This window comes from Bradyrhizobium sp. ORS 86, assembly GCF_045571475.1.
GTDB lineage: Bacteria > Pseudomonadota > Alphaproteobacteria > Rhizobiales > Xanthobacteraceae > Bradyrhizobium.
On the sequence record NZ_CP120699.1, the window covers coordinates 3,585,293 to 3,695,721 of the forward strand.

The window sequence follows — 110,429 nt, forward strand, 5'->3', positions numbered from 1 at the left end:
GCTGGTCGAGGCCGCGATCAAGGAGCGCGTCAAGGCGCTGACCGATCGCTTCCCGATCTATCAGTAAGGTATCGCTCTCCAAGGGGCTCCGTCGGATGCGCTGTCCGAGCTGCAACAGTCTTGATACGCAGGTCAAGGACTCGCGTCCGACCGAGGACTCCGCCGTGATCCGCCGGCGGCGCGTCTGCATGGCCTGCAACTTCCGCTTCACGACATTCGAGCGGGTGCAGCTCCGCGAACTCACCGTGATCAAGCGCAACGGCCGCCGCGTGCCGTTCGATCGCGACAAGTTGGTGCGCTCGCTGCAGATATCCCTGCGCAAGCGCCCGGTGGATTCCGAGCGGCTGGAGAAGACGGTGTCGGCGATCGTGCGCGAGCTCGAAAGCGGCGGCGAAGCCGAAGTGTCCTCGGAGGCGATCGGCGAGATCGTGATGGAGCATCTGCGCCAGCTCGACGATGTCGCCTATGTGCGGTTCGCCTCGGTCTATCGCAATTTCCGCGAGGCCAAGGACTTCGAGATCGTGCTCGGCGAGCTGCACGGCGAGGACGACCCGCAGGTCGCGACGCTGCGAAAATGATCTTCCGCATTCTGGAAGATCAGCTCGCGCAAAAATCCAGAGACGCGAAGGCTGCCGATCTACGTTTCATGCAGCTCGCGCTCGCGCTCGGCCGGCGCGGACTGGGGCGGACCTGGCCCAACCCGGCGGTCGGCGCCGTGATCGTCAAGGACGGCGTGATCGTCGGCCGCGGCTGGACCCAACCAGGCGGGCGTCCGCATGCGGAGGTGGAGGCGCTCAGGCGCGCCGGTCCCGCCGCCCGTGGCGCCACGCTCTATGTGACGCTCGAGCCCTGTTCGCATTTCGGCCGCTCGCCACCCTGTGCCGACGCCGTCGTCGCGGCGGGGGTTGCCCGCGTGGTCTCGGCGATCGAGGATCCCAATCCGGAGGTCGCCGGGCAGGGCCACGCCAGGCTGCGCGCCGCCGGCATCGCCGTCGATGTCGGGTTGTGTGCGACGGAGGCCGCGCTCGACCATGCCGGGCACTTCCGCCGCGTCCGTGATGGCCGCCCACACGTGATCCTCAAGCTCGCGCTGTCGGCCGATGACATGATCGCCGCCGCCGGCAACCGGCCGGTCGCGATATCAGGCGATGCGGCACGGACCCGTGTGCATCTGTTGCGCGCGCAGAGCGATGCGATCCTGGTCGGGATCGGCACGGTGCTGGCGGACGATCCATTGCTCACCTGCCGGCTGCCGGGCATGGCGTCGCGCTCGCCGGTCCGCGTCGTGCTGGACCGCGCCTTGCGGACGCCGGGCGACAGCCGCCTGGTGCATTCCGCGCGCGAGACCCCGCTCTGGGTGATGACATCGGACATGGCGGAAGCGCCCGCCGCGGTGAAGCTCGGTGCCGCCGGCGCGCAGGTGATCCGCGTCGCCTCGACGGCGATGCCGCCCGGGCTCGATTTGCCGGCCGTGCTCCATACGCTGGCGGAGAAGGGGATCACGCGGCTGATGGTCGAGGGTGGGGCACGGGTTGCATCGTCTTTCGTCGCTGCCGGCCTCGTCGACGAAATCTGGCTGTTGCGCGGGCCTGAGAGCATCGGCGCCGACGGCGTTCCCGCGTTGGACGCATTGCCGCTCGCCGCAATCACGCAGTCGCCGTCGTTCAGGCTTCGTGCTAGCGAGGCGCTCGGCAAAGACAGTCTTGATATCTACGAGCGTGCGTAATGTTTACCGGAATTGTCACCGATGTCGGTGAAATCACCCATCTGAAGCAGGTGGCGCAGGGGCAACTGCACCGGATGCGGATCGCCTGCGACTACGACCAGACCACGATCGCCGACGGCGCCTCGATCGCCTGCAACGGCGTCTGTCTCACGGTGGTCGCCTCCGGCACCACCGGCGGCAAGACCTGGTTCGACGTCGATGCCGCAGCCGAGACGCTCGGCATGACCACGGCGAAGGGCTGGGTCGAGGGAACCCGGCTCAACCTCGAGCGCGCGCTCAAGATCGGCGACGAGCTCGGCGGCCACATCGTGGCCGGCCACGCCGACGGCGTCGCGACCATCGTCAGGCGCGACGATCTGCCCGACATGGCCCGTTTCGAGCTGAAAACCACCCGTGAGCTCGCGCGGTTCATCGCGGCCAAGGGCTCGGTGACACTGGACGGCGTGTCGCTGACGGTGAATACGGTCGATGACGTGACCTTTTCGGTGCTGATCATCCCGCATACGCTGGAGGTCACCACCCTGAGCGGCTGGAAGGCCGGCAGCGAGGTCAATATCGAGGTCGACCTGATGGCCCGCTACGCGGCGCGGCTGTCGGAGATGAAGTGACGGCGGAGCGGTCATTCCGCTTCGGACCATCCCGGAATGACGACCTCTAACATTGATGCTTGGCTTGGCTACCACTGGCGACTACATACCGCGCCGGTACCAGAATGAAACGGATTGAAGAATGGCTGACGCGCGGCGCGCACCCCTGAAGGACCAGACCGACATATCAGGCGCCCGCGCGCTGATCGTCGAGGCGCGGTTCTATGACGACATCCAGGATGCGCTGCTGGAGGGCGCGGTGGCCGAGCTGAAGGCGGCCGGCGTGACCTATGACGTGATCACGGTGCCGGGCGCGCTGGAGATTCCGGCCGCGATCGCGATTGCGATCGATGCGGCGGAATCGGGCGGCAAGCCGTATGATGCGGCCATTGCGCTCGGCTGCGTGGTGCGCGGCGACACCATCCATTTTGAGATCGTGTCGAACGAGTCCTCGCGCGGACTGATGGATCTGGCGGTCAGCCGGAAATTCCCGGTCGGCAACGGCATCCTGACCGTCAACACCGAGGCGCAGGCCTGGGCACGGGCGCGTGCCAGCGAATTGAACAAGGGCGGCGACGCGGCGCGCGCGGCGCTTGCGATGCTGCGCATCAAACGCCGTCTGGCAAAGGCCTGACCATGGCAGAGAGCAAGAAGCCGGCGAAAGGTCCCGACAGGAAAGCCAACCGGCGCGGTGCCGCGCGGCTCGCGGCAGTGCAGGCACTGTACCAGATGGATATCGCCGGCGCCGGCCTCAACGACATCTTCGCCGAGTTCGAGAGCCACTGGCTCGGCAACGAGGTCGAGGGTGAGAAATACCTGCCGGCCGAGGCTGCATTCTTCCGCGACGTCGTCTCCGGTGTGGTACGCGACCAGGCGAGGCTCGATCCCTTGATCGACGACGCGCTGTCGAAGGGTTGGCCGCTGAAGCGGATCGACGCGATCCTGCGTGCCGTGCTGCGCGCCGGCTCCTACGAGCTCGAGCATCGCAAGGACGTGCCGGGCCGTGTCGTCGTCTCCGAATATGTCGACGTCGCCCATGCCTTTGTCGAAAAGGACGAGACCGGCATGGTGAACGCCGTGCTCGACCAGATCGCGCGCCAGTTCCGCAGCGATGAGTTTGTGCGGGGGTGAGCCATGTGCTGAGCTGTCATCACCCGCGCATACGGGTGATCCAGTACGCCGCGGCAGCAGCCATCGGCCACCGATGCCGCGGCGTACTGGATCGCCCGGTCAAGCCGGGCGATGACGGACGAGGGTGAGGCGCGCACCATGGCAGATCGTCAGAGTAGTCCATCCGGCGAAGACAGCCTCATCGCGCGCTATTTCAAGCCGCTCGTGACCGATCCCGGCGCGTTCAATCTCGACGACGACGCCGGCGCGCTGAAGGCGGGCGGCGAGGAGATCGTGGTCACGACGGATGCGATTGTCGAGGGTGTGCATTTCCTCGCCGGCGATCCGCCCGATACGCTGGCGCGCAAGGCGCTGCGGGTGAACCTGTCCGACATTGCGGCCAAGGGCGCCGTGCCCGCGGGCTTCGTGCTGACGGTGGCGCTACGCGGGGTCGAGGAGGCCTGGCTGAAGCCGTTCGCGGCTGCGCTCGGCGAAGACGCCGCGCAGTACGGTTGCCCGCTGCTGGGCGGCGACACCGTGTCGACGCCGGGACCGTTGATGATCTCGATCACGGCGTTCGGGCGGGTGCCTGATGGCCGCATGGTGCACCGTTCCGGTGCAAAGGCCGGCGATCGTGTGTTCGTCACCGGAACGATCGGCGATGCCGCGCTCGGCCTCGACGTGTTGCGGGGCGGTCCGGTCGCCGCGGCGCTTGCTGAGGATGCCGCCGCCAGGGATTGGCTCGCCTCCCGGTATCGTATCCCGCAGCCACGCAACGCGCTGGCGTTGGCAGTGCGCGAGCATGCCAGCGCCGCGATGGATGTATCGGACGGGCTGGCGGGGGACCTCGCCAAGCTGTGTGCAGCGTCGGGCGTGTCGGCCGACATCGAGCTGCCGCGCATCCCGCACTCCCGGGCTGTCGCACCGCTGCTTGCGGACGGCACGGTCGGCGTCGAGGCGTTGATCGCTGGCGGCGACGACTACGAAATTCTCTGCGCCGTGCCCGAGGACCGCGCCGACGCCTTTGCGCTGGCGGCGCAGGGCGCAGGCGTCGCTGTCGCCGCCATCGGTCGGATCGTCAGTGGCCGCGTCGGTCCGCGTTTCCTCGACGGACAGGGCAGGGAACTGACTCTGGAGCGGCTGTCCTACAGCCATTTCTAGTACACCCGGCCGCAAGCCGCGACTTTCCTCCTAAAGAGCTGCCAATATCGGCGTTTTCGGCCCCAGGTGCCGTTGCGCGGGGTTAACGATTTTGGCAAGGTCTCGCCCGATTTGAGGACATGCCTCTCTTGGGGAGGGATGATCCTCGCAAAATAAGCGCCAGCAAAAAAGGCGCGGGGGTTACATCAAGGATCTGAGGCAACATTCAATGACAGCATTATGGTTGATTGTGCTCTGCGGGGCGCTTTCCGTCGTCTACGCGATCTGGGCGACGTCGTCGGTCTTGAACGCGGATGCAGGCAGTCCGCGCATGCAGGAGATCGCAGGCGCCGTGCGTGAGGGGGCCCAGGCCTACCTGCGCCGCCAGTACACCACGATCGGCATGGTCGGTATCGTGATCTTTCTGCTGCTGGCCTACTTCCTCGGCGTGCTGGTTGCGATCGGCTTTGCGATCGGCGCCATCCTGTCGGGCGCCGCCGGCTTCATCGGCATGAACGTCTCGGTGCGCGCCAACGTCCGCACCGCGCAGGCGGCGACCACCTCGCTCGCAGGCGGCCTCGAGCTCGCCTTCAAGGCCGGCGCGATCACCGGCCTTCTGGTCGCCGGTCTCGCGCTGCTCGGCGTCACCATCTACTTCATCGTGCTGGTCCACTTCCTCGGGCTGGAGGCCAGCAGTCGGACCGTGGTCGACGCCATGGTGGCGCTGGGCTTCGGCGCCTCGCTGATTTCGATCTTCGCCCGTCTCGGCGGTGGCATCTTCACCAAGGGTGCTGACGTCGGCGGCGACCTCGTCGGCAAGGTCGAGGCCGGCATCCCCGAGGACGATCCGCGCAATCCGGCGACCATCGCCGACAACGTCGGCGACAATGTCGGCGACTGCGCCGGCATGGCGGCCGACCTGTTCGAGACCTATGCGGTGACCGCGGTCGCAACCATGGTGCTCGCCGCGATCTTCTTCGCCAAGACGCCGATCCTGGTGAACATGATGACGCTGCCGCTCGCGATCGGCGGCATCTGCATCATCACCTCGATCATTGGCACCTTCTTCGTCAAGCTCGGCGCGAGCCAGTCGATCATGGGCGCGCTGTACAAGGGCCTGATCGCCACCGGCATCCTGTCGCTGATCGGCGTCGCAGCCGCCATCAACTGGCTGATCGGCTTCGGCAAGCTCGACGGCGTCGAGTACACCGGCATGGCACTGTTCTGGTGCGGCGTGGTCGGTCTCGTGGTCACCGGTCTGATCATCTGGATCACCGAGTACTACACCGGCACCGACTATCGCCCGGTGAAGTCGATCGCTTCCGCCTCGGTCACCGGTCACGGCACCAACGTGATCCAGGGTCTGGCGGTCTCGATGGAAGCGACCGCGCTGCCCGCGATCGTCATCATCGCCGGCATCCTCGTCACCTACAGCCTGGCCGGCCTGTTCGGCATCGCAATCGCGACCGCCACCATGCTGGCGCTGGCCGGCATGATCGTCGCGCTCGACGCCTTCGGCCCGGTCACCGACAACGCCGGCGGCATCGCCGAGATGGCGGGGCTGCCCAAGGAGGTGCGCAAGTCGACCGACGCGCTCGACGCGGTCGGCAACACCACCAAGGCGGTGACCAAGGGCTACGCGATCGGCTCCGCCGGTCTCGGTGCGCTGGTGCTGTTTGCGGCCTATAACCAGGACCTCAAGTTCTTCATCAGCGACGGTAACGCCCACGCCTACTTCAAGGGCGTCAATCCGGACTTCTCGCTCAACAACCCCTATGTGGTGGTGGGCCTGCTGTTCGGCGGCCTGTTGCCGTATCTGTTCGGTGCGATGGGCATGACGGCGGTCGGACGCGCCGCCGGCGCGATCGTCGAGGAGGTGCGCCGTCAGTTCCGCGAGAAGCCCGGCATCATGCAGGGCACCGACAAGCCCGACTACGGCAAGGCCGTCGACCTGCTGACCAGGGCGGCGATCAAGGAGATGATCATCCCGTCGCTGCTGCCGGTGCTGTCGCCGATCGTCGTCTACTTCGTGATCTACGCGATCGCGGGCGGCGGCGCGGCCGGCAAATCGGCGGCGTTCTCGGCGGTCGGCGCCATGCTGCTCGGCGTGATCGTCACCGGCCTGTTCGTCGCGATCTCGATGACCTCGGGCGGCGGCGCCTGGGACAATGCCAAGAAGTACATCGAGGACGGTCACTATGGCGGCAAGGGCTCAGACGCCCACAAGTCAGCGGTGACGGGCGATACCGTCGGCGATCCCTACAAGGACACCGCGGGTCCCGCGGTGAACCCGATGATCAAGATCACCAACATCGTGGCGCTGCTGCTGCTGGCGATCCTCGCGCACTGAGTGGCGCGGAGCGACTGAAACGCAAAACCCCGCGGCGCAAGCCGCGGGGTTTTGTCTTGCGATGTCATTCCAGGGCGATGCGAAGAGGCGAACTATGGCGCGCTTGCGCGCCTGAGACTCTCGAGATTCCACAATGCGCAATTGCGCATTGTGGGTCGCCTCTTCGAGGCGCCCCGGAACGACGGCTACGCCGTCACTTCACCTCCATCTGCAGGCCTTCCTTCTCGATGATCGCGGCAAATTTCGTCGTCTCCGCCCCGACGAAATCCGAGAACTGCTGCGGCGTACCGTAGTCGGCGCTGGCGCCCATGCCGGCGATGTTCTTCTTGACGTCGTCGCGGTCCAGCATCGCCTTGACCTGCCGGTTCAGCTCATCGACCACGGGGGCTGGCGCCGCCTTCGGCAGAAACACGCCAAACCAGGACGCGACATCGAACCTGGCAAGCTCCGGTGCGGCCTCGCGCATCGGCGGCAGCTTCGGCGCGGCCTCGCTGCGCTCGGGCGTGGTGACGCAGAGCCCGTTGAGCTTGCCGTCGAGCACCTGCGGCAGCGACGGATAGAGGTTGTCGAACAGGATCTGGATGTCGCCGGCGAGCGCGGCCTGGAGTGCAGGCCCGGCGCCGCGGAACGGCACATGCGTCATCTTCAGTCCAGTGAGCTGGAGGAACCAGGCCCCGGTGAGGTGAGGGCTCTGTCCGGTGCCGGACGAGCCATAGGTGAGCTTGTCGGGATTGGCCTTCAGGTAGGCGATCAGCTCCGGAATTGATTTGATGCCGGTGGTCGGATGGGCGGTGACGATGTTCGGAATCCGGATCATGTTGGAGACTGGCTGGAGCTGGTCGGCCTTGTACGGCAGGTTCCTGAAGATGCTGTAGGCGATTGCGTTCGGCCCGGGATTGCCGATCAGGATGGTGTGGCCGTCGCCCCTGTTGCGGGCGACCTCCGCGGTCCCGATGGTGCCCCCCGCACCGGAGCGGTTTTCGACGACCACCGACTGGCCCCAGATCGGCTGCAGGTGCGCGGCGAGGAGCCGTCCCATCACGTCGGTCGAGCCGCCCGCTGCGGCCGGAACGATGATCCGGACCGTCTCGGTCGGCCGCCAATCTCCGGCGCCCAGGCTCGCACGAGGCAGAATCGCCGCGGCCGACAGCGCGGCTGCGCCCGACAATACCGTACGACGGGAAAATCTCTTGCTGATCATGCGTTTGCCCCCTGGTCTCGCAACGTTTGCGAGCGACCCTAGGGGACCGCTTGTCTTTCGGGCAAGCGGCAACTTGGCGCAGGTGTCCGGCTCACCATCGACATTGCGCGGACGTCGCGCAGCAGGCTGCGGCCACGTTTGGATCGGCCAAGCTCAGGCGCCACGAAGCGCGTGTACCGGGCCTTCCTTCACGGATTCCGACTTCAGCTTCGTCGCGCCGAAGCCGTCGATCTTGCAGGCGATGTTGTGTCCGTCGCCACTCGGCCTAGTTGAAGCTTAACAGCTTGAACAGTGGCGTCAGGTAGGACATCTCCTGGCCCGAGGTCGGCGTGGTGCGGCTGACGAAGTCGAAGATCTTGCCGTCCTTCAGGCCGTAATTGGCCAGCCGCCGCACCTGCCGGTTCTTGTCGAAATAGACCGCGATCACGCGCTGGTCGATCACGTGCTGGTTCATGAAGGCGACCGGGCGGGAGGTCCGCTGCGAGATGTAATAGAACACCTCACCATCGAGCGTGGCGACCGTGGAAGGCGTGCCAAGTACGATCAGCACCTGGTCCTGGCTCGCGCCGATCGGAATCTGCTCCAGCGCGCCGTCCGGCAGGATGTAGCCCTTCTGGAATTGCTCGCCGGTGCATGCTCCAAGGCTCGCACAGGCGGCACAGAGGAAGCCGACGGCGGAGATCGCGCGGATGCGCGAGAACAGGCCGCGCGCGGACGCTCCGCGTGGCTGAGTTGGGAATGTCTGGTTCATCGACGGAACTGATTGGTCCCCTTGCGTCGGGCGAGCCGTTGACGTACCGGGCAGCTCAATGGATTGCAATATAGCCAAGCCTCCAACAGGCTAACCCTCAACAGGCGACCTCTGGGCCCGCAGCCGGAACCCATCATGCTTTGGCCGTTTAATCACTTCAGGAAACCCCGGGTGCCGCCGCGCAGCACCATTGAGACCATCTATGGCATGATCGTGACGCAGGCGCGAGAACCGTTGTTTTACCGTGACTTGGGCGTCCCGGACACGGTCAATGGCCGTTTCGACCTGCTTTTGCTGCATCTTTGGCTGGTATTGCGGCAGCTCAAATCCGCTGGCGCCGGCGCGGATCTGTCGCAGGCCCTATTCGACCACTTCTGCGTCGATATGGACGACAATCTGCGCGAGATGGGCGTCGGCGACCTAACCGTGCCGAAGCGCATGCAGGCGTTTGGCGAAGCGTTTTACGGCCGGACCGCGGCCTATGATCTGGCGCTGACCGACAGTGACGAGGCGCTGGCCCAGTCGTTCTGCAAGAACATCCTCAACGGCAGGGACATCGACAAGGCGCGGGAACTCGCGGCCTATGCAAGGCGCGCGATGGCGGAGCTGTCGCGGGTCGATCTGGCTGCCCTGGTTCAGGGCGCATGGCGCTTTCCGTCGCTACAAAGCGCAGGTGAATCGGCATGAGCGGTGGCACGACAGGACGGCCTGCGCCGGTGCGTGATCCCTGGCGCGTCCTCATCAATGCGGCGCAGGTCCCGGAGTCCGGGCTGCACCGCGAGATCGAGGCGGACGAGGCGGCCCGCAGGGCGATGGCCGAGATCGCCGGGCTGCGCGAGCTGATTTCCGCGCATGCGGCATTCGACATCATGCCGAAACGCGACGGCAGCTACCACGTCACCGGCAACGTGCAGGGACGGGTCGGGCAGACCTGCGTGGTGACGCTCGACCCGATCGAGAACGACATCGACGAACCGATCGACGTGATGTTCGCGCCGCCGGAGCAGATTCCGCAGATGGCCGATCTGGTCGACGATGCCGAGGATAGCGACGACGAGACGCCGGATCCACCGGAGCCGATCGTCAACGGCTTCATCGACATCGGCCGGCTCGCCACTGACGCGCTGTTTCTTGGTATCGATCCGTATCCACGCAAGCCGGATGCGGTCTTTGAACAGCCGGTTGAAGCGCCTGATCCGGAAGACCATCCCTTTGCCGCGCTGAAGGCCTTGAAGGGTAAGACCGACGGCAAGAAGCCGAAGGGCGGCTAAGACCTACTTTTGTACGGGGATGACCTGTGTGCGGAAACGCGCGAGGGGCATCCCTTGCCAGATCAGATAATCGTCACAATATATTGAAACGTCATGTATTTTCGTTTTGGCGTGATGTATTGTGTGACGGTCCGGCCACATCATGGAACGCCGTCAAGAGGTTGTGTCGGACCGCGGACACGCTATTGTCGCGGCCCGGCCGGGACGCGAGTTGGCGTTTCGCCGCGCGCCGTTGACAGCGGTGACTTCAAGCTCGCGGCCTTGATCTGAAAAGGCTGTGGGAGAGCAGGTTTCCGGGACGTTCATGCCTCAAAAGGTTCGAATCGCGCTTGACGCCATGGGGGGCGATGTCGGCGCATCCGTCGTCATTCCCGGCGCTGCGATTTCGTTGAGTCGTCATCCTGACAGCGAATTCCTGTTGTTCGGCGACCAAGCCAAGATCGAGCCCGAGCTCGCCAGGCATCCGGCGCTGAAAGCGGTGTCGAAGGTGATCCATACCGATGTCGCGGTGAAGAATGACGAGAAGCCGAGCCAGGCGCTGCGGCGGACCCGCCGCGCGTCCTCGATGTGGCTTGCGATCGATGCCGTGAAACATGGCGCTGCCGATGTCGCCGTCTCTGCCGGCAACAGCGGCGCGCTGATGGCAATGGGCGGGCTCAATCTGCGGACCTTGCCCGGCGTCGACCGTCCGGCGCTCGCGGCGGTGTGGCCGACGCTGCGCGGCGATTCTGTCGTGCTGGACCTCGGGGCCACGATCGGTGGCGACGCCCGGCATCTGGCGACGCTGGCCGTAATGGGCAGCGCGATGGCGAGCGTCCTGTTCAACCTCGAGCGCCCGACCGTCGGCCTGCTGAATATCGGGTCCGAGGAGATCAAGGGTCATGAAGAGATCCGCGAGGCGGCCGGAATGCTTCGGGCGATGAACTCGTCCCAGTTCAACTATGTCGGCTTCGTCGAGGGCGACGGCATCGGCAAGGGCGCCGCCGACGTCATCGTGTCGGAAGGTTTCAGCGGCAACATTGCGCTCAAGACCGCCGAGGGAACGGCGCGCCAGATGTTCACCTTGCTGCGCGAGGCCATGTCATCGAGCTGGCTGGCGCGCATCGGCTACCTGTTCGCCCGCGGCGCGTTCCAGCAGCTCCGCGACAAGCTCGATCCCAACAAGTCGAACGGCGGGGTGCTGCTCGGCCTGAAGGGCGTGGTGGTCAAGAGCCATGGCGGCATCAACGCGGAAGGCTTTGCCTATGCGGTGGATGTTGGCTATGAGATGGCGCACTACGATCTCCTCACCAAGATCAATCAGATGCTCAATCGCGACGGCAGCGCGCTGGTGCAGGCGCAGACCGCGCAGGAGGCTGTCTCGTGACTGCGATACGTTCGGTTGTGCTCGGCTGCGGCTCATACTTGCCGGAGCGGGTTTTGACCAATGCCGAACTTGCGACCCGAATTGACACATCGGATGAGTGGATCGTGCAGCGCACGGGCATCCGCGAGCGCCATATCGCAGCCGACGACGAGTTCACCTCGCATCTGGCGATCAATGCGGCGCGCGCCGCGCTCGCCGATGCAGGGCTCGACGCCCAGGCGATCGACCTGATCGTGCTGGCGACCTCGACGCCCGACAACACCTTTCCCGCCACCGCTGTCGCGGTCCAGCACGGGCTCGGCATCAACCACGGCGCGGCGTTCGACTTGCAGGCAGTGTGCTCGGGCTTCGTGTTCGCGCTCGCCACCGCCGACAATTTCCTGCGCACCGGCGCCTACAAGCGCGCCCTGGTGATCGGCGCAGAGACCTTCTCGCGGATCCTCGACTGGAACGACCGCGGCACCTGCGTGCTGTTCGGCGACGGCGCCGGCGCGATCGTGCTCGAGGCGCAGCAGCACGCCGGCAAGACCAGTGATCCGGGCGTGCTGACCACGCATCTGCGTTCCGACGGACGTCACAAGGGCAAGCTGTTCGTCGACGGCGGTCCCGGCTCGACCAAGACGGTCGGGCATCTGAGGATGGAGGGCCGGGAGGTGTTCAAGCATGCCGTCGGCATGATCACCGACGTGATCGTCGATGCGTTCAATGCGACCGGCATCACTGCCGAGGATATTGACTGGTTCATCCCGCATCAGGCCAACAAGCGAATCATCGATGCATCGGCGCACAAGCTCCATATTGCGCCGCAGAAGGTGGTGCTGACGGTCGACAAGCACGGCAACACCTCGGCCGCCTCGATCCCCCTGGCACTGTCGGTTGCGGTGAAGGACGGACGCGTGAAGAAGGGCGACCTGGTGCTGTTCGAGGCGATGGGCGGCGGCTTCACCTGGGGGTCGGCGCTCGTGCGCTGGTAAGCGGATCGCTAAAAAATACGAGTAATTTGCCGGCTTCTTTGCGGCATCCGCGTGCTGGTCGCTGTTGACCATTGCGCGCTAAGCTTTTAATTTCAGTCAACAAAATTGTTCGCCGAGAGTGCGGGGCAGGCGATGACCACGGGAACCGGAAAAACAGTTACACGCGTCGATCTCTGCGAAGCGGTCTATCAGAAGGTAGGTCTGTCGCGCACGGAATCGTCGGCGTTCGTCGAGCTTGTGCTGAAGGAGATCACCGATTGCCTGGAGAAGGGCGAGACGGTGAAGCTGTCGTCGTTCGGCTCCTTCATGGTGCGCAAGAAGGGGCAGCGCATCGGGCGCAATCCGAAGACCGGAACCGAGGTGCCGATTTCGCCGCGTCGCGTGATGGTATTCAAGCCGTCGGCAATCCTGAAACAGCGCATCAACGGCCACATGGCCGTCAATGGCGACGGCAGCAAGGCCGAGTGACCATTGAATTGAGGTGAGAGGAGCGGGCATTTGGACAAGGCGCCGGATGCGTTCCGTACCATCAGCGAAGTCGCTGACGAACTCGACATTCCCCAGCATGTCCTGAGATTCTGGGAAACGCGCTTCGCGCAGATCAAGCCGATGAAGCGCAGCGGCGGACGCCGCTACTACCGCCCCGACGACGTCGATCTGCTCAAGGGCATCCGCCGGCTGCTCTACGGCGAGGGTTACACGATCCGCGGCGTGCAGCGGATTCTGAAAGAGCACGGCATCAAGTCGGTGCAGGGCATCGCCGACCAGACCGCGGCCGTCTCGTTCGGCGCGGTCGAGGAGGCAGTCGGCCACAGCATGGCCGAGCCCGACGACGCCGAGCTCAACGGCGGATTCGATCTCGACGGCGAGGAGGGCGACGGCGACGAGAAGGGCATCGACTATCGATTCGTCGACCCCGACGAGGACGCCATCCTCTCGACCTACAAGGCGCGCGCCCAGCCGAAGGCGCCGGCCGCGGCGCCTCCGGCGCGGGCCGGAATTTCGACGGCCGATCGCGAACGGCTTGAGCGCGCGCTGCAAGACCTGGTCGCTTGCCGGCAGATGATCGACACGGCGATGAAGGACGGCGGCGACCGTGGTGGAACCGGGGTCTGATTGGCGGCGTCAGGGCCCGCTTCCCGCCTTGCGCGAACGCGGGATCACAGCTAATGGAACGGCATCGGAGCGTGGCGCAGCCCGGTTAGCGCACTAGTCTGGGAGACTAGGGGTCGGAGGTTCAAATCCTCTCGCTCCGACCATTCTTTCTCAAAGAGCTCAATGGCGCGTGGGGCCGTCCGGGTTGCGGCGGCCTGGTCTTACGCCGTGTAGTCCAGCGCGACTTTCACGCAGGCCTTTTCGAGGCGGCTGTTGAGGCTGGCGAGCTTGCCGGTGAACTCGGCCAATTCCTTCTCGCTGAACTGCTCGAAGACGGATTTCCGGAACGCGTCGTATTGCCCGGCGAGGCTTGCCAGGTGCTTCTTGGTCTTGTCGGTCAGCGACAGCCGGACCACCCGCGCATCGAACGGCGAGGGTGCACGCCGCAGCAGCCCTTTCTGCTCCAGCAGCTTGGACTGGGTGGTGACGAACGATGGATCGACGTGGAGCAGCTTCGACACCATGTTGATCTGCACGCCGTCGTCCTTGTCGAGATCCGAAATCGCGATCAGGATCATCCATTGTGGAGCGCTGACGCCGAGCGACTTGCCCCAGAACTGGCGGACTTCCTCGAGGTGAGAATTGATGGCGGAAATCTCGAGGGTGAATCGTTTGATGATGTCGAGATTCTCCAGGGCGCGCTGACGCGCCGCATCCTTCCTTGTGAGTGACACAGCTTCGGTTTCCTCTTCCTCGCGCCCCGGGGACAGCTTTTCGCTGCTTCGATTCTTGTGATCCTTGCGGGCAGGCGCGACTGTTCACGCAAAGCAAGGCCGGTGCAAGTAGCTTAAATTAATCGTGATGGCGATGTGACGAGCAAGATTGTTTCAGCGCGACCAATGATCATTGGAAGGCAATAAACGGGTCGCAGCTACGCATTTGGCGAATCATCTGCAGCACGCTTATTTACTTACCTGACTTACTAAACTATATAGACCGCGGCCAACATGTGAATGATGGCTCTTAGCTTGATGCTAAGCCTCCCAAACCTCCGGCAATGCCCTGCCGGAGGTTTTTGATTCCGCGGTCCCACTCGCGATCACCCGCGCGGCTTCGGCCCGCGAAAGTGGCTCTGCGATGACAGGGAACGGCGGAGGGCACCCAGCCTTGCCGCCGATTCGTCACCGTCAAGATTTGACGGAATCGATCCGCGATGCATTCTCGCCGGTCATGGGGCGCTTCAAGAACAGCCGACTGGCTCGTATGAGCAGCGGCCACTATTGCTTGATACGGGATCTCGGGCTGGTGAAGGGCGGCAAGGGACTGCGGCACCATGAGGTGATCCTCGATTTCTCGTGGCGCGGCCTGCTCAAGCTGTTCTTTCCGTAGCGCGGACTTTTGCGACGCTCGGACACTCGGTCATGCTCGTATCAAGGGCCAGTCCCACGCCCGCAGCAACTGGACGCCGCAACGACAATCGGTAGGCTTGACCCGCCGATCGACAACACCGCCGCCAGAGCGGGATCGGACATGCGGGATGGAAACGGCGAGGGCCAGCCATGACAACACGTCCGACCGGCGTGATACCGCCGATGACGACGCCGTTCCGAAAGGACGGCGAGATCGATCTCAAGCTGGTCGCGTCACAGGTCGACTGGCTGCTCGGTGCCGGCGCCCATGGCCTGGCGGCCGGCGGCTCGACCGGCGAGGGCCACGCGCTCGATCATGAGGAATATCGCGACCTGATCGCGGCGACGGTGGAGGCCGCCCGAGGCCGGGCACCGGTCATCGCCGGCATCATCGTCGACTCCACCCGTGATGCCATCCGCCGCGGCAAGCTGGTGCGCGACATGGAGGTCGCGGCACTGCAGGTGACCCCGGTGCATTACCTGTTCAAGCCCGATGACGAGGCGATGGTCGGTCATTTCCGCCGCATCGCCGATGAGACCGGCATGCCTGTCATCATCTACAACGTGGTGCCGTGGTCCTATCTGTCGCCGGCGCTGCTGACGCGGATCATGACCGAAGTGCCGCTGGTGATCGGCGTCAAGCAGAGTGCGGGCGACCTGAAGCTGTTCGCCGACCTCATGATGATGGCGCCGGACAAGCTGATCTATAGCGCGGTCGATGCCCTGATGTATCCGTCCTACACGCTCGGCGCGCACGGCTCGATCGCAGCGATCCTCACCGCCGTGCCGCATGCCTCGGTCGCGCTGTGGGACGCAGTGAAGTCAGGCAACCACGGCAGGGCGCTTGAGCTACACAGGAAGCTGCTGACCATGTGGAATGCGCTCATTGCCGACAATCTGCCGGCCTGCACGCGCTATGCCCAGACATTGCAGGGCCTGCCGCAAACCCATCCGCGGGCGCCGATGCCGGAGGTGTCGCCGGCGCAGCAGGCCGCGATCGCGAAGGCGCTGGAGGGGCTTGGTGCGCTGACCGGTAAGCGCGGCGAGGCGGCCGAGTAGAGGCCGCTTTGCAGATCATATCCCGAGCAGCCAGACGCCGACGACAGCCGCGAGCACCACAAGAGCGCTGATCACCCAACCGACCGCGTAGGCCGGGTCGCGATCGTCAGGTCGATCGACCATCGTGTCATGCCAGTGGGTCATGGCAACCTCCTGGAGTGAGCTCTCCTCATCAATACGTCGCAATCGATGCGAAGTGGTTCAAGGGGCACGCGGAGGAGGAAATTCCGCGCTGCGGTTTGGCCCTGCAACGAGGTCGCGTTGAACTGCGTGGCGATCGATCGTAGGTTTTCGCGGGCTCGTTGCCACGGGGCCGGAGCGTGTCCCACGCTCGCGCAAGAACACTAAAAATGTCAGGAAACTCTCATGAAGGATTTCGCCGGAAAGATTGCCGTGATCACGGGCGGCGGCACGGGAATGGGACGCGAGCTCGCGCGCCAGCTCGTCGCCGAAGGCTGCAATGTCGCGATGTGCGACGTGTCGGCCGAGGCCATGGCGGAGACCAAGCGGCTCTGCGAGGTCGAGAAGCTGCCGCAGGGCCTGCGCATCACCACCCACGTCGCCGACGTCTCGATCGAGGATCACTACAAGCGCTTCCGGGATGAGCTGATCGAGCAGCAAGCGACCGACAAGATCCATCTGCTGTTCAACAACGCCGGCATCGGCGGCGGCGGCAGTCTGTTCACCAACACGCGCGAGCAGTGGGAGCGCACCTTCAACATCTGCTGGGGTGGCGTCTATCTCGGCGTCCGCACCTTCCTGCCGCTGCTGGTGAAGGCCGACGAGGCCCATATCGTCAACACCTCGAGCGTCAACGGGTTCTGGGCCTCGGTCGGGCTGGGCGTGTCGCACACCGCCTATAGCGCCGCAAAATTCGCGGTGAAGGGTTTTACCGAGGCGCTGATCAACGATCTCCGACTCAACGCACCGCATGTGAAATGCTCGGTGGTGATGCCTGGCCATATCGGCACCTCGATCGTCTCCAACTCGCGCAAGGTGCAGCTCGGCACCGATTCCGACCAGCTCTCCGCCGACGAGCTGATGCAGGCGCGCCAGCGGCTGAAGGGACAGGGCATCGACGTCGCCAAGATGTCGGATGCCGACATCCAGCAACTCGCCCACGACCGCGCCCGCATCTTCCACGATGAGGCGCCGACCTCGGCGGCCGCCGCCGCCAAGATCATCCTCGATGGCGTCAAGGCTGACCGTTGGCGCATCCTGGTCGGCGACGACGCGCATTTGCTCGACGAGCGCGTGCGCAAGACGCCGGAGCAGGCCTACACGCCCGAGTTCTATCAGGACATCGTTGCGGCGACCGGCTGGAAGGTCGGCTGATCCGTTCTGACCGGATCAGGACCGAAGCTCCAATTTAGCCGCGCGCCGCGCGCTGGCGCGGCCCCAATTGGTAGGCGAGGCGGTAATGCCCTAGGCAATAGGGCATGCCGCCGAGCGGGGTGTTGCCGCAGAAGCAGAAGTCATCGGCCCCCGGCGTGCTGATCGGCCAGCGGCAGCGCTGCTCGCTGAGCTCGAACAGCGAGCAACTGTTGGTGCTGACCACGGGAGCATCGTCGGCCTGCTGGTCGTAGACCGCCTGCAACATCTGGAGCTGTTGCTTTGCGGTCGCTCTGGACGCGGCTCCGGCAGATCTCTTCCGGCGCGCGCGGCGCTCGCCGGGCGTCGTGCGCGTCAGGTTCAGCCGTGAGAGCTTGCCGATTACCGCGTTGCGGCTGACGCCGATATTGATCGCGATGTCCCGGCAGGAGAGGCCGGCCTCAAAGCAGCTTTTGAGTTGTTCGACGCGCTCGGGCGTCCAGGTCGGTTCGATGGCGATCATCTGACGGTTCCACGTTCTGTTGAACCGCCGCGCCGGCGTGGGCGCCCTTATGCTTGAGCGTGATCCTGCGGAAATTCGGTTCCCACTTTCCGGATCATGCTCTCAGGGCGTGCGACCGTTGTCGCGAATCGCAAGCAGCCCGTCCTTGATGGCGAGCCGAATGCCTTCCTCGATCAGTGTCCGTGCAACGCCCGGGACGCTCGTGCCGTGAGTGCCCTGTCTCACCAGTTTCTCGAGATATCCGATGGTCGAGAGCGCCAACGTGACGGGTACGCGGTCGGTTTCGGCCTTTTCCGTAGCCATGGGGAACGCTAACTCTGAACGCGTGTACTGAAAAGTATCTATTTAGAGTCTATTTAGGAATGAAGCAGTTCGTCAAGGCTCGGCTGCGGGCAAACGGCCGCACCCAGAAGCCGGTTCCCGGCGTCCCGCGCGCTCCAGATTGTCCAGCGGAACGAAGGGCTTAAGTTCGCAACTCAACTTTGATTGGGAACTTCTTGAGCAGCCGTTCAGCGATTTCGGCCTTGTCCGGCGTTGCCGCGACGCTCAGGACCAGCCCCCGCGACGGGTCGGTGATCGCCTCCACGCGGACCTCGTTCGACAGCCCCTCCAATGCGAGCAGCTCACGGGCGGCTTCGCCAGCGGCGATTTCGCGGAGCTTCGGCTTGAAGATCTTGCCGACCGGCGTGACCGGCATCTCGGCGATGACCGACACGGCGCGCGGCCGCGCCGGTGGTTCGGGGATATTGTCCTGCACGAAGGCGGCGAGCGCCTGGGCGTCGACATGCACGCCGGGCTGCGCCGAGACGAACAGCATCGGCACCTCACCGGCATAGGCGTCGGGACGCCCGACCGCGGCGGCAAGTGCCACGCCGGGAAACTGCAATGCCGCGTCCTCGATTGCGCGCGGGTCGATGTTGTGACCGCCGCGGATGATGACGTCCTTGGCCCGGCCCATGATGTAGACGAAGCCGTCGGCATCGATCCGGCAGATGTCGCCGGTGCGCAGCCAGCCATCATGGAAGGCGTCTTCGGTCTGCTGCTTGTCGACATAGCCGGCAAACACTTGCGGTCCCCTGGTCAGCAGTTCGCCAACTGGTGACGGCCAGGGTCCGATGTGCAGCTTGCCGCCTTCGAGGATCGCAAGCTCGACCAGCGGATTGCGCGTGCCGACGCTTTCCGCGCGCGGCTTCACGCCGTGCACGTCGTGCGCGATGGCGCCGGCGAGCTCGGTCATGCCGTAGAGCTGCTGGATGCAGGGGCCGCCCCAGGTCGCCAGATAACGGCGTTCAATCTCCGGCGGGCAGACCGAGGCGCCGGTGGCGGTGACGCGCAGGCTTGAAATGTCGCTGTCGCCCACCGGGACATCAGCGATCGCGCCGAGCACGGTCGGCACATTGCCGGCGATGTTGATGCGATATTGCTCGACGATCTTCCAGAAATTGGTGATGAGCGCCGGATCGCGCGCGCCGGCTGGGCCGGGAATGAGCATGGTGACACCGGACGTCAGGCAACTGGCGACGGTGCAGAACAGGCCGCCAACATGGAACAGCGGCAGCGTGATCATGCCACGCTCGCCACGGCGGAAGTCGAGCGCCATTTTGGAGGAGATGGTCGAGGCGACCATCGCGCGGTTGGTGAGCCGCGCCACCTTGGGATGGCCGGTGGTGCCGCCGGTCGGCAGCATCACGGCGACACGGTCGGCCTCGCTCATGTCCGTTGATTTGCCGTAGTCGTCGCGCCAGGCGGGATCGGGCCGCAGCGCCTCGCCGTCGAACGCGATGCTGCCATCGAGCGGCACGATCACGATGCGCTTGAGCGTCGGCACCTCCCGCTGCAAGCCTTCGATCTTCTCGTAGAGACCGCCCGGCATGCCCGGCGGTGGCGCCAGCAACAGCTTTGCCTTGATCGCGTTGAGCTGGGCAATGATCGCGTCGCGCGTGAACAGCAGATTGAGCGGTTCGGCGATGCCGCAGGCGGCCGCGCCGAAGATCGCAACCACGGTCGCGGGGCAGGCCGGCAGTAGGATCGCAATCGCGTCGTCCTTGCCGACGCCTTGGGCGCGAAAGAAGGTTTCGGCCGCCTTGATGCAGCCCATCAGGTGATCGTTGGAGATCACCACCGGATTTGGATCGAGCGGCGAACGCAGATAGATGGCGGCCTCGGCATCCGGCGCACCCTGCGCGCCGCGGGCAATCAGATCGAGAATGCGCGGGCAGGCGGCGAGCGCCTCCTGCATCTCCTTGTCGCGCGCGGCTTCATCGGCCGGCGAAAGCCTGTCCTTCAGCATGTCCGTCCCCGTCGCTTTTGTTCGTTGGCGGGGATTGTATCGAGGCGCAGGCCTGAAAAACAATCCGTTATTCCGGGACGATGCGTCGCATCGATTCTCAGGTGCGCAATTGCGCACCAAGGAATCTCGAGATTCCGGGTTCGTATCTTCGATACGCCCCGGAAATGACAGTATCACCCGTGGACGACAGACTTGGCGATCATGCAGTGAATGCCCTTGGAGCCGTTGACGGTCTGCGTCACGCGCAGGTCGGCGGCCAGGCTGCACAGCGTGTAGGCGTCCTCGCGCGAGAGATTGCGCTTCTCGCCGAGCAGGGCGATCATGTCACGCAGGGCTCGCACAACGCACTGGTCGAGATCAGGATCCATCGCCATGGTCATGTAATGGTCCGCCGTCTCCGCGCGCGGATAGGCGAGCTTGATGTCCTTGCGCAAGGTCAGACGGAAGCGGCCGGTGAGCGCGGTCTCGATCGCGGTGACGCAGACCTCACCATCGCCCTGCACGCCATGGCCGTCGCCACAGGAAAACAGCGCACCCGGCACGAACACCGGCAGATAGAGCTTGGCGCCGGCGCCGAGCTCCTTGTTGTCGAGATTGCCGCCCATCGCGCGCGGAACAAGCGAGGAGATGCGGCCCCAGGCCGGCGGCGGCGACACGCCCATCACGCCGAAGAACGGCTTCAGCGGCAGGTCGAGCCCCCAGGGCATGCGGCCGACCATGCGATCGCGATCGAGCGGGATGTTGAGGATGCGCGGCTCGTGGAAATCGTCCGGCAGGGTGCCGGACAGCGGCTTGATCAGATTGTAGCCCCAGTCCTGCCGAAGCTGCACATCGAGGATATCGACCTCCAGCACGTCGCCCGGCTCGGCGCCGCTGACTGCGATCGGGCCGGTGAGGATGTGCCCCGGCACCATCCGCTCGCTCCGCGCGTGGATGTCGGCCAGCTCGGGCGGAACGTGAAATCTGTTGCGGTCGGGCACCACCTCGGGGCCGCCGCTGACAGTTTCCACCGTGACCTCGTCGCCGCTCGCGATCGTCAGGACCGACTTCAGCTTGGCTTCAAAAAAGCCCCAATGGCAGGTTTCGGGACCGGACTTCAGATGATGATGGGTCATGTGACGTCTTTTGATTGCAGCGTTGGCAGCGTATGACGCTGTAGCAGAACTTCGCAGAGGCTTCCCTTGTTTTTTGTTCTCTCCAAGACGCTCGGCATCATGCTGCTGCCGATCAACCTCCTGCTCGGCATCGGCCTGATCGGTGTCATCCTGCTGCTGACGCGGTTTGCTGCACTCGGCCGCAGGCTGATGGCGGTATCGCTCGTGCTGCTCGCGATCTGCGCCTTCTCGCCGCTCGGCAACATTCTGCTGTACGGGCTGGAGCAGCGCTTTCCGCCATGGGATGCCTCGCGCGGCGCGCCCGACGGCATCATCGTCCTCGGTGGCTCGATCGACCCCGACGTGTCGGCCGCGTACGGCACGCCGGTCGTGCGCAGCGCTCCCGACCGTATCATCGCCGCCGCAGCACTCGCCCGCAAATATCCGAATGCGCGCCTCGTATTCACCGGCGGCAGCGCCAACCTGATTTCGAACGACGCGCGCGAGGGCGATTATGCCGGTGCGATCTTCGAAAGCCTGGGCGTTGCCAAATCGCGATTGATCATCGAGCGTCAATCGCGCAACACCGTGGAGAACGCCGAGTTCTCGAAGGCGTTGCTCGATCCGAAGCCAAGCGAGCGATGGCTGCTCGTCACATCGGCCTACCACATGCCGCGCTCGATCGGGCTGTTCCGCAGGGCGGGATTCAACGTCGAAGCCTATCCGGTCGATTGGCGCATCGGCAATGTGTTCGGCCTCGCCACTCTCTCGGTCGAAGGCATGTCGCGCACCGATCTCGGCATGCGGGAGTGGATCGGCCTCGTGGCCTATCGCTTGACGGGCAAGATCGACGATTTGCTGCCGGGCCCGGTCGCGCGCTAACGCGCGACGACCTGTCGCCTCCGCCGAGCAATCCGGCTAACATCAAATCAACAGGCGGCGTGAAGCCGCCGATCACGGGAGTTCACGCCATGCAGCAGCAGACACCGCCGGAACAGTTCGACCTCGCGGCCATCGTCGCCGACCTGAACAGCCTGTTGCGGCTGAAGACCACTGTGGTCGGCATCAAGATGTTTGCCCGCGTCGAGGACATGGAGGCGATCCCGAAGATCCGCCGTCCGTCGGCGATCCACACCACCGACCAGATCGTCAGCATGGCGTCGCGGCTCGGCTGGACCGTCGGCATCACGGGCGACGATCTGGTCGGTGCACAGTGCCGCGCGGTGATCGGGCTCGCGCCGCAGGACGAGAAATGGCTCGCGGGCGAGAACTATGTCGGCGTCTGGCACGGCACAGCGGAAGATGCGCGCAAGCGCCAGGAGGCACTCGACGTCGTGCCTTATGGCCGCTACCAGGCGATGGCAGTCAGCCCGCTGACCAGCGGGCGTCTCAATCCGCCCGACATCTGCCTGGTTTACGCGACGCCCGGGCAGATGATCATCCTGATCAATGGCCTGCAATACACCGGCTACAAGAAGTTCGAGTGGGGCGTGGTTGGCGAAACCGCGTGCGCGGATTCGTGGGGGCGGGCGCTGAAGACCGGCGAGCCGAGCCTGTCGCTGCCGTGCTTCGCCGAGCGCCGCTATGGCGGCGTGCCCGATGATGAAATGCTGATGGCGCTGCCGCCGGCCTATCTCGTGAAAGCCATCGCCGGGATGAAGCAGCTCGCCAAGAACGGTCTGCGCTATCCGATCGCGCCCTATGGCATCCAGGCCGACGTGCGCGCCGGCATGGGCGTGTCCTACGGCAAGAAATAGACGGGATTGCTTCGCTGCGCCGGCAGTGACAAAAGGGCGCCAATACGCTGCGCAGGGAACCTAATTCATGTCTTCGTCGAAATTCGACATCGTCGTCTACGGCGCCACCGGCTTCACCGGCCAGCTCGTCGCAGAATATCTCGCCACCCATTACAAGGATGATCGCGAGCTGAAATGGGCGATGGCCGGACGCAGCAACGACAAGCTCGCCTCGGTCCGCGCCGCGATCGGCGCGGCCGTCGATACGCCGCTGATCGTGGCCGATGCCAGCGACGTCGCCTCGCTGAAGGCGATGCTGGCGCAGACCAAATCGGTGATCTCGACCGTCGGCCCGTACCAGCTCTACGGCAACGAGCTGCTCGCGGCCTGCGTCGAGGCCGGCGTCGACTATCTCGACCTTTGCGGCGAGCCGGTCTGGATGCGGCAGATGATCGACAAGCACGAGGCCGCCGCCAAGGCCAGCGGCGCGCGCATCGTGTTCTCCTGCGGTTTCGACTCGGTGCCGTTCGAGCTCGGCACCTTCTTCGTTCAGGAGGAAGCCAGGCGCGTGTTCGGTGCGTCGGCGTCGCGCGTCAAGGGCCGCGTGCGCGACATGCGCGGCACGCTGTCGGGCGGCACCGCGGCGAGCGCCAAGGCAACCTTCGATGCGATCTCCAAGGATCTCAGCCTGGTCGCCATCCTGAACAACCCGTTCGCGCTGACCCCGGGTTTCGAAGGCGCCAAGCAGCCGCGCGGCAACAGGCCGATCTATGAGGAGGACCTGGAGTCCTGGGCGGCGCCGTTCATGATGGCGCTGATCAACACTCGCAACGTCCATCGCTCCAACATGCTGATGGGCTATCCGTACGGAAAGGACTTCGTCTACGACGAGATGGTCCTGACCGGGGAGGGCGAAAAAGGGGAGGCCAACGCCAAGCGCGTGATGGCAGCCAATGCCGAGAAGACCGGACCGAACGCGCCGAAGCCGGGTGAGGGGCCGTCCAAGGAAGAGCGCGAGAACGGGCTCTACGATCTGCTCTATGTCGCCGTCGGGCCCGACGGCCGTCAGGTTCGCGCGGCGGTCAAGGGCGATCGCGATCCCGGTTATGGCTCGACCTCGAAGATGATCTCCGAATGCGCGATCTGCCTGTTGCGCGACGCGCCGGAGGTTCCGGCGGGCTTCTGGACGCCGGGAGCCGCAATGCAGGCCAGGCTGATCAAGCGTCTCGTGGATCACGCCGGGTTGACGTTTGCGGTGGAGAAGTAAGGCACCTTTACCTCGCCCCGCTTGCGGGGAGAGGTCGGATCGCATCGCAAGATGCGATCCGGGTGAGGGGGGCAGGTCCATCCAATCGCGTTGCTCGTGGAGAGAGCCCCTCACCCCAACCCTCTCCCCGCAAGAGCGGGGAGAGGGAGACGATCGAGTAACTACGCCGCGCGCGCGTCGTAGGCGTACATGAAGTCCATCCCTTTCGACGACAACGGCAGCAGCAGCTTGATCATGTGATCGCGGATCCAGGCGCCGGTCGGGCTGAACTCACGCTTGCTGTTGCCGTTGCGGCGCGCGATCGCGACGATCTTCTCGGCGCGCGGCCGCCGCTCGTGCTCGAAATTCTGGAAGGTCATGCCGAGCTCCTGGCGATCCGCCATCAGCCGGCCGAGCACCATCGCGTCTTCCAGCGCCAGCGAAGCGCCCTGGCCGGCGTGCGGGCTGGTGGCGTGCGCGGCATCGCCGATCAGCAGTGTCCGCTTGCGCGACCAGGTCGGCAGCGTTGCGACGTCGAGCGTGTCGGTGACCACGATGTTCTCGGCGGCCTCGATGATCGCGGGGATCGGCGCGTGCCAGCCGGCATGGAAATCGCGCAAATGCTGCTTGATCGCATCCTGGCTCATGGCGCGGTAGGCCGCAGCCGTGATGCCGTGCGATGGTTGCGTGCTCCACCACATCGCCCCGTCATTCGGATCCGGGCTGCAGAGGCCATAGCCGAAGAAGCCGCTTTGTCCGAACGTGGTCTCCACCCGCTGTCCGATCGGGAGGTTTTCGATCAGCGCGCGCGGCACGAAGCCGCCGAAGCCGATCAGGCCGGTGTCGAACGGCGTCGGCCCGTCCGGGATCACATGCCGCCGCACCGCCGAGCGCACGCCATCGGCCCCGATCACGAAATCACCCTCGGCAGTGGTGCCGTCGGCGAAATAGGCGATGACGGGCTGGTCGCCGCGATCCTCGATCTTCACCAGCCGCTTCTCGAAGAACACGGAGACGCTCGCCGACCAGGCTGCGTCGACCAGCGCTTCGTTCAGGGTGGCGCGGCACATGTTCAGGGCCGGCTGACCGAAGCGCCTCGCCATGTCACGGTTGATCGAGCCGAGCTTCTTGCCGGCCTGCGAGTAGAGGTCGAAGGACTCGGCGACCGAACCGCGCTTGATCAGATCGTCGGCCAGACCCAGCTCGGCCAGCACGCGCATCCCATTCGGCGCGATCTGCAGGCCGCCGCCGATCCCGGTGGAGTAGGGCCAGGCCTCGTACAGCTCGACATCGATGCCGGCTCGCTTCAGGAAGAGCGCGGTGACCGGGCCGGCGATACCGCTGCCGATCACGAGGGCCTTGCGGGGACGGTAAGTCATCATGCATTGCTCCATCTGGTCGGGTCGGCTAGGAAAGGTTAGTGGCTAATTCTCTTAGTTACTAAGATATCAATCGACTAAGATGTGAGGTGGCGTTTGTCAAGCACGAAATCGCGCGCTGCTCTGTTGCAGGAGCTCGAGGAGGCGATGCGCCGGTCATCGGCGCAGGGCGTGATGTACGGCCAAGCGGTTGCGAACGTTGCCGGAATTTCCAACTCGGACATGGAATGCATGGACATCCTCCACCTCGAGGGGCGAGTGACGGCGGGCCGTCTCGCAGAAGTGACCGGACTGACCACGGGAGCCATCACCGGCGTGGTGGATCGTCTGGAGAAGGCCGGTTACGTGCGGCGTGAGCGGGACGAAAGCGACAGGCGCAAAGTCTTCATATCGGTGGTGGAGGAGAAGGCGGCCGAGATCGGCAAGTTCTACGTGCCGATGCAGGAGTCGATGAATCGGCTATGGAGCAGTTATACCGACAGCGAGTTGCGGCTGCTGCTGCGCTTCGCCAACGACGGCTACAAGGGGGTGCTCGAAGCGACCGAGGCGCTGAAGAAGGTGATCGATACGCCGCCGGAGAAGCGCGCCAGCCTCAAGATGCCGCCGAAGTCCCAGCGCTGAGCGATGGCGCTGATGTCGCGCGGTAGCTTTCGGCCGCCGCATACATACCCCACATCGCACCCAGCATCATCCAGAAGTGTCGCCAGTGGTCGGTGTCGATGATGAAACTTTCGCCGACGATACCGAGGAACGCGGAGAAGATCGCCAGGTAAGCCCGCTGCCAGGGCACGCGCACGAAGATGTAGCGGAAGCCGGTGATCACGCTGACGAACACCAGTGCCGGATAGCAGACGCCGGAAATCCAGCCCCCCGACATGAAGGCGTTGAGGAAGGAATTGTGGGTGTCTTCGGGGAAATAGGTGTGGAATTGCAGCGGCCCGATTCCGAAGGGGACCTGGAGCGCCATCTGGGCGCCGAGGATATGACGGCCGAACCGGCCGAACCGGCCCTCGTCGTAGCTCTGGTCGAAGCTCGCGCGCTGCTTGAACATGTCGGCGACCGAGCTGAGCGAGAGCAGCACCGCGACCAGCGCGACGGCGAGGACCACGGCGATCAGTGCCATGATGATGATGCGCGAGCGCTGCGCCTGCGAGCGGCTGGTGAATACCATCAGCGCCAGCATGAAGGCCGCGGTGATGATCAGGCCGCCCCATGCGGCGCGGGAGAACGACAGCAGGATCGCGAGCGAGATGACGGCGAAGGCGATGGCGTTGCCGAACGCCTTGCCGAAGCGATCGGAGACGACGCTCTGCAGCGTGAACAGCGCCGGCAGGATCAGGAACGCGCCGAGCACGTTGGGATCCTTGAAGGTGCCGCGGGCACGGTCATACAGCGTCAACAGGTCGTAACCGCCGGGCACCAGGTGGAAGTAGCCTGCAACGCCCGAGATCGATGCGATCATCGCCCCGACGATCAGGCCGCGGCGCAACATGTCGAGGCGCGCTTCCGTGTCCTCAGAAATCACCATCGCAAACAGCATGACGGTAATCGCCATGTACCAGGAAGTGAGGATCCAGTTCATCACCTCCGGCTTGTCGAGAAACGGAATCGCGCCGATGCTGTAGCCGACATTGAGCACGATCAGTGCAAACAATAGCGGCATGAACACCAGCCGCATCCGCAGGCCCGTGGCGAAAAAGAGGACGGACGCGATCAGCGTGACGAATTCGTACGGGCTCGGTTCGAAGAACACGATGGCGACGGACGCGCCGGCGAGCCACACCAGCGCGCGCTGCAGCGCCAGCACGCCTGGCGGCGCCGTGATCGGGAAGTCGGACGTTCCGGCTGTTGCCGCATAGGCCATAACGCACTCACGCAACTCGACATAACGCTTGCTCAGTCACTTCGTCGTTGCGCTCGCAATGACCGGCCGGTCGATTCCGTCAAATTCAATACGCGTTCTCGTTCTTGGTCAGCAGCGAGAACGGCGTCTTGAGGAGAATGTAGAGGTCGAACAACACCGACCAGTTCTCGATGTAGTAGAGATCGAACTCGACACGTTTCTGGATCTTCTCGTCGGTGTCGACCTCGCCGCGCCAGCCGTTGACCTGTGCCCAGCCGGTGATGCCGGGCTTGACGCGGTGACGGGCGAAGTAGCCGTCGACCGCCTCGTCGAACAGGCGGTTCTGCAGCTTGCCTTGCACGGCGTGTGGACGCGGGCCGACCAGCGAGAGGTTGCCTTTGAGCACGACATTGAACAGTTGCGGAAGCTCGTCGAGCGAGGACTTGCGGATGAAGCGGCCGACGCGGGTGACGCGCGGATCGTTCTTGGTCACGACCTTGGAGGCGGTCGGATCCGCCTGGTGATGATAGAGCGAGCGGAATTTGAACACGTCGATCCGTTCATTGTTGAAACCGAACCGCTTCTGGCGGAACAGCACCGGGCCCGGACTGTCGAGCTTCACCGCGAGCGCGACCAGACCCATCACCGGCAGTGCGGCGAGCAGGATGAGGCCGCCGACGACGCGATCGAACAGCCATTTCATCACCAGATCCCAATCGGTGATCGGCGCCTCGAACACATCAAGCGTCGGCACGTTGCCGAGATAGGAGTAGGAGCGGGGACGGAAGCGCAGCTTGTTGGTGTGCGCCGACAGGCGGATGTCGACCGGCAGCACCCACAGCTTCTTGAGCATTTCCAGGATGCGCGTTTCCGCCGAGATCGGCAGCGCGAACAGCACGAGGTCGACGCGGGTGCGGCGGGCGAATTCGACGATGTCGTCGACCTTGCCGAGCTTCGGAGACCCGGCGCAGGTATCCATGGCGCGATCGTCATTGCGGTCGTCGAACACGCCGAGCACGCGAATGTCGGAGTCGTCCTCGGCCTTCAGCGCCTCGACGAGCTGCTCGCCGTTTGTGTCGGCGCCGACGATGACGGTGCGGCGGTCGAGCCGGCCGTCACGCGCCCAGGCGCGCACGATCGCGCGGAGCAGCAGGCGCTCGATGATCAGGACGGCGAGGCCGACCACGAAGAACGATGACAGCCAGACGCGAGACACTTCGCCGCCCAGCTTGGCCAGGAAGGACACACCGATGAACAGCAGGAAGACAAATGTCCACGACGAGATCATTCGCGTCATCTGGCGGAGCTGGCCGCGGAAAGTCTGGACCTGATAGATGTCGGCGGCCTGGAAGCAGATCACGGCTGCCGCCGTCATGCCCAGGATTGCCGTGATGTATTCCCAATGGAAGCCGGACAGCGGCTTCACATAGCCGAGGTACAGGCCGATGCCGACAAGGCTGAGCAGCACGAAATCGACGATGCGCACTGCGCCGGTGATCACGACCGGCGAATAGGCGCCGCGAACTTTCTGGTTGGTGACGGCGAGCGCTGCCGGCGACAACCGCCGGCGTCGCTCGACCTGCGGGTGACCGGCCGTTGCCGACGCGGCGGCGTCCAGCATCGAGCGTGCGTTGATCGGTTCCACGTGTCCACGTCCATTCCCGCGCGTGCAGATAGGCATGCGGGCGCAGGGTGAAATTCCCCCGAGGCGCGACTTAACGGGACAAATCGGAAGAAACGGTTACGGGCGCATGCAATGGTTAATGTTTGGCAAACGCGTCGCGATAGCCGGCCAGCACGCCCTCGACCATGGCGCCCTGCGAGAAGTGATTGGAGATCCGCTCGCGGAGCTTCTCGGCCCGCGCCGCGGTGCCTGCGGGATTGTCGAGCGCGACCTTGATGGCGTCGGCCATCGCGGCGGCATTGCTCGGCGCGAACAAGGCATCGGTGTGGGTGTCGAAGATCTCCGGAATGCCGCCGACATTGGCGGCGATCATCGGAATGCCGGCCGCCGCGGCCTCGATCACCACGTAAGGCATGGAATCGCCGCGCGACGGGACGACCAAGAGGCGGCCCTTGGAAAAGCCGTACCGTGCCTTGACGTGTCCGATGAAACGGACGGCGTCGCCGAGCGCCAGCCGCTTGACCTGAGCCTTGAGCACGTCGAACTCCTCGCCGTCGCCGCCGAGCGTGAGCGTCAATGGTCTGCCTTCCGCGCGCAGCTTGGCCAGCGCGTCGATCAGGAGGTCGGCGCCCTTGATGTGCCTGAACTCGCCGACATAGACGAGATCGGTGGCGTCGTCGGCCCTTGGCACGGGCTCGAATTCCTCAGCGGTGACGCCGTTGAACACGCAGCGCACCAGGCCGCCCGGCTCGCCGACGGTGCGCTGATAGGTGTTGCGGGCAAACGCACTCTCGAACAGGAACAGGTCGGTGCTGTTCATCAGCGTGCGCTCGAGCTGGCTGTAGAATTTGCCCTTCCAGGTGTCGAGCGGGTAGTGCAGCGAACCGCCGTGCGGCGTGTAGACCCGAATGATCTTGTCCGAACGCCGTCGCGAGCGGACATAAGCGCCGGCCTTGGCGCCGTGGCCATGCACCACATCGGGCTTCAGTGTCCGGATCAGGCCGGCGATGCGCGCCCAGACCGCGACGTCGCCGAGGTGCGGCTCGCGGCGGATCGCCACCCGTCGGACGCCGAGCCTCAGGCGAGGAGTAATCTCGGTGAGCGCCGCCTCGGCGCGCGTGCCGCCGGTGAGGCTGTCAGTGATGATGCCGACGTGATGGCCGCGTTCGATCTGGCCGTTGGCGACGTCGAGGATGTGACGGAAGATGCCGCCGACTGGCGCGCGGACGACGTGCAGGATCCGGAGCGGCTGTTCGTGTGTCCGATCTTCCGCCATGGATCAAAACCAGTGCTCGTTGACGAGCACGATGCCACCGGAGCCGATCGACGCACCGACCGCCATGACAAGGGCCATACAGCCCGGCAACGCGAGCGGAGCAATCAGACAAACAATGGGGGCGCGCGGACCGCGCATCGGAGGAATCCCGGAGAGTAAGAGCCACGATTAACCGCGCTCGTGGTTAACAAAGAATGACGGTCCCAAAGGCCGCTCGACCGGGCTCGGCTGGCCCGATTAACCCAGCGGCAACCTTAATGGAGTGTAATCGCCTCGGTTGAGGTGGAGTCGCGGCGTCCGCGGGAGTGGTGTGATGCAGTTTGCGTTCTGGCGTAAAGGCAAGGAAAAGGCCGTCGTGCAACGGGCGTTGCCGAAGTCTGCGCCCGTTGCCGGCGAGCCCGTCGCCGCGAAGTCGGCGTCTAGTGGTTCTGCTCCCGCTGCGCCGGCGGATGCGTCCGCGGCCAGCGATCTCGATCTGCATGCGCTCGGGCGGGCGCTGGCGCGCAGGCGCGGCTGGATCATTGTGCCGACCGTGCTGGTGTTCGCGCTGTCGCTCGCGGCGGTCAACATCGTCACCCCGCGTTACAAGTCGGAGGCGCGCATCCTGATCGACGGCCGCGAGAACGTCTTCATGCGGCCGAACGGCGAGCGCGAGCAGGAGCGCACCGCGCTCGATCCGGAGGCGGTGACGAGCCAGGTGCAGCTATTGCTGTCGCGCGATCTGGCGCGCGACATCATCAAGAAGAACAAGCTCGCGGAGCGTCCGGAATTCGATCCGGTGCTGCGCGGCTTCTCGCCGCTGAAGTCGCTGCTGGCGCTGTTCGGCATCGGCCGCGACCCGTTCTCCCTGACGCCGGAAGAGCGGGTGCTCGATGCCTATTACGAACGCTTCCAGGCCTATGCGGTCGACAAGTCGCGCGTCATGGTGATCGAATTCCAGTCGCAGGATCCGGAGCTTGCCGCCCGCGTCGCGAACTCGATTGCCGACGGCTATCTCGTGCTGCAGCAGGCAGCGCGGCAGGACCAGGCCAGGTCCGCAAGCACATGGCTCTCGGGCGAGATCGACAACCTGCGCAAGAAGGTTGCCGATGCCGACGCGCGTGTCGAAGACTTCCGTTCGAAGTCGGGCCTGTTCGTTGGCACCAACAACACCACGCTGTCCAACCAGCAGATGGGCGAGTTGAATACGCAGCTCAACAATGCCCGTGCGCTGAAGGCCGATGCCGAGACCAAGGCGCGCCTGATCCGCGAGATGCTCCAGAGCGGCAAGCCGATCGAGGCATCGGAAGTGCTCAATTCGGAGACGATCCGCCGGTTGACCGAACAGCGTGCTGCGATCCGCGCGCAACTCGCCGAGCAGTCGTCCACGCTGCTCGACAATCATCCGCGCATCAAGGAATTGAAGGCGCAGCTCACCGATTATGACCGGCAGTTGCGCGACGAGGCGGCCAAGGTGTCGCGTTCGCTGGAGAATGACGCCCGTCTCGCTCGCGGACGCGTCGACGAGCTGCAGGCGAGCCTCGACCAGGTGAAGAAGCAGGCATCGTCGAGCAACACCCAGGATGTCCAGCTCCGCGCGCTCGAGCGCGAGGCCAAGGCGCAGCGCGACCTGCTGGAAACTTACCTCGCCAAATACCGCGAGGCGACCGCCCGCGAGAACATCGACGGTGCGCCGACCGACGGCCGCATCATCTCGCGCGCCTCGGTCTCCAACACGCCGGCCTATCCGAAGAAGCTGCCGATCGTCCTGATCGCGACGCTGGCGACCCTGCTGCTGTCGTCGGGCGTCATCGTCACCGGTGAACTGCTGCGGATCTCCGGGCCGACCTCGGTCGGCCGTGCGTTCGCACCCGTCGTGGCATCGGTCAGGCGCCGCGAGCCGGTCATGGAGCCTGCGGTCGAGAATCGGGTCGAGCCGGAATTGACACGTGAGCCGCAACGGCCGCCGCAGCCTGAGCCGAAGCTCGAATTGCCACGGCAGCCTGAATTGCCGCCGGAGCTTGGGCTGTCGCCCGAGCCCGTGGCCGCGCCGGATCATGCGGTCAGCGAGCCGCCGCCTGCGCATGCTCAGCCGGTCAGCGAACTCGACGAACTTGCCGCGCGTCTGGTCGCAGACGGTGCCGCCGCGCGCAAGGTCACGGTCCTCGGCACGGCCGGTGGCGAGAACGTCACGCTGACGGCGCTGACGCTGGCCCGCCTGATGGCGCGCCAGGCCAAGGTGGTGGTGGTCGATCTGGTTGCCTCCTCGCCGACGATGACGGCGGCTTCAGTCGATCCAGGCGCTCCTGGTCTTGCCGAACTGATGCAGGGCGAGGCGACGTTTGCGCAGATCATCACCAAGGATCGCCAATCGCGCGTGCAACTCGTCAGCGCCGGACGTCCCGGGTTCGACCGCGCGATACTGCAATCGCCGCGGCTGTCGCTCGCGATCGACGCCTTGGTCAGGGTCTACGACCACGTGCTGCTCGATGCCGGATCGGCCGTCGATCTGCCGGCCGAGTTGCTGACTGCGCGCGCGCAGGCCGTCGTGGTGCCTGATGCGGGAATGGCGCAGGATGCGCGCAAGCTGATGGTCGATCAGCTCACGGCGGTCGGCTTCTCGGACGTGACGATGCTGAGCAAGCCCGCCGCGCCATCGGACATCGCTCGGCCCAGTCCGCGGGTGGTGGCGGCCTGAACCGCCATCGTCAGCCCGTCGGCGTAAAGCCGGTCGCCTGGACGATCCCTTTCCAGCGTACGGATTCTGACGCAAGCAGCCGCGCGAAGTCGTTCATGGCAATCGCGTCGACGTCGACCGATAACTTGGCCATGCCAGATCTGACTTCCTCGGTGCGGAGTGACGCCTGTATCGCGCTGTTGAGCTGCTCGACGATTGCCGGCGGCGTCTTCGCCGGCAGGAAGATGCCGAACCAGGTCAGGTCCTGAAGCGCAGGATAACCGGCTTGTGCCACCGTCGGGACGTCCGGGAGCGTGCCAAGGCGGTTCGGACCGGTCGTCGCCAAGGCGCGAAGCTGGCCGGCCTGGACCTGGCCCAGCAGGCTGTCGACCGGCATCACCGCCGAGGCGATTTCCCCCTTCAGGAGATCCTGGACCGCCCCTCTGCCCTGGTAGGGCACGTGGACATAGTCGAAGCCCGCAGTGCGTCCGAGCATCGCGCCAATGAAATGCAGCGTGGTGCCGACGCCCGGCGTACCGTAAGTCGCCTGCGTCGGGTTGGCTCGGCACCAGGCGACGAAGTCGGCGATGCTGCCGACGTCCTGCGGTACCTTCGGACCGATAGCCAGCAACGTCGCGAACGAGCCGACGGTCGATACCGGCGTGAAGTCCTCTGGCACGTATGCGAGTGTCTTATAGATGTGCGGAAACAGCGCGATGAACCCGAGCGGCGCGAGCAGCATGACCGATCCGTCGGCCTCGGCGCTTTTCACCGCTTCGATCGCGATCCGGCCGCTGGCACCCGGCCGCGTCTCAATGACGATGGATTCGGCATAATCCTTCATCCGACCCGCAACCAGCCTGGCGACGGCGTCCGGCAGTCCGGGAGTGTAGCCGGTCAGGACATGGGCGGTCTTGAGGCGAAGCTGCGCGGCGACCGGAGGCACCAAGCCCGCGACGGATAGCGCTACACCGGTTGTTGAAGTCAGGACACTGCGACGGGTCAACATGAGCGCCTCCATGCTCTCCGGGCCGCGCCATGCGGGCGCGACGATCTGCGTCACCGCAGGCGGAGGATGCGTGAGGCGGTCATAGACGTCCAATGCTAGTCTTTGGGGCATCCATAACCATTTTGGTAGGGATCTCAGATGCGGGATATCGAGCGTGCCCGGCGCCGGATCAAGCTGCGCGATCTGCATATCCTGATGGCCGTCGCCCAGCGCGGCAGCATGGCGAAAGCCGCAGCCGAACTGGCAATGTCGCAGCCGGCCGTGTCGCGGGCAATCTCCGACATGGAGCATGTGCTTGGACTTCGACTGTTCGACCGCGGCCGCAACGGTATCGTCCCCACGGCCTACGGCCAGGCGCTGGTCAGGCGCGGCGTGACCATCTTCGACGAATTGACACAAGGGCTGCAGGAACTCGAATTTCTCGCTGATCCGACGACCGGACATCTGCGCATCGGCAGCTCGGAGAGCATTGCAGCGGGCCTGCTGCCGGTGGTGATCGACCGGTTCGCGCGGCGGCATCCCGGCATCCGCTTGAATGTCGCCCAGACCGTGCTCGGCACCACGCATTACCGTGAGCTGCGCGAGCGAAATATCGACCTGTTGCTCGGGTGGATTCCGACGCCTTTCGCGGAGGACGATCTGACGGTCGAGCCGCTGTTGAGCGATCCGCGAGTCGTGGTCGTGGGGTGCAAAAGCAAATGGGCGCGAGCGTCGCAAGTCGATCTTGACGATCTCGTCGATGAGCCATGGGTGCTGCCGCCGCCCGAGACGTTTCCGGGCTCCGCGGTCGCAGACCTGTTTTGTGAAAGCGGAGTGCGCATGCCGCGTGCGCCGGTCTCGACGCTATCGCTTCACTTGTGCTGCAGACTGGCAGCGACCGGTCATTTCGTCGCCCTGCTACCGAGCTCGGTTGTCTGGTTCGGTGGCCGCGATCTGGCGCTCAAGATGCTTCCCGTCAAGCTGCCCCGAATATCAGCCGTCTCGGCAGCGATCGTGACGTTGAAGGATCGCACGCTGAGCCCGGCCGCCGAGATATTCATCGATTGCGTTCGCGGTGTAGCTAGATCGGTGGCAGGCGAGCCGTGCGGCCAGAAGTGATGCCGCTCAGCGGAACATGCTGCGCAGGTTCTGCGCGATTTCGAACAACGCCGCGTTGTGCTTCACCGTACGCTTGGCGCGATTGAGGCCTGACAGGGCGGTCGCCGCCAGCCGTCCGCGCAGGCTGAGCGGAATGAAGCTGTCGAAGATCGCTTCGTCGTCCTTGCAGAACAGCCGCTTGTACTCGTCCGACCCGATGCCGAGATCAAGGGCGCGGTAATTCTCCGCGGCATGGCGGTCGATGATGTCTCGCATCAGGATCAGGCCGGGACTGTACTTGGCGTTGCCCGACGTCGTGTAGGTGTTGAACATCATCGAGAAGCGATGGCCGTCGGCAACGCCGGCAAAGATCGCGATGATCTCCTCGTCGCATTCCAGCGCATGGATGTCGATGGCGTAGCGCGAGCCGTCGGCGAGCGGCGTCAGGCAGGCCGTGCGGATGAACTGCTCGACCCCGGGCTCGGCGAACACGTTCGGCAGCTTTTGTTCGGCCATGCGCTGCGGCTTGAGGCGGAAGAACCAGTCGAGCAGGCGGCTGATGTCGGCGCTTTCGGTGGCCACGTAATAGCGGAAACCGGGCAGCAGCTTCAGCTTGCGCTCCTTGCCCTTCAGCCGGCGGCGGAACGAATTGGAGATCAGGTCCACGGGGGCTGCGCCCGGCTCGATCACGAGCAGCGGACAGTCATTGGCCGCGGGTTGGCGCGGCAGCAGGGCGAGCGGGTTCGGCAGGTCCTGCCAGCGCAGCGGCTGCTGATGCAGCACCAGTGCGTCGACGCGGGACCGATCCTTGATGGAGCCGATCAGCGCGGCAAGGTCGGCTTCGGTCGCGTTGGCGGCGAAATCCCGCTCGCACAGCGCCATGTTGAAGGTCGAATGCTTGCCGCCCATGAAGCTCGCGCACCGCGCCCCCCATCGGGATTCGATCGCGAGCGGCAGCAACAGCAACGGCCGGCGTTCGGTGTCGTGAGCGACGACGATGAAGGGGCGCAGGCCCTCGCGCTCGCCGACCTGCCGCTGCCAGGCGGCGAGGAAGTCGAAACGCTGATAGGGGGTGAAGGATTGCTGCGGTGTCTCGAAGCCGCGCCAGATCGCTTCGGTGGTGGCGAGATCGTGGAAAATGTCGACGCCGGCGATGCGGCTTGCGTTCGACCACGTCCGCGTATCAGCCGTCCGGCGCTGGATTGCCGCCGCCATGGTCATCTCGAAGCCTGCTTGTTCTAAGGTATTAATTTACAGTTCTCGGCGGGGCCGACCTTCGCAGGGAAAGGTCAACAAAGAGTAAGAGCATGCGCCGGAGAGGTCGGGGCGGAATGCGCGGGACTGATTTGACAGGATACGCGGCGGTCTAGCCGCGCAGCGACTTGAGATATCTCGCAGAGCCTGAGCGACGTCACGGTCAGGTCAGCCGTGTCCTGCCAGGGGAAGGAGGATCGCTGCAATCAGCTCTGCGCGCGGTCGGGCCGCGACATCCAGGCAACGATCGGCATCGCCGGCAACACCCAGCCGAGCCCCGCAACCACGTAGAAGATCGCTTGCAGCAGCCCCGAATTGGCAAGCCACGGCGTCTGGGCGACCGTCATGCCGAGCAGCGACCAGACCACGACCAGGATCAGCAGGGCGATGGTTCCGAGCAGTTTGCGGGTACGTATGGCCATGGCGGATATGTGCAACTCGTGATCTCGGCGGCGCTTGCACCGCAGGCGCGGCGGACTATAAGGGGCGCGAAAATCCAATCAAGTCAGGGCGAAATGGCCGCTATTTCCGCAAACAAGGCGCAGCTTCGGGCCGTCAGGGTGTGGCTGGTGGCGGTCGCGGCGCTGATCGCGCTGATGGTGCTGGTCGGCGGTGCTACCCGGCTGACCGAGTCCGGCCTGTCGATTGTGGAATGGAAGCCGGTCACCGGCGCGCTGCCGCCGCTGACCGAGGCGCAGTGGACCCAGGCCTTCGAGGGCTACAAGACCATTCCGCAATATCGCGAGCTCAACGCCGGGATGACGCTCGATGAGTTCAAGACGATCTTCTGGTGGGAGTGGAGCCACCGGCTGCTCGGCCGCGTGATCGGCGCCGCCTATCTGCTGCCATTCCTGTATTTCCTCTGGCGCGGCGCGGTGAGTGGCGAACTGGGGCGGCGGCTGTGGCTGATCTTCGGTCTCGGCGGGCTACAGGGCGCGGTCGGCTGGTGGATGGTGGCCTCCGGCCTGTCGCAGCGGATCGAGGTGTCGCAGTATCGGCTGGCGACGCACCTGGTGCTGGCGCTCCTGATCTTTGCCGCGATCGTCTGGACGTTGCGGCGATTGACGGATCGTCCCCCCGTGACCGCAGCCGTCAGGTTGAAGATCACGAGTGCGGTGCTGCTCGTGCTGACGTTCGTGCAGCTCTATTTCGGCGCGCTGGTCGCCGGCTTGCGCGCGGGCAGGGTCTATAACACCTGGCCCGATATCGATGGCGGCTTCATCCCGTCGGCTGATCGGCTGTGGTTCGAGACGCCGTGGTGGCGCAATTTGTTCGACAACACGCTGACGGTGCAATTCGAGCATCGCATGACCGCCTATCTGTTGTTCGCGCTGGCGATTGCCCACGCGATCGATGCCGTGCGTTCGCGTGCCGGACGTCCGGTGATCGTGGGCGCCTGGTGGCTCGTCGCAGCCATCACGGTACAGGCCACGCTCGGCATCCTGACGCTGCTGCATCAGGTGCCGATCGATCTGGCGCTGACGCACCAGGCGGTGGCGATCGTGGTGCTGACGCTCGCCGTCCTGCAAGCCGAGCGGCTCGCCGCGCGCCGGACCGAGCGGGATCAACCGAAGCTCGTTCCCGCCGGCCACGTCGGTCAGGCCGGCTAATCCGTCAGGACAAATAGTCCAGCCCGATATCGAGTGCGGGCGCGCTGTGCGTCACCCAGCCAACCGAAATCAGGTCGACGCCGGTTGCGGCGATATCAGGTGCGGTCGCCGCGGTGATGCGGCCGGAGGCTTCGGTGATCGCTTTGCCCCGCGCCATTTTCACCGCCTGGCGGAGCTGATCAACCGTCATGTTGTCGAGCAGCACGGCATCGACACCGAGCGCCAGCGCCTCGTCGAGCTGCGACAGCGTATCGACCTCGACCTCGATCTTGACGAGATGGCCGACATTCGCCTTCGCCCGCTCGATCGCGGGACGGATGCCGCCGGCGAGCGCGATGTGATTATCCTTGATCAACACTGCATCATCGAGCCCGAAGCGATGGTTGCGGCCGCCGCCGGCGCGGACCGCGTATTTCTCCAGCGTGCGGAGGCCCGGCGTGGTCTTGCGGATGCAGACGATCTGCGCCCGCGTGCCCTTGATAGCCTTGACGAGGGTCGCGGTTGCGCTTGCAACGCCGCTCAGATGGCAGAGAAAATTGAGCGCGGTCCGCTCCGCGGTCAACAGGCTGCGTGCCGGACCGTCGATGATCGCGATCACCTGGCCGGGCTCGATCGCGCTGCCGTCCGGGCACTCGGCGCGTAGCTCCGTCGCGGGCGATACCGCCTGGAAGGTGCAGCGGGCGACGTCGAGCCCGGCAACAACGCCGGGCTGCCGCGCGCGCATCACCAGTCGGGCTTGCTGGCCACTCGGCACGATCGCATTGGTAGTGATGTCGCCGGCGCGCCCGAGGTCTTCCAGCAGGGCGGTCCGCACGATCGGCTCGTACATCAGCGGCAAGAGGGGATCGAGGGTCATGATTGGGCACTCCTGACAGTTGCGATGGATTCGACGATCTCGCGCGCGGCGATGAGGGCTTCGGCGCAAGTAAGGGATGACGGTACGGCAGAGGCTGCGCTGTCGGGAAAATCGCTGCGGAAATGGCCGCCACGACTTTCCTCGCGTTTGACGGCGGCGACGGCGATCATCAGTCCGACCAGGGCCGTATCGGATGCCGCACCCTGGCTGCGCGCCAGCGGATAGAGGCTGTGGATCGCGCGTTCGATGCCGCCGCGGTCGCGTAACACGCCGAGCCCTTGCGTCAGGATCGAACGCACGGCCGAAGGATCGGCGGGCGGCGGAACTGCTTCGGCGCGCAGCATGGCCGGCGGACTTGCACTCACGCCATCGATGCTCTCGGCGACCCATCGTGCACAGACGATCGCCTCCATCAGCGAGTTGCTCGCAAGCCGGTTTGCGCCGTGCAATCCGGTGCGGGCTGCCTCGCCGCAGGCCCAAAGGCCTCGCACCGTGCTGCGTCCTTCGCGATCAACAGCGATGCCGCCCATGTGATAGTGAACCGCCGGACGGATCGGAATCGGATCCTTGGCGGGATCGATGCCGGCCATCTTGCAGAACGCACTGATCACCGGATAGCGCCGCGCGAAGTCAGAACCTGGGTTTGTGCGCGCGTCGAGGAACGTGCGATGTCCGCCCGCGCGGTGGCGCCACACCGCGCGCGCGACGATATCGCGGGGGGCGAGTTCGGCGCCAGGTTGATCCGCCATGAAGCGCTGTCCGGTCTCGTCGATCAGCACCGCGCCGTCGCCGCGGATCGCTTCGGTCAACAGCGGCATCGGACGCGACGGTCCATCGAACGCGGTCGGATGAAACTGAACGAATTCGAGATCGGCGAGTCTCGCGCCGGCGTGTGCGGCGAGGGCAAGCCCCTGGCCGAAACATCCACTCGGATTGGTACTGTCGGCGAACAGCCCGCCGATGCCACCGGTCGCGATCACGACGCGGTTGGTGGAGAGGATGAACCAGCCGCCGTCGTTCGACGCGAGCACGCCCCTGACCGCATTGTCCTCGACCAGGAGACGGCGCGCCTCCACGCCTTCCAGCAGCGTGATCGACGGCGTGCGCCGGACCGTCGCGATCAGGGCGCGCATGATCTCGCGCCCGGTGCCGTCGCCGGTGGCATGCACGATGCGGTTGCGGCCATGCGCCGCTTCCAGTCCGAGCCGCCAGCCTCCGTCGGGCCGACGATCAAACGCGACGCCGAGCCCTGCGAGCCGCTCCACGGCTGCCGGTGCGGCATCGACGATCCGCGCCGCCGCGGCTTCGTCGCACAGTCCGGCGCCGGCCGCGATCGTGTCCGCGAGATGCAGGGCAGGGGTGTCATCCGTGCCGACAGCCGCGGCAAATCCGCCTTGCGCCCACATGCTAGAGGCTTCGGCACCGAGCGGCGATTTCGATAGCAGCACGACCGGCTCGGGCGCGAGCTCAAGTGCGGTCATCAGCCCTGCCGCGCCGCCACCGATGATGACGGGGCGGCCGGTCAGATCGGAGATAGCAGTACTCATAGCGCCAACATCCTTTCGACGCTCAGCCGCGCGCGGTCGGCGATTTCGGGGTCGATGGTCACCTCGTGCTGATTTGTTTCCAGTGCGTGGCGGATGTTCTTCAGCGTGATCCGCTTCATGTGCGGGCAGAGATTGCAGGGGCGGACGAATTCGACATCCGGATGCTGGGCTGCGATGTTGTCGCTCATCGAGCATTCCGTGAGCAGCACGACGCGCGGCGGGCGTTTGGTTTCGACATACGATGACATTGCCGCCGTCGAGCCGGAATAGTCGGCTGCGGCGACGACCTCGGGCGGGCATTCCGGATGTGCCAGGATGGTGACGTCGGGATGATTGTCGCGCAGTTGCTGCACGTCGTCGGCGGTGAAGAGCTCATGCACCTCGCAATGGCCCTTCCAGGCGATGATCTTCTTGCTGGTCTGTTTGGCGATGTTCTGCGCCAGATACTCATCGGGCAGCATGATGACGCGCTCAGTGCCAAGCGATTCCACGACCTTCAGCGCATTGCCCGAGGTACAGCAGATATCGGACTCCGCCTTCACCGCGGTCGATGTGTTGACATAAGCGACGACCGGCGCGTCCGGATAACGCGCACGCATCAGCCGCACGTCCTGCGCCGTGATGGAGTCCGCGAGCGAGCAGCCGGCCGCGAGATCGGGGATCAGCACGGTCTTTTCCGGATTCAGGAGCTTTGCCGTCTCGGCCATGAAGTGCACGCCGGCGAGCACGATGATGTCGGCATCCACCTTGGTGGCTTCGCGCGCCAGCAGGAGGCTGTCGCCGACGATATCGGCGACGCCGTGGAAGATCTCGGGCGTCTGGTAATTGTGCGCCAGCACCACCGCATTACGGCGTCGCTTCAGCTCGAGGATCGCGTCGACATCCTCGGCGAAGGTGGCCCATTCGAAGGGCGGGATCACGCGTTTGACGCGTTCATAAAGCGGGGCGGTGCGGTCGAGGAGTTCGGTGTCGAGTGTCGCCATTTATACTCTCCATGAGCATAAGATGGCTTATACTTATCCTGAGCATAAGTGGTGTCAAGTGCGCGAGAGCGGAAGCTTGGTGCCGGCGATGGCTCGCTCGGCCAGAACGGCGTGGCGGAAGCGGAACAGCTTGGCCGGCCGCCCGACCGCCTCGGTGGCGATTGCGCCAGTCTCTTCAACGAGTTCCTGCTGCTCGATGAGCCGGCGGAAATTCTGTTTGTGCACCAGGCGGCCTGCGAGTGCCTCAACACTGCGTTGCAGTTGCAGCAGGGTGAACTCGGCCGGCATCAGTTCGAATACCACGGGACGGTATTTGATCTTGGCACGCAGTCGCGCGATGCCGGTGGCGAGGATGCGGCGATGATCCGCGGTCATCGCCTTGCCCGGCACCGCCGACGCTTCGTGGCCACTCGCGCGCCCGGCTTCCGGGATCAGCGATGCTTCGTAGAGCAGTTCGTAGCGTTGCAGCACCAACTCCTCGTTCCAGTCGCGATCGTCGAGGCCGAAGGTGATGGCGCAGCGCTGCCAGCGCTCGCGTTGCAACGTCGAAGATGGTGCGGACTTCGCCCACGCCTTCAGTTTCGGCGCCACCATCCTGGCGAGGAAGGCCGGCGTGCCGGCGCGGTGATCCTCCCAGGGGAAATAGTCGTACCAGCCCGACCAATGCGCCTCGAAGCCTTCGCCGACCCTGTCCTCGCGGGTCAGGCCGAGATAGCTGATCGAGACGCTGTGCGGTCCCTTGACGTCGCCGGAGCGGCCGGGATCGGCAAAGGTATAGAGCTGCTCGACATAGCCGAGCGGGTGTCCGGTCTGGGCCTCGACCCACGCCCGCAACGCGGTCTGGAGCGAGCGATGGCTGAACTCGAACGGGCCGCTCGGCAACGCCGAGCCGCCCGCGATGGTCATGATCCTGGGCGCGCCCTCGGTGACGGCCACCAGCACCGCGACGAGGTCCGCGGTGATTGCATTCCCCGAAGCTGCTGCGGTTGATTTCTGCGTCGATCTCGCCACGCGCTCGTCCCGCGCTAACAGTAGCCGTAGATGCCGCAGGCGTAGGGCAGGCGGTCCCAGTAGCTCACATAGGCGCCGCCGTAATAGGGACCGAGGTAGCTGTAGGAATGGGCGTTGCCGTAATAGCCGGGCAGCGAGGACGATCCGGGCAGCAGCGGCTCACCCGGCACGAACGGGATGTACGGCTCTTCGTTCTGCGGGATCACCACGGGCTCGACCACCACGAGTTGCCGTCCGCGCCGCACATAGGTCGGCGGCGTGATGGTCGTGCGGTAGGCGTAGTGTCGGCGGGGCAGGCCCGGCGGAAGCTGGCGCGCGGCTCGTATGGTGGCGTGCCTGGTAACGACGAGGCTGTCGGCGGCGTCAGCGGGCGAAATCGCTGACAGCGCGACCGCGAGTGGCAAAATCCAGCGCAGCATCAATGGTCTCCCGAATCATCCGGAGCCTATCACTGCCATTTTATGCCGGAATGAGCGTTAACGAGACCCTCGTCGTTTGAGGTAAATGACCGGAGCAATGCAGTGCACCGCTCCGGAGCGAGAGCGATCAGGCGCTCAGAGCCTGGTCGAGGTCGGCGATCAGGTCTTCCTTGTCCTCGATGCCGATCGAGAGCCGTACCACCTCCGGCGCCGCGCCCGACCTCGCCTTGGCGGCATCGTCTAGCTGGCTGTGCGTGGTCGAGGCCGGGTGGATCACCAGCGAGCGGGTGTCGCCGACATTGGCCAGATGCGAGAACAGCTTCAGGTTGGACACCAGATTGACGCCGGCGTCGTAGCCGCCCTTGAGGCTGAAAGTGAACACCGCACCCGCGCCCTTCGGGGCGTACTTGCGCTGCAGTTGGTTGTACCTGTCGCCGGGCAGGCCGGCGTAGTTCACCGCAGAGACCGCCGGATGACCGGACAGGAATTCGGCCACCGCCTTGGCATTGTCGCAGTGCTTTTGCATGCGCAGCGGCAGCGTCTCGATGCCGGTCAGGATCATGAAGGCGTTGAACGGCGACAGCGCCGGCCCAAGGTCGCGCAGGCCGAGCACGCGGCAGGCGATCGCGAAGGCGAAATTGCCGAACGTCTCCTGGATCCGGATGCCGTGATATTCCGGGCGCGGCTCGCTCAGCATCGGATATTTGTTGTCCTTCGACCAGTCGAAGGTGCCGGCGTCGACGATGATGCCGCCGAGCGAATTGCCGTGGCCGCCCAGAAATTTCGTCGCCGAGTGCACCACGATATCGGCGCCGTGATCGATCGGCTTGATCAGATAGGGCGAAGCCAGCGTGTTGTCGACGATCAGGGGCACGCCGGCGTTGCGCGCAATCGTCGCGATCGCCTCGATGTCGGTGATGCTGCCAGCCGGGTTGGCGATCGACTCGATGAAGATCGCCTTGGTATGCGGCGTCACCGCGCGCTCGAAGCTTGCGACGTCGTCGGGATCGGCCCAGGCCACGTTCCAGCCGAACGCCTTGAAGGCGTGATTGAACTGGTTGATCGAGCCGCCATAGAGCTTGCGCGCCGCGATCACTTCGTCACCCGGCTTCATGAGCTGCTGCAGCACCACGACCTGCGCGGCGTGGCCGGAGGCCACCGCAAGCGCCGCCGTGCCGCCCTCGAGCGCGGCGACGCGCTCTTCCAGCACCGCGTTGGTCGGGTTGCCGATACGGGTATAAATGTTGCCGAAGGCCTGCAGGCCGAACAGCGAGGCGGCGTGGTCGGCGTCGTTGAAGACGAATGACGTGGTCTGATAGATCGGCGTCGCCCGCGCGCCGGTGGTGGGATCGGGCTGTGCACCGGCATGCACGGCGAGAGTGGAAAATCCCGGAAGGCGATCGGTCATTCGTTGAATCCTGTTGTGGCCTGGTCGAAAATGCGCGGCATGCTGATGGCGACGGCGTCCGCCGTCAAGCCGCGTTGGCGCGCGCACCGCGTGTTTGAAGCGGGCATGCTTTGTGGTGCCGCGCGATCGAAACGATTATTCCGCGTCGACCTCAGGTCGTCTCGGTTTTGTTTTTTGCGGCGCGGTCGGATGCCGCAGTCTGGCCGCCGCCGAAGCTGGTGCGATTGAGCGACAGCCGCATGCCTTGCGTTGGAATCGGTGCGCGCTTGGAACTCAGGGTGCGCGAGTTGACGCCCATCCAGGAGATCTCCGACGACAGCCGGCCATACTCGATCTTCGGGCAGCGGTTCATCACCACCTTGAGGCCGGCGGCCTCCGCCTTCTCGGCGGCCGCATCGTCGCGCGCGCCGAGTTGCATCCAGATCACCTTCGGCGGTGGCGACAACTGCAGCGCTTCCTCCACCACCGGCATGATGTGGCTCGAATTGCGGAAGATATCGATCATGTCGATCGGCCGGCCGATATCCGCGAGCGAGGCCACGAACGGCTTGCCCATCAGCATCTTGCCGACATGGCCGGGATTGACCGGGATCACGTCGTAGCCGCGCTGCGCCAGGTATTTGAACGCGAAGTAGCTCGGCCGCACATTGACCGGCGAGGCGCCGACCATCGCGATCGATTTCACGCCGTTGAGGATGCTGCGGATGTAATTGTCGTCGTAGGCGTCGTGGTTCATTTTTCTTCCGGGGTTGTCATTCCGGGATGGTGCGTCAGCCCCAGCCCCGGAATCTCGAGATTCCGGGCTCGATGCTTCGCATCGCCCCGGAATGACGACCTCAGTAATGAGGTCGTCACCTGTCCTGCCATTTCGGCTCGCGCTTCTCGATGAAGGCGCCGATGCCTTCCTCGGCGTCGCGGGCCATCATGTTCTCGGTCATTACTTCGGCAGCAAAGCGATAGGCGTCGGTGAGGTTCATCTCGGCCTGCCGATAGAACGCCTCCTTGCCGAGCTTGACCGTGTGGGCCGATTTCAGCGCGACCTTCTGCGCCAGCGCGATCGCTGCGTCCCGCTCCGTGCCTGCGGGCACGACGCGGTTGATCAGGCCGATCTCTTTCGCGGTCGCTGCGGAGACCGGCTCGCCGGTGAGCAGCATCTCCATCGCCTGCTTGCGCGGCACGTTGCGCGACAGCGCCACCATCGGCGTCGAGCAGAACAGCCCGATGTCGACGCCCGGAGTCGCGAAGGTCGCGGCCTCGGACGCTACCGCAAGGTCGCAGCTTGCGACGAGCTGGCAACCGGCCGCGGTGGCGATGCCCTGGACCGCGGCGACCACGGGCTTAGGCAGCCGCACCACCGCCTGCATCATCGCGCTGCATGCGTTCATGAGCTCTGCGAAATAGGCCCGGCCGCGGTCGGCATCGCTGCGGCGCGCGGTGAGTTCCTTCAGGTCATGGCCGGCGGAGAAGACCGGTCCGTTGGCGGCGATCACCACGGCGCGGACCGCCTTGTCGCCACCGATTTCATTCAGCGCAGCGTGCAATTCGGCGATCAGGCCTTCAGACAGGCTGTTGCGCGCCGCCGGGCGGTTGAGCGTCAGTATCGCGATACTGCCTACGGTCTCTCGCAGCAGGATCGGGGCTTGCGGTGCTGCTGCGCGGGCGGCTTGGGCGGACATTGTGAGATTCCATTATGGCGTCGATGACAATTTAATGTAACAGGCGGGCTGACGCGAGGGCGGGGGCGGCATGGCAATTGCGAAAATGGGCGTGGCTGAGGTGGAGGAGTTCCTGCGCAAGGAATTCCCGCAGGCGTTCGCCTTCGACGACGTCAGGATCGAGAGCGCTGACGGTGAAACGGCCCTGCTGCGGCAGCGCTTCAGTGAACGCATGCTGCGGCCGGGCGGCACGGTCTCCGGACCGACCCTGATGGGGCTCGCCGATTTCGCGATGTATGTGGTGCTGCTGTCGGCGATCGGGCCGGTGGGGCTTGCCGTGACCACCAATCTCAACATCAACTTCCTGCGCAAGGGCCAGCCGGGGCAGGACGTGCTCGCGGTGGCCAAGCTGCTCAAGCTCGGTAAGCGTCTTGCGGTCGGCGAGGTCAACCTGCTGTCCGGCAGCTCGCCGGACCCGATTGCCCACGTGACAGCAACCTATTCCATTCCAAACAAATAAGCTTTTCTCTGGTGTTATAATACCATATTTATAAGCTATTGGTGAGATTGATATAATTCGCTTGCGTGGACATTGACGTGTGCGCGCAGCTTCTCTAGAAAGCCGTCCAGTTCGGCGCACATGGCGCCGATTTCTTTTTTCACGGATTCCACACATGAGCACGTTCTCGGCCAAGCCCGCCGAAGTGACGAAGAAGTGGGTGCTGATCGACGCCAAGGGTCTGGTCGTCGGCCGTCTCGCCACCCTCGTCGCCATGCGTCTGCGCGGCAAACACCTGCCCACCTACACCCCGCATGTCGATTGCGGCGACAACGTCATCATCATCAACGCCGCGCATGTGGTGCTGACCGGTCGCAAGCGCGATCAGAAGACCTATTACAAGCACACCGGTTATATCGGCGGCATCAAGGAGCGCACCGCGAAGCAGATCCTCGAGGGTCGTTTCCCCGAGCGCGTCGTCGAGAAGGCGATCGAGCGCATGATTCCGCGCGGTCCGCTCGGTCGCATGCAGATGGGCAATCTGCGCGTCTATGCCGGAGCCGATCATCCGCATGAGGCCCAGAATCCCGAGAAGGTCGATATCGCTTCCCTGAATCGCAAGAACACGAGGGCCGCATAAATGTCCGACACGTTGCAGTCCCTCGACCAACTCGCGCAGGTCAAGCCGGCGGCTCCCGAGGCGCCGAAGTATGTCAAGAAGGTCGACAAGTACGGCCGCGCCTATGCCACCGGCAAGCGCAAGGACGCGGTCGCTCGCGTCTGGGTCAAGCCCGGCTCGGGCAAGATCTCGGTCAACACCCGCGAGTTCGAGGTCTACTTCGCTCGCCCGGTGCTGCGCATGATGATCCAGCAGCCGCTGGTTGCCGCCGCACGCAACGGCCAGTACGACGTGATCTGCACCGTCACCGGCGGCGGTCTCTCCGGCCAGGCCGGCGCTGTCCGACACGGCATCTCGAAGGCGCTGACCAACTTCGAACCCGAATTGCGCGGCGTGCTCAAGAAGGGCGGCTTCCTCACCCGTGACTCCCGCTCGGTCGAGCGCAAGAAGTACGGCAAGGCCAAGGCCCGCAAGTCGTTCCAGTTCTCGAAGCGCTAATTCGAGTCCTAAAATTTGCGGCAATCGCCGCGAGCATCGAGTTGAAGAGGGCGCCGGAAGGCGCCCTTTTTGCTGCCGGCTTAGAGGTGAATTAACGCAGATTTTCGCGAAAACTTGCGTAGGCGTGCAAACGAATTTCGAACGCGGGCGCTCTAGCCTGTGAGCTCGCAGTGGCGCGGCATCACCATTATTTGCGCCTGCGAACGTTGCATCACACCGGGCTGGGGTGAGTTTATGTCGTTCGATCCGTCGACACTTTATTTGTTCGCTACCATGGTCGCGGGCATGCTCGGCGCCATGTTGATGTTCTTCGGCAGGCAGGAGAACATTCCCGCATTGAAGTGGTGGGGGACGGCCTATCTCCTCGGTGCCGCGTCGGTCGCGCTCTGGACCATCGGCGGCTCGTTTCTCGGCGAGCCTGTCCTGCTGGCGCTGAACGCGGCCGGCTTCATCGCCTGCGGCATGGTCTGGAACGCCTCGCGCGTTTTCCACGGACGCAAGCCCAATCTGCCGGGCCTCGTGCTCGGCGCGATCGCCTGGATCGGCGCCGTGACCACGGTGGAGGATTCGGCGATGCGGGTGACGATCGGCGCGACGATCGTCGCGATCTACGCCGCGCTGACCGCCTCCGAACTGTGGAGCGAGCGGCGCCGCGCGATGCAGAAGCGTTGGCTCGCGATCGTCGTGCCGGTCCTGCACGGCTGCGTCCTGATGCTGCCGATCCTGATCGGCGACCTGTTGGGGCCGCATGGCCAGATCTTTGCCAACAGTTTCTGGGTCACCCTGTTCGCAATCGAGCTCGTGCTGTACGCGATCGGAACGGTGTTCGTGATCTTCATGATGGTTTCGGATCGCGCGGTGGCCGTACACAAGACCGCCGCATCGATCGATCCCTTGAGCGGCATGCTCAATCGCCGCGGCTTCACCGAGGCCTGCGCGCGCGTGATCGAGCGTGAGGCCAATGCCGGCCGTCCGGTCACGGTGATGATCTTCGACATCGATCATTTCAAGTCGATCAACGACCGCTTCGGGCATCCGGCCGGCGACGAGATACTGAAGCTGTTCGCCGCCGTCGTTGTCAACAGTCTCAGGATCAGCGATCTCTCGGGGCGGATCGGCGGCGAGGAATTCGCGGCGCTGTTGCCGTGTTCGCTGGAGGAAGGCGTGCTCGTCGCCGAGCGGGTGCGCGAGGCCTTCGAGTCGAGCGGCATCGTCTGCGATGAGGGGCCGGTCGACACCACCGTCAGCATCGGCGTGGCGGGTGGGCCCGCCGGCACCGAGCTTGAGGTGCTGCTGGCATCGGCCGACACCGCGCTCTATCAGGCCAAGCGCGGCGGCCGCAATCGCGTCGAGGCGGCGGAGGAGCTGCCGCTTTCGCTGGAGAATTGGCGCCGCAAGACCGCGGGCCTGCCCGCGTCGGCGCGCCACAAGCCGGTGCCCGTTCAAGGCTGAGTTGGGGTAACCATTGGTTAACCATTCGATCCCATGTTTCCGGGCATGGAATCGTTTCACGCACGCAATCCGCAGGCTGCCCTGATGTCGCTCGAAGCCGCGGCGGCTTCGGCGCGTGGTGGCTTCGCCTGCATGTTCTCGAACTCGGGTGAATATGAGCGCGCGCTGATCGCCGAGCGACGCGCGCAGGGCCGCTATGGCCAGCCGAAGCGCCGCTGGCCGGCCGCGATGCTGCTCGGAATTTTGCTGATGGTCGTGGGCACGGTGCTGCTGTTCAGGTGAACCCAGGCCGGAACCGGCAGGGCGGGGCGCCCGTGGAGGCGCCTTTTTCTTTTCCGGCGGCTGCGCTACAGACGTGCCTTCGGAATTTCGTTTTGACGCGCATTCTTTCCGCGAACCGGTACCCACTTCGCTCGAAAGCGCCACGGCAGAGGCCAAAGCCCAATGATCACGGAAATCGCACTCATCGACGTCAAGCCCGGCAGCGAGAAGGATTTTGAAGCTGCGGTCGCCAAGGCGCGCCCGCTGTTCCTGCGCGCCAAGGGCGGCAAGGGGTTCGAGCTGCACAAATCGATCGAGAAGCCGTCGCGCTACCGGCTGTTCGCGAAGTGGGAGACGCTGGAGAACCACACCGTCGATTTCCGTGGCTCGGAGGATTTCACCGCCTGGCGCGCACTGGTCGGCCCGTACTTCGCGGCGCCGCCTGATGTCGAGCACACCGAGACGGTGCTGACCACCTGAGGCGATCGATCCTTGGCTTGACCGGTTTGCTTGACGCGAGGCGGTGCCCGCTTCGCGTGAAAGCATTCTAAGCGTGCGCAGGCGCTTTGTCCTCGGCCTTGAAGTGGTCGATCATCACCTTGGCGATCGCCATCAGCGGCAGTGCCAGCGCCAGCCCCCAGACGCCGAATACGACGCCGAGCAGGATTTGGAACGCGAACAGCGTCGCCGGCGGGATATCCAGCGCCTGGCGCTGGATGATCGGCGTCAGCACGTAGCTTTCCAGCGCGTGCACGCCGAGGAACAGGATGAAGGCGGAGAGCGCCGCGATCCATCCGGTGGCGAGGCTCGCCAGCACCACGATCAAGCCGCCGAGGATCGCGCCCACGGTCGGGATGAAGGCAAGCAGGCCGGCCTGGATGCCGAGGATGAACGAACTCGGGATGCCGATGATCGCCAGTCCGATCCAGGTGACGAGGAACACCGCGGTCATCGTGATGATCTGCGCGATCAGCCAACGCTCGAGCGTATCGCCGATGTGGTCGACGATGATGGTTGCCTGCGCGCGGTACTTGGCCGGTGCGATGAACAGCAGCCCGGCGCGGTAGATGCTCGGCTGGGCGGCGAAGGCGAGGCCCAGGAACAGCACGATGAAGAAGTTGCCGACGACGCTGACCGTGCCGAGCATCACTTTCAGCGTCTGGCTGATGATGGCCCCGCCGCTCGAGGCCAGCGCGCTGGCACCCGGCAGGCCGTGGGACGACGGCGCTCCGGGTGCCGCCGTTGTCGTCGGCGCGGTGGTGCCCTCAGGCTTGGCTTCGCCGAGCGCATTGGTGAAGTCGAGATAGCTGGTATCGACGCCGTGCTGCTCCAAGAATTCCTTCACATTGCCGAGCTGTGACTTGATGGTGTTGCTCAGCACCGTCGCCTGCTGCGCGATCGTGGTGCCGCCGAGGAACACGATGCCGGACAGCAGGCCCGCCAGCGCAAGACAGACGAGCATGAGCCGCACCGCGTGGGGGAGCCTGGTCAGGCGGCCGAGCAGGGTGGTCATCGCGTTCAGCCCGACGCCGAGCAGCATGCCCGCGAACAGCAGGAACAGCGTCGCGGCGAAATGCCAGGCGAACGTCAACAGGGCCGCGAACAGCACCGCGCCGATGCCGCCGACGGCAATCGCCCACGCCATGTCGTTGCGGGCTTGCAGGCGATTGTCAGCCGAATCTGTCACGGGTGATTCCCCCTCGCTCCGGTATTCCGGACGCAGTCTTTGGCGAAATCGCCTCCGGGATCAAGCCAGCCGAGCTGGGCCGGTTTGACGCTGACCGGCCCGGACAGGCTCCGGAGCGGGTGCGCGCGAAGCCCGCACCGCCGGCTCGCCTTGGCCGATTGCCCGGCACAGGGCGGTGGCGCGGCATCCGGCCTTGTGCAGGGCTGCAACCGTCATGTGCAGTTATAGACAGTTGATCCGGCCAGAACTCGAAGGCATGATCGTCTCGGAATCGTAGCAAACTTAGAATAATCATTGCGCGAGACGTAGATAATGAGACGGCCCGTGGTTGGCGTGATCGGAAACGCCCATCGCATCGAAAATCGTTTCACAGTCCAGATGGTTGGAGAGCGCAACCTTCGCGCGGTTGCCGAAGTGTCCGGTGCGGTACCCCTGATGTTCGCGGGAACCCCCGAAATCACCGATGTCGCCGCCTTGCTCGACGTGGTCGACGGCGTGGTCCTGACCGGAGCCCGTGCCAACGTCCATCCGACCCGCTTCAATACCGAGCCTTGCGCAGCTCACGAACCTTACGACATCCATCGTGATGACGTCGCGCTGGCGCTGTCCGAGGCCTGCGTGGCGCGCGGCGTGCCGATCTTCGGCATTTGCCGTGGCCTGCAGGAGATGAATGTCGCCTTCGGCGGCTCGCTGCATCCGGAGATTCGCGAGATACCCGGCCGCATGAACCATCGCATGCCGCGACTGGAGAACGGTGAGATCCATCCCGACCCCACGGTCGTATTCGCCGACCGCCACGATGTCACGCTGATCCCGGGCGGCGCGTTCGCACGCATCCTCGGCTGCGAGACCATCCGCGTCAATTCGCTGCACGGGCAGGGCATCCTCGAACCCGGCAAGCGCGTCGTGATCGAGGGTATCGCCGAGGATGGCACCATCGAGGCGATCCGTATCGCCGATGCGCCGGGATTTGCGCTTGGTGTGCAGTGGCACGCCGAATACGATCCGCAGCGCAATCCGATCAACCGCGCACTGTTCGAGGCTTTCGGCGACGCGCTGCGCGAGCGGCGCCGGGCGGCGTAGCGATACATCTGGCTGCGTCCGGAACGACACTGAATTTGCAGCGCGCGGCGGCTCGGATCACTAAGGGTCATCACCCGCGCATGCGGGTGATCCAGTATTCCAGAGACGCTGGTTGTTGAGCCGAGAGGCCGCGGCGTACTGGATGGCCGCATGCGCGGGCCATGACGATTGAGAGAGATGTGACTCTTCGTTCTCGCGACATGAATTGTCCGAGCTTTGCATCTCGTTCCGCCCTCTCTTGGACAGAGGGCGCAGGGAAAGCCGGGTACCGATCGCACCCATGGGCCCCGAGCAAGGGTAGAAAGCTCGGGGGTAGGACCACAGGTGTAACCGGAGCAAGCCCGGCTTTCCCTGCGCGATGGGTTACGGCTTATACGTGCTCGCCCCGGCGAGACTGGGCTTGGTTGTCACCGCCGTTGCAAGACGCAATTGCGTCTTGCAACAGGACACCTGCCACTAGGGCGTCAGGCCTGCACGACTTCGCCGTCCGCCTTGCATGTGCTCGTCAGTCACACACTCGGCGTCCACCGCATCCCGACCCAGCACTCGTGACGATCGCGAAGCGCCCCTCAGGCGGGTGAGGCGGGGGATACATACACTGAGTTGCGTTTCCATAAAACAGAAATATTTTTGCGGCGGGGGCTTGCGCCGTCGGGCAACTCAGTGGCATGGGCGCGGCAAGACGAAGCCCTGGACCTGCGCGCATCGGGGAGTCGGGAATGAAGCGCGGCGCGGGCCGATCATGGTGAGGTGCAAGGCCACGAAAGACCGAGAGGACAAGCCTCCTCGGCGTGCTGTATCCTGTCAGGAGAGACCCCGATGACCACCGTCAAATGCTTGCTGGCCGGATCGGTTGCGATCGGCTTGCTCGCGATGCCAGCCGCCGCTCACGAGAACGCCAGCACCAAGCGATATGCCGTGATGAGAGGCAAGTCCTCCCTGTCCGGCAGCGATTGGACTTACGGCCATGCCCGTCTCCAGGCCCCACATGTGTTCTCCGCGCCGCCCCGCGATGTCTGCGATCACGGCGACAATGCGATGATCTGCTGAAACAGGTTGCGTATAAAACAACCTGTGATTGCTGCATTGAACAACGGTCCGTCCCGGCTTAGACTTCGTGCCGCTGCGACGTGCCGATCGATCTCCCGGGAGTGCGCCTTCCGTAATTTTACGGACATGGAAGAGGCGGAGTGTCCGACCGAACCGGCCAAGCAGCACGACGGAAAGTCATCGCCCGGCGCCGCCGGTTCCTTGCCGATACTGCCTTCCTTTTCTTTTCCGGTGCTGCGGATCACGATGAGTTGGTTGGGATGAATTTATCGGGCCGCCTGGCGCTCGGGACCATGCTCCCCGTCGTCGTGACCCTGCTCGCGGTGGGAGTCATCCACGGCGTCGCGTCGCCTGGCCTGTTGCTGGCCGCAGGCGCGGTCGGCGCAGTGCTGGCGCTTGTGATGGCCGTAATGATCGGGCGGTCGCTGTCGGCGCCGCTGGCAGAGGTGGCGTGGGCGGTCGAGCGACTGTCTCGCGGCGAGACGGTGCCGATGCCATTGGGCGGCAATCAGGAAACGGCCAGAGGCGCGCTCGACGAGCTGTCCGCGAGATTGGGCACCCGACAGAGCTTGCTGGAGAAGACCGTCGAGAGCATTCGCGACCCGGTGGTCGTTGTCGACCATTGCGGGGCGATCGTGATCATCAACGCTGCTGCGCGCCGATTGCTCGGCGTCGAGCCAGGTTTCAACATCCTGACGGGAGCACAGGCCTTCCGGTGCCAATACGCCGACGATGAGACCGCGATGCCGATTTCGGAGTTGCCTCTGGCGCGTGCGCTGCGCGGCGAACAGGTTGACGATCTCGAGCTGATCGTGAAGCCCCGGCCGGACGAGCAAGGCGTTCGCCTGCTGGCCAATGCCCGCCCATTGCGCGACGACGCCGGCAAGCTTCGTGGCGCGGTCACAGTGCTTCACGACATTACCGCGCGACGACGGGCGCACGAGGCGCTGGTCGCGAGCGAGCAAATGGCGCAGGCCATCGTCAAGACCGCGCTCGATGCATTCGTGCAGACCGACCAGGAGGGAATCGTACTCGACTGGAGCTCGCAGGCGGAAGCCCTGACCGGGTGGACGCGATCGGATGCGGTCGGCCGCAAGGTGGTCGAGCTGGTGTTTCCGGAACAGCTACGGGACGCGCATCGGCAGCGGATCGCCCGCTTCCTGCAGGAGAGCGCGGCTGGCGGCATGGGCATGCGCTATGAGTCCGAGGCGCTGCACCGCGACGGCCATCGGTTCTTCGTCGAAGTGTCGCTAAGCGCGCTGCGCCGTGGCGAGGGCTACGTCATCAACGCCTTTGTGCGTGACGTGACGCAGCGGCGCGCGGCGCAGGAACAGTTGATTCAGGCGCAGAAGATGGAGGCGGTCGGGCAGTTGACTGGGGGCATCGCCCACGACTTCAACAACATGCTGACGGTGATCACCGGCACGATCGAGATCCTCTCCGATGGTGTCAAGGACGCGCCGCACCTGGCCTCGATCGCCAAGCTGATCAGCGACGCCGCCGATCGCGGCGCCCAGTTGACGGCGAGCCTGCTGGCGTTCGCCCGCAAGCAGCCGCTGCAACCTGCCGAAACGGACGTCAATGCTCTCATTGGTGACGTGGTGCGGCTGCTGTCGCAGACGCTTGGCTCGCGCATCGAGATCAGGACCGAGCTCGCCCGCGACGCCTGGCTTGCCTTCGTCGACCGCAGCCAGCTCAGCGCCGCACTGGTCAATCTCGCGATCAATGCGCGCGATGCCATGCCGGACGGCGGCACTTTGATCTTCGCCACTCGCAACATCCAGCTCGGCATTCCCGATGCAGTGGCGCGCGGCGTCGAGCGGGCGGGCGATCACCTTGTGATCGAGGTGACCGATACCGGTACCGGGATTTCACCGACACATCTCGAGAAGATATTCGACCCGTTCTTCTCCACCAAGGATGTGGGGCAGGGCAGCGGGCTCGGGCTCAGCATGGTGTTCGGTTTCGTCAAGCAGACGGGCGGCGGCATCGAAGCGCTGAGCACGGAGGGGCAGGGCGCGACCTTCAGGGTCTACCTGCCCAAGGCCGAGGGCACTGCGCTCCTTCCTGTCGAAGAGACCGACCAGCCGCTCCGCGGCGGCGACGAGACCATCCTGTGCGTCGAGGATGACGACAAGATCCGGGACTACGTCACGGGCCAGCTCGAGGGCCTGGGCTACAAGGTTCTCGTCGCGCCCAATGCCGACGCCGCGCTTGAGATCGCCAATCGCGGCGCGGCGTTCGATCTCCTGTTCACCGACATTGTGATGCCCGGCCGCATGAACGGGCGGCAATTGGCTGACGCGCTGATGGCCGGGCGCCCGGCGCTGCGGGTACTGTTCACCTCGGGCTACAGCGATGGCGCGCTGCCGGCGTCGGGGCGCCCGGGACATGGCCTTCCGCTGCTGACCAAGCCCTACCGGCGCGCTGAGCTGGCGCGGATGCTGCGGCGCTGCCTTGATCTTCAGGTCGACTTTCAGGGGGATCCGGTTCCGCAGCCTTACTCCGTGCAGCCCGATCTGGAGCGCTTCCTGCGCGAGAATCCCCCGGACAAGACTTAGCCCACGGCGACTGACGTTGCCGGGGTGAGCTGACAGGGGCAGTTCCAAGTCCACGTGTCAAATAGCGCGGTGTCATCACCCGCGCATGCGGGTGATCCAGTATTCCAGAGAAGCTGGTGCTTGAACCGACAGGCCGCGGCGTACTGGATGGCCCGCCTGCGCGGGCCATGACGACTGAGAGAGAATGTGCATTCGCATTCTCGCGACGTGATTTGTCCGAGCCTTGCATCTCGTTCCGCCCTCTAGGAAGAAAGTGGGTCAAGTTCGGTCCAGTGCACCCACCAACTTTCGTTCAAAGCGGGTCGAGGACTTCACGCCGGTCCGAACTCGCAATCTCGGATACAGAAACATCGCGCACAAAAACAAAAGGCGCTTCCGACGGAAGCGCCTTTTGCATCTTTGAAGCCGTGACAGCTTACAGCGAGTAGTACATCTCGAACTCGACCGGATGCGGGGTCATCTCGAAGCGCGCGACCTCGGTCATCTTCAGCTCGATAAAGGCGTCGATGAAATCGTCGTCGAACACGCCGCCGTGCTTGAGGAACGCGCGGTCCTTGTCGAGGTTCTCCAGCGCCTCGCGCAAGCTGCCGCAGACGGTCGGGATCTGCTTCAGCTCTTCCTTCGGCAGGTCGTAGAGGTCCTTGTCCATCGCCGGACCCGGATCGATCTTGTTCTTGATGCCGTCGAGGCCGGCCATCAGCATCGCGGCGAAGCCGAGATAGGGGTTGGCCATCGGATCGGGGAAGCGCACCTCGACGCGCTTGGCCTTCGGGTTTGCCGTGTAGGGGATGCGGCAGGACGCCGAACGGTTGCGCGCGGAATAGGCCAGCAGCACGGGGGCCTCGTAGCCCGGGACCAGGCGCTTGTAGGAGTTGGTCGACGGGTTGGTGAAGGCATTGATCGCCTTGGCGTGCTTGATGATGCCGCCGATGTAGTGCAGGCAGGTTTCCGACAGGTCGGCATACTTGTTGCCGGCAAAGGCCGGCTTGCCGTCCTTCCAGATCGACTGGTGGACGTGCATGCCCGAGCCGTTGTCGCCATAGACCGGCTTCGGCATGAAGGTGGCGGTCTTGCCGTAGATGTGCGCGACCTGATGGATGCAGTACTTGTAGATCTGCATCTGGTCGGCCATCAGCGTCAGCGTGTCGAACTTCATGCCGAGCTCGTGCTGGGCCGATGCCACCTCGTGGTGATGCTTCTCGACCTTGACGCCCATCTTGGCCATGGCGCCGAGCATCTCCGAGCGCATGTCCTGCACCGAGTCCTGCGGCGGCACCGGGAAGTAGCCGGCCTTGGTGCGGATGCGGTGGCCGAGATTGCCGCCCTCATATTCGGTGGCCGAGTTGATCGGCAGCTCGGAGGAATCGAGCTTGAATCCGGTGTTGTAGGGGTCGGCCGCATAGCGCACGTCGTCGAACACGAAGAACTCAGCCTCGGGGCCGACGAACACGGTGTCGCCCACGCCCATCGACTTCACCATCGCCTCCGCCTTCTTGGCGATGCCGCGGGGGTCGCGGTTATAGGGCTCGCCGGTGGTGGGCTCGAGCACGTCGCAGACGATGACCATGGTGGTCTCGGCGAAGAACGGGTCGATCGTCGCGGTGACCGGGTCCGGCATCAGGCACATGTCGGATTCGTTGATCGCCTTCCAGCCGGCGATCGAGGAGCCGTCGAACATCTGACCTTCGGCAAAGGTATCCTCTTCGATCATGCTGACGTCGAAGGTCACGTGCTGCCATTTGCCACGCGGATCGGTGAAGCGCAGGTCGACGTATTTGACGTCGTTGTCCTTGATCATCTTCAGGACGTCTTTGGCGGTCTTCATGAATACCCCTTATGGATGTGCGGGTCGGTTCCAGCGATCGGCGACATTATTCCCGCTTTTGGCGAGATGGTGTGACCACTCAAACGAAATCAGGCTGCCGAAGCAGCCTTTTTTCTCTTTTGGGGTCGCAAAATCCGGATAGCATCGGGCTCAAATAGCGTCCAGCCCGGATTCTCCGGTCCGGATGCGGATGGCTTCCTCGATGTTGGAGACGAAGATCTTGCCGTCGCCGATGCGCCCGGTCTGGGCTGCGCGGCGGATCGCGTCGATCGCCTTCTCGACCAGGTCGTCGCCGATCACGATCTCGATCTTCACCTTGGGCAGGAAGTCGACGATGTATTCCGCGCCGCGATAGAGCTCGGCGTGACCCTTCTGCCGTCCGAAACCCTTGGCCTCGGTGACGGTGATGCCTTGCAGTCCGACCTCCTGGAGCGCTTCCTTCACCTCGTCGAGCTTGAAAGGCTTGATGATGGCTTCAATCTTTTTCACTGAGCGCCTCCCGGGCATTGCAGATTGCAGGGTCGTCTTCGATGCGCATGGGGCGCAGTCCGGTTGAATACTAAGGCTTCCGGCGCCGGGCCGGAAACGCGCACAATGGCCGTACAACGTGCCATTGCGAGCGGCTTCCTCAAAAGCAGGGTCTATGCCAGTTTGTCAGGGTCCCCGATTTCGGAACGTTATCAGCCTTTTAACAGGCAATCGGATGATATCGAACCACAATGGGCATGATATCCAAGCCTATGGGATAGGCAATCTGATCAATATGTGTGCAATCGACCGGTCAAAACCCTGCGAACGTCATGGGAATTGCCTCTCGAAAAGGCGAAGAGATTGAGGATTCGGCATGGACGTTCTGACCACTTCCGAGATGGAGCGTGCCGACCGGCTGACCATCGCAGCCGGCACGCCCGGCTTTGCCTTGATGATGAGCGCGGGCCAGGCGGTCGCCGAGGCGGCGATGGACCTGGTCGAGGAGGGGCCGATCATCGTGGTCGCCGGGCGCGGCAACAATGGCGGTGACGGATTTGTCGCCGCCGCTGAGCTCGCGGCGCGCGGCCGCGAGGTCTCGGTCATCTTGCTGTGCGAGCGCGACAGCCTGCAGGGCGATGCCGCGCTGGCGGCGAAGGGCTGGAAGTATCCGGTGCTGCCGTTCAACCCGCAGGCGCTGGGCATCGGCAAGCCGGCACTGATCATCGATGCGCTGTTCGGCGCCGGGCTCAACCGGCCGGTCAAGGGCGATCCGCTGGAGATGATCGCGGCGATCAACGCCAACGGCGCGCCGGTGCTGGCCGTCGACCTGCCGAGCGGCATCAACGGCACGTCAGGCGCGGTGATGGGTGCCGCGGTGCAGGCCGTCGAGACCGTGACCTTCTTCCGCAAGAAGCCGGCTCATCTGCTGCTGCCGGGGCGGATGCATTGCGGCCGGGTGCGCGTCGCCGATATCGGCATCGATCCGCAGGTGCTGGACGAGATCAAGCCGCTGACCGCCGAGAACCTGCCGCAGGCCTGGCGCTGGTCGTTCCCGGTGCCGCGGATGGACGGCCACAAATATGCCCGCGGCCATGCGGTGGTGGTGTCGGGCGATATCGCCTCGACCGGCGCGGCCCGGCTCGCCGCGCGCGGAGCGCTGCGCGCCGGCGCGGGCCTGGTGACACTTGCCTCGCCGCGCGACGCGCTGGCGGTTAACGCCGCGGCGCTGACCGCGGTGATGGTCCGCGCGGTCGACAACCCGATCCAGTTCGCCGAACTGCTCGGCGACAAAAGGCTCAATGCCTGCGTGATCGGGCCCGGTGTCGGCATCAATGCGCGCACGCGCGATTTCGTCCACACCGCGCTGTCGGCGCAGCGGCATCTGGTCCTCGACGCCGACGCGCTGACGAGTTTTGCGAGCGCGCCGGACCGCCTGTTCGAGGCGATCAAGGCTTCCGACGGCCAGCAGGTGGTGCTGACCCCGCATGAGGGCGAATTCCCGCGGCTGTTCAGCGATATCTCCAACAAATATCCCGGCCGGTCCAAGCTCGAGCGCGTCCGGGCCGCGGCCGAACGATCGGGCGCCGTGGTGCTGCTGAAGGGCGCGGACACGGTGGTCGCGTCGCCAGACGGCCGTGCCACCATCACCGCCAACGCGCCGCCCTGGCTTGCCACCGCCGGCGCCGGCGACGTGCTGTCAGGCATCATCGCGGGCTTCCTGGCGCAGGGAGTGCCGGCGTTCGAGGCCGCCGGTATCGGGGCGTGGATGCACGGCGAGGGCGCGGGTGAAGCCGGGCCGGGCCTGATCGCGGAGGATCTGACCGAGGTGCTGCCCGCGGTGTTCCGCCGGATCTATGACGAGTTCGGGATTGAATATTAGACCGCTGGCACTCGCCGAAATGGACGCGGCCGCGCGCACCACGTGCATTGATCGGGCAAACTGAACAAGCGGTTAGATATTTGCGTTTCAGCGATCGATGCGCGTCGCCTATACGTTCCGCGTCGTTGCCTAGCGCGGAACAGTCCGATGATCACATCAACCAGCTCCCTTTCGACAGCCTCCCAGACGGCCGTTCCGCGCATCGATGCCGCGTCGTATCGTGCGGCCATGCGCTATCACGCCGGCGCCGTGGTGATCCTCTCGGCAGGCACGCTCGGGGACAGGACCGGGCTCACGGCGACGTCGGTGTGCTCGCTGTCGGATACGCCGCCGCGGCTGATCGCCTGCGTCAACCGCTCGGCGAGCGCGCATGCGCTGATCCGGCGCACTGCGGCGTTCGGCGTCAACATGCTGCGCGCCGGGCAGGAGGAGCTTGCGAATGTGTTCGCCGGCCGCCGCGGCATCGAGCGCGACGATCGCTTCAGCGGCGCTGAGAGTTGGCTGTCGCTCGCCACGGGGGCGCCGATCCTGAAGAGCGCGCTCGTCGGCCTCGACTGCGAGCTCGTTGGCGAGCACGCGTACGATACCCATTCGATCTTCGTCGGCGAGGTCCGCGCCGTGCATCAGCGCGACGGTGACGCGCCGCTGATCTATTTCGGCGGGCAGTTCTGCGCGCTGGCGCCGCGAGCCGGCTGAGGTCGGCCGGCAGCGCCGGCGCTCAGGCGCGGGCCCTGAACAGCTTCTGGACTGTCGCCGTCAGCGCGCTTGCCGCCGGCGAGAACGATTGTCCCTTCAGCGAGACGATGCAGACGGTGCGCTCCAGCGTTGGATTGACGATCGGCAGCGCCTGCATGGTCTTCTTCAGCGGCCGTGGCAGCGCGATTCTCGGCAGGATGCCGACACCGAGCCCGGCTCCGGCCAGCGCGCTCAGCGTGTGGCTGTGCTCGACCTCGAATTTGATCTTCATCTGCAGATCGCGCACCGCGAGCGCCCGCTCCAGCATCGATCGCAGCGCCGCCGATTTCGAGTTGAGCAGGATCGGATAGGCCGAGAGCTCGGCGAGATCGACCGCGCTGCGCTTGCGGAACGGAAAGGCGCGCGTCGCCAGCGCATAGATCGGGTCCCTGAACAACGGCGCGAACTGAAACTCGGTTGAGCCGTCCATCTCGGGCCCGATGCCGAAATCCGCTTCCCGGCGACGGAGGCAGTCGAGCATGTCCTCGGCCGCAAGCTCCCGCAGGTTGATGTTGATGCCGGGATAGCTCGCCTGGAATGCGTACAGCGCCTGCGGCAGCGCGGTCGCCGCTATGGTCGGCACGCAAGCTAGTGACAGCGTGCCGCGCTGGATGTCGATCACCTCGCGGATCTCGCGCAGCCCGTTTTCCCATTCGCCGAGCGCGCGCCGCGCATGGGTGAGGAGTTGCAGCCCTTCCGCGGTCAATTCGACGCGCCGCGTGGTGCGGTGAAACAGCGCGGCGCCGACCTGATCCTCCAACAGCTTGATCTGCATGCTGACCGCGGACTGCGAGCGGTTGAGCTGCTCGGAGGCCTGGCGGAAGCTCTTGTTCTCCGCGACCGCGATGAACATGTGCAGCAGCTTGAAATTGATCGGCGACATCGATTGGGCTCGGGCTGATTGTTCCGACAAACTGAACTGTTCTTAAGATAATCTCGTTAGAAAGATCAGTGCCGGACATCTAGCATGATTGCATTGGCTGCGGGAGCCGATCCTGCGGCTCCTGCCGAAAAGATGTCCTGATGTCATTCACCATCCTCAAGCCGCGCACCCGCCGTGTCCAGCGCTCCGAGCTCGCGGTGCCCGCGACCTCGACGCACTTCTTCGAGCGCGCCGCGCGTAGCGCAGCCGATTTCATCTTTCTCGATCTGGAGGATGCTGTGGCGCCGGCGCGCAAGCCGGAGGCGCGCGAGATCGCGATCGAGGCACTGAACCGGATCGATTGGGGCAACAAGACGCTCGCGGTGCGGATCAACGGCCTCGACACCGAATGGGCCCATCGCGACATCATCGAGGTCGCCGGCCGCTGTCCGCGTCTCGACCTGGTCATGGTGCCGAAGGTCGGGACCGCATTCGATGTTCGGTTCGTCGATGCGCTGCTGACGGGTCTGGAGCGGGAATTTCCACGTGCGAAGCCGCTCGGCATCGAGATCCTGATCGAGACCACGCTCGGCCTCGCCAACGTCGAGGACATCGTCCAGTCCTCGGAACGGCTCGAGGCTGTGATCTTCGGCATCGGCGACTATTCGATCGATCTGCGGACCTGCGGCGAGATCATCGGCGCATCCGATCCACGCTACGCGGTCCTGACCGATCCGGACCAAGGCGGCAGGCGCCACGCGCACTGGAACGACCAGTGGCATTTCGCGCTGGCGCGGATCGCCAATGCCTGCCGCGCCCACGGCCTGCGCGCGATCGACGGTCCCTATGCCAATTTCGGCGATCCGATCGGATTTCGCGCCAGCGCCGAGCGGGCTGCCGCGCTCGGCTTCGAGGGCAAATGGGCGATCCATCCCTCGCAGCTCGATATTGCCAATGAGGTGTTCTCACCGACCGCGCGCGAGGTGGCGTGGGCGCGCGAGATCATCGCCAAGATCCAGTCAGCGAGTGCAGGCGGCGACGGCGCCTTCGGGCAGGACGGCGTGCTGATTGATCTGGCGGTGCTGAAGCGCGCGCAGGCGATCATCGATCGCCACCAGGCGATTGCCGCCGCGGGCAGGGAGGGAGCGCGCGATGTCGCATGACCCACCGCTTGCGGGAGTACGCGTGCTCGATATCGCGACCTTCGTCGCGGCGCCGTTCTGCGGAACGGTGCTGTCGGATTTCGGCGCCGAGGTCATCAAGGTCGAGCAGCCGGGCACGGGCGATCCGCTCCGCCGCTTCGGCACGCCGAGCGAGTGCGGTGACACCTATGTCTGGCTCAGCGAAGCGCGCAACAAGAAGTCGGTCACGCTCGACCTGCGCAGCGAACGCGGCGCATCATTGTTCCGCGAACTGGTTCGGCAGTCGGACGTGGTGCTGGAGAATTTCAGGCCGGGCACGCTGGAGAAATGGGGCCTCGGCTTCGAGGCGTTGCGCGAGATCAATCCGAAGCTCGTGATGCTGCGGGTCAGCGCCTACGGCCAGGACGGCCCGATGCGCGACAAGCCGGGCTTCGCGCGGATCGCGCACGGGTTCAGCGGTCTCGCCTATCTCGCCGGCGAGGCGGGACGGCAGCCGGTGATGCCGGGCTCGACCTCGCTGGCCGACTACATCTCGGGCCTCTGGGGTGCGCTCGGCGTGCTGCTGGCGCTGCGTCATGCGGAAGCGACGGGAGAGGGGCAGGTAGTCGACATCGGGCTTTATGAATCGGTGTTTCGCCTGCTCGACGAGATGGCGACCGTGTTCGCCAAAACCGGCTTCGTCCGCGAGCGGCTCGGCGCCGACACGGTCAATGTCGTGCCGCACAGTCATTACGAGACCCGCGACGGCAAATGGGTTGCGCTGGCCTGTTCGAGCGACAAGATGTTCGAGCGGCTGGCGGAGGCGATGCAGCGCTCCGATCTCGCGACCGACCCGCGCTATGCCACCATGGCCGCCCGGCTGGGACGGCGCGAGGAGGTCAACGGCATCGTCGCCGATTGGATCGGCGGCATGCCGCTCGCGCAAACCCTTGCGGAATGCGAGCGCCACGACGTGCCGTGCGGTCCGATCTACAGCATCCGCGACATCTTCGACGATCCGCAATATCGCGCCCGCGGCAACATCGCCGAGGTGCCTTCGCGCGCCGGGCCGATCGCCGTGCCGAGCGCGATCCCGCGGATGTCCCGCACCCCACCGCAGTTCAAGCACGCCGGCGTTGCGCTCGGCGCCCATACCGACGAGGTCCTGACCTCGCTTGCGGGAGCATCGGCGGCGATGCTCGCTACGCTGCGCAATGACGGGGTCATCTGAGGTGACCCAATCCTCTTCCTCCTGCCACGAAAGAAAGATGCCATGACCAGGCAGATGAAATTGATCGGCTTCCTGCAGGCCCAGAACTGCTCGAACTATCCGGCCTCCTGGCGTCATCCGGAATCCAAGGCGAACTGGTTCGCGCGCGAATACTACGAAAGCATCGGCCGCACGCTGGAGCGCGGCAAATTCCATCTCGCCTTCTTCGACGACCGGCTCGCAATTCCGGATCGCTTTGGCGACGACTTCCGCGAGACGATCCGCCACGGCGTGCGCGCGGCGAAGCTCGATCCCGTCACGGTCGCGCTGACGATGGGGCTGGCGACGGAGCGTCTCGGCATTGGGGTGACGTACTCGACCACCTATTACGAGCCGTTCCATGTCGCGCGCGTGTTCGCGACGATGGACCTGCTGCTCAACGGCCGCGCGGCGTGGAACGTCGTGACGTCGCTGAACGATTCCGAGGCCGCGAATTTCGGCGCCTCGCAGCATCTCAGCCACGACCTGCGCTACGACCGCGCCGACGAATTCATGGAGGTCGTGCTCGGGCACTGGAACAGTTGGGAGGACGGCGCGCTGCGCTTCGATCGCGAGGCCGGCCTGTTCGCTGATCCGGCGAAGGTGCATCGGCTCGACCATCAGGGACAGTTCTTCCGCTCGCGCGGACCGTTTACGGTGCCGCGCTCGCCGCAGGGGCATCCGGTGATCATCCAGGCCGGCCAGAGCGGGCGGGGCAAGACATTTGCGGCGCGCTGGGGCGAGCTGATCTTCGTGATCTATCCCAACCTCGAGATCGCCAAGAAGCAGTATGCGGACCTGAAGGGGACGCTGGCGAAGGCGGGCAGGGATGTCAGCATCGCGCCGGCGGTCTATCCCGTCGTCGCCGAAACCCAGGCCGAGGCCGAGGACAAGTTCGCCGCGATCAACCGGCTCGCCAAACAGATCGATGCGTTGACGCTGCTGTCGGAGGTGCTCAACTACGATTTCGCGGCAAAGCCGATGGACGAGCCGTTCACGGCAGAGGAACTGCAGTCGATCAGCGGCCTGCAAGCGATCCGCGACCGTGTGGTCAATCTCAGCGGCACACCTAATCCCACCCCGCGCGACTTCGTCCAGTTCAGCGGTCGCGGCACGCTCGCCGAATTGCCGACCTTCGTCGGGTCGCCCGCCGTGGTCGCCGACCAGATGGAGCGCTGGTTCTCCGAAGGCGGTTGCGACGGCTTTGTCGTAGCCGCGACCCACGTGCCGGGCACCTACGAGGATTTCGTGCGGCTGGTCGTTCCGGAATTGCAGCGCCGCGGCCTGTTCCGGCGCGAGTACGAAGGCGACACCCTGCGCGACAATCTCGGCCTGCCGCGGCCGCAGGGCGGACGATCCCACGAAGCGGTGCCGGAGGCACACGCCGCCACCGGATAGCGTCAGCCGAGATATCGGCGCCAACAACGATCAAAACAAAACAAGGGAGGCTTAAAGTGACCATGACGGGCGTCAACGCGGGAGGCCGGCTCGACCGGTTGCCGATCGCTGGATTCCACTACCGGATCTTCGCGCTGATCGGAGCCGGACTGTTTGTCGACGGCTTCGAGATATTCCTCGCCGGCAGCATTCTGGGAGCGTTGGTTCAGTCCGGCTGGTCGGACCTCGAGCACAATGCGCGCTTCATCTCCGCAACCTTCGTTGGAATGCTGATCGGCGCGTGGCTGGCGGGCGTCGCCGGCGACCGCTTCGGCCGCAAGTTCGCCTACCAGGCCAATCTCCTCATCTTCGGTCTGAGCGCGCTGGCGGCGACCCTCGCGCCGTCAATGAACTGGCTGATCGGGGCCCGCTTCGTGATGGGCCTCGGTCTCGGCGCGGAGATCGTGGTCGGTTACGTCGTGCTCAGCGAATTCATCCCGCCGCAGCAGCGCGGCCGGTGGGGCGCGGCGCTCGCGACCTGCACCAACGGCGCGCTGTTCGTCGCAACCCTGGTGGGCTGGGCCGTCATTCCCCATCTCGGCTGGCGCTGGATGTTCGCGCTGTGCGGGATCGGCGCGATGATCGTCTGGTTCCTACGGCGCTCGCTGCCGGAATCGCCGCGCTGGCTGGAAACGCAGGGCCGCAGCACAGACGCCGAAGCGGTGCTCTCGGCGATCGAGCAGGAGATCGGCAAGGGCAAGCCGTTGCCGACGCCGGCCTACCAGCCGGCCCCCGTTCAGCCGGACGTCCGGTTCACGCGGCTGTTCTCGCGCGCGCTGCTCGCGCGAACCATCGTGGGCTGCCTGATCCTGATCGGGCTCAACACCGCGGTTTACGGCTTCATCGCCTGGATACCGACTTTCTTCGTCAAGCAGGGCATCAACCTGTCGTCGTCCCTGGGCTACACCATGCTGATGACGCTCGGCAGTCCGTTCGGGACGCTGACCGGCATGTGGATCGGCGAGAAGATCGATCGCAAGCCGTCGCTGATCGTGCTGTCGCTCATCGCAGCCGGGCTTGGGCTGATCTATCCGGTCTTCATCAATCCGACCGCCTTTGTCGTGATCGGCTTCCTGCTGGTGTTCACGGTTGCGGTGATGCTGGCGCTGGCCTGGGGGCTCTATATCCCCGAGTTGTTCCCGACTGAACTCAGGATGCGCGGCTCAGGCATCTGCAACACCGCCGGACGCCTGATGTCGATCGTGACGCCGTTCATCGTGGTCGAGCTGTTCACCCGGTTCGGCGTCACCGGTGTCGTATCCGTGGTGGCCGGGTTGCTGGTGTTGCAGGCGATTGCGGTGGCCGTTCTCGGCATCGAGACGCGCAAGCGTCCGCTGGAGGAGCTGCGGCCCGAGGTGATGGACAGCGGGGCCTCACGCGCGCAGGCGCATGGCACTCTGCAACCGAGCGCCGGCGGGATCACGGCCGGAGGGGATTAGACGCTGCGTAAGCGTTCGAGACGCTAAAGCGCGATGAGATTGAGTTGAATCGCCATCGCGCTTTAGCTCACCAGATACTTCGCCACCGCGGGCTCGTTCCATTCGATGCCGAGGCCCGGACCGCGCGCGGTGACAGCGCCATCGACGATCTCGGCGGGCTTCGCCAGGATCGTGCCGGCGAAGTCGAGGAATTCCAGCCAATGCGCGGTCGGCGTCACCGCGAGCAGATGCGCGCTGACCTCCGCGAACAGGTGGCTCGACATCGAGATCGAGGCGGCGTCGGCCTGGCCCGCGACCTGCAGCCAACCGGTGACGCCCCCGACCTTCATCACGTCGGGCATGATGAAGTCGGAGGCGCCGGCCGCGATCGCCTCGGCAAAGCCGCGCGGAAACCACCAGTTCTCGCCGGCCTGGATCGGTGTCGGCGAGGTCTCGCGAACCTTGGCATGGCCGGACAGGTTTTCCTGCGGCACCGGCTCCTCGATCCAGTGCAGATCGTAGGGGGCAAGGCGCGCGATGCGGCGCGTCGCTTCCGCTGGATCGAGCGACTGGTTGAAGTCGATCATCAGCGCGATGTTGGGGCCGAGCAGGGCGCGCACGCCCTTGACCACGCGTTCGTCGTTGGCGGCATCTCCGTCGCCGCCCTTGATCTTGATGCCCTTGAAGCCCTGGTCGAGCGAGCGGCGCAGCGCGCGCTCGTCCGCTACCGGATCGACCGCGCCGTAGCTGTCATAGGCCCTGATCGGCTTGGTGCCACCGCCGAGCAACTCGGCAAGCGGCCGGTCGGCCAACTGGCCGAGCACGTCCCAATAGGCCATGTCGAGGCCCGACACCGCCATGCCGACCAGGCCCTGCCAGCCGAGCAGGCGAAACTTGGCGTCCATCGCCTTCATCAGCTCGAACGGGGCGACTGGCCTGCCGATGAGATCGCGGCCGATCTCCTCGATCAGGTAGCACAGAGGCTTAAGCGTGAGCTTGGTGTAGGCGAAGATGTAACTGCGGCCGGTCACACCCTGGTCGGTTTCGACATCGATCAGAACCAATGGGCCGGAATCAATCACGCCGAAGGCGTTCTTCACCGGGCGCTTGAGCGGCACCACGACACTTCGCGCCCGGACTCCGCGAATCGCGGCAACTGTCTGACTCATGGTCGTTTCCCCTCTTTGCTATTGGACACTGTACCATCGGAGCAGCCGTGGCGCGGCCCAATCGGCCGCGGTGGCCTCGATCAGATAGCGTCCCGGGTATTCGGCAAGGAAGGCGATGCGCTGGGTCTGGCCGGGCTCGATTGCGAGCGTATCGAGCCAGAACGGCTTCCAGCCGTCGTCGAGCCGATCCAGCAGCCGGACATGATGGCCGTGCAAATGGAAGACGGTGGTCATTGTGGCGCGGTTGGTCAGCGCCAGCACGACCGGCCGGCCGGCTTTCGCCTGAAAGGCCGGCGCGGCGGATGGCTTGAAATCGACTGGCCGGACCCAATCGGCCGGAGTACCGAGTTCGAGGCTGACCCGCTGGGCGTTCTTGAGATCGATCTGGGCGGGCAGGTCGTTGCCCGGAAGCGGTGGGGCAGGCGGAAACGGCGCGGAGCGGAGCGGCGGCTCCGCCGAGACAACCAGCTTGCCCAGCGGCCGGGCTTGCTGGCCGTCGTGGAGCAGGATGGGGAAGCTCGTTCCTGCGGGCCCCGCGACATCGACAAAGACGTCGGTGCGATTCCCCGGCGCCAGCATCAAGGCGCTGTTGCGGGCCGGGAACGGCTCGGCCGGCTGGCCGTCGATCCCCATCACCCGGACCTCGAGGTTCTCCAGCTTGACGGCCAGCACGCTGCGCGGGCTTCCGTTGATGAACCGAAGTCTGAGGCGGGCATTCGAAGGAGCCGAGATGTTGAGCGAGGTTTGCCCGTTAATTGTATGAATTATCGTCGTATCTTGCGGATCCGTTCCGGGCGAGATCGCCGTTCCATCCTGACGCAGCCGCCACTCCTCGATCAGCAGGACATGGTCGCGATCCACCGCAACCGGCGAGCTGCTGTCGACGATCAGAGCGTGCGGCCGTGCGGGCATGGCGGCGCCGTCGCCGAGCAGGCTTGCGCCCCAAAGGAAGGTTCCGGCATGCCGCAGCGGAAGCTGGAAGGTATCCTTGGCAGCCGGTGGGAGCGGCGCCCGGGACGTCAGCGGCTCGGCCGCCGGCACACCGTCGAGCCCGTGGCAATCGAGCACGGCTGCCACCGGCAGCTCGTTGCTGAAGGCGACATCGAGCACCTCGCCGCGCTTGAACCGGAGGTCCCCGTTGCCGAATGACCAGACCGGCGTTTGCGATGCTCCGGGACGAAGCGAGATGCGGTCTGGCCTGGCCTGTAGCGCGACGGCCGTGCGGCCTTGCGCCGCGCCGACGGCCGGCAGGGCTGGTCCAAGCGCCGCGGCGCCGAAAACGGTCATGAGGCGACGGCGGGTGAGGGGGAGATCGGGGCTTGCCATTCGGCCGATGCGGACCATTTTCAACTCAGTCTGTCCACCCGCGAAGGGTCGCAGGCGGCTATGCAAAAGCGCCGATTTTTTTGCTGCGAACCGGCGGGCACATGCTATAAGCCCGGCCGCCCGCGGCATCGCGGTCGGATGGGATGCTTTTCACGCGGGCGTGGCGGAACTGGTAGACGCGCTGGATTTAGGTTCCAGTGACGAAAGTTGTGGGGGTTCGAGTCCCTCCGCCCGCACCAAGCGCTTACAGCGTTTGCATGACGATTCCTTGGAGAACCTTGAGCCTTATCGAGGCCGCGGGTTCGCCGAACCACCGGCGTCAGGCTGCGAGGCCGCGTCGACTTGATTGAACACTGCCACGGCCCGCGAGGTTCGTGGCCGAAAGCGGAAGAAGATTGATACCATGCAGGTCACCGAGACCCTCAACGAGGGACTGAAGCACGAATTCAAGATCAACGTTCCCGCATCCGATCTCGATGCCAAGGCGGACGCCAAGCTGGTCGACCTCAAGGACAAGGTCCGTCTCAACGGCTTCCGTCCCGGCAAGGTGCCGGTCGCCCATCTGAAGAAGATCTATGGCCGCTCGGTGATGGCCGAGACCATCGACCAGACCATCAGCGACACCAACCGGAAGATCTTTGAAGATCGCGGCTTCCGCCTTGCGGGCGAGCCGAAGATCACGATGCCGACCGGGAAGGCCGCGGTCGACGATCTGCTCGCGGGCAAGACCGACCTGACCTACACCGTGGCGATCGAGGTCGTGCCGCCGATCCAGCTCGCCGACTTCAAGACCTTCTCGGTCGAGAAGCCGGTGGTCGATGTCGCCGACGCCGACGTCGATGACGCCATCAATCGGATCGCCGAAGGCAGCCGCCCCTACAGCGCCAAGGCCGAAGGTGCGAAGGCCGAGCAGGGCGATCGCGTCACCATCAACTTCAAGGGCACCATCAACGGCGAAGCCTTCGACGGCGGCACCGGTGAGGGCATCCAGGTCGTGATCGGCGCCAGCCAGTTCATCCCGGGCTTCGAGGACCAGTTGATCGGCATCGGTGCCAACGAGACCCGGACGCTGAAGGTCTCGTTCCCGAAGAATTACCTGAATGACAAGCTCGCCGGCCAGCCGGCCGAGTTCGAGACCACCGCAACCCTGATCGAGGCGCCGGGCGAGACCAAGATCGACGACGACTTCGCCAAGACGCTCGGCCTGGAGTCGCTGGACAAGCTGAAGGAACTGATGCGCGAGCGCCTGAAGGGCGAATTCGCCGGCGCCACCCGCCAGCGCGTCAAGCGGGCGCTGCTCGACCGCCTCGACGAGAGCCACAAGTTCGAGGCGCCGCCGTCGCTGGTCGAGGAAGAGTTCAACCTGATGTGGAACTCGATCAAGGCCGAGATGGATTCGTCCGGCAAGACCTTCGCCGACGAGAACACCACCGAGGAGGCGGCCAAGGAGGAGTACCACAAAATTGCCGACCGCCGCGTCCGCCTCGGCCTGGTGCTGTCGGAGATCGGCGAGAAGAACAAGATCACCGTGACCGAAGACGAGGTCTCGCGCGCCGTGATCGAGCGCGCACGCCAGGTGCCGGGCCGCGAGAAGGAAGTCTGGGACTACTATCGCAGCAACGCCCAGGCGCTGGCCCAGCTTCGTGCCCCGATCTACGAGGACAAGGTCGTCGACTTCATCCTGGAGCTCGCCAACGTGACCGAGAAGAAGGTCACCAAGGAAGAGCTGTTCAAGGACGACGACGCCGAGAAGACCGCCGCTTAGACTCCGTTTCGAATTCGAGCATGATCCTTTCATATCATGCTCGAATTCCGGCACCTCGCGTTAATGATGAATGGCGAAAGCGCGCCGGCGACGGGTCCCTGTCGCTAGGCGCGACCGGTCGAATCGGCTTGAACTTCGACCTGCCCAATTGGCTAGTACCGGTCTTGTCGGCCGGAAATTGGTCTATATCTGGATTAAGCTTGAGCTGACTGGTTTAAGCTCCGTTCTGCATCACCCCTAACCCCTGGGTTTTCCATGCGCGATCCCGTTGAAACCTACATGAACCTTGTGCCGATGGTCGTCGAGCAGACCAATCGCGGCGAGCGCGCCTACGACATTTTCTCGCGTCTCTTGAAGGAGCGCATTATCTTCGTCACCGGTCCGGTCGAAGACGGCATGTCGACCTTGATCGTGGCGCAGCTTCTGTTCCTCGAGGCCGAGAACCCGAAGAAGGAAATCTCGATGTACATCAACTCGCCGGGCGGGGTGGTGACGTCGGGCCTTGCGATCTACGACACGATGCAGTTCATCCGTCCGCCGGTATCGACGCTGTGCACGGGACAGGCGGCCTCGATGGGTTCGCTGCTGCTGGCGGCTGGTGAGAAGGACATGCGCTTCACGCTGCCGAATTCACGCATCATGGTCCACCAGCCCTCGGGCGGCTTCCAGGGCCAGGCCACCGACATCATGCTGCACGCGCAGGAGATCCTGAATCTCAAGAAGCGGCTCAACGAAATTTATGTGAAGCATACCGGCCAGACCTACAAGGCGATCGAGGAGGCGCTCGAGCGCGACAAGTTCCTCACGGCCGAGGATGCGAAGGCATTTGGCCTCGTCGACAAGGTTATCGACAAGCGGCCGGATGACCCGGCCACCGCGAAAGCCGCGTAAGTCAGGGCAGGCATCCCCTGGCGTCGGTGTGATTTCCACATTGACGCCTCACATAAGCGGCAAACAGCACGACGGACCATGCCCGTAAGCGCGGGTGCAAGGGCAAAGGTTCCGCTTTCGTGCTCATGTGCCGAAGTGGTAATCCCGCAACGTTCCGTGGATTTCGACGGCTATTCCGCGCACGGAGCCTGGAAATCACGGTATTGTCACGGTCTTGAGCTGGCCGCCCGATTAGCGAATTCTTGATAGTCGGGTGCCAGCATGGTTGGCTGTGACGTATCGGCTATGATCGCGGGAGATTCGAAAGCACCGTGATTCGCACGGTCAAGACAGCGTAGGGTCTTTTTTGGTACGGAATTTGCTCTATCTACCCTTGAAGCTCCGGTTTTGTGCCGGACTGGGTCGATCTGGCAAACGAGATCGAACGGCGGACGGAGATAATGAATGAGTAAGGTCGGCACGAGCGACTCCAAGAACACGCTATATTGCTCGTTCTGCGGCAAGAGCCAGCACGAAGTCCGCAAGCTGATCGCGGGACCGACCGTCTTCATCTGCGACGAATGCGTTGAACTCTGCATGGACATCATCCGCGAGGAGAACAAGTCCTCGCTGGTGAAGTCGCGCGACGGCATCCCGACGCCGAAGGAAATCTGCAAGGTGCTGGACGATTACGTGATCGGCCAGAGCCACGCCAAGAAGGTGCTGTCGGTCGCCGTCCACAACCACTACAAGCGGCTGAACCACCAGACCAAGCACAACGACGTCGAGTTGGCGAAGTCGAACATCCTGCTGATCGGTCCGACTGGTTCGGGCAAGACGCTGCTCGCTCAGACGCTGGCCCGCATCCTCGATGTTCCCTTCACGATGGCCGATGCCACGACGCTGACCGAGGCCGGCTACGTCGGCGAGGACGTCGAGAACATCATCCTGAAGCTCTTGCAGGCGGCCGACTACAACGTCGAGCGCGCGCAGCGCGGCATCGTCTATATCGACGAGATCGACAAGATCAGCCGCAAGTCGGACAATCCCTCGATCACCCGCGATGTGTCGGGCGAGGGCGTCCAACAGGCGCTGCTGAAGATCATGGAAGGCACGGTCGCGTCGGTTCCGCCGCAAGGCGGCCGCAAGCATCCGCAGCAGGAGTTCCTGCAGGTGGATACGACCAACATCCTGTTCATCTGCGGCGGCGCGTTCTCGGGACTGGAGAAGATCATCTCGGCGCGCGGCCGCTCGACCTCGATCGGTTTCGCGGCGCAGGTGCTGGCGCCGGAGGATCGCCGCACCGGCGAGATCTTCCGCCACGTCGAGCCCGAGGATCTCCTGAAGTACGGTCTGATCCCGGAATTCGTCGGTCGTCTGCCGGTCGTCGCAACGCTGGAAGACCTCGACGAGACCTCGCTGAAGAAGATCCTCACCGATCCGAAGAACGCGCTGGTGAAACAGTACCAACGGCTGTTCGAGATGGAGAACATCGAGCTGACGTTCGCCGACGAGGCACTTGGCGCGGTCGCCCGCAAGGCAATCGAGCGCAAGACCGGCGCGCGCGGTCTGCGATCGATCCTGGAGAGCATCCTGCTCGAGACCATGTTCGACCTCCCGGGCCTGGAAGGTGTCGAGGAAGTCGTGATCTCGCGCGAAGTGGTCGAGGGAACGGCCCGTCCGCTCTACATCTACGCGGATCGCTCCGACCGCGCGGTGGAGAGCAGCGCGAGCGCCTAGCGCGCGCAACGCCGATCTGACCAAAAATGACGCGGCTGCCGGCTCATCCGGCAGCCGTTTTGGTATAGCCGCAAATGTCTGTTTAGCCTGAATTTTCCGGCGTTTCTCGTACTTGACACCCCTGTGCCCGATAGCCACCTAATGCTATCGGTGACGATGCTCGATGTGTCGAGATTCGTCGCTTCACGAGACGGAGGAGGCGGCTGCTGACGGTCATCTGTTCCGATCACCAAGGCACCTTGTGGCGGTTGCGCGAGCAGGCGGGCTGCGTGCAAGGGGGCAAAACAAAAGGATTAGGCCATGACGACTTCCAAACCCCGGCCAACGATCGTTCACGGCGAAAGCCACTCCTATCCGGTGCTGCCGCTCCGCGACATCGTCGTCTTCCCGCACATGATTGTGCCGCTCTTCGTCGGCCGCGAGAAATCGATCCGCGCGCTCGAAGAGGTGATGAAGAACGACGCACTGATCATGCTCGCGACGCAGAAGAACGCGTCCGATGACGATCCGGCACCCGATGCAATTTACGAGACCGGTACGCTTGCGAGCGTCCTGCAACTCTTGAAGCTGCCCGATGGCACCGTGAAGGTGCTGGTCGAGGGGCTCGAGCGCGCGCGCGTCGAGAAATATACCGATCGGAGCGAGTATTACGAAGCGGCCGCGGTCGCGCTGGCCGACACCGACGCCAACTCGGTCGAGGCCGAAGCGCTGGCGCGTTCGGTGGTGTCCGACTTCGAAAGCTATGTGAAGCTGAACAAGAAGATCTCCGCCGAGGTGGTCGGCGTGGTTCAGGCGATCACCGATTTCGCCAAGCTCGGTGATACCGTTGCCTCGCATCTCGCGGTGAAGATCGCCGATCGGCAAGCGATCCTGGAGACTTTGTCCGTTACGCAGCGCCTGGAGAAGGTGCTGGGCCTGATGGAGAGCGAGATCTCGGTGCTGCAGGTCGAGAAGCGCATCCGCTCGCGCGTCAAGCGCCAGATGGAGAAGACCCAGCGCGAGTATTACCTGAACGAGCAGATGAAGGCGATCCAGAAGGAGCTCGGCGACGACGAAGGTCGCGACGAGCTGGCCGATCTGGAGGAGAAGATCTCCAAGACCAAGCTCTCCAAGGAAGCACGCGAGAAGGCGCAGCACGAGCTGAAGAAGCTGCGCCAGATGTCGCCGATGTCCGCGGAAGCGACCGTCGTGCGCAACTATCTGGACTGGCTGCTGTCGATCCCGTGGGGCAAGAAGTCCAAGGTCAAGAAGGACCTCGAGGCCGCGCAGGCGGTGCTGGACTCCGATCACTACGGGCTCGAGAAGGTCAAGGATCGTATCGTCGAGTATCTCGCGGTGCAGTCGCGCGCCAACAAGCTGACCGGACCGATCCTGTGCCTGGTCGGGCCTCCCGGCGTCGGCAAGACCTCGCTCGGCAAGTCGATCGCCAAGGCGACGGGTCGCGAGTTCGTGCGCGTCTCGCTCGGCGGCGTGCGTGACGAGGCCGAGATCCGCGGTCACCGCCGCACCTATATCGGCTCGATGCCCGGCAAGATCATCCAGTCGATGCGGAAGGCGAAGAGCTCGAACCCGCTGTTCCTGCTCGACGAGATCGACAAGATGGGCGCCGATTTCCGCGGCGATCCGTCGTCGGCGCTGCTTGAGGTCCTGGACCCCGAGCAGAACTCGACCTTCAACGATCACTACCTGGAGGTCGACTACGACCTGTCCAACGTGATGTTCATCACGACCGCGAATACGCTGAATATTCCCGGCCCGCTGATGGACCGCATGGAGATCATCCGGATCGCCGGCTACACCGAGAACGAGAAGGTCGAGATCGCGCGCAAGCACCTGATCCCGAGCGCGCTCTCTAAGCACGGTCTGGACTCCAAGGAATGGTCGATCGACGACGCGGCCTTGCTCCTGATGATCCGCCGCTACACTCGCGAAGCGGGCGTGCGCAACCTGGAGCGCGAGCTCTCCACGCTGGCCCGCAAGGCGGTGAAGGAGCTGATGATCTCCAAGAAGAAGTCGGTCAAGGTCACCGAGGCGAACATCGAAGAGTTCCTCGGCGTTCCGAAGTACCGCTTCGGCGAGATCGAGAGCGAGGATCAGGTCGGTATCGTCACGGGCCTTGCCTGGACCGATGTCGGCGGCGAGCTGTTGACCATTGAAGGCGTCATGATGCCCGGCAAGGGCAAGATGACGGTCACGGGCAACCTGCGCGACGTGATGAAGGAATCGATCTCGGCGGCGGCGTCCTACGTCCGCTCGCGTGCGATTACCTACGGCATCGAGCCGCCGATGTTCGACCGGCGCGATATCCACGTTCACGTGCCGGAGGGCGCAACGCCGAAGGACGGTCCGTCCGCTGGCGTCGCGATGGCCACCGCGATCATCTCGGTCATGACCGGCATTCCGGTCCGCCATGATGTCGCGATGACCGGCGAGATCACGCTGCGCGGCCGCGTGCTGCCGATCGGCGGTCTGAAGGAGAAGCTGCTGGCCGCCGCGCGCGGCGGCATCAAGACGGTGCTGATCCCGGAAGACAACGCCAAGGATCTCACGGAGATCTCCGATGCGATCAAGGGCGGCATGGACATCATCCCGGTCTCACGGCTGGATGAGGTCGTCGCCAAGGCGCTGGTCCGCGTGCCCGCGCCGATCGTGTGGGAAGAGGAGACCAAGGTCGACGTCAAGCCCGACGCTTCCGATGAGGCGGCCGGCGGCCTGACGGCGCACTGAGCGAGCTCCGATAGAAGCAATCAAACGGCGCCTTCGGGCGCCGTTTTTGTTTTGATGGTGTCTTCGTCCAGCGTGTCCCGTCCGCCGAATGCGGCGCGCGCTGGATTACTTTCGCCTCTCGACGATGAAGTTGCCGATCGCCCCACACGCCATCAGCACACTCGTTCCCAGGAACACCGCGCGCATGCCGATATGTCCGCCGATGAAGCCGCCGGCGAGGGGGCCGATCACCTGGCCCGCATATTGCGCGGACACCGAATAGCCGAGCATGCTGCCGGTGACGGCTTCAGGCACGTTGTGCCGGATGACGCTTGCGATGCACGGCAACAGGCCGCCGAGCGCCAGTCCCATCAGCAAGCGCAGCAGGATCAGTTGCCAGCCGCTGGTCACGAAGGCTTGCGGGACCAGCAGCACTGCCGACACCGCGAGGCAGACGATGATGATGCGCCAGTGGCCGACCCGATCGGCGAGCTTGCCGAGGTGAGACGAAGACAGCAAGCTACCGAACGCTGCGGCCGACATCACGAGGCCCGCGACGAACGTCACCTGCGGCGCTTCGACGAGTTGGGCGACATAGACCGTGATGATCGGCTCGATCGACATGTTGGCGACCATCAACAGCAGGCCCGTCACCCACATCGCGAGGACCGGGCGCTTGTCCGGAACGAGCGCCCAGCCGCCGCGCGATTTGCTGCCGCGCGCCGCCGGCGGTCGGACTCCCTCGCGGATCAGGAAAGTGGTGCCGAGGAAGGTGAAGAAGATGACGCCGCCCGCGATGAAGAAGGTCGCGCGGATGCCGATCAAGGGCGGCAGGATGCCGCCGACCAGCGGGCCGACCAGGCTGCCGGCCATGATGCCGGCGGACAATACGCCGATCGCCCAGCCGGAGCGTGACTTCGGCGTTTGCGCCGCGACCAGCACGGTCGAGCCCGAGGCGTAGCCGCCGAGCAGGCCGGTCAGAAGCCGCAACCCGACCAGTTCATACACGTTATGCGCCATGCCGATCAGCGACATCGCAATCGCCATGCCGAGGCTGGCGCGGATCAGCATCAGCTTGCGGCCGTAGCGGTCGGCGAGCCGTCCCCACAGCGGCGCGGTCAACGCGGCGCTAAAGAACGTTGCACCATAGGCGACCCCGGACCACTGCACGATCGCGGCGTGATCGGTCACGCCAAGCTGCTCGACATAGAGCGGCAGGAACGGCAGCAGCAGCGTCATCGCCACGATCGTGGTGAAGGAGCCGAACACGCAAACGATCAGGTTGCGCTTCCAGGGACCAGCGTCGAGGATTGCCTCGCGATCGATTTCCGCGTCCATCTCAGCGCAGCCCGATCACGGCAAAGCCGCGTGCGCGCAGGCCACGGCGATCCTCGTTCAGCGAGCGAAGCAGCCGGTCGCGGGTGTCGCTGATGTGCTCGGCCGCCTCGCGCGCGGCGGCATCCGGCTCGTTGTTCTTGATGAAGCCGAGAATGCGGCGGTGTTCGCGCCAGGCCTGCTCGCGCGAGGGTTCGGTCCACACTTCCAGCCAGCGCGCCCGCGACAGTCGGGTCATGGCGCCCGCGATCGCCTTGACGATGAAGGGATTGCCCGACAGGCGCGCGATCTCGACATGGAAATCAGTGCCGACGCGGTGCCACTCCTCGCGGGGCGCGCCCGACTGGCAGGCATCGAGCATGCCCTCGATCCCGGCGATCTCGGCCTCGCTGGCCCGCGCGCAGGCGAGGCGGACCGCGGTCGTCTCCAGCGGCACGCGGAATTCGGCGAGGGCTTCCAGCTCGCCAAGATCGATCGGCGCGACGATCCAGTTGCGGCCGTCGCGCCGCACCAGCTCTTCGCCCTCGAGCCGCACCAGCGCCGCCCGGATCGGCGTGCGCGATCCCTCGAAGCGGCTCTCCAGCCACCGCTCCGTCAGGCGCTCGCCTGGGCCGAGGTCGAGCGAAAGGATCATCTCACGGAGCTGATCGTGGATCTGAAGCATCTGCGACATGACGGTGGTCCGGGGAAGCAGGGGTGGATGGCCGATTTCGAACAGGCTGAATATCCCGATCTGGTATCCCATACAAGCCACAATTGGGATACCAAACTAGCATGCCATCGGCGGGCCCGGGGGACTGTCGTGGTGGAGAGGTAACGATGGGCGCCCTATGTTCGTTACGGTGGCAGAAGGAGGCAGACATGCAGATCGACGGGCGGTGCCACTGCGGGGCAGTGACCTATCAGGCCGAGATCGATCCGGAGCGGGTGTCGATCTGCCACTGTACGGATTGTCAGACCCTCACCGGATCGCCTTACCGCGTCACGGTGATCTGCGCCGCCGAGCAGGTGCGACTGACCGGACGGACGCCGAAGGTGTACGGCAAGCGAGGCGACAACGGCCAGATCCGCTTCCAGCACTTTTGCGAGGATTGCGGTTCCCCCTTGTTCACCAGTGGCGAGGTCGGGGGGCCCGACGATTGGGGCATCCGCTGGGGCAGCATCCGCCAACGCAACCAATTGACGCCGAAACGCCAAGTCTGGTGCCGGTCAGCCGCGCCGTGGATCAACGATCTCGCGGGATTGCCGGGACGCCCGACGGATTAGAGCCATCGACCTTGCACCGCGGGGCCCGGCGAGGCTAAAGAGGCGCCCAGGTAAGGGCGGTTAGCTCAGCGGTAGAGCACTGGTTTTACACACCATTGGTCGGGAGTTCGATCCTCTCACCGCCCACCATGTCTGCTAGACAACGCGTCTGGAGCAACCTCACAGTAGTCAGGGACCTCGCTGATTGCGATCTCACGCTTCTCCTACCCGGCGAGCGAATTGCTCAACTACCTCGTCGATGTTCATGAGACAGAGCTTGAGCGTGCTCACGTTGTTCTTCCAAATCTCGTTCCCGACCGGAATCATGCCCCGGATCTGCACGCCCTGCGCGGTGATTGCTTTAATTTGATAACGTTGCGTTTGGGCCGCAACTCCATTCACCATGCCGATCGCCTGTAACAGGCGTGCGCCAGCGTCATCCAATAGGTAGAGATCATCGGCCCGCTGTATCAGACTACCGGGGACGGCCACGGGCCGATCGAGGATACTTCCGGAATCGATCGCAGTCTCAATCTCACCCTTGAGCACGAGAATATCTGGCAGCAATAGCAGGGCCATTCCGTCAGCCCGCAGCTTTCGTTCTTGCTCTCTGCGCCGGTTCTCAGCCTTCACTGGGATGGTGGCCGTGTAATAGATGGCAACGATCGCCAGCGATGCCACGATGGCCTGGGCCCATCCAGCAGCACCAGAGTGAAGATCGCACCAAGCTAGGATCGTCTTTGGAAATTGAAATCCATCAAACATTGTTCGCTGTAACCTGCCAGTTAGCCAGCTCCGGTCATTGCGCGAACGAATTTGCGGTGAAATTCGACTTCGTCGATTTCCTGTCTTAGCCACGAAATGCGACGCGCTCTACCTGTGTCGGGCGGGCTGACTGCACCCTCAAGCAGGGATAAACGAAACTGCAGCCGATCGACGCATCGAGCCCAACTATCATTCATGATGTTCCTCCCGCGCCTCGGAGCGGTGGACGTTGCGCAAACAAAAATGCCCCGGAGCCGTATCCCTAGTGTCGGGGGGCTGTTACGGGGCATTTCTCTTGCCGACTTGACCCCATCCCATGCGTTTGGCGACCGCATGTTCCGGGCTTACGTCGCGAGCCTCGCCTTGTTAGGGCGAGAACCCTGTTTCCCTTCTCGTCGCCAAATCGACCGGGGGAGGGGCAAACTCCCGCTTAAGAGTTTTCCGGGTCGTTCAAAAGTTTGGTCATCGGGACCTCCCTTTTTGCTCGACTCAAGACATTTGGGCGTGATTCGAGTGGAGTGGCAAGGTCCCGTTACACAATCCACAAGCTTAGACGCCGGAATCTAGTGAAGCAGCGCCCTTTCGCCCTGCGGGCTACGGCTCGGCCAGCCAGCCTCCGCGGCACGAGTGCCGCTTCCTCGCTTCCGCAGGGCGAAGGCTGTCATGCCGAAGACGAGCGTAGGCGGACTGGTTCATGCTCCGACCATCCTCCAATTCCGCACAAATTGCCGCCGACATTTCCGCGATGATATGTTTCCGCTCGTCGCACAACCGGGAACTCGATCCATGCGCATGATCGCCGCCGCCATTCTCCTGACCGCCTTCATCGCCGGACCTGCCTTCGCGCAGGACCATGTTCAGCGATATCGGGAAGAGATCGACAAGTCGCCGGCGGATATCGCCAACGAGCAGCGGGCGCAGCGCGCCTACCAGCGTGCCATCAACAGTGTGCCGGACCAGAAGCCGACCGATCCGTGGGGCATCGCCCGTAGCGACAATGCGCCACCGGCTGCGGCCAAGACGCATGCCAAGCCGGCCGCGAAAACGGCTGCGCCGAAGCAGGCCAAACCGGCGAGCGCTGCTGCCAACTGATCCGCGAGCGAGGGGGCAGGTCGATGAAGCACTACGTTTGCAAATTGACCGGTCCGCGCCCGACCTTCCCGCAGGACATGACGCCGCGGGAGGCCGAGATCATGCAGGCGCACGTCGCTTATTGCGGCGAATTGTTGCGCGCCGGCAAGGCGCTGATCTTCGGGCCGGTGGGTGATCCCGCCGGCGTCTGGGGATTGGGCGTGCTGCAACTGCCTGACGATGCCGATCCGCTTGAGATCATCGCCAACGATCCCGCCACCAAGGCCAATGCCGGCTTCACCTATCAGGTGATGCCGATGCTGCGGGCCGCAACCAGAGAGACCTGCTGATGGACACGGCGCAAGGTCACGAGCGTAACGCTGATCAGATCGCGTATTGGAACGGGCCGGGCGGGCAGCGCTGGGCCGCGCGGCAGGCGGCGCAGGACATCGTCCTTAAACCGGTGCTCGACCTGCTGGTCGATCGCGCAAAGCCGATTGCCGGCGAGCGCGTGCTCGATGTCGGCTGCGGCAGCGGCGCGTCCACGAATGCGCTCGCGAACAAGGTGGGGCCGTCAGGTCATGTGTTCGGCGTCGATGTCTCGGGGCCGATGCTGGAGCGAGCGCGGCAGAGCACGCCGAAGGAGATGCCGGTCGACTACGCGCTTGCCGACGCCACGGTCTATCCGTTCGATCCAGCAAGCTTTGATCTGCTCGCGTCGCGCTTTGGCGTGATGTTCTTTGCCGAGCCCGCGGTCTCATTCGCCAATTTGCGCAAGGCGCTGAAACCAACCGGCCGGCTCGCCTTCGCCTGCTGGAAGGAGCCGCGCGAGAATCCGTTCTTCATGGTGTCATTGCAGGCTGTCTACAAGCACGTGCCGAAGCTGCCGCAGCTTGGGCCGGAGGATCCGGGTCCGTTTTCGTTCGCGTCCGAGGCGCGGGTGAACCGGATCCTCGGTGAAGCCGGGTTTTCCGGGATCGCCATGGAGCCGTGCCGGCTCGAGCTCGACGTCGCGATCGGGCGGGGCCTCGACGCTGCGGTGCAGGCGGCGCTGGAGATCGGCCCGGCCAGCCGCGCGCTGGAGGGACATCCGGACGATGTGCGGGCCGCTGCCATCACCTCGATCCGCGAGGCGCTGACGCCGTTCGCGAAGGGGGATTCGGTGCTGCTGCCCGCTGCGATCTGGATCGTCACCGCACGGGCCTGAGGTCGACTGCCGCCGTTGCAGTGGTGGATTGCCGACGTTGCGAGGAGCCAACGGGTCCGGCCCGATGGCAGGCTCCGCGACGAAGCAATCCATCGCCCCGCACGTGCGGACAGATGGGTTGCTTCGCTTCGCTCCGCTCTCAATGACCGGGAGAGAGTCTGCTACGACCTACGCCCGCTCTTCCCAGATCATCGCGAGATGCACGATGGTCTGCACGGCCTTTTCCATGTCCTGCCGGCTCACCCATTCCAGGCGCGAGTGGAAGGCGTGCTCGCCGGCGAAGATGTTGGGGCAGGGTAGTCCCATGAACGATAGCCGCGAGCCGTCGGTGCCGCCGCGGATCGAGGTCTTCACCGGCGTCAGGCCGGCGCGTTTGATTGCCTCGATCGCGTAGGCGACGACCTCGGGGTGACGGTCGATCACCTGCTTCATGTTGCGGTACTGCTCCCGGACCTCCATGCGGTAGGTCGAGCGCGGATAGGCCTTCATGACATCCTTCACGATGCCTTCCAGCAGCGCCTCCTTCTGCTTCAATCCGTCCGAGGTGAAATCACGCACGATGAAGTCGATCCGCGCCTTCTCCAGCGCGCCCGAGATCGCGACCGGATGCAGGAAGCCTTCCTTGCCCTCGGTGGTTTCGGGTGAGCAGGTGTCTTTCGGCAGGCGCTCGACGATCGCAGCGGCGATCTTGATCGCGTGCTCCATCCGGCCCTTGGCGAAGCCGGGGTGGGTGGCGACGCCCTCGATGATGATGCTGGCGCCGTCGGCGGAGAAGGTCTCGTCCTCGATATGGCCGGCGCTTTCGCCGTCCATGGTGTAGCCGAAATCGGCGCCGAGCTTCTGGATATCCACCTTGTCGACGCCGCGGCCGATCTCCTCGTCGGGCGTGAACAGGATCTTGATCGTGCCGTGCTTGACCTTCGGATTGCTGACGAAGAAGTGCGCCGCATCCATGATCTCGGCGACGCCGGCCTTGTTGTCGGCGCCGAGCAGGGTGGTGCCGTCAGTCGTGATGATGTCGTTGCCGATCTGGCCAGCCAGCGCCTCATGCTCGGAGGCGCGGATCACCTGTGAGGAATCGGCCGGCAGCACGATGTCCCCGCCGCGGTAGTTCTGCACGATCTGCGGCTTGACATCCCTGCCGGTGCAATCAGGCGAGGTGTCCATGTGCGAGCAGAAGCAGATCACCGGCACCTTCTTCTCGGTGTTGGCCGGGATGGTCGCGTAGACGTAGCCGTGCGCGTCGAGATGGGCGTCCGATATTCCCATCGCCTGCAACTCGGAGACCAGGAGCCGGCCGAGATTCTTTTGCTTTTCGGTGGACGGGCAAGTCGGCGAATCGGGATCGGACTGGGTGTCGATCACCACATAGCGCAGGAAGCGCTCGGTGACGGTGTGCTTGAAGTCGAGAACCGGTGCCAGCATGAAGACCGCACAAAGTAAGGGAACGGGAGGGCGCGTTGTCGAGCGAAACGGATGCGGTTCGCGCGAAGCAAGCGCGTCGAAGATGAATTCTCTGTCCAGCTAGGCTCTATAACAGAAAAGCGCCATTCCGGGTCCGCGTCGCGATCCGGAATGACGCCTCAGGGCAGGCCTCGACGCTTCGGCTAGACGGCTTCCTTGAGCTCCTTGGCGGCGCGGAAGGCGACCTTCTTGCTGGCCTTGATATGGATCTGCTCGCCGGTGGCGGGATTGCGGCCCATGCGGGCGGCGCGCTTGCGAACCTGGAGGATCCCCAGCCCGACGATGCGGATCCGCTCGCCCTTCTTGAGATGCTTTGTGATCCGGGTGACCATGTCGGTCAGGATCGCTTCGGCCTGCTTCTTGGACAGTTCCTGATCCTCGGCGATGGCCGCCGCCAGGTGCTTCAGCGTGATCGTCGCCGGGGTCGCTGCTTTCTTCGCCATGTGTGGCCCTCCTCGTTGCTGGATGATGCTTTCGCGCCAACGGCGCGCAGTCCGCGTCAGGAAATACGCGTCCGGAAAGTCCTGAAACCGTCGGTTCTCATATGGCGGAGCCTGATCGGCGTCAGGAAACCAAGGTGTATCAGGCCTTATTTGATTCGGGGCTCCGCTGACTACGCCGGTTCGCCTGAAAACAGGCTGCAATCCGCGTCGGTGACGCGGAAAGCGTCTCCCTTGTGCGGCGAGTTGCAACGTCCTTGACTAACGGGATGAGGGCCTTTATGCCCTCGGTCCTGCGCGGATCAGTCCAGTGATCGGCATCCGCGGGAGTAGCTCAGTTGGTTAGAGCGCCGCCCTGTCACGGCGGAGGCCGCGGGTTCGAGTCCCGTCTCTCGCGCCATCAATTCCAGCGCAAAACCAATCACTTAGCGCCATCTCGACGTTTTCGTTGAAGTTCCAAAAGTGTCATAAGGGGCGTCGTCATGACACTTTCGGTCGCCCTTTGTTCCAGGCGCTCGGCTCCGATCGCGCGCGCCTCATCGAAGCGCCGGACACTGGCGACGTTCACGGGATTGTAGGTCTTGCGAAGCCGGTTCGAGGCCGAAACGGTATTCGCCATCTTGTTGGATTGGTCGGTAACTGAAGCGCCACCGGCGTCACCCTCCACAGCACCTGACCGTCTCATGTCGCCAAGCTGTCGGCGCTCAGCTTTTCCGAACGCCAGCGCCCGCACCTTGGCGAAGTCCTTCTCGAGTCGGTCCTTGGTGTACGGGCGGGGGACGACATGCCGGCCGCCCCCATGATCGCCGCCCCATTGACCAGTCTTGCCCTTGCGGCTCACTGGCCGGCCGCCGCGCGTCCAGAATAGGGGTGTCGTGTCGAGTAGGTCGACGCCCATATGATCGAGATAGGCGATCAGGATCGCGGTCGACCATTGCGAGAGCGTTGCTGCCGCGGCCCTGCCTGTCTTGGCTCGATCGAGGCGGAAGAATAGGCCAACGCCATCACGGTCCGCCTGTCCCGCGGTGAGGGTTTGCGCATCGATCGGCGATAACATCGAGTCCCAAGCGGTCGCCATGCAGGCGGCGAGGCCGTGAAACTTGTGACGCCATGCGACCTGCACCAGGGTCAACACCTCACGGCGCAACCAAATCTGTTGCCGGGGGTCTGGCGCTGAGTTGGCGAACGCTTTGCCGGGGTCGGTGAGGCCATCGCAGTAGCCGTGCATTGCCTGCATGCGATTCCACAGCGCGCGCCAGACCTTGATCACCATATGACGCTCGGTGATGGAAACCTTGCTCTCGATCTCCGGAACAAGTCCGGTCGCATTGCCGGTGACGGGATCGATGCGGAGGAAGTGTTCCGGCTGAATCGTCTTGGGATCGCAATCGCCAAATCGAGGGCCAAGCCATTTCCATGCACGCGGCCAACTGTCGCGCTTCTCTTGTCTCGATGTCCAGACTACGCCCTTGGCCAACCGTTCGGCCTTTCGCAATTCCATTGCGCGCTGATAGGCGTGGCCGACACTACCTTCTGGATAGCGCACCGTCGTTGTGCGGGCGGGCGCTGATGCGTGCCCGCTGCGGACCTGATCCCATGCGCGGTTGAGCTCAATCGCGCGCTGTTGGTCTTCTACGCGGGGCTTTGGATTGCCGTCAGAGTCAGTACCAGGGCCACCGCGACCCATCGTGACAAGGCCGAATCCGTGCGCCTTCATGGCCTTGGTCGGGCGCCAGCGCCAGCGACCATAGAGGTAGAGGAAATACCGGATACGGTCCCGGCCCACGGCCGTGTCTCCGCAATGGATCACGTGCAAGGCAATTTCTCCCTAGCATCGCGGAGCGGCGGACCATTGGTCAAGGATGTTTCGGCGAGGGGAGGCGACTTTTCCGCCGTAAGGACGGTGCCGTCCGGCTTCACGCCAACCACCTGAAGCCCGCAAGCGCGCGCGGCCTTGATGGCCCGCTCAATCATGCGCTGGGTGTAGGGGTTGGCGCGGTTCATTTCAGGCGCTCGCCTTGGTCTCGGCGTGCTGCTCGGCGATCTTGCTGTCGCGTTCGCGGCGCTTCAGCGCCTCAGTCAGCAGATAGGCGGCGTGCTGGTTCAGCGAGCGCATGCTCGCGGCTGCATCAGCCTTCAGCGCATCCCGAAGGCCGGGCGGGACTCTAAGGTTCAGATTTTCGGTTTCCATCGAGCAATCCGTAAGTCACAGGCGCGACACGTCGCGTCGCACACAGATTGTGTGCATAGAGCACGCAGATTTACGATCACGAGTGAGGGAAAACCGTACTAACAAACGAAAAGGCCGCCCTCGATGGGGCGGCCCGTAGCGATAGTTGGGCGCGCAGCTAGACCGCGGCTTCACGCTCGGCCGCCTCGACCCGCGCAAGGTCGTGGCGCAGCATGATCTGGGTCGCTATGTCGTGGTCGAAGTCTTCGTGATGGGCCACGCGCAGCTTGCCGGCCACGGCTTGCCGGGTGCTGCACGGGGTCGCGATGATCTGGACAGCCAGTTGTTCAGCAGCGTGCGCGAGCGCCACGTGCTCGGGACAGCCGCACATCTGCGAGTCCTCTTCCGCGTGAAAGGCGTCGATCCGAGTCCACATCTGGTCGTGCCGCGCGATCAGGGCGAGGAGGGCGGCGTCGGTAGTGTCGGTGATCTTCGTCATATTTGATTTCCCCTTTAAGAATGATCCAAAGCATTTTCAGCGGCGGCGCGTGCGCCACCCGCCTCAATTGCTTGGTCTCCTTTTGGGAAAAACGGGCCTGTGAAACCCGGCCATGACGGCAATCGGAACTTTGCACCGCGACCAGCATCGCGTCAAGCCGCTCTGAAGCCACGCAGGCCAGCGAGCGGCCGGCGGTGGTGCGTTCGATACGATCGGCTGGATGAAGGACCGCCCGGCGAACGGAGCGCTATCGGACGCCGCAGCGCAGGGATTGCTGCGACGCGACTCGCGATTGCGACGGAATTGCCGAACTGGGATCATCCACAGGGACAGTTTGTCGGCGCTTGCGGGTCCGCCTCGAAGAGCGTTTGATTGTTGCCGGGCAGGACACCGGCTCACGCCAGCAAGACTCTATTTTTGCTGCCGCCAACGGGGGCCTACCATGGCCAATGCCCTTATAGTCCGACAAATCCGCGTGCCGCAGGCACAATTGGCGCTGCGAGCAGCGCAGTACGTGCGCATGTCGACCGACTATCAAGAATATTCCATCGTGAACCAAGCTGCCGCGATTGCCGCATACGCGCAGGCTCATGATCTAACTATTGTCCGCACCTACCGCGATGACGGTGAGAGCGGCCTCCAACTTAAGAACCGACCAGGTTTGCTGAAGCTGCTGCAAGACATTGGTCACGCCGACTTCAGCCACATCCTCGTCTACGACGTCAGCCGTTGGGGGCGCTTTCAAGACGTCGATGAGAGCGCGCACTATGAGTACCTCTGCAAAAAAGCCGGGATCAAGGTCTCATATTGCGCGGAGCAGTTCGACAATGACGGAAGCTTGCTTTCCAGTATTGTGAAGAACCTGAAACGAGTGATGGCCGCTGAATACAGCCGCGAGCTATCCGTGAAGGTTCATGCCGGCGCGTGTAGATTGGCGAGTCTCGGCTTCAAGCAGGGCGGCGCCGTGGGTTATGGGCTTTCTCGGGAGCTCGTGGATGAGAACGAAAACCCCAAGTGCTCACTGAAAAAAGGCGAACGCAAGTACCTACACACCGATCATATCAAGTTGAGGCCCGGGGCACCTGACGAGGTCGCCACGGTAAGATGGATATTCAATCGGTTCCTCGTCGTCAGATCGGAACTCAAAATCGCGCGCGAGCTGAATCAAAGAGGCATACCCAACAGCAAGGGCAAGCGTTGGAGCCGGATGACGATCCATTGGATGCTCCAAAACGAATCCTACATCGGCAATCTCGTCTACAATCGCCGATCGTCTCGCTTAAAGCAGAAGGGCGTGAACAACCCGGAGCTTCAGTGGGTCAGGTGTAACGGAGCACTGACACCCATTATCGATCCCGACCTGTTTGCGCGCGTTCAGCAGCTCATGAAGGGGCGATGGGTCAGTCTGCCAAAGGATGAGATGCTGGCACAATTGCGCCGCACGCTTCACAAGCACGGGCGCCTTAGTGTTAGGATCATCAATGACGCGCCCGGCCTTCCCTCGTCGCACACCTATCGGGAGCATTTCGGTACGCTGCGAAATGCCTACAACCTCATCGGTTACAACCTGAAGCGTGACTGCGATTGGATTGACTCGCGGCGCAAATGGGCAAGCGCATTTGACACCGTAGCATCAAAAATCGCGTCGGCGATTACTAAGGCTGGAGGGCGCGTCGACGTCGACAGCGCGGTCGACTGTCTCGCCATCAACCGCTCCATCGCCGTTTCGTTTCGAGTGGCGCGCAGCCGGCGGCGATACAGAGCAGACCGTTCACCACGCTGGGCATTCAATCGCCGGGTCAAACTGCCTCCGGGATTGGTTGTCGTCTTCCGGTTGGCAGATGGAGATCATCAGAACGTGCTTGACTACCTCCTGTTTGAGACAGCCCGGATCGTCGACAACGTAACTAGATTCTCCGACAGAGTGTGGCACCGTTACCAATGGCAGCGTTTCGAAACCACGGATGCACTAGTCAAAGCCATCGTCCGCCGCACAACCAAGACAAGCCCTGCTTCTCCATCCAGGTCTCGCCAGCCGAAGCGGGTGCACTCAAAAGGCCGCTCCAGAGAAAAGAGCCGCCGCGTGCTGCACTGATAAAGCGAAGAAATAGAAGCGAGCCGATCAGTTTGCCGTAGTTGCGTTTGAAGTCGCCGTTGAGTTTCGATATCTCGACAAGCTCGGAATGTTGCGCAGGCATAGATGCTCCTGACATATTGGCCAGGGCACCCTATAGATCACTGAAGTTGCCCGACAGGGCAAGCGGTTTTCCCGCAACGCCTTGGCGAATCCAATGCCCCGGAGCACCGAAGTTCGTCCATCTGCACTGCAAAATGCTCCGAAAGCTCAGCGTCAGTCATGGGCTTGATTTGCCAACCGTACCATCGTCTGCGACGCCAGTAAGTGTCGGTCGAAGTGCTATGTACGTGCCATCCACACGCCGGGGCTGGCCGAGCCGAGAGTAGGGCACCACCAGCTACGCCGACGCCCAAAACGTAAAGCCAACCTTCGATAAAATCGAACAAATGTGAATTGAACATTAAACTGAGACAGCGGTTGTTGACCATGGATTAGATGCTGCGACCAAAGCTGGATAGACGTCCGCACAGGCAAGCCAGAATCTAGAGCGAGTTAGGCGAACGAAGGTCGATTTTATTCCGCCGCGCGGAGCGACTCCTACCAGAGCCTCCATTCCGGGGCCCCTCCCTTGGAAAAATAGGCACTCTGACGACAATCGTGTTGACGTTGGGAACGCGGCGCACGGGCGCTCTTGCTCCAGTCGGTGCCGTTCTGTTAGTTAGGATTGAAATCTCTTTGTCGGCTCATAGCCAACGTGGCGCATGGCGCCCACGAATCATAATTACATATTTTGAATCTCCCCAGCCGGCTCATCTCACTGCAACCGGCGCGCGAGATCAAGGGGACCATGTCTCAAAGTATACGATTGTCTAAGCAGCAACATTGTACCGGCCTGCCCGTGCCGCGCGCGTTAGCGCAGGGCCGGCGCGTGGAGCTGCCCGTAGGCGGCATTGGTGCTAACGGGTGAAGGCAATTGGACGGCGCAATCGATCGTCGCGGTGCTCGCCAAACTTCTTCAGCGGCCCCCAGCGAGCGGATCGCATCGCGGGGCACTGGCAACGATCACGGCACACCCCGCTGTGAATAAGCGGGACAAACGAGCGTCGGCCAGCAATTGCATGCGCCGCGTGTCATCCTTGGACGCGATGATTCGTTCCTTTGGGAGACGGTCCCGATGACGACGGCCGAGTATATTTCCGCCGCTGCTCTCGTTGTTTCGGCTGTGTCGGCGTTTTACGCTTATCGAGCGCCAATACGCGCTGAAAAACTCAAGGCCCAAACGGCACAGCGCGAGCGAGAGCTGAACATTTTTTCAGCTCTCATGTCCGAACGTGGCCGTTGGGGATCAGCAACAATGCTGACGGCGTTGAATGCCGCAAAGGTCATCTTCCGCGATAACCAGGAAATTCTAGATGCGTGGTTTGTTTGCTATTCAAGGGCTGGTAGTGATCGCGGAAGTCCGGACCAGTACCTCGATCTTGTGGCCGCCGTCGGAAGGCATTTAGGATTTCCGATGCGACGTGAAGACCTGGAAAACTTCTTCGTCAACCCGATCGACCAAAAGGAGAGCGCAATTCGAAATGCCCAAATTCATCAGGCGTTCGCGCAGCTATCCACAAACACAGTACATGCCGTCACAGATGCTACGCCACGCTCTTGACGTTATGGTGCGATCTCGCCGTGGCCCCTCTAGCCGCCGGCTATCACCTCGGCGACTGCGGCGATCAAAGATTCGCGCCACCGCGCGGAGTTAAATGAGCGCATTGGGCGCGTGATCGGCGGCGCCCATTTTGAGAATCCCTTCTCAAGGTCTGACACCCTGCCATGCAGTCCGAGCAGGGGGATGATCGCCATCACCGGCGACACACCGAGAGCGCGATGCTTACTCCGCGGGTTGACACCCCTTGTCCACCAACACGGGGCTTGGCGGCGGGAGGCCGACGCGATCGCCGAGTAGAAGAAGCCGCCACGGTAGTTTCGCTCCACGATCGCCGGTTCATCCGCAGTCGACCGTGAAGCCGTTGCGCCGAAGCGCGGCCCGAAGGCAATACGAGGGGCCGGGCGATCAAAGCGGCGCCGCGGGGACTCGGCGCCAAGATCAAGCCCGGCCAGTCAGCGCGCGGCAAGACCGCGCGGTCTCAAACAGTTCTCCAGCCAGCGTTGATCAGGTCGCCGACAAACTTCGTGGGGGCATTCCACTTACCCCGCGCGTCCGGCGTAAGCGTGCTGCCGTCGCGTAGGTGCAGCATAGTGGGGGATTGCCCGGCGGGCGGGGTCATCTGCCTTGTTGGTGTAGTCGACATTTGCTTGTCTCCTTTTGCTTAGATTGCGTGATACCGCTGGCGATTCAGCTCGCCGACGATGGCGTCTGCGGTCCATTTCCTGCGGGCGATCACGCGCTCGATCAACGCGGCGATCACCTGGATTTGCTCGGCCTGCTCAGCGCGACCTTGTGCAGCGTTGAAATACGAAGCTTCGGCGCATAGCGCATTCCGAAGCGTCAGCTCGATATCGTCCAGCTTCACGGCAAAGCCATGCAGGTGGCAGGTGATCTTGGTCGATTGCGGCCCGGATACGATGCCGGCTGCCATCAATGAAAACATCAATCTCGCCCAACTCACGGCGCCGAGTCGGATCGACAGGCCCTGAGGTGCCGTGATGCTCGGCCGGGACGGTGGTTGCACGCTTGGCGACGGCGCGCGCGGCATCGACATTGGGCACGGTCGAGCCCGGCAGGCGACGAGCCTCGGCGGCGAGCGCGGCCTTCTCCAGCGTGTCGTCGGCGACGTCGGCGGCGACCTTGCCGCCACGGTGCAGTTTATCGAAACTTGTCATTGGGCTTCTCCTCTGCGCGTGAAGTTCGGCGAGCTTGGCCCGCGACATCGGCGGCGTAATCATGCTTGGGAGAGCCATAGAGCGCGGGGAGGCGGCGATCCTGCAGGATCATTGCCCGGAACGACGGCATCGCCGCGAGAGCGGCATCAAGCGCCGCACTGGCCTTACGGCGTGCGATCGCGATCTTCGCGAAAGTATCGGCGGATTTCTCAAGCCTGTCGGTGGGAAGTGCGCGCCATTCATCGGCGGTGGCCGCCATCCGATCGAGCGCGGCGCGGGCGTCGTCGAGGTGCTGCTCTACTGGGTGCTTCAGAGACATGATGGCGGCTCCGGGTCCGACGCTCCTTACGATTTCACAAAACGGGATCATCGCGGTCACCACGACAAAACCTCTGGCTGTGGCGCATCAGCAAGCGGCGGCGGCGCGTTCTTCGGCAACCTGTCGACCAGGTGCGGATTGCAAGCGAGCCAGTTCGCGGGGCTGACATTGGTTTCACCCGGCGTCGCGAACGCCAATTTTCGGAAGGTGTCCCATGGCAAATCAATCACCACGCGGCCGTCCTCAGTCGAGCGAGGATAGAAGTATTTGCGCCTGTCGACTGACTGGATGCAGGTTGCGCCGAGCTCAGGCGGCACAATCACCTCGACCGTTGCGGGCGATGCCGGCGGCGCCTGCGTCGCCTGCATGGCGGCCGTGTTGCGCCGATCAAGCTGGCACCGCACTAGGGCGGCGCGCTCCAGCACATCCTCGTCATCGGTTGGCGATGCCGGCATGCTAAGCAGGGCGGCCTCGATCTCGCCGTCGCTCATCCGCGCGATACGCGCGGCGCGCTGCTTCTCGGATTCAAAGAGGTTCGTCGTCATCGTGACAGCCTTCCAGTTGGAAAAAAAGACCAGCCGAAATCTGGCTCGCCGGGGTGTCGAGGTGTGCGGAGGGAGTCGTAATCAGTGTCGTGGCGGCGATCGGGACCGATGCCGGCTTTACTGCATTGGTTCTTCATGAAGCCGAGCCAGCCCTCGATGCCGGCGACTGGCCGAGCCAGCGCGACAAGACAACCAGCAACAACCAGACAGACGTCATCATGGCATCGAGCCGGATGGTCGATCGTCTCGGCACCACCGGCACGGACGCGACGTTCCAAACCGCAGAATTGATTGATCATGCGATCATTGGATGGCAGCACGGCGCGACGCGAACGCAGGACGGGCAGGGCTTCCCGGTAGATATCGGAGCGGACCTTGGTCGCGTATTCCAACGTGATGCCATGCCGCTGAAACTCAGCCTCAACGAAACCCAACCCCCATTTATCGGATGTCACGCGAGTAATGCCGTAGCTACGCAATGCCTCGGCGATTTGCTGACAAGCCCATGGCGGCTGGAACGGGGGCTTGAACTCAACGATCACGTCGATAACAGCGAGATCACCCTCGCAATGGCCAATGGCGCAACACATGCTGTCGGCACCGGAGCCGGACGAGGCGTCGAGCCAGGCCGAATAAGTCACGCTCGGTTGGGGTGGCCGCGAGGTGTAGCCAGCGCAACAAGCCTCGATCTCAGCGCGATCGATATAGTCGGCGAGATCGCTACGCCACTCACTGAGCCATTCCGCGCGCGCGGCCTCGGCATCGTCGGCAAGGGCCTCGTCAACGATCTCTTTCGAGATCAACGGATTCAGTTGGTCGACGCGGGCGCGGACCACCAGGACGTTCGAGTCGGCCTTGCCGTAGTGCTTGGCCCATTTGTTGTAGAGTAGACCCGATTTGCGATAGGCACTGCTGATCATAAGAAGCATTGCGTCATCGCCAAGAGACGCCATCGCCGGAACAATTGCGCGATAGACCTCCAGATCCGATGACGTGCTGTTCTCGCCCTGCCAAAATGCGGTCTCGGTCAAGATCGCGAGTAACACGGTACGGCCGCGCGCCAGCCTGTAGTCAGCGGCGACGACCAGAATGTCGATGCCGTTGGCAAGTTCCAGTGTGTCGCTGGTCTCGCGCGTCACTAGATTTTTGAAGCGGCCAACGCTGGTGAAGATACCCTTGATGTAGCTCAAGGTCGCCTTGGCCTGTGCCTTGTCAGCGCCGACCAACATAACCAGCGGGCGTTCGCCTGCACGAATACGGTGATCCGGCCGGAACGTGGCGGCGACATAGGAGGCAATGCCGGCGGCGATCGAATCCTTGCCCGTTCGCCTCGCCGAGATGACATCCAGCTCACGGACGCGTTTGGTCGGCGGCTCGCGATCGGTCACCTCGCGGAAGAAGGCCTTCTCGGCATCCGTCATCGGCAACGCGAAGGCGCCGCGCACGATCGCGCGCCAGCCGTCCCAGCTCGTCCCGGCGTAGAACGGGCCAAGCAAGGCGCTATCGGCCATTGCGTCGGCGATGTTGGGTTGCTTCCGCGGCGTCATGACTCAGCACCGCTGAAGTAGTCGTCAAGCTCCTTGACGGGGTCGACCTGCGGCGCCGTCACCGGCTGCGGCCGCAGGCCGGTCGCGCGCATCAATTGCGTGATCTGTCGCCGCTCTTCGAGATCGGAGCGGCCGCGCGTGCGGAGGCGCTCGGCGCGAACATGCGCAGCCGCAAGACTCGCAACGTTCACGCGGTCCAGCGCGCTCGGTACGCGGCCGAGATCGGCCAGTAGCTCGGCCGTCAGCTTCTCCCGCTTCGCCTGATCCTCGGCCGCGATCTCCCGCATGCGCCGGACACCGCGCGCTCGGCCGGCTGCTTTGCGCTGTTCTCCGGACATGACGGTGGGATCGTCGGTCGACATGGGTCGGGCCTCCGTGTTTCAATCTCAAATGGCCCCAGGGGTCGATCTTAGGTCGCGGTCGGGAACAGCGCACCGATCACGTCGGCGGCCGCCATCCGGACCTCCGCCATGGTGTCCGGCGACAGGTGCAGGCGTGCCGCATCCTGACGCAACTCAACGCGGGCGATCGCGTGTTCGAGGCGATCGACCAAGGTGCGGTCGACGTGATCCCGGAGCGCGCGGCGCAGCACCTCGGCCGCAATCTTGAGGGCCGAAGGAGTCGCCTTGTGCGGCTTCTTCAGCATCCGGCCCAAGTGTTGGGTGGCTTCTTTCGCGCCTCGGTTTCCGCCGTTGATGGCAACGGCCCTGCGGATGGCAACCTTGAGCCGCCCGTTTCTCTTCTTTACGGCTTTGGCATGCGCCCGCTGACTGAACGATGGGTCAATCGAGTGATCTGGCGCGAGCTTCGGATCGACATGAAGTATCGGGCCGCAGTTCCTGACTGTCGCCTCGGTCAGGGCGGTGACATCAAGCCGGTCCCGCTGGCGGGCGGCGTGACGATGGGCGCCGCTGCACACCGGCGGCCGGATCGGGACGGCCGGCAGCTCGACCGCGGCGCCGGGCACCTCGTTCGGAAGTCGCATTCGTCTGTTTCTCAGTGAGAGGGACTAAGCGCCACTGATCGTGCGGCAAAGCTTCGCTACCGGCTGCGAAGCCCATTTGCAGCAAGGGCGTTCAAACGGTGAATCAAGCAAGACTCGACGGATTATAGCACGTCGCGAATCAACCCTTAGGAGGCCGGCGATCGGGCTGGCGTGGTGATCAGCGGCGCCTGCGTCGGCGCTGTTCTGTTTCTTCGTGACGCCTGTCGGCGTCCTCGATTGCACTCGTTGCGTCGGTATGCACGCTGACCGGTCGGTCGACGGCACCGCACCGATAGACGATGTACCGCGCGCCGACCTTGAGGACGATGTGTGTCTGGTTTTGGTGCACAGTGTCGGACATAGTCGCCTCCGCAGGTGCGTCAATGAAACCCCGCATCCGCGAAAACGATCCTCTGGTGAAGGCCGCTCAGCAAGGTACGACGAGGCAGGGGGTCGGCGTCCGGGGGGCTAGCGACAGCCCTCGCGCCGAACATGACTATCGGCACCTAACCGACCACGGATGACGCCGTCAGTATCGCGGCAAGGCTGGTTCCCCCTAAAGGGTCCGTCAATGCTCGACGTCACAATCATGCTCAGCGCACTGGCCTCGGTGCTGCTTGTCGCGATCGTTATCTATCTGGACAAAGATGCCGTGAAACGTCACATCGGCGATCACGAATAGACAGGGCCCCGCGATGCGCGGCCCTGTCGAGATCGAGCCTAATTCGCTCGTGGGAGATCCGCCGCGGCACGGCGGAGTATGATCTCGATGCAGCGCGCGCAGATCAGTTCGCCATCGCCGGCCGGTGGTGCAAGAACGACCACCTCTTCCGGTGCTAATTCTTCCTCGCAGTGATCGCAGCGTACGATTTCGAGCATGTCTCATACACCATACGTGTGTCGCAGATCCCAGAAGCAATCGTTGGCGATCGAATAGATCCGGTTCACGTCGTCGAGGCCAAACGAGTATGGCTTGCGAAAGAGCGAGAAGTTGGGGAGTCGCTCATAGGCGTGCTCCCATAGTTCGGCCTCATCACGCTCGCCATCTTCGTCTCGATTGGGTGCCGGATATCTCCCGGCCCACATGAGGTTCACGCGCGCCCTGACAAGCCGACCGTAATCATCCGACGGAAGCGTTGGCAGCTTCGCGTGGTTCCAAAGCTGAGGGACATTGTGGCTAGCCGGCACTTTGGTGATGCCGAGAACTTCCCCGACCTCGAGTCGCTGTGCGATGACCGCTTTCACGATCAATTCCAGTGCGATCGATGCTTCCCGCGCAAATCCCTCGTAGGTCGCCGATGGCCCAGCATCTACAAGCACACAGGCACAATGTAGAGCATTCGAGGCCCTCGCCTCGAAGTGCAGCGGCGCGCGACGACGGCGCTCATAGACGGAAATGCGGGCGTCAGTCATGAGGCGCTACCGGAACAAACGCCGACTTACGTTGATGATGAAACCGGCGGGCACCCCGATTAAAGCACCGACCAGGCCATACCCGAAGGCGGGCCACGCGCCGCCGGTCACTGAGCCGAAGAAGAATCCAATCCCGATGCACAGAACTAGCATCGCCATTAGAGTCTGATCGTTCCGCTCCTCGATCCGGTGACGGCGCTGCTCCTTGGGGCTTTGGACGTATGGTCCCGATGGCTCCCTCGAACCACAATGAGGGCAGGCTACCGCGGAGAAGGACACCGCCTCCCCGCAGTCGTGGCAGCCGATTAATTCCTGTCGCCGCTGGATCATCCCCATGCCGCCAGCATGGTAGCCGGCGAAGGACATTTTGCAACTCTGCCCGCGGGTCAGGCAGCGATCATGCGCGAGATCGCGGTGGCCGGCGCGCGGGCTGGCGTGGTGTTGGCGCCCTTGATGGTGCGTTGCTGGAAGTCGCCGAACGGCCAGACTCGCGCGCAGGCCATCCCGGCCTGAATCGAGGAGTCAGCTATGACCGACGACAAGATGGAATGCCCTGACTGCCGCGGCACCCGCCAGCACGTGACGATGCGGCCGGTGATGATCGGCAAACCGTTGCCGCGTTATCGCCCGTGCCCGCGCTGCGACGGGACGGGTGAGATCCCGCGCCCCAAGCCTGTTCAGTCCGCAGGGCCTTCAGTGGTCTAGCTTTCTTGTGACAAACGGCTTGTGTACGTGCTTTGCCGGCAAACTGTGCCCTTGGTGGGCTTGATTGTACGCGCGGCGTATACGCATAGTTGCGCAGTGAATCACCTTCGCTGAAAGCGCTCGGTGATTAGCTAGGGCGAGGGAGGGGCCAGATTTACCCCAGCGGGTAGCTGGCTCCTCCACTCTCACGGAAGCCAGCCGGAACGAATCACCACCGACAACCGCAGGTCCATCAAACACTCGACCGACTCGGTTCGGCAATGCACGGCGTGTGCAGCCTCTGCCTTATCAACAGGCAGGAAACCCAATAGTTTAATAATGTCCCCCTGTTTTTGGCTGTTGTCGCGCTCCCGCAACATCCGTTGCTTAACGGGTGCGTGCGGCGATCGATTGGCAGCCGACATGCAAAGGGCCGCGCTTGTGGCGCGGCCCCGTAGTGGATCGAAATCGGTGAGGGATCAGGCGGCCTTCAGCGCGCGATGGATGGTGGCCTCGCCAACCTCGTATTCCGCGGCCAGCTCGGCCATCGTCGCACCCGCGGCGTAGCGCTCAGCGATCTTGCGGCGCTGGCCGACGTCGAGTCGAGAGGGCCGACCGAACACCTTGCCTTGCCTGCGGGCCTTGGCGATGCCTTCCTCGGTGCGAGCAAGGATCAAGTCGCGCTCAAAGTCGGCGATACCGCCTAGAATGGTCACAAGCAACTTGCCCGCTGGCGTCGTGGTGTCGGCCCATGCCTCAGCCAAGCTGGTGAAGCCGCATTCGGCCTCCTTCAACTCGTGCACGATGTTCAGCAAGTCGCGAGTGGAACGGGCGAGACGGTCGAGCCGCGTCACGACGACAACGTCACCGGGCCTCAAGGCCTTCATGAGGCGCTTAAACTCAGGTCGGCCATCGGTCGACTTGCCCGACGCCTTCTCGCTGTAGACACGCTCGCAGCCGGCCGCCTTCAGCGTGTCGACCTGCGTCTGGTAGTCCTGCTTGCCGGTGCTGACCCGGGCATATCCGAACTTGGCCATAGCAATCACCCGACTTTTGAAATGAAGACTTACGGAATGTAAAACTCTCGATGGTTCAAGGTCAATTGAAATCTTTCAATAGTGCTGACTTTCGGAATGGCCAAGGCATTAACGATGCTGCAAGGGTTGGCCGTGACGCTGCCGCTCAAAAGGATAGGGTGAAACACGATGCGCTACAGAGTCAGAGCTGATCGTCGTGTGCGAGCGTATCGACATTTTCGACGATCTGCTGAGGCAATGGCCGGACGGCGCGCAGTCGACGACCACGACGACCATCGAAAAATAATCGCACGACGGGATGAGTGTGGTGCCAATAAAAATGCCCCCGGAGCCGTATCCCTCTAGCGTCGAGGGGGGCTGTTACGGGAGCATCTTTCTTGACGGCTTGACCCCTTCAGACGCGTGTGGCGAACACGCCATCCAGGTTTACGCCGCGAGCCTCGCTATTCAGAAGCGAGAACCTTGTTTCCCTTTTCGTCGCCACAACGACCGGGGGAGAGGCAAACGCCTGCTTAGGCGCTTTCCGGGTCACTCAAAAGTTTGGTCATCGGGACCTCCTCTTTCGTGAGCTAAGCACACTGTCTGATTCTCAGCGCCGCATCAACATCGGCAATGGCGCCGTCCACAATGCGGCACTGCTCAGCCATGTCCCTTCCCAGATCGGTCTCAGGGTATGCCGCGGCGATCTGCGCGGCTTCTTCGCGTAGCCGCAGGTACCGCCTGCGATCGTTCCTCAATTGCGCTGTGTCCATTTTCAAGCTTCAGTTGGAATGAGGGATTTGAGCGATCGGACGCCTAGAGGGTTGCGGTTTCGTTTATGGGTGGCCCTAGAACGGCACCTCGTCGTCTCCGGACCCTTCAAACTTGATCTCGCCGAGGTTCAGCAAGATATCCTCGGCGCGGTCGCGGGCGTTGTGCAGCCATAGGACGTCGTGCTGCCACGTGAGGAACTGGCGCCGCTGCTTCTGCAGCAACTCCACCATCTCGGCCGGTGACGGCACAAACTTGTTCTCGCGCATGCTCTGGCGGATGGCACGGACCATGACGGCGTAGGAGAAACCGGGCTTGTAGCCCTGCCAGACCTCTGGATCGTTCAGGATCAAGTCGACGTATGCCGAAACCGTATGCGCGGAAACGCTCTTGGCGGCGTTCGGCAAGGCCATGAGCATGGCATCAAACGCCATGGGCAACCACGCGTCATCAGCCGGAACATGTTCGGCAACATCGAATAGTGATCGAGCCTGATCTAGTATTGGAAAATCCGGGATCGTGTCGAAGTAGTGCCGCGCGATGTCACGGTTCCTAGCGCAAGACTCCCGTCGCGTCTCGGGCAATTCGATTGTCATGCCGCCAATGCGGTTGTGGTGACGACCGCACCATTCCAGCCATGGCCACATGGCTTTGATCGTCTCCAGCGTCGGCCGGGCCGGCGAGAACACTACCTGGAGCTTGTCGACGCTGTTGAGAGCGGCGATCTGTCCGGTGGTGGGGCGAATGTTGCTCATGATGATAGATCCCCTTTGGCTGCGAGGGCAGCAAGCCGGGCATCCAGTCGGGCCTCGTGAGGATTTGCCGCCGGTGCGCCAGTCGGTGGCGGCGTCGAGATCACGGCGCCATCCTGGTCGATCACGAGGCTGGCGGCGATGGGGGGTGCTGGCGCTTCATTCGCCCAACTGCCGGCATTGAGCCAGGTTGTGGGATGTTTCGTGTATTTGGAATCTTGCCCGCAGCGCTCGGCGGCGTAGCGCATGGCGCCGGTCAACAGCTCATCCGGCGTCGCCTGCTTCTTGGCGATGACGCGCTGGTAAGCCTTCTTCGCGGCGGCCTTGTCGACCTTGCGGGGATACTGGTTCCAGAATGACTCAAAGGCGCCCTCAACGTCGAGAGTCAGACTCTGACGCGCCGTTGGTTCTTCTTCGCCAAGATCGAGGGGGAGAGTCTGATTCTCTTCTACGGATTCTTCAGAGTGTTCTTTAAGAGGGTTTGTCCGCAATGGATTGCGTATCACTCGTGCAGTTTTTTGCGTATCACTCTGTCGAATCTTGCGGTTCACTCCCACCTGATCCGCAATGGATTGCGGTTCATGATCCGCAATAGGTTGCGTGTCACTCTGATCTTTCAGAGCAAGGTGGTAGAGGCTGGTTTCGGTCCGGCCCCGCCGCTTGGTGATCAGGTGACCACCCCTGATCAGCGCAGCAAACGCGAATTGCACCGTGCGCAGCGGCATGCCGAGATCGAGCGCGAGCGTAGCCTGCGACATCCAGGCCCAGCCGTCATGCTCTCGATTGAAGTATTTCGTCAGCGCCGTCGCGACACGCGATGCGGTGGGTGGCAGTGCGTTGTCGAAAGCGACTTGGCGCAACCAGACAAACTGGTCGCGAGTGAATTTGTCGCCATCTGACTTGCTGGGTGCTTGCTTCTCGGGGGACGTCTGATTACATGTGGACATGTTCACGGTGCTCCTAACACTGTGACGATGGTGGCGAGCGACAGAGTGGTGTCTGTCCTCTATTTCGAGATCACTCTCGGTGTTTTGGCCCTGCCGTCTATCCAACGGTGGGGCCTTTGCACGTCTGATCTCTGCGGATTGCGACCTCTGCGTTTGCCCGTCCCCGGATTGCGTCGCGGTCGCCTGCTGAGTCTGCGCGTTCCCCGTCCCCGGTTCTGCGCCAGCTCGAATTTCAATTCATCATGTAATTACGATTCGATGCGGCGCTACTCGCGCCGCTTAGGTTCCTTTAGGCTTAAAGGATCATCTGTGCGCGGACCTCGGCGAGACGATCGGCGGGATGGCGATTATCGTTCCTGTCCTGCATGACACTTGCGGCGTTTCCGGAGGCCATACGCTGGGCTGATTCTGTCATGGGCGATTGATTCCGCTGATGGAATTTCGCCCTGTCACGGCGGAGGCCGCGGGTTCGAGTCCCGTCTCTCGCGCCAGTTTTTTCAATGAGTTAGCAGATCAATCCCCTCGGCATCGCTTTTTCGCGCGAGGCTGATTGCGGGGGTGGGCTGCCTCGGTTCCTTCGCCAGCTTGATATCCATCGGAACGGCCTGATCGAGCGGCCCGGCCTTGGGCCGGCGAGCCTCAGGAGGCCGTGGCAATGGCGACGTCGACCGGCTCAACCGCCGGCTCGGGGGTGCGGGCGAGCGCCGGCTGCCATTCCGGCGTCAGCCACCAGAGCAGGAACAGCAAGGCAATTCCGTTCGACAGCAGCCCGGTTGTCATCGGCACGTTCATGATCGTCTGAACCGCGAGGCCGGATGAAACGGCGATGAAGCGCGGCGACAGGTGCCGCGAGGCCGCCGATCCGATCGAGAGGATCAGGCCACAGATGAAGGCCGAGACTGGAGCCAGCACCAGACCGACCGATGCGATACCTTCGGTGGCGAGGAACGAAGCGTTGAAGTTGCCATCCCGATAGACGGCTGCAAGCTCAGGTCCGAGCTCGCCATAGGCGCAGCCCGCCAGGTGCCGCAGGATGGATATCTGGCAGAAGTGGGTCAGCTCGCGGTGAGCGAAGAAGCCGGCGTAGTGATCAAGTGCCAGCGAAGGGATCGCGACGAAGCGCAGGTTGATGATGCTGAATACAAGGTAGTTCTTGTCCGCGGCAAGAAACAGGAAGGCCGCAAGACCGACAATCATCGGGATGAGAAGCGCAAGCACGGTGGCCAGTCGCGGGCTGACGTGGCCGAACAGCCAGAACAGAAACGGCAGCCAGATCGGCAACAGAACAACGGTCTTGTTGTTGACGACCGGATAGAAGCAAAGCGCAAACGCCAGCGCGCCGACCGCCGCAATCCATCGGCTGCGCGTCGCGTAATGCACGAACAGATACGGCAGAACGGCTCCGATGATGATCCCGATAAGATAGTTCAACAGCGCCGGTCGCGTGATGGCGCTGCGGGCCGGCCCATACGGATCGCCGAGACTGACGCCATAGGAGACGTCGGCCACCAGCGCGGCCAAAGACGCTGCAAACAGAATGACGACGATGCGGTTCATCGTCGCTTCCGACAATTTGGGCCGCCAGAGCTGAACATCCACGAACATCAGGGGCAGCATCGCTGCGGCCAGCGCGGCGATCATGGACCAACGCGCAACGGCGTGGGCATAGTCGAATTCGGTGAAGAAGCTCAGCCAGATGAAGCCGAACACTGCGGAGAGCAGGAAAAAGGCTACGACATAGCCGAAGCAGAACCGCGCAGCGACGAACGCCGGGACAAAGACGAGCATCACGGCGGTGCCGAGCACGGCCTGAGCGGTGGCGCCGTCTGACCGCCAGACATGCATCGCCGGAAAGGCGTGCCCGCAGGCCATCATCGAGACGATGCTGATGAGGAAAAATCCGGAGATCGTGACCCCGACAAGGAGGTCATCGCGCGTCAGCTTCATCGACTCGTCCAGCCCCACAGAACAATCGAGAGTTAGCCAGCAACCACGCCCGGAGCAAGTTAAGCTAGATCAAGCTTTTGTTTCTGTGTTTCTGAGCATTGAGCCAGCGAGATCACAGTTTTCGTTCGCTGCGGTGGGATTTTCTCGCTGGCGTCTCCGTATTTGTCCGGGGGCTCAAATCAAATGGCGTGCCTCGATCTGTGCGACGACGCCCGTCGCGTTGGCGATCCGATGATTCGGCTGTCCGAACGTGACAGTCGAATGCAGAGCGTGGGAGATTGGCGGGGCGCATGCGCTCACGCGAAGAACGCAGCAACCGCCTTGAGGTCGGATGGGCCAGCCGCGCCGCCGCGCAAGTTGGCGTCGATGACGCGGCGGCACGCGTCGACCGTATGGGTGTCACCCAATTCGTTGGCGGCCTCGAGGATGGACCAGATCGTGTCGATCGGGACGTCGCTGGGCGGGGCCGTGTTCGCGTCTGACAGCATCGGCTCACTGCCTGGTCTTAGAATTCGAACAGGTCGCGACCGCGCCGTGCCAGCACATGCAGGTCGGCCACAGTGCCGCGGACTGCACTGCACTGACGACATTCGATCAGCGTGTCGTCAGACGCGTGCACCGGGTCGGTCGGCTTGATCGACAGGCCGCCGCAATCGGTACAGATGATCTTGAAACCGGTCGTCGCGATCTGCTGCTGCAAATTCATTGGTGGCCTGCGCCTCTATTGAGGCCGACCTTAACCGGCAACTTTTAAGACCGTGATCGCGGAGTGGATCGCAATCGAATGTCTGCGTTAGATCGCCGTTAATGGTGCGCGCGGGCAAGGGACCACGCAACAAAAAGGCCGCCCGCAGGCGGCCGTTTTTGTCTGGAGGAAGCTCGAAGACGTCAACGCACGGTCGAGGTCCCGGACGACGTTATCGCGACCGGCTTGCCCGCCTTGATCACCTGCGTGGTCTGGGCCGTCTGACTGAAGTCCGGGTTGTTGCGGGCCGAGATACCGAAAGCCGCGACCGCGATGCCGGCCACGAGGGCGACCACCACGATCTTGAGGTGGGTCGAACGGTCCGCTGAATGGATCGAGTGGTTCATGGTCGCCTCCAGGCGTCTATGCGCCGTCTGTTGGCGATAGTCGTAAGCGCCATCTGTTTCCGGATCGTTTCGTGGCTCTCCCGAAATGGTTTCGTCGCGCCGGTGGATTGGTTTCGCCGCGGCTTGCATGACGTTGCCGGAGGGCCGAAACTGCGCGAGGCGCTGAGAGGCGCTTGGGAGAAAAACAATAATGAAAACAACGAACATGACCCGCAGGGGTCTGTTGGGAGCCGGTTCCGCGGCAATCGCCGCCGCAATGCTCGGTAAACCCGCTCTTGCCGCCACTGAGTTCGACTTCAAGCTCGGCGTCAACACTCCGGAAACTCATCCGCTCACGATCCGCCTGACCGAAGCCGCGAAGGCGGTCGGCGCGCAGTCGTCCGGCCGGGTCAACATCACGGTGTTCGCCAACAGCCAGCTCGGCGGCGACCCCGAAATGCTGTCGCAGGTCCGGGCCGGCGGTATCGAGCTATTGGCCGCGCCGAGCATGACGCTGTCAACGCTGGTGCCGATGTCCGGCCTGCCGAGTGTCGGCTTTGCGTTCCAGTCCTATGACCAGGTCTGGGCCGCGATGGATGGTGGGGTTGGCGATCTCGTGCGCGACGCAATCACCAAGACCGGCGTGGTGCCGATGAAGAAGGTCTGGGACAACGGCTTCCGCCAGATCACCTCGTCGTCGTCGAGGCAGCTCAGCAGCGTCGACGATCTCAAGGGCTTCAAGATCCGCGTACCCGTGACCGCGCTATTGACCTCGCTGTTCTCCGGCCTCGGCGCGCTGCCGTCGAGCATCAGCTACAGTGAGCTCTATTCGGCGCTGCAAACCCACATCGTCGAGGGGCAGGAGAACCCGCTGGCACAGGTGTCGACCGGCAAGCTCTACGAGGTGCAGAAATACTGCGCGCTCTCGAACCATTGCTGGAGCGGCTACTGGGTGCTCGGCAATCGCCGCGCGATGGCGAGCCTGCCGCCCGGTTTGCTCGAGATCATCAATGCCGCCTTCGACGCGGCGGCCGTGAAGGAGCGAGCCGACCTCGTCGAGATGGATCGCTCCTTACAGGCCGAGTTGACCGAGAAAGGCATGACGTTCAACAAGCTCGATCACGTGCAGTTCAGGGCCGCGCTGGTGAAGGCCGGCTTCTACACGCAATGGCAGAAAACCTATGGCACCGACGCCTGGGCCATGCTGGAGAAATACACCGGCAAGCTGACCTGACGGCATCACCTCGCATGCGTCACGGATCGTGCGCGCGATTTACCTGACGCGTAATCGTACCCACGATGTTCCCTTGCGATGATTGGTCTGTTGGTGGCGACAACGCTGCCACGCGATCTGCAAGGGAGATGCGAGATGAACCGTCGAACTGTCCTGGAAGCAACATTGCCCGGCTCGGTGCTTGCGGGCTCTCCACAAGCCGCCGAGTTACGTTCGTCGCAGGTGACGGCAAAGGACGGCACCTCATTGTTCGTGCAGGATTGGGGCTCAGGCCGGCCGGTGCTCTTGCTTGCCGCCTGGACCTTCAATTCCACTATCTGGGGCCACCATATCGTGGCGCTCAATGCCAGGGGCTATCGCTGTGTCGCGCCCGACCGGCGAGGACATGGCCGCTCCGACATGCCGGCGATGGGATACGACCTCGACACGCTGACCGATGACGTCGCCGCCGTGATCGAACAGTGCGACTTGAATGACGTCACGCTGGTTGCCTATTCGATGGGGTCGATCGAGGCGGTCAATTATCTCGCCAGGTATGGCTCGGCTCGGATCGCGCGGCTGGTGCTGGTGGCACCCACGACGCCCTTTCTCATGCAGACCGAAGACAACCCCGACGCTGTACCCAGGGCGGCAATCGACGCGCAACTCGCTGAGATCGCGCAGGACTATCCGGGCTGGCTCGCCGCCAACGAGGCGCCGTTCTTCATGCCGGATACGCCGGAGGTTACGCGGGCCTGGATCAGGGAGATGATGCTGAACGTGCCGCTGCCGGTGGTGCTGGGCTGCCGGAAGACGATCGCCTTCGCCGATCTGCGCGCGGCCGCGGCCGGGATCGATCGCCCGACACTGATCGTGCAGGGCAACAAGGATGCCAGCGCACCGCTCGAATTGACCGGTGCCAAGACGGCCAAGCTGATCAAAGGCAGCAGGCTCAACGTCTATGACGGCGCCCCGCACGCGCTCCCGCTGACGCATGGCGCGCGCCTCGTGTCCGACCTGCTCGCTTTCATGGCAGATTGAGGCCGTCAGGCCGCCCGCTTGATATCGGATCGGATCCAGCGCGCGGCCCACACGAACAGCAGGGCGCCGAGCGTGGTTGTGACGGCCGCCGACAGCAGCGAGTAGCGCACCGCGTCGACGCCGTAGCTGCCCTTCAGCGCGTCGTTGATCATGCCGACGGCGAGCGGGCCTACGCCCTGGCCGAAACATGTGGCGGTGAGGAGCACGATCGCCGAGGCCAGCGCGCGCATGCTGGGCTTCGCGACCGTCTGGGCGATCGCGAAGATCGGGCCGAGATGGAAGCCGACCAGGAACGAGGTCAGCGCCAGGGTTGCGACCATCAGCGGGAAGCTCGGCGTCAGCATACAGACCGCGAACACCGGGCCGGCGAGGCCGGACATGATCGCGGGCGCCCACAATTTCCAACGGTCGTCGCGGCGGCTGATCCGCGCGACCACGATGCCGCCGATCAGCGTACCGGCCATCCCGGCAAGGCCTTTGAAGGTGCCGGCATAGGTGCCGATCTCGGTGCTGGAGAGGTGATGGATCCGCGCGAGGAACGGCGGGATCCACACCGCGGTGGCGTAGTTCGTATAGGTCGTCAGGCAGAAGCCGATCAGCACGATCACGAAGCTTGGCTGGGCGGCGAGGAAGCGCAGCGTCGGCCCGATCGGCTCGGTCTTGAAGGTCTCGGCCATCGCGCCGCGTTTCGGCTCGGAGATGGTGAGCCACAGCACCACGGCAAGCGCGATGCCGGGCAGGCCCGCGGAAAAGAACGCGGTGCGCCAGCCGTAGTGCTGATTGACATAACCGCCGATGAAATAACCGAGGAAGACGCCGAGATAGGTGCCGATCGCATAGATGCCGAGCGCGCGCGGGCGTTCATTCTTGTCAAAGAGATCGGCGATCATCGACTGCGACGCCGGCGTTCCCGCCGACTCGCCGATGCCGACGCCGATCCGCGCCAGCGCCAGCGTGGTGACGCTGGAGGCCATACCGCAGAGATAGGTCATCGCGCTCCAGAACGCGAAGGCCACCGCGACGATGTTGCGGCGGTTCAACCGGTCCGCCATCCGCGCGATCGGAATTCCGAGCAGCGAATAGAACAGCACGAAGCCGAAGCCCGCGAGCAGGCCCATCGTGGTGTCGCTGAGTGTGAACTCCTTCTTGATCGGCTCGATCAGGACGTTGAAGATCGTGCGATCGAGGAAATTGAGGGCGTAGATGATTGTCAGCAGCCCGAGCACGTAATAGCGCCGGGCGGCAGGCCTTGTGCCGTCCTGCGATTGCACGGCTGCGCGCGGAGCGAGTTCAACCATGGCTTCCCCCGATGTGTCTTATCGTTTTGTCGACTTGGGCGGGCTTCACGCCTCGCGGATGTAGTTCCCCGCTTCGAACTCCACCGGCCTGGCGTCGGCATCGAACGACACCCCGATCGGGTCGCGGCCGGCGGCCACCGCCTCGAGCTGGTCAGAGAGCATCCGGCGGATCATCAGGATGCCGCGATCGGTCTGGCCGAAATGCTCCTCGGAATGGATGGTCACCAGGCCTTGACCGACCTGCGCCTCGTAATCACCGGGGAATTGCTGGTGTTCGGCTTCCGTCATGTCCCACCAGAACTTACCGTTGAACTTCGAGCGCATGCGGCCGATGTCGCCGGCGTTCTTGACCCGGCCGGCGACGTAGATGCGGAACGAGGTGTCGTCGATCGGCAAGGTCCAGCCGATCGATTCCACGCGGGCGAACTGGGCGACACGCGGATTGGGCACCACGCGCAGGGTGGGGAGCGCTGCCTCGGTGACCCGATAGAACACCTTGCCGTCGTCCTGCCTGCGGATCGAGCGCACCGCGACGCCGCGCGGAGACATCTCGAACTTCACCTCCGGCATCGAGGCCATTATGGTGGTGAACTGCGGTCCGCTGAACGAGCCGTGCAGCACCGGCACGTGGTAGGGATCGACCACGTTCTCGAAATGCTGCAGCCAGTTGCAGGGGATCACGGCGGGCCCGCCGCCACCGATCGAGGAATCGTCGGCCTCGACGAACTCACCCTCGTCCATGGTCTCGAGACATTCGTAGCGCGGCAGCACCGGCATTTTGTCTGACGGACCCATGTAGGCGAAGATCAGGCCGTAGCGCTCCCGCACCGGATACCAGGGCTGGCGCACCTTGTCCTTGAACCGGCCGCCGTCGGGCTCGCAGGGCTGCTCGAGGCAATGGCCTTCGGTGTCGAATTTCCAGCCGTGATAGCAGCAGCGGATGCCGTCCTCCTCGACCTTGCCGTAATAGAGCGTGGTGCCGCGATGGCAGCAGCGGGCATGCAGCAGGCCGACCCGGCCATGCTTGTCGCGAAACAGGATCAGGTCCTCGCCGAGCGCGCGCACTTTTCTGGGGATATCGGTGGCGTCGTGCACCAGACCGATCGGGTGCCAGTAGCGGCGCAACAGCTCGCCCATCGGCGTGCCGCGCACGACCGAGGTGAGCTCGATCCGGGTGGCGGACGGCTTCAGGGCATAGGCCGTGCCGAGCTCGCGGTCCCGCTGGGTGATGGTCATGGTGTTTCCTCCTGCGCGGGCTTGGCGCCCTTGGTCGTCTTGCGTTGACAAAGTCAACGATATATCGATGACAATGTCAACGATCTCCGATAGCTTGGCAGCGCGTGCCTTTGTTGGCAGAGGTTGGCCGATGACCGAGAAGCTCAAGAACGAACGGGCGGCAGCGCCGGGGATTGCGGTGGAGGCCGAGCTGGCGCCGATCACCGCCATGATGTCGTCGCGGCTGATGGTGCTGGCGAACCTGCTCAAGCGCGGTGCCATGCTGCGCTACAAGCGGCTCGCCGGGCTGTCCTCGGTCGAGTTCGGCCTGGTGGCCTCGCTCGGCCGGCGGCCGCCGATGAGCGTCGTCCGGCTCGCCGAGGCCGTCGGCATGGACAAGGGCCAGATCAGCCGGGCGCTCGCCGAGCTGGTCGCGCGCAAGCTGGTAGCCAAGGCGGTCAACCCGCGGGACAACCGCGAGACGCTGGTGTCGCTGACCAGGGCCGGCCTCGTCGCGCATGACGCCATCGTCGCCGGTGCGCAGGAGCGTAACCGCCGCCTGCTGGAACAGCTCAGCCCCGAGGATCTTGAGCGTCTGCTCGATCACATCGACCGGCTGACCGCCACCGCCGCCGAGATGCTCGCTGCCGAGAAAGAGCTGGGCTGATATGGGAACAATGCAGGGCACAAGAGCGCCGCGGCGGCGTTGCCCGGCGAAGCGAGCGTACGCCGAATAAGGCCGGGCGCCCGCGCGGGGAGGGCGGTAAAAGCGTCAAGATTGCTTGTCTTGCGCCCCCTGTTGCGCTGCGCTAAAGCCTCCAGAACAATTCCAATCAACGAATCTGCGGCTTATCGGAAACCGCAGCAAGAAGGCCTCGCCGATGACCGGCATCCTGCAGAATTATCTCCCACTTGTGGTCTTTATTGGGGTAGCGAGCCTGATCGGCTTGGCGCTCCTGATCGCGCCGTTCCTGGTCGCGTTCCAATCGCCCGATCCGGAGAAGCTGTCCGCCTATGAATGCGGATTCAACGCTTTTGACGACGCCCGCATGAAATTCGACGTCCGGTTCTATCTGGTGGCGATCCTCTTCATCATATTCGACCTCGAAGTGGCGTTCCTGTTCCCCTGGGCCGTGGCGTTCGGAAAGCTGGGCGCCACCGGCTTCTGGTCAATGATGGTGTTCCTGGCCGTACTGACGGTCGGATTTGCATATGAATGGAAGAAAGGTGCGCTCGAATGGGATTGAGCCCCACCGCGCTACAGCCGGCGATCGCGCCGGCTCCGAAGGGCATTCTTGATCCGTCGACCGGCAAGCCGGTCGGTGCCAACGATCCGTTTTTCCTCGACGTCAATCATGAGCTGTCCGACAAGGGCTTCTTCGTTGCCGCGGCCGACGACCTGATCACCTGGGCGCGGACCGGCTCGCTGATGTGGATGACCTTCGGTCTCGCCTGCTGCGCGGTCGAGATGATGCAGGTGTCGATGCCGCGCTACGATGTCGAGCGCTTCGGCTTTGCGCCGCGCGCTTCGCCGCGGCAGTCCGACGTGATGATCGTCGCGGGTACATTGACCAACAAGATGGCGCCGGCGCTGCGCAAGGTCTACGACCAGATGCCGGAGCCGCGCTACGTCATCTCGATGGGCTCCTGCGCCAACGGCGGCGGCTACTACCATTATTCCTATTCGGTCGTCCGTGGCTGCGATCGCGTCGTGCCGATCGACATCTACGTGCCGGGCTGTCCGCCCACCGCGGAAGCGCTGCTTTACGGCGTGCTGCTGCTGCAGAAGAAGATCCGCCGCATCGGCACTATCGAACGCTAAGGTTTAACGTCATGGACGACGGCAAGCTCGACGCCCTTGGGCAGACGATCGTGAGCGCGCTTCCGGGCGCCGCCACGGCGCACTCGGTCGCGTTCAACCAACTCACTGTCGACGTCGAGGTGGGCAAGATTGTGGAGGTCGTGACCTTTTTGCGCGACGATCCCAACTGCCGCTTCGTCAACATTACCGACGTGACCGCGGTCGACTATCCCGGCCGCGAAAAGCGCTTCGACGTCGTTTATCATCTGCTGTCGCCGACACTGAACACCCGCATCCGGCTGCGCGGCCAGGCCGACGAGACGACGCAAGTGCCGTCGATCATCGGCGTGTTTCCGGGCGCCGACTGGTTCGAGCGCGAGGCCTACGATCTCTACGGCGTGATCTTCACCGGCCATCCGGACATGCGCCGGCTGCTGACCGATTACGGCTTCGACGGTCATCCGCTGCGCAAGGATTTCCCGCTCACCGGCTTCGTCGAGGTCCGCTACGACGACCAGGAGAAGCGGGTGCTGTACGAGCCGGTCCGGCTCAACCAGGAATTCCGCAAGTTCGATTTCCTCTCGCCGTGGGAAGGCGCGGACTATCCGCTGCCGGGTGATGAAAAGG

114 protein-coding genes, 4 tRNA genes and 1 pseudogene (2 of these 119 running past the window's edge) are annotated in these 110,429 nt (G+C 63.9%); 60 read left to right on the forward strand and 59 right to left on the reverse strand.

All coding sequences use genetic code 11. The features are described from left to right. The 8 genes from glyA to P6U25_RS16475 form a co-directional block, all read left to right on the forward strand. On the forward strand, positions 1-67 hold the 3' end of the coding sequence (gene glyA, locus P6U25_RS16440) for a serine hydroxymethyltransferase (protein WP_407152168.1). The gene continues 1,235 nt to the left of window position 1, outside the view; 67 of the gene's 1,302 nt are visible here — the last part of the coding sequence; its start codon lies off the left edge, out of view; its stop codon occupies positions 65-67. Between the two features lie 28 nt (positions 68-95). After that, positions 96-578 carry a transcriptional regulator NrdR gene (gene nrdR, locus P6U25_RS16445; RefSeq protein WP_407152169.1) on the forward strand — a complete coding sequence of 161 codons (483 nt, stop codon included), beginning with the start codon at positions 96-98 and terminating at the stop codon, positions 576-578. Continuing rightward, the gene (gene ribD, locus P6U25_RS16450) at positions 575-1,726 is read left to right on the forward strand and encodes a bifunctional diaminohydroxyphosphoribosylaminopyrimidine deaminase/5-amino-6-(5-phosphoribosylamino)uracil reductase RibD (protein ID WP_407152170.1); all 1,152 of its coding nucleotides are present in this window, start codon (positions 575-577) and stop codon (positions 1,724-1,726) included. Before nrdR ends, ribD begins: the two co-directional genes overlap by 4 nt. After that, a complete protein-coding gene (locus tag P6U25_RS16455; RefSeq protein ID WP_407152171.1) occupies positions 1,726-2,334 on the forward strand; it encodes a riboflavin synthase in 609 nt (202 codons plus the stop codon). The genes ribD and P6U25_RS16455 overlap by 1 nt, the downstream gene beginning before the upstream one ends. 121 nt (positions 2,335-2,455) lie before the next feature. Further along, positions 2,456-2,947 carry a 6,7-dimethyl-8-ribityllumazine synthase gene (gene ribH / locus P6U25_RS16460; RefSeq protein ID WP_407152172.1) on the forward strand — a complete coding sequence of 164 codons (492 nt, stop codon included), beginning with the start codon at positions 2,456-2,458 and terminating at the stop codon, positions 2,945-2,947. A gap of 2 nt (positions 2,948-2,949) precedes the next feature. Then, complete coding sequence (gene nusB / locus P6U25_RS16465) at positions 2,950-3,444, forward strand: transcription antitermination factor NusB (protein ID WP_407152173.1); 495 nt, start codon at positions 2,950-2,952, stop codon at positions 3,442-3,444. 138 nt (positions 3,445-3,582) lie between these two features. Further along, positions 3,583-4,584, forward strand: a complete 1,002-nt coding sequence (gene thiL / locus P6U25_RS16470) for a thiamine-phosphate kinase (RefSeq protein ID WP_407152174.1) — start codon at positions 3,583-3,585, stop codon at positions 4,582-4,584. A 208-nt stretch (positions 4,585-4,792) separates the two neighbouring features. Then, positions 4,793-6,913 carry a sodium-translocating pyrophosphatase gene (locus P6U25_RS16475; protein WP_407152175.1) on the forward strand — a complete coding sequence of 707 codons (2,121 nt, stop codon included), beginning with the start codon at positions 4,793-4,795 and terminating at the stop codon, positions 6,911-6,913. A gap of 193 nt (positions 6,914-7,106) precedes the next feature. On the opposite strand, the gene P6U25_RS16480 is transcribed toward P6U25_RS16475, so the two are convergent. After that, complete coding sequence (locus tag P6U25_RS16480) at positions 7,107-8,114, reverse strand: Bug family tripartite tricarboxylate transporter substrate binding protein (RefSeq protein WP_407152176.1); 1,008 nt, start codon at positions 8,112-8,114, stop codon at positions 7,107-7,109. A 265-nt stretch (positions 8,115-8,379) separates the two neighbouring features. Further along, positions 8,380-8,865 carry an outer membrane protein assembly factor BamE gene (locus tag P6U25_RS16485; protein ID WP_407152177.1) on the reverse strand — a complete coding sequence of 162 codons (486 nt, stop codon included), beginning with the start codon at positions 8,863-8,865 and terminating at the stop codon, positions 8,380-8,382. Positions 8,866-9,000: 135 nt separating this feature from the next. Between P6U25_RS16485 and P6U25_RS16490 the strand changes: the two genes are divergently transcribed. From P6U25_RS16490 to P6U25_RS16520, 7 genes are all read left to right on the forward strand, one after another. Then, positions 9,001-9,552, forward strand: coding sequence for a ubiquinol-cytochrome C chaperone family protein (locus P6U25_RS16490; protein ID WP_407152178.1), 552 nt, complete (start codon positions 9,001-9,003; stop codon positions 9,550-9,552). Next, positions 9,549-10,136, forward strand: a complete 588-nt coding sequence (locus P6U25_RS16495) for a YceD family protein (RefSeq protein WP_407152179.1) — start codon at positions 9,549-9,551, stop codon at positions 10,134-10,136. The genes P6U25_RS16490 and P6U25_RS16495 overlap by 4 nt, the downstream gene beginning before the upstream one ends. Before the next feature lie 304 nt (positions 10,137-10,440). After that, positions 10,441-11,502, forward strand: coding sequence for a phosphate acyltransferase PlsX (gene plsX / locus P6U25_RS16500; protein ID WP_407152180.1), 1,062 nt, complete (start codon positions 10,441-10,443; stop codon positions 11,500-11,502). Further along, positions 11,499-12,476, forward strand: a complete 978-nt coding sequence (locus tag P6U25_RS16505) for a beta-ketoacyl-ACP synthase III (RefSeq protein WP_407152181.1) — start codon at positions 11,499-11,501, stop codon at positions 12,474-12,476. Before plsX ends, P6U25_RS16505 begins: the two co-directional genes overlap by 4 nt. A gap of 132 nt (positions 12,477-12,608) precedes the next feature. Next, entirely contained in the window at positions 12,609-12,944 is a 336-nt protein-coding gene (locus tag P6U25_RS16510; protein ID WP_407152182.1) for an integration host factor subunit alpha, read from the forward strand. A 30-nt stretch (positions 12,945-12,974) separates the two neighbouring features. Next, positions 12,975-13,592, forward strand: a complete 618-nt coding sequence (locus P6U25_RS16515; RefSeq protein ID WP_407152183.1) for a MerR family transcriptional regulator — start codon at positions 12,975-12,977, stop codon at positions 13,590-13,592. Between the two features lie 65 nt (positions 13,593-13,657). Next, a tRNA-Pro gene (locus tag P6U25_RS16520) sits at positions 13,658-13,735 on the forward strand. A 57-nt stretch (positions 13,736-13,792) separates the two neighbouring features. Here the strand turns inward: P6U25_RS16520 and P6U25_RS16525 are convergent. Continuing rightward, a complete protein-coding gene (locus P6U25_RS16525; protein ID WP_407152184.1) occupies positions 13,793-14,305 on the reverse strand; it encodes a MarR family winged helix-turn-helix transcriptional regulator in 513 nt (170 codons plus the stop codon). A 529-nt stretch (positions 14,306-14,834) separates the two neighbouring features. Between P6U25_RS16525 and P6U25_RS16530 the strand changes: the two genes are divergently transcribed. Both P6U25_RS16530 and P6U25_RS16535 read left to right on the forward strand, forming a co-directional pair. Continuing rightward, on the forward strand, positions 14,835-14,960 hold the full coding sequence (locus P6U25_RS16530) for a hypothetical protein (RefSeq protein WP_407152749.1): 126 nt from the start codon (positions 14,835-14,837) through the stop codon (positions 14,958-14,960). A 170-nt stretch (positions 14,961-15,130) separates the two neighbouring features. Continuing rightward, positions 15,131-16,039 carry a dihydrodipicolinate synthase family protein gene (locus P6U25_RS16535; protein ID WP_407152185.1) on the forward strand — a complete coding sequence of 303 codons (909 nt, stop codon included), beginning with the start codon at positions 15,131-15,133 and terminating at the stop codon, positions 16,037-16,039. Positions 16,040-16,054: 15 nt separating this feature from the next. Here the strand turns inward: P6U25_RS16535 and P6U25_RS16540 are convergent, their stop codons facing one another. Next, complete coding sequence (locus P6U25_RS16540; protein WP_407152186.1) at positions 16,055-16,183, reverse strand: hypothetical protein; 129 nt, start codon at positions 16,181-16,183, stop codon at positions 16,055-16,057. Positions 16,184-16,405: 222 nt separating this feature from the next. Between P6U25_RS16540 and P6U25_RS16545 the strand changes: the two genes are divergently transcribed. Beyond that, positions 16,406-17,374 (forward strand): SDR family oxidoreductase, encoded by a 969-nt coding sequence (locus tag P6U25_RS16545; RefSeq protein WP_407152187.1) that lies wholly within the window; start codon positions 16,406-16,408, stop codon positions 17,372-17,374. A gap of 34 nt (positions 17,375-17,408) precedes the next feature. Here the strand turns inward: P6U25_RS16545 and P6U25_RS16550 are convergent, their stop codons facing one another. From P6U25_RS16550 to P6U25_RS16565, 4 genes are all read right to left on the reverse strand, one after another. Continuing rightward, positions 17,409-17,873 carry a GcrA family cell cycle regulator gene (locus tag P6U25_RS16550; protein ID WP_407152188.1) on the reverse strand — a complete coding sequence of 155 codons (465 nt, stop codon included), beginning with the start codon at positions 17,871-17,873 and terminating at the stop codon, positions 17,409-17,411. Positions 17,874-17,975: 102 nt separating this feature from the next. Next, entirely contained in the window at positions 17,976-18,176 is a 201-nt protein-coding gene (locus tag P6U25_RS16555; protein ID WP_016844973.1) for a hypothetical protein, read from the reverse strand. A 160-nt stretch (positions 18,177-18,336) separates the two neighbouring features. Further along, positions 18,337-20,163: an AMP-binding protein gene (locus tag P6U25_RS16560; RefSeq protein WP_407152189.1), complete on the reverse strand. Its 1,827-nt coding sequence runs from the start codon at positions 20,161-20,163 to the stop codon at positions 18,337-18,339. Positions 20,164-20,336: 173 nt separating this feature from the next. Continuing rightward, the gene (locus P6U25_RS16565; protein WP_407152190.1) at positions 20,337-21,278 is read right to left on the reverse strand and encodes an acetamidase/formamidase family protein; all 942 of its coding nucleotides are present in this window, start codon (positions 21,276-21,278) and stop codon (positions 20,337-20,339) included. Between the two features lie 66 nt (positions 21,279-21,344). Between P6U25_RS16565 and P6U25_RS16570 the strand changes: the two genes are divergently transcribed. From P6U25_RS16570 to P6U25_RS16580, 3 genes are all read left to right on the forward strand, one after another. After that, positions 21,345-22,139: a YdcF family protein gene (locus tag P6U25_RS16570; RefSeq protein WP_407152191.1), complete on the forward strand. Its 795-nt coding sequence runs from the start codon at positions 21,345-21,347 to the stop codon at positions 22,137-22,139. A gap of 89 nt (positions 22,140-22,228) precedes the next feature. Then, complete coding sequence (locus tag P6U25_RS16575; protein WP_407152192.1) at positions 22,229-23,014, forward strand: DUF169 domain-containing protein; 786 nt, start codon at positions 22,229-22,231, stop codon at positions 23,012-23,014. Between the two features lie 67 nt (positions 23,015-23,081). Next, positions 23,082-24,260, forward strand: a complete 1,179-nt coding sequence (locus P6U25_RS16580; RefSeq protein WP_407152193.1) for a saccharopine dehydrogenase family protein — start codon at positions 23,082-23,084, stop codon at positions 24,258-24,260. Positions 24,261-24,421: 161 nt separating this feature from the next. On the opposite strand, the gene P6U25_RS16585 is transcribed toward P6U25_RS16580, so the two are convergent. Beyond that, positions 24,422-25,618, reverse strand: a complete 1,197-nt coding sequence (locus P6U25_RS16585) for an FAD-dependent oxidoreductase (RefSeq protein WP_407152194.1) — start codon at positions 25,616-25,618, stop codon at positions 24,422-24,424. Between the two features lie 147 nt (positions 25,619-25,765). Here P6U25_RS16585 and P6U25_RS16590 point away from each other — a divergent pair, with 147 nt between their 5' ends. Beyond that, positions 25,766-26,239 (forward strand): MarR family transcriptional regulator, encoded by a 474-nt coding sequence (locus P6U25_RS16590; protein WP_407152540.1) that lies wholly within the window; start codon positions 25,766-25,768, stop codon positions 26,237-26,239. Here P6U25_RS16590 and P6U25_RS16595 read toward each other — a convergent pair. The 4 genes from P6U25_RS16595 to P6U25_RS16610 form a co-directional block, all read right to left on the reverse strand. Continuing rightward, positions 26,211-27,482, reverse strand: a complete 1,272-nt coding sequence (locus P6U25_RS16595) for an O-antigen ligase family protein (RefSeq protein WP_407152195.1) — start codon at positions 27,480-27,482, stop codon at positions 26,211-26,213. The two genes, P6U25_RS16590 and P6U25_RS16595, sit on opposite strands and share 29 nt — an antisense overlap. A gap of 85 nt (positions 27,483-27,567) precedes the next feature. Next, on the reverse strand, positions 27,568-29,106 hold the full coding sequence (locus P6U25_RS16600; RefSeq protein ID WP_407152196.1) for an undecaprenyl-phosphate glucose phosphotransferase: 1,539 nt from the start codon (positions 29,104-29,106) through the stop codon (positions 27,568-27,570). 115 nt (positions 29,107-29,221) lie between these two features. Continuing rightward, entirely contained in the window at positions 29,222-30,361 is a 1,140-nt protein-coding gene (locus P6U25_RS16605; protein ID WP_407152197.1) for a glycosyltransferase family 4 protein, read from the reverse strand. Positions 30,362-30,364: 3 nt separating this feature from the next. Beyond that, complete coding sequence (locus P6U25_RS16610) at positions 30,365-30,499, reverse strand: hypothetical protein (RefSeq protein ID WP_407152198.1); 135 nt, start codon at positions 30,497-30,499, stop codon at positions 30,365-30,367. 175 nt (positions 30,500-30,674) lie between these two features. Between P6U25_RS16610 and P6U25_RS16615 the strand changes: the two genes are divergently transcribed. After that, on the forward strand, positions 30,675-33,038 hold the full coding sequence (locus P6U25_RS16615; protein WP_407152199.1) for a GumC family protein: 2,364 nt from the start codon (positions 30,675-30,677) through the stop codon (positions 33,036-33,038). Positions 33,039-33,048: 10 nt separating this feature from the next. Here the strand turns inward: P6U25_RS16615 and P6U25_RS16620 are convergent, their stop codons facing one another. Beyond that, positions 33,049-34,026 (reverse strand): Bug family tripartite tricarboxylate transporter substrate binding protein, encoded by a 978-nt coding sequence (locus tag P6U25_RS16620; RefSeq protein ID WP_407152200.1) that lies wholly within the window; start codon positions 34,024-34,026, stop codon positions 33,049-33,051. Positions 34,027-34,164: 138 nt separating this feature from the next. On the opposite strand from P6U25_RS16620, the gene P6U25_RS16625 reads away from it, so the two are divergent. Further along, positions 34,165-35,124 (forward strand): LysR family transcriptional regulator, encoded by a 960-nt coding sequence (locus tag P6U25_RS16625; protein ID WP_407152201.1) that lies wholly within the window; start codon positions 34,165-34,167, stop codon positions 35,122-35,124. Between the two features lie 6 nt (positions 35,125-35,130). Here P6U25_RS16625 and P6U25_RS16630 read toward each other — a convergent pair whose 3' ends face one another. Both P6U25_RS16630 and P6U25_RS16635 read right to left on the reverse strand, forming a co-directional pair. Beyond that, a complete protein-coding gene (locus P6U25_RS16630) occupies positions 35,131-36,324 on the reverse strand; it encodes a GNAT family N-acetyltransferase (RefSeq protein WP_407152202.1) in 1,194 nt (397 codons plus the stop codon). Positions 36,325-36,563: 239 nt separating this feature from the next. Next, positions 36,564-36,779: a DUF2842 domain-containing protein gene (locus P6U25_RS16635; RefSeq protein ID WP_407152203.1), complete on the reverse strand. Its 216-nt coding sequence runs from the start codon at positions 36,777-36,779 to the stop codon at positions 36,564-36,566. A gap of 93 nt (positions 36,780-36,872) precedes the next feature. Here P6U25_RS16635 and P6U25_RS16640 point away from each other — a divergent pair, with 93 nt between their 5' ends. Further along, positions 36,873-37,967, forward strand: a complete 1,095-nt coding sequence (locus tag P6U25_RS16640; RefSeq protein ID WP_407152204.1) for a COX15/CtaA family protein — start codon at positions 36,873-36,875, stop codon at positions 37,965-37,967. Positions 37,968-37,971: 4 nt separating this feature from the next. Here P6U25_RS16640 and nadC read toward each other — a convergent pair whose 3' ends face one another. The 8 genes from nadC to P6U25_RS16680 form a co-directional block, all read right to left on the reverse strand. After that, complete coding sequence (gene nadC / locus P6U25_RS16645) at positions 37,972-38,823, reverse strand: carboxylating nicotinate-nucleotide diphosphorylase (RefSeq protein WP_407152205.1); 852 nt, start codon at positions 38,821-38,823, stop codon at positions 37,972-37,974. Beyond that, complete coding sequence (locus P6U25_RS16650; protein ID WP_407152206.1) at positions 38,820-40,370, reverse strand: L-aspartate oxidase; 1,551 nt, start codon at positions 40,368-40,370, stop codon at positions 38,820-38,822. Before P6U25_RS16650 ends, nadC begins: the two co-directional genes overlap by 4 nt. Continuing rightward, the gene (gene nadA, locus P6U25_RS16655; RefSeq protein ID WP_407152207.1) at positions 40,367-41,353 is read right to left on the reverse strand and encodes a quinolinate synthase NadA; all 987 of its coding nucleotides are present in this window, start codon (positions 41,351-41,353) and stop codon (positions 40,367-40,369) included. Before nadA ends, P6U25_RS16650 begins: the two co-directional genes overlap by 4 nt. 54 nt (positions 41,354-41,407) lie before the next feature. Next, positions 41,408-42,364, reverse strand: a complete 957-nt coding sequence (locus tag P6U25_RS16660) for an NUDIX hydrolase (RefSeq protein ID WP_407152208.1) — start codon at positions 42,362-42,364, stop codon at positions 41,408-41,410. A gap of 14 nt (positions 42,365-42,378) precedes the next feature. Continuing rightward, on the reverse strand, positions 42,379-42,783 hold the full coding sequence (locus P6U25_RS16665) for a hypothetical protein (protein ID WP_407152209.1): 405 nt from the start codon (positions 42,781-42,783) through the stop codon (positions 42,379-42,381). A gap of 127 nt (positions 42,784-42,910) precedes the next feature. Next, positions 42,911-44,191, reverse strand: a complete 1,281-nt coding sequence (locus tag P6U25_RS16670) for an O-acetylhomoserine aminocarboxypropyltransferase (protein ID WP_407152210.1) — start codon at positions 44,189-44,191, stop codon at positions 42,911-42,913. Between the two features lie 151 nt (positions 44,192-44,342). Next, complete coding sequence (locus tag P6U25_RS16675; protein ID WP_407152211.1) at positions 44,343-44,927, reverse strand: CoA-binding protein; 585 nt, start codon at positions 44,925-44,927, stop codon at positions 44,343-44,345. A 115-nt stretch (positions 44,928-45,042) separates the two neighbouring features. Beyond that, positions 45,043-45,867, reverse strand: a complete 825-nt coding sequence (locus tag P6U25_RS16680; RefSeq protein WP_407152212.1) for an enoyl-CoA hydratase — start codon at positions 45,865-45,867, stop codon at positions 45,043-45,045. Positions 45,868-45,937: 70 nt separating this feature from the next. Here P6U25_RS16680 and P6U25_RS16685 point away from each other — a divergent pair, with 70 nt between their 5' ends. From P6U25_RS16685 to P6U25_RS16710, 6 genes are all read left to right on the forward strand, one after another. Beyond that, a complete protein-coding gene (locus P6U25_RS16685) occupies positions 45,938-46,366 on the forward strand; it encodes a PaaI family thioesterase (RefSeq protein WP_407152213.1) in 429 nt (142 codons plus the stop codon). A 154-nt stretch (positions 46,367-46,520) separates the two neighbouring features. Further along, on the forward strand, positions 46,521-46,985 hold the full coding sequence (gene rplM, locus P6U25_RS16690; RefSeq protein WP_280978667.1) for a 50S ribosomal protein L13: 465 nt from the start codon (positions 46,521-46,523) through the stop codon (positions 46,983-46,985). Continuing rightward, entirely contained in the window at positions 46,986-47,462 is a 477-nt protein-coding gene (gene rpsI, locus P6U25_RS16695; protein WP_280977721.1) for a 30S ribosomal protein S9, read from the forward strand. Positions 47,463-47,696: 234 nt separating this feature from the next. After that, a complete protein-coding gene (locus P6U25_RS16700; RefSeq protein ID WP_407152214.1) occupies positions 47,697-48,914 on the forward strand; it encodes a diguanylate cyclase in 1,218 nt (405 codons plus the stop codon). A gap of 45 nt (positions 48,915-48,959) precedes the next feature. Beyond that, complete coding sequence (locus tag P6U25_RS16705) at positions 48,960-49,196, forward strand: hypothetical protein (protein WP_407152215.1); 237 nt, start codon at positions 48,960-48,962, stop codon at positions 49,194-49,196. A gap of 162 nt (positions 49,197-49,358) precedes the next feature. Next, positions 49,359-49,655 (forward strand): antibiotic biosynthesis monooxygenase family protein, encoded by a 297-nt coding sequence (locus P6U25_RS16710; protein WP_407152216.1) that lies wholly within the window; start codon positions 49,359-49,361, stop codon positions 49,653-49,655. 67 nt (positions 49,656-49,722) lie between these two features. Here the strand turns inward: P6U25_RS16710 and P6U25_RS16715 are convergent, their stop codons facing one another. Next, a complete protein-coding gene (locus tag P6U25_RS16715; RefSeq protein WP_407152217.1) occupies positions 49,723-50,862 on the reverse strand; it encodes an AI-2E family transporter in 1,140 nt (379 codons plus the stop codon). A gap of 312 nt (positions 50,863-51,174) precedes the next feature. Between P6U25_RS16715 and P6U25_RS16720 the strand changes: the two genes are divergently transcribed. From P6U25_RS16720 to P6U25_RS16730, 3 genes are all read left to right on the forward strand, one after another. Next, complete coding sequence (locus P6U25_RS16720; protein ID WP_407152218.1) at positions 51,175-51,945, forward strand: gamma-glutamyl-gamma-aminobutyrate hydrolase family protein; 771 nt, start codon at positions 51,175-51,177, stop codon at positions 51,943-51,945. An 819-nt stretch (positions 51,946-52,764) separates the two neighbouring features. Further along, complete coding sequence (locus P6U25_RS16725; protein ID WP_407152219.1) at positions 52,765-52,995, forward strand: hypothetical protein; 231 nt, start codon at positions 52,765-52,767, stop codon at positions 52,993-52,995. Between the two features lie 140 nt (positions 52,996-53,135). Continuing rightward, entirely contained in the window at positions 53,136-55,556 is a 2,421-nt protein-coding gene (locus P6U25_RS16730) for a PAS domain S-box protein (RefSeq protein WP_407152220.1), read from the forward strand. 415 nt (positions 55,557-55,971) lie between these two features. Here P6U25_RS16730 and glnA read toward each other — a convergent pair whose 3' ends face one another. Together glnA and P6U25_RS16740 are read right to left on the reverse strand one after the other, a co-directional pair. Next, the gene (glnA, locus tag P6U25_RS16735; RefSeq protein WP_407152221.1) at positions 55,972-57,381 is read right to left on the reverse strand and encodes a type I glutamate--ammonia ligase; all 1,410 of its coding nucleotides are present in this window, start codon (positions 57,379-57,381) and stop codon (positions 55,972-55,974) included. Positions 57,382-57,531: 150 nt separating this feature from the next. After that, positions 57,532-57,870 (reverse strand): P-II family nitrogen regulator, encoded by a 339-nt coding sequence (locus tag P6U25_RS16740; protein WP_011441447.1) that lies wholly within the window; start codon positions 57,868-57,870, stop codon positions 57,532-57,534. 355 nt (positions 57,871-58,225) lie between these two features. Here P6U25_RS16740 and P6U25_RS16745 point away from each other — a divergent pair, with 355 nt between their 5' ends. Next, positions 58,226-59,731 carry an NAD(P)H-hydrate dehydratase gene (locus P6U25_RS16745; protein ID WP_407152222.1) on the forward strand — a complete coding sequence of 502 codons (1,506 nt, stop codon included), beginning with the start codon at positions 58,226-58,228 and terminating at the stop codon, positions 59,729-59,731. A gap of 147 nt (positions 59,732-59,878) precedes the next feature. Then, positions 59,879-60,427, forward strand: a complete 549-nt coding sequence (locus P6U25_RS16750; protein ID WP_407152223.1) for a flavin reductase family protein — start codon at positions 59,879-59,881, stop codon at positions 60,425-60,427. A 22-nt stretch (positions 60,428-60,449) separates the two neighbouring features. Here P6U25_RS16750 and P6U25_RS16755 read toward each other — a convergent pair whose 3' ends face one another. Next, positions 60,450-61,349, reverse strand: a complete 900-nt coding sequence (locus P6U25_RS16755) for a LysR family transcriptional regulator (protein ID WP_407152224.1) — start codon at positions 61,347-61,349, stop codon at positions 60,450-60,452. A gap of 140 nt (positions 61,350-61,489) precedes the next feature. On the opposite strand from P6U25_RS16755, the gene P6U25_RS16760 reads away from it, so the two are divergent. From P6U25_RS16760 to P6U25_RS16775, 4 genes are all read left to right on the forward strand, one after another. After that, positions 61,490-62,491, forward strand: a complete 1,002-nt coding sequence (locus P6U25_RS16760; protein ID WP_407152225.1) for an HpcH/HpaI aldolase/citrate lyase family protein — start codon at positions 61,490-61,492, stop codon at positions 62,489-62,491. After that, positions 62,481-63,680: a CaiB/BaiF CoA transferase family protein gene (locus P6U25_RS16765; RefSeq protein ID WP_407152226.1), complete on the forward strand. Its 1,200-nt coding sequence runs from the start codon at positions 62,481-62,483 to the stop codon at positions 63,678-63,680. Before P6U25_RS16760 ends, P6U25_RS16765 begins: the two co-directional genes overlap by 11 nt. Before the next feature lie 42 nt (positions 63,681-63,722). Next, positions 63,723-65,096: an LLM class flavin-dependent oxidoreductase gene (locus P6U25_RS16770; RefSeq protein WP_407152227.1), complete on the forward strand. Its 1,374-nt coding sequence runs from the start codon at positions 63,723-63,725 to the stop codon at positions 65,094-65,096. 62 nt (positions 65,097-65,158) lie between these two features. Further along, complete coding sequence (locus tag P6U25_RS16775; RefSeq protein WP_407152541.1) at positions 65,159-66,574, forward strand: MFS transporter; 1,416 nt, start codon at positions 65,159-65,161, stop codon at positions 66,572-66,574. Positions 66,575-66,636: 62 nt separating this feature from the next. Here P6U25_RS16775 and P6U25_RS16780 read toward each other — a convergent pair whose 3' ends face one another. After that, positions 66,637-67,722, reverse strand: coding sequence for an enolase C-terminal domain-like protein (locus tag P6U25_RS16780; RefSeq protein WP_407152228.1), 1,086 nt, complete (start codon positions 67,720-67,722; stop codon positions 66,637-66,639). 18 nt (positions 67,723-67,740) lie between these two features. Continuing rightward, positions 67,741-69,009: a multicopper oxidase family protein gene (locus P6U25_RS16785; RefSeq protein ID WP_407152229.1), complete on the reverse strand. Its 1,269-nt coding sequence runs from the start codon at positions 69,007-69,009 to the stop codon at positions 67,741-67,743. 193 nt (positions 69,010-69,202) lie between these two features. On the opposite strand from P6U25_RS16785, the gene P6U25_RS16790 reads away from it, so the two are divergent. The 5 genes from P6U25_RS16790 to lon all read left to right on the forward strand — a co-directional run bounded on the left by P6U25_RS16790 (position 69,203) and on the right by lon (position 76,150). After that, positions 69,203-69,287 (forward strand) — tRNA-Leu (locus tag P6U25_RS16790). A gap of 164 nt (positions 69,288-69,451) precedes the next feature. Then, entirely contained in the window at positions 69,452-70,813 is a 1,362-nt protein-coding gene (gene tig, locus P6U25_RS16795; RefSeq protein ID WP_407152230.1) for a trigger factor, read from the forward strand. Positions 70,814-71,068: 255 nt separating this feature from the next. Next, positions 71,069-71,704 (forward strand): ATP-dependent Clp protease proteolytic subunit, encoded by a 636-nt coding sequence (locus tag P6U25_RS16800; RefSeq protein WP_407152231.1) that lies wholly within the window; start codon positions 71,069-71,071, stop codon positions 71,702-71,704. 444 nt (positions 71,705-72,148) lie between these two features. Next, entirely contained in the window at positions 72,149-73,423 is a 1,275-nt protein-coding gene (gene clpX / locus P6U25_RS16805) for an ATP-dependent Clp protease ATP-binding subunit ClpX (RefSeq protein WP_024506813.1), read from the forward strand. A 300-nt stretch (positions 73,424-73,723) separates the two neighbouring features. Beyond that, positions 73,724-76,150: an endopeptidase La gene (gene lon / locus P6U25_RS16810; protein ID WP_407152232.1), complete on the forward strand. Its 2,427-nt coding sequence runs from the start codon at positions 73,724-73,726 to the stop codon at positions 76,148-76,150. 105 nt (positions 76,151-76,255) lie between these two features. Here lon and P6U25_RS16815 read toward each other — a convergent pair whose 3' ends face one another. Both P6U25_RS16815 and P6U25_RS16820 read right to left on the reverse strand, forming a co-directional pair. Then, complete coding sequence (locus P6U25_RS16815) at positions 76,256-77,467, reverse strand: MFS transporter (RefSeq protein WP_407152233.1); 1,212 nt, start codon at positions 77,465-77,467, stop codon at positions 76,256-76,258. Position 77,468: 1 nt separating this feature from the next. Next, on the reverse strand, positions 77,469-78,137 hold the full coding sequence (locus P6U25_RS16820; RefSeq protein ID WP_407152234.1) for a GntR family transcriptional regulator: 669 nt from the start codon (positions 78,135-78,137) through the stop codon (positions 77,469-77,471). Positions 78,138-78,325: 188 nt separating this feature from the next. On the opposite strand from P6U25_RS16820, the gene P6U25_RS16825 reads away from it, so the two are divergent. Together P6U25_RS16825 and P6U25_RS16830 are read left to right on the forward strand one after the other, a co-directional pair. Continuing rightward, entirely contained in the window at positions 78,326-78,730 is a 405-nt protein-coding gene (locus P6U25_RS16825) for a GFA family protein (protein ID WP_407152235.1), read from the forward strand. A 54-nt stretch (positions 78,731-78,784) separates the two neighbouring features. Next, a tRNA-Val gene (locus tag P6U25_RS16830) sits at positions 78,785-78,859 on the forward strand. A 63-nt stretch (positions 78,860-78,922) separates the two neighbouring features. Here P6U25_RS16830 and P6U25_RS16835 read toward each other — a convergent pair. After that, entirely contained in the window at positions 78,923-79,474 is a 552-nt protein-coding gene (locus P6U25_RS16835) for a hypothetical protein (protein ID WP_407152236.1), read from the reverse strand. A 786-nt stretch (positions 79,475-80,260) separates the two neighbouring features. On the opposite strand from P6U25_RS16835, the gene P6U25_RS16840 reads away from it, so the two are divergent. Genes P6U25_RS16840 through P6U25_RS16850 form a run of 3 tightly spaced genes read left to right on the forward strand, consistent with a single transcriptional unit; the run spans position 80,261 to position 81,752 of the window. Next, complete coding sequence (locus tag P6U25_RS16840) at positions 80,261-80,566, forward strand: hypothetical protein (protein ID WP_407152237.1); 306 nt, start codon at positions 80,261-80,263, stop codon at positions 80,564-80,566. 23 nt (positions 80,567-80,589) lie between these two features. Beyond that, positions 80,590-80,895 (forward strand): YciI family protein, encoded by a 306-nt coding sequence (locus tag P6U25_RS16845; RefSeq protein WP_407152238.1) that lies wholly within the window; start codon positions 80,590-80,592, stop codon positions 80,893-80,895. Further along, complete coding sequence (locus P6U25_RS16850) at positions 80,895-81,752, forward strand: class I SAM-dependent methyltransferase (protein ID WP_407152239.1); 858 nt, start codon at positions 80,895-80,897, stop codon at positions 81,750-81,752. Before P6U25_RS16845 ends, P6U25_RS16850 begins: the two co-directional genes overlap by 1 nt. Positions 81,753-81,920: 168 nt before the next feature. Here P6U25_RS16850 and pepT read toward each other — a convergent pair whose 3' ends face one another. Both pepT and P6U25_RS16860 read right to left on the reverse strand, forming a co-directional pair. Further along, the gene (gene pepT, locus P6U25_RS16855) at positions 81,921-83,177 is read right to left on the reverse strand and encodes a peptidase T (protein WP_407152240.1); all 1,257 of its coding nucleotides are present in this window, start codon (positions 83,175-83,177) and stop codon (positions 81,921-81,923) included. A gap of 182 nt (positions 83,178-83,359) precedes the next feature. Continuing rightward, positions 83,360-83,659, reverse strand: a complete 300-nt coding sequence (locus P6U25_RS16860; protein ID WP_212398826.1) for an HU family DNA-binding protein — start codon at positions 83,657-83,659, stop codon at positions 83,360-83,362. A 320-nt stretch (positions 83,660-83,979) separates the two neighbouring features. Between P6U25_RS16860 and P6U25_RS16865 the strand changes: the two genes are divergently transcribed. Next, a tRNA-Asp gene (locus P6U25_RS16865) sits at positions 83,980-84,056 on the forward strand. Positions 84,057-84,077: 21 nt separating this feature from the next. On the opposite strand, the gene P6U25_RS16870 is transcribed toward P6U25_RS16865, so the two are convergent. The 4 genes from P6U25_RS16870 to P6U25_RS16885 all read right to left on the reverse strand — a co-directional run bounded on the left by P6U25_RS16870 (position 84,078) and on the right by P6U25_RS16885 (position 86,325). Continuing rightward, positions 84,078-85,472 (reverse strand): hypothetical protein, encoded by a 1,395-nt coding sequence (locus tag P6U25_RS16870; protein WP_407152241.1) that lies wholly within the window; start codon positions 85,470-85,472, stop codon positions 84,078-84,080. After that, on the reverse strand, positions 85,463-85,660 hold the full coding sequence (locus P6U25_RS16875; RefSeq protein WP_407152242.1) for a hypothetical protein: 198 nt from the start codon (positions 85,658-85,660) through the stop codon (positions 85,463-85,465). The genes P6U25_RS16870 and P6U25_RS16875 overlap by 10 nt, the downstream gene beginning before the upstream one ends. A 1-nt stretch (position 85,661) precedes the next feature. Next, a complete protein-coding gene (locus P6U25_RS16880) occupies positions 85,662-85,847 on the reverse strand; it encodes a toxin-antitoxin system HicB family antitoxin (protein ID WP_407152243.1) in 186 nt (61 codons plus the stop codon). Between the two features lie 157 nt (positions 85,848-86,004). Continuing rightward, positions 86,005-86,325: a hypothetical protein gene (locus P6U25_RS16885; RefSeq protein ID WP_407152244.1), complete on the reverse strand. Its 321-nt coding sequence runs from the start codon at positions 86,323-86,325 to the stop codon at positions 86,005-86,007. 442 nt (positions 86,326-86,767) lie between these two features. Between P6U25_RS16885 and P6U25_RS16890 the strand changes: the two genes are divergently transcribed. Then, positions 86,768-88,420 carry a recombinase family protein gene (locus tag P6U25_RS16890; RefSeq protein WP_407152245.1) on the forward strand — a complete coding sequence of 551 codons (1,653 nt, stop codon included), beginning with the start codon at positions 86,768-86,770 and terminating at the stop codon, positions 88,418-88,420. Positions 88,421-88,560: 140 nt separating this feature from the next. On the opposite strand, the pseudogene P6U25_RS16895 reads toward P6U25_RS16890, so the two are convergent. Then, a pseudogene (locus P6U25_RS16895) lies at positions 88,561-88,863 on the reverse strand (hypothetical protein); the annotation flags it as partial. A 713-nt stretch (positions 88,864-89,576) separates the two neighbouring features. On the opposite strand from P6U25_RS16895, the gene P6U25_RS16900 reads away from it, so the two are divergent. Further along, positions 89,577-90,062, forward strand: a complete 486-nt coding sequence (locus P6U25_RS16900; protein ID WP_407152246.1) for a DUF6680 family protein — start codon at positions 89,577-89,579, stop codon at positions 90,060-90,062. A 661-nt stretch (positions 90,063-90,723) separates the two neighbouring features. Here P6U25_RS16900 and P6U25_RS16905 read toward each other — a convergent pair. The 8 genes from P6U25_RS16905 to P6U25_RS16940 form a co-directional block, all read right to left on the reverse strand. Then, positions 90,724-91,005, reverse strand: coding sequence for a hypothetical protein (locus P6U25_RS16905; protein ID WP_407152247.1), 282 nt, complete (start codon positions 91,003-91,005; stop codon positions 90,724-90,726). Between the two features lie 215 nt (positions 91,006-91,220). After that, positions 91,221-91,556, reverse strand: coding sequence for a hypothetical protein (locus P6U25_RS16910; RefSeq protein WP_407152248.1), 336 nt, complete (start codon positions 91,554-91,556; stop codon positions 91,221-91,223). Between the two features lie 56 nt (positions 91,557-91,612). Further along, positions 91,613-92,047, reverse strand: a complete 435-nt coding sequence (locus tag P6U25_RS16915; RefSeq protein ID WP_407152249.1) for a hypothetical protein — start codon at positions 92,045-92,047, stop codon at positions 91,613-91,615. A gap of 50 nt (positions 92,048-92,097) precedes the next feature. Then, positions 92,098-93,648: a hypothetical protein gene (locus tag P6U25_RS16920; protein WP_407152250.1), complete on the reverse strand. Its 1,551-nt coding sequence runs from the start codon at positions 93,646-93,648 to the stop codon at positions 92,098-92,100. Then, positions 93,645-94,010, reverse strand: coding sequence for a hypothetical protein (locus P6U25_RS16925; RefSeq protein ID WP_407152251.1), 366 nt, complete (start codon positions 94,008-94,010; stop codon positions 93,645-93,647). Before P6U25_RS16925 ends, P6U25_RS16920 begins: the two co-directional genes overlap by 4 nt. A gap of 47 nt (positions 94,011-94,057) precedes the next feature. Next, positions 94,058-94,633 (reverse strand): hypothetical protein, encoded by a 576-nt coding sequence (locus tag P6U25_RS16930; protein ID WP_407152252.1) that lies wholly within the window; start codon positions 94,631-94,633, stop codon positions 94,058-94,060. A gap of 178 nt (positions 94,634-94,811) precedes the next feature. Further along, positions 94,812-94,994, reverse strand: a complete 183-nt coding sequence (locus tag P6U25_RS16935; protein ID WP_407152253.1) for a hypothetical protein — start codon at positions 94,992-94,994, stop codon at positions 94,812-94,814. 521 nt (positions 94,995-95,515) lie between these two features. Next, positions 95,516-96,046 carry a hypothetical protein gene (locus P6U25_RS16940; RefSeq protein ID WP_407152254.1) on the reverse strand — a complete coding sequence of 177 codons (531 nt, stop codon included), beginning with the start codon at positions 96,044-96,046 and terminating at the stop codon, positions 95,516-95,518. 528 nt (positions 96,047-96,574) lie between these two features. Between P6U25_RS16940 and P6U25_RS16945 the strand changes: the two genes are divergently transcribed. After that, positions 96,575-96,751 (forward strand): hypothetical protein, encoded by a 177-nt coding sequence (locus P6U25_RS16945; protein ID WP_407152255.1) that lies wholly within the window; start codon positions 96,575-96,577, stop codon positions 96,749-96,751. 185 nt (positions 96,752-96,936) lie between these two features. On the opposite strand, the gene P6U25_RS16950 is transcribed toward P6U25_RS16945, so the two are convergent. From P6U25_RS16950 to P6U25_RS16990, 9 genes are all read right to left on the reverse strand, one after another. Continuing rightward, on the reverse strand, positions 96,937-97,155 hold the full coding sequence (locus P6U25_RS16950) for a hypothetical protein (protein WP_407152256.1): 219 nt from the start codon (positions 97,153-97,155) through the stop codon (positions 96,937-96,939). A gap of 54 nt (positions 97,156-97,209) precedes the next feature. Then, a complete protein-coding gene (locus P6U25_RS16955; protein ID WP_407152257.1) occupies positions 97,210-97,767 on the reverse strand; it encodes a recombinase family protein in 558 nt (185 codons plus the stop codon). 569 nt (positions 97,768-98,336) lie between these two features. Beyond that, positions 98,337-98,519: a hypothetical protein gene (locus P6U25_RS16960; RefSeq protein WP_407152258.1), complete on the reverse strand. Its 183-nt coding sequence runs from the start codon at positions 98,517-98,519 to the stop codon at positions 98,337-98,339. Positions 98,520-98,594: 75 nt separating this feature from the next. After that, complete coding sequence (locus tag P6U25_RS16965; RefSeq protein WP_407152259.1) at positions 98,595-99,272, reverse strand: hypothetical protein; 678 nt, start codon at positions 99,270-99,272, stop codon at positions 98,595-98,597. Further along, positions 99,269-100,222, reverse strand: a complete 954-nt coding sequence (locus P6U25_RS16970; RefSeq protein WP_407152260.1) for a hypothetical protein — start codon at positions 100,220-100,222, stop codon at positions 99,269-99,271. Before P6U25_RS16970 ends, P6U25_RS16965 begins: the two co-directional genes overlap by 4 nt. Positions 100,223-100,855: 633 nt before the next feature. Then, the gene (locus P6U25_RS16975; protein WP_407152261.1) at positions 100,856-102,163 is read right to left on the reverse strand and encodes a hypothetical protein; all 1,308 of its coding nucleotides are present in this window, start codon (positions 102,161-102,163) and stop codon (positions 100,856-100,858) included. A 296-nt stretch (positions 102,164-102,459) separates the two neighbouring features. Then, on the reverse strand, positions 102,460-102,651 hold the full coding sequence (locus P6U25_RS16980; protein ID WP_407152262.1) for a hypothetical protein: 192 nt from the start codon (positions 102,649-102,651) through the stop codon (positions 102,460-102,462). Positions 102,652-102,668: 17 nt separating this feature from the next. Continuing rightward, positions 102,669-102,869, reverse strand: a complete 201-nt coding sequence (locus P6U25_RS16985) for a hypothetical protein (protein ID WP_407152263.1) — start codon at positions 102,867-102,869, stop codon at positions 102,669-102,671. Positions 102,870-103,051: 182 nt separating this feature from the next. Further along, complete coding sequence (locus P6U25_RS16990; RefSeq protein WP_407152542.1) at positions 103,052-103,255, reverse strand: hypothetical protein; 204 nt, start codon at positions 103,253-103,255, stop codon at positions 103,052-103,054. A gap of 256 nt (positions 103,256-103,511) precedes the next feature. On the opposite strand from P6U25_RS16990, the gene P6U25_RS16995 reads away from it, so the two are divergent. After that, the gene (locus P6U25_RS16995) at positions 103,512-104,468 is read left to right on the forward strand and encodes a TRAP transporter substrate-binding protein (RefSeq protein ID WP_407152543.1); all 957 of its coding nucleotides are present in this window, start codon (positions 103,512-103,514) and stop codon (positions 104,466-104,468) included. Between the two features lie 135 nt (positions 104,469-104,603). Further along, positions 104,604-105,488, forward strand: a complete 885-nt coding sequence (locus tag P6U25_RS17000) for an alpha/beta fold hydrolase (protein WP_407152264.1) — start codon at positions 104,604-104,606, stop codon at positions 105,486-105,488. A 5-nt stretch (positions 105,489-105,493) separates the two neighbouring features. Here the strand turns inward: P6U25_RS17000 and P6U25_RS17005 are convergent, their stop codons facing one another. Both P6U25_RS17005 and P6U25_RS17010 read right to left on the reverse strand, forming a co-directional pair. Further along, positions 105,494-106,786 (reverse strand): spinster family MFS transporter, encoded by a 1,293-nt coding sequence (locus P6U25_RS17005; RefSeq protein ID WP_407152265.1) that lies wholly within the window; start codon positions 106,784-106,786, stop codon positions 105,494-105,496. Positions 106,787-106,831: 45 nt separating this feature from the next. Further along, positions 106,832-108,022: a Rieske 2Fe-2S domain-containing protein gene (locus P6U25_RS17010; protein WP_407152266.1), complete on the reverse strand. Its 1,191-nt coding sequence runs from the start codon at positions 108,020-108,022 to the stop codon at positions 106,832-106,834. A 130-nt stretch (positions 108,023-108,152) separates the two neighbouring features. On the opposite strand from P6U25_RS17010, the gene P6U25_RS17015 reads away from it, so the two are divergent. The 4 genes from P6U25_RS17015 to P6U25_RS17030 all read left to right on the forward strand — a co-directional run. Beyond that, complete coding sequence (locus tag P6U25_RS17015) at positions 108,153-108,668, forward strand: MarR family winged helix-turn-helix transcriptional regulator (protein ID WP_407152267.1); 516 nt, start codon at positions 108,153-108,155, stop codon at positions 108,666-108,668. A 214-nt stretch (positions 108,669-108,882) separates the two neighbouring features. After that, on the forward strand, positions 108,883-109,248 hold the full coding sequence (locus tag P6U25_RS17020) for an NADH-quinone oxidoreductase subunit A (protein ID WP_018271860.1): 366 nt from the start codon (positions 108,883-108,885) through the stop codon (positions 109,246-109,248). Beyond that, a complete protein-coding gene (locus P6U25_RS17025) occupies positions 109,239-109,823 on the forward strand; it encodes a NuoB/complex I 20 kDa subunit family protein (protein WP_407152269.1) in 585 nt (194 codons plus the stop codon). Before P6U25_RS17020 ends, P6U25_RS17025 begins: the two co-directional genes overlap by 10 nt. An 11-nt stretch (positions 109,824-109,834) precedes the next feature. After that, positions 109,835-110,429, forward strand: partial view of an NADH-quinone oxidoreductase subunit C gene (locus P6U25_RS17030; RefSeq protein WP_407152270.1) — the 5' portion only. 23 nt of this gene lie beyond the right edge of the window; only the first 595 of its 618 coding nucleotides appear in the window; its start codon is at positions 109,835-109,837; its stop codon lies off the right edge, out of view.

Bases quoted from the DNA above. Each gene is read 5' to 3' on its own strand.
- P6U25_RS16850 (WP_407152239.1), top strand. From the start codon at position 80,895: ATGGACACGGCGCAAGGTCACGAGCGTAACGCTGATCAGATCGCGTAT.
- P6U25_RS16610 (WP_407152198.1), bottom strand. From the start codon at position 30,499: ATGCGCGGTCCGCGCGCCCCCATTGTTTGTCTGATTGCTCCGCTCGCG.
- P6U25_RS16980 (WP_407152262.1), bottom strand. From the start codon at position 102,651: ATGCTGTCAGACGCGAACACGGCCCCGCCCAGCGACGTCCCGATCGAC.
- P6U25_RS16935 (WP_407152253.1), bottom strand. From the start codon at position 94,994: ATGTCCGACACTGTGCACCAAAACCAGACACACATCGTCCTCAAGGTC.
- P6U25_RS17010 (WP_407152266.1), bottom strand. From the start codon at position 108,022: ATGACCATCACCCAGCGGGACCGCGAGCTCGGCACGGCCTATGCCCTG.
- P6U25_RS16745 (WP_407152222.1), top strand. From the start codon at position 58,226: ATGGACGTTCTGACCACTTCCGAGATGGAGCGTGCCGACCGGCTGACC.
- P6U25_RS16595 (WP_407152195.1), bottom strand. From the start codon at position 27,482: ATGGCCTATGCGGCAACAGCCGGAACGTCCGACTTCCCGATCACGGCG.
- P6U25_RS16785 (WP_407152229.1), bottom strand. From the start codon at position 69,009: ATGACCGTTTTCGGCGCCGCGGCGCTTGGACCAGCCCTGCCGGCCGTC.
- P6U25_RS16845 (WP_407152238.1), top strand. From the start codon at position 80,590: ATGAAGCACTACGTTTGCAAATTGACCGGTCCGCGCCCGACCTTCCCG.
- P6U25_RS16635 (WP_407152203.1), bottom strand. From the start codon at position 36,779: ATGGCCATACGTACCCGCAAACTGCTCGGAACCATCGCCCTGCTGATC.
- ribH (WP_407152172.1), top strand. From the start codon at position 2,456: ATGGCTGACGCGCGGCGCGCACCCCTGAAGGACCAGACCGACATATCA.
- P6U25_RS16940 (WP_407152254.1), bottom strand. From the start codon at position 96,046: ATGACTGACGCCCGCATTTCCGTCTATGAGCGCCGTCGTCGCGCGCCG.
- P6U25_RS16975 (WP_407152261.1), bottom strand. From the start codon at position 102,163: ATGAAGCTGACGCGCGATGACCTCCTTGTCGGGGTCACGATCTCCGGA.
- P6U25_RS16960 (WP_407152258.1), bottom strand. From the start codon at position 98,519: ATGGACACAGCGCAATTGAGGAACGATCGCAGGCGGTACCTGCGGCTA.
- plsX (WP_407152180.1), top strand. From the start codon at position 10,441: ATGCCTCAAAAGGTTCGAATCGCGCTTGACGCCATGGGGGGCGATGTC.
- tig (WP_407152230.1), top strand. From the start codon at position 69,452: ATGCAGGTCACCGAGACCCTCAACGAGGGACTGAAGCACGAATTCAAG.
- P6U25_RS16490 (WP_407152178.1), top strand. From the start codon at position 9,001: ATGCTTTGGCCGTTTAATCACTTCAGGAAACCCCGGGTGCCGCCGCGC.
- P6U25_RS16930 (WP_407152252.1), bottom strand. From the start codon at position 94,633: ATGCGACTTCCGAACGAGGTGCCCGGCGCCGCGGTCGAGCTGCCGGCC.
- P6U25_RS16955 (WP_407152257.1), bottom strand. From the start codon at position 97,767: ATGGCCAAGTTCGGATATGCCCGGGTCAGCACCGGCAAGCAGGACTAC.
- P6U25_RS17015 (WP_407152267.1), top strand. From the start codon at position 108,153: ATGACCGAGAAGCTCAAGAACGAACGGGCGGCAGCGCCGGGGATTGCG.
- P6U25_RS16950 (WP_407152256.1), bottom strand. From the start codon at position 97,155: ATGTCGGCTGCCAATCGATCGCCGCACGCACCCGTTAAGCAACGGATG.
- P6U25_RS16860 (WP_212398826.1), bottom strand. From the start codon at position 83,659: ATGGCGAAGAAAGCAGCGACCCCGGCGACGATCACGCTGAAGCACCTG.
- P6U25_RS16780 (WP_407152228.1), bottom strand. From the start codon at position 67,722: ATGAGTCAGACAGTTGCCGCGATTCGCGGAGTCCGGGCGCGAAGTGTC.
- rpsI (WP_280977721.1), top strand. From the start codon at position 46,986: ATGTCCGACACGTTGCAGTCCCTCGACCAACTCGCGCAGGTCAAGCCG.
- P6U25_RS16605 (WP_407152197.1), bottom strand. From the start codon at position 30,361: ATGGCGGAAGATCGGACACACGAACAGCCGCTCCGGATCCTGCACGTC.
- P6U25_RS16985 (WP_407152263.1), bottom strand. From the start codon at position 102,869: ATGAATTTGCAGCAGCAGATCGCGACGACCGGTTTCAAGATCATCTGT.
- P6U25_RS16700 (WP_407152214.1), top strand. From the start codon at position 47,697: ATGTCGTTCGATCCGTCGACACTTTATTTGTTCGCTACCATGGTCGCG.
- P6U25_RS16510 (WP_407152182.1), top strand. From the start codon at position 12,609: ATGACCACGGGAACCGGAAAAACAGTTACACGCGTCGATCTCTGCGAA.
- P6U25_RS16475 (WP_407152175.1), top strand. From the start codon at position 4,793: ATGACAGCATTATGGTTGATTGTGCTCTGCGGGGCGCTTTCCGTCGTC.
- P6U25_RS16590 (WP_407152540.1), top strand. From the start codon at position 25,766: ATGCGCCGGTCATCGGCGCAGGGCGTGATGTACGGCCAAGCGGTTGCG.
- P6U25_RS16965 (WP_407152259.1), bottom strand. From the start codon at position 99,272: ATGAGCAACATTCGCCCCACCACCGGACAGATCGCCGCTCTCAACAGC.
- pepT (WP_407152240.1), bottom strand. From the start codon at position 83,177: ATGCTGGCACCGGTTCTCGACTTCAAGCACACCGTCACCGAGCGCTTC.
- P6U25_RS16530 (WP_407152749.1), top strand. From the start codon at position 14,835: ATGAGCAGCGGCCACTATTGCTTGATACGGGATCTCGGGCTGGTGAAG.
- P6U25_RS16765 (WP_407152226.1), top strand. From the start codon at position 62,481: ATGTCGCATGACCCACCGCTTGCGGGAGTACGCGTGCTCGATATCGCG.
- P6U25_RS16565 (WP_407152190.1), bottom strand. From the start codon at position 21,278: ATGACCCATCATCATCTGAAGTCCGGTCCCGAAACCTGCCATTGGGGC.
- ribD (WP_407152170.1), top strand. From the start codon at position 575: ATGATCTTCCGCATTCTGGAAGATCAGCTCGCGCAAAAATCCAGAGAC.
- P6U25_RS16725 (WP_407152219.1), top strand. From the start codon at position 52,765: ATGACCACCGTCAAATGCTTGCTGGCCGGATCGGTTGCGATCGGCTTG.
- P6U25_RS16485 (WP_407152177.1), bottom strand. From the start codon at position 8,865: ATGAACCAGACATTCCCAACTCAGCCACGCGGAGCGTCCGCGCGCGGC.
- nusB (WP_407152173.1), top strand. From the start codon at position 2,950: ATGGCAGAGAGCAAGAAGCCGGCGAAAGGTCCCGACAGGAAAGCCAAC.
- P6U25_RS16640 (WP_407152204.1), top strand. From the start codon at position 36,873: ATGGCCGCTATTTCCGCAAACAAGGCGCAGCTTCGGGCCGTCAGGGTG.
- P6U25_RS16900 (WP_407152246.1), top strand. From the start codon at position 89,577: ATGACGACGGCCGAGTATATTTCCGCCGCTGCTCTCGTTGTTTCGGCT.
- P6U25_RS16685 (WP_407152213.1), top strand. From the start codon at position 45,938: ATGGCAATTGCGAAAATGGGCGTGGCTGAGGTGGAGGAGTTCCTGCGC.
- P6U25_RS16560 (WP_407152189.1), bottom strand. From the start codon at position 20,163: ATGCTGAAGGACAGGCTTTCGCCGGCCGATGAAGCCGCGCGCGACAAG.
- P6U25_RS16840 (WP_407152237.1), top strand. From the start codon at position 80,261: ATGCGCATGATCGCCGCCGCCATTCTCCTGACCGCCTTCATCGCCGGA.
- P6U25_RS17000 (WP_407152264.1), top strand. From the start codon at position 104,604: ATGAACCGTCGAACTGTCCTGGAAGCAACATTGCCCGGCTCGGTGCTT.
- P6U25_RS16535 (WP_407152185.1), top strand. From the start codon at position 15,131: ATGACAACACGTCCGACCGGCGTGATACCGCCGATGACGACGCCGTTC.
- P6U25_RS16555 (WP_016844973.1), bottom strand. From the start codon at position 18,176: ATGGCTACGGAAAAGGCCGAAACCGACCGCGTACCCGTCACGTTGGCG.
- P6U25_RS16710 (WP_407152216.1), top strand. From the start codon at position 49,359: ATGATCACGGAAATCGCACTCATCGACGTCAAGCCCGGCAGCGAGAAG.
- P6U25_RS16925 (WP_407152251.1), bottom strand. From the start codon at position 94,010: ATGTCGACCGACGATCCCACCGTCATGTCCGGAGAACAGCGCAAAGCA.
- nrdR (WP_407152169.1), top strand. From the start codon at position 96: ATGCGCTGTCCGAGCTGCAACAGTCTTGATACGCAGGTCAAGGACTCG.
- lon (WP_407152232.1), top strand. From the start codon at position 73,724: ATGACGACTTCCAAACCCCGGCCAACGATCGTTCACGGCGAAAGCCAC.
- P6U25_RS16915 (WP_407152249.1), bottom strand. From the start codon at position 92,047: ATGAGCGACGGCGAGATCGAGGCCGCCCTGCTTAGCATGCCGGCATCG.
- P6U25_RS16770 (WP_407152227.1), top strand. From the start codon at position 63,723: ATGACCAGGCAGATGAAATTGATCGGCTTCCTGCAGGCCCAGAACTGC.
- P6U25_RS16905 (WP_407152247.1), bottom strand. From the start codon at position 91,005: ATGTTTTCATTGATGGCAGCCGGCATCGTATCCGGGCCGCAATCGACC.
- P6U25_RS16650 (WP_407152206.1), bottom strand. From the start codon at position 40,370: ATGAGTACTGCTATCTCCGATCTGACCGGCCGCCCCGTCATCATCGGT.
- P6U25_RS16815 (WP_407152233.1), bottom strand. From the start codon at position 77,467: ATGGACGCGGAAATCGATCGCGAGGCAATCCTCGACGCTGGTCCCTGG.
- P6U25_RS16890 (WP_407152245.1), top strand. From the start codon at position 86,768: ATGGCCAATGCCCTTATAGTCCGACAAATCCGCGTGCCGCAGGCACAA.
- P6U25_RS16910 (WP_407152248.1), bottom strand. From the start codon at position 91,556: ATGTCTCTGAAGCACCCAGTAGAGCAGCACCTCGACGACGCCCGCGCC.
- P6U25_RS16920 (WP_407152250.1), bottom strand. From the start codon at position 93,648: ATGACGCCGCGGAAGCAACCCAACATCGCCGACGCAATGGCCGATAGC.
- P6U25_RS16875 (WP_407152242.1), bottom strand. From the start codon at position 85,660: ATGAACCGCGCCAACCCCTACACCCAGCGCATGATTGAGCGGGCCATC.
- thiL (WP_407152174.1), top strand. From the start codon at position 3,583: ATGGCAGATCGTCAGAGTAGTCCATCCGGCGAAGACAGCCTCATCGCG.
- P6U25_RS16885 (WP_407152244.1), bottom strand. From the start codon at position 86,325: ATGACGAAGATCACCGACACTACCGACGCCGCCCTCCTCGCCCTGATC.
- P6U25_RS16680 (WP_407152212.1), bottom strand. From the start codon at position 45,867: ATGTCCGCCCAAGCCGCCCGCGCAGCAGCACCGCAAGCCCCGATCCTG.
- nadC (WP_407152205.1), bottom strand. From the start codon at position 38,823: ATGACCCTCGATCCCCTCTTGCCGCTGATGTACGAGCCGATCGTGCGG.
- P6U25_RS16775 (WP_407152541.1), top strand. From the start codon at position 65,159: ATGACGGGCGTCAACGCGGGAGGCCGGCTCGACCGGTTGCCGATCGCT.
- P6U25_RS16990 (WP_407152542.1), bottom strand. From the start codon at position 103,255: ATGAACCACTCGATCCATTCAGCGGACCGTTCGACCCACCTCAAGATC.
- glnA (WP_407152221.1), bottom strand. From the start codon at position 57,381: ATGAAGACCGCCAAAGACGTCCTGAAGATGATCAAGGACAACGACGTC.
- P6U25_RS16675 (WP_407152211.1), bottom strand. From the start codon at position 44,927: ATGAACCACGACGCCTACGACGACAATTACATCCGCAGCATCCTCAAC.
- P6U25_RS16625 (WP_407152201.1), top strand. From the start codon at position 34,165: ATGCGGGATATCGAGCGTGCCCGGCGCCGGATCAAGCTGCGCGATCTG.
- P6U25_RS17020 (WP_018271860.1), top strand. From the start codon at position 108,883: ATGACCGGCATCCTGCAGAATTATCTCCCACTTGTGGTCTTTATTGGG.
- P6U25_RS17005 (WP_407152265.1), bottom strand. From the start codon at position 106,786: ATGGTTGAACTCGCTCCGCGCGCAGCCGTGCAATCGCAGGACGGCACA.
- P6U25_RS16545 (WP_407152187.1), top strand. From the start codon at position 16,406: ATGAAGGATTTCGCCGGAAAGATTGCCGTGATCACGGGCGGCGGCACG.
- P6U25_RS16755 (WP_407152224.1), bottom strand. From the start codon at position 61,349: ATGTCGCCGATCAATTTCAAGCTGCTGCACATGTTCATCGCGGTCGCG.
- P6U25_RS16540 (WP_407152186.1), bottom strand. From the start codon at position 16,183: ATGACCCACTGGCATGACACGATGGTCGATCGACCTGACGATCGCGAC.
- P6U25_RS16480 (WP_407152176.1), bottom strand. From the start codon at position 8,114: ATGATCAGCAAGAGATTTTCCCGTCGTACGGTATTGTCGGGCGCAGCC.
- P6U25_RS16620 (WP_407152200.1), bottom strand. From the start codon at position 34,026: ATGTTGACCCGTCGCAGTGTCCTGACTTCAACAACCGGTGTAGCGCTA.
- P6U25_RS16995 (WP_407152543.1), top strand. From the start codon at position 103,512: ATGCTCGGTAAACCCGCTCTTGCCGCCACTGAGTTCGACTTCAAGCTC.
- P6U25_RS16630 (WP_407152202.1), bottom strand. From the start codon at position 36,324: ATGACCATGGCGGCGGCAATCCAGCGCCGGACGGCTGATACGCGGACG.
- P6U25_RS16825 (WP_407152235.1), top strand. From the start codon at position 78,326: ATGCAGATCGACGGGCGGTGCCACTGCGGGGCAGTGACCTATCAGGCC.
- P6U25_RS16720 (WP_407152218.1), top strand. From the start codon at position 51,175: ATGAGACGGCCCGTGGTTGGCGTGATCGGAAACGCCCATCGCATCGAA.
- P6U25_RS16575 (WP_407152192.1), top strand. From the start codon at position 22,229: ATGCAGCAGCAGACACCGCCGGAACAGTTCGACCTCGCGGCCATCGTC.
- P6U25_RS16495 (WP_407152179.1), top strand. From the start codon at position 9,549: ATGAGCGGTGGCACGACAGGACGGCCTGCGCCGGTGCGTGATCCCTGG.
- P6U25_RS16820 (WP_407152234.1), bottom strand. From the start codon at position 78,137: ATGTCGCAGATGCTTCAGATCCACGATCAGCTCCGTGAGATGATCCTT.
- P6U25_RS16800 (WP_407152231.1), top strand. From the start codon at position 71,069: ATGCGCGATCCCGTTGAAACCTACATGAACCTTGTGCCGATGGTCGTC.
- clpX (WP_024506813.1), top strand. From the start codon at position 72,149: ATGAGTAAGGTCGGCACGAGCGACTCCAAGAACACGCTATATTGCTCG.
- P6U25_RS16705 (WP_407152215.1), top strand. From the start codon at position 48,960: ATGGAATCGTTTCACGCACGCAATCCGCAGGCTGCCCTGATGTCGCTC.
- P6U25_RS17025 (WP_407152269.1), top strand. From the start codon at position 109,239: ATGGGATTGAGCCCCACCGCGCTACAGCCGGCGATCGCGCCGGCTCCG.
- P6U25_RS16665 (WP_407152209.1), bottom strand. From the start codon at position 42,783: ATGCTGCGCTGGATTTTGCCACTCGCGGTCGCGCTGTCAGCGATTTCG.
- P6U25_RS16670 (WP_407152210.1), bottom strand. From the start codon at position 44,191: ATGACCGATCGCCTTCCGGGATTTTCCACTCTCGCCGTGCATGCCGGT.
- P6U25_RS16880 (WP_407152243.1), bottom strand. From the start codon at position 85,847: ATGGAAACCGAAAATCTGAACCTTAGAGTCCCGCCCGGCCTTCGGGAT.
- P6U25_RS16835 (WP_407152236.1), bottom strand. From the start codon at position 79,474: ATGTTTGATGGATTTCAATTTCCAAAGACGATCCTAGCTTGGTGCGAT.
- P6U25_RS16945 (WP_407152255.1), top strand. From the start codon at position 96,575: ATGACCGACGACAAGATGGAATGCCCTGACTGCCGCGGCACCCGCCAG.
- P6U25_RS16585 (WP_407152194.1), bottom strand. From the start codon at position 25,618: ATGACTTACCGTCCCCGCAAGGCCCTCGTGATCGGCAGCGGTATCGCC.
- rplM (WP_280978667.1), top strand. From the start codon at position 46,521: ATGAGCACGTTCTCGGCCAAGCCCGCCGAAGTGACGAAGAAGTGGGTG.
- P6U25_RS16580 (WP_407152193.1), top strand. From the start codon at position 23,082: ATGTCTTCGTCGAAATTCGACATCGTCGTCTACGGCGCCACCGGCTTC.
- nadA (WP_407152207.1), bottom strand. From the start codon at position 41,353: ATGGCGACACTCGACACCGAACTCCTCGACCGCACCGCCCCGCTTTAT.
- P6U25_RS16760 (WP_407152225.1), top strand. From the start codon at position 61,490: ATGTCATTCACCATCCTCAAGCCGCGCACCCGCCGTGTCCAGCGCTCC.
- P6U25_RS16750 (WP_407152223.1), top strand. From the start codon at position 59,879: ATGATCACATCAACCAGCTCCCTTTCGACAGCCTCCCAGACGGCCGTT.
- P6U25_RS16455 (WP_407152171.1), top strand. From the start codon at position 1,726: ATGTTTACCGGAATTGTCACCGATGTCGGTGAAATCACCCATCTGAAG.
- P6U25_RS16615 (WP_407152199.1), top strand. From the start codon at position 30,675: ATGCAGTTTGCGTTCTGGCGTAAAGGCAAGGAAAAGGCCGTCGTGCAA.
- P6U25_RS16550 (WP_407152188.1), bottom strand. From the start codon at position 17,873: ATGATCGCCATCGAACCGACCTGGACGCCCGAGCGCGTCGAACAACTC.